The sequence below is a fragment of the Mesorhizobium sp. L103C105A0 genome (genome assembly GCF_000502215.1).
Taxonomy (GTDB): domain Bacteria; phylum Pseudomonadota; class Alphaproteobacteria; order Rhizobiales; family Rhizobiaceae; genus Mesorhizobium.
The window spans coordinates 171,717-283,496 of the sequence record NZ_AYXF01000005.1 but is presented as its reverse complement, the minus strand read 5'-3'; the positions used below and the strand labels follow the sequence as shown (position 1 = coordinate 283,496).

Genomic DNA, 111,780 nt, shown 5'->3' with positions numbered 1-111,780 from the left:
AACATCACGCCCGCCATGCAGCTGCTCGCGACCGCCGCGATCATCGTGCTGGCGGCAGTGCTTCAATCCCTCGTTCGCCGCCGCGAGGGGTTGGGTCGTTAGTGCATGTCGCGCAAAAGGTTTTGCGATGACGACATGCACCAACAAACAAGGAGGAGACGGCAACACGTGAACGTCAAACCAAGGTCTGGCCCCCCGGCCAGACGAGGAGGAGAGTGAGTTATGAAAACGACACTAAGAGGATCGACCCTCAAGGCCGTCCTGCTGGCAGGCGCTGGCCTGTGCATTGCAGGCTCCGCTTACGCCGCCGAGCCGCTGGTGAAAGCCTGCGCCAAGGACGGCCAGTTCGTCATCGGCTTTTCGCAGGCCAACAATGCCGAGCCCTACCGCCAGCACGTCAATGACGAGCTTGAGGCGGCGGCCAAGGAAGTGCCCGGCTTCACGCTGCAGATCGCCGACGGCGCCGGCAACGTCAACACGCAGACCTCGCAGGTCGACAATTTCATCACCCAGAAGGTCGATATCCTTTTGATCTCGCCCTTCGAGGCCGCACCGCTGACGCCGGCGGTGAAGCGCGCCATGGATGCCGGCATCCCGGTCATCGAGCTTGACCGCAAGACGGTCGGCGACCCCGGCAAGGACTACACCGCCTTCATCGGCGGCGACAATTTCAAGATCGCCGAGGAAGCCGGAAAGTACACCGCCAAGACGCTGCTGCCCGATGGCGGCGAGGCGGCGGTGCTGCAAGGCCTGCCGAGCTCGACGCCGGCGGTGGAGCGCCTCAACGGCTTCAAGGAAGGCGTGAAAGGCAACCCGAAGGTCCAGATCGTCGCCGAGCAGGCCGCCGACTGGGTGCCGGACAAGGCGCAAGTCGCCTTCGCCGCCATGCTGCAGGCGCACCCCGACATCAAGGTGCTCTACGCCTCCAACGACATGATGGCCGCCGGCGCGCTGCTCGCCGCCAAGGGGGCGGGCAAGGACGTCAAGATCATCGGCACAGACGGCCTGCCGGGCCCGGCTGGCGGCATCGAGGCGGTGGCCAAGGGCGACTGGGTCGCAACCTTCACCTACCCGACGGGCGCCAAGGAAGCGATCGAGATGTCGAAAAAGATCCTGCTCGATTGCGCGACCGAGGTGGACAAGACGGTGACGGTGGAGACCACCGCGATCACGGCCGAGAATGCCAAGCAGCTGATGGGGAAGTGAGGGGCGGGCAGAGCGCGTCTATTGAGGTGATGCGCAAGGCCCCGAGGGGCCTTGTTGCATTGCGGCAACGTATGGGAACGGCCGCTTCGCGCCTCATCTCGGTCATCGAAGTCATCCCGGCCGCCCGCCAAAAGCGGTCACAGTTGGTGTCAACGCCATGGGGAGTTTGCGCCGTGAGCATTTCTCTCCATAATGATCCCAGCATCGGCTTTTTCCTGCCCTCCCTACTGATCAAGTGTTTTGTGAACAGCATCGCACTTTGCTAATATTGCCGTCACTGTGCTCGGCGAGGAAATCCCAGCATGTCGGAGAAGAGTCCGGTCGCGTTGCCGGCGGCGTCGGTGGCAACAGGTTTTCTGGGCGGCAACGGTAACAATGCGTCGGAAGCCCGGCATGAGCGCCGGATCCTGACCGCGCTCTGCTACGACCTGGTCGGATCGACTGACCTTCTTGGCATCCTGGACATTGAAGAGTTCGAGGAACTGATATCAGCCTTCCAGCGGGCGGCGAGACAGGCGGTCGCGTCGTGCTCGGGTGCCGTAGAGGTCGAGGTCGGCGATGGCGGCGTTGCTTTGTTTCCTGCCGAAATAGACGCCAAGGATGCGGCATCGCTGGCGATCCGGGCCGGGCTCGAAATCATCGACGCCTGCAGGCGCGTCGGTTCGAACCAAGGCCGCGCCGATTTGCATGTCCGGGTCGGAATCGCGACATCGATGACCCTGATCCAGAAGGGTGACGCCGAGACGGGTCGTGACAATGTCACCGGCCCTGCCTTCGCGATGGCCACGCGGCTCCAGGCCATCGCGCAGCCGGATACGGTGTTAGTCTCGGAGGCGACACGCAACCTGGCGCGACGGTCGCATGTGTTCAGCTTTAGGGGCAGCCATACGATCAAGGGTTTTGCCGAGCCGGAGCTGGTCTGGCGCGCGCTGAGTCACAAGCGCGAGGTCGACCGCTTCTTCGCCTTCGGGCGGCTGAGCAGTCCGCTCGTCGATCGCGAGGCCGAACTTGCCACGATCGCCGAAGCATGGGACAGCGCCGTTGCAGGAAACGGCGGCGTGGTGGTGATCGAGGGCGAGGCCGGGATCGGCAAGTCGCGCATTCTTCACGAAGTGCGCCGGCGCACGCGTCACCAGCGCGCGAAACTGCTGCTCTTCCAGTGCACGCCCGGCGGCTTGCGCTCGGCGCTGCATCCGCTGCTACAGAACGTACGCGGCGATTTCGCCGGCAACGAAGGACAGCTGAGCGCTGCCGCTGTGGCAGAAGTATTCCGCGATCATGACGTCCGCGATCCTGAAATCATAGACGTCTTCTCGTTCCTGCTCGGCGCTGCGGGAGCCGATCCGATGCTTAAGGAAATCGACGCCGAGGCGATGCGCGCGAAAGCCAATTGGGCGGTTCGCCACTCGCTCGAAGCCCTGTGCGCCAGCGGACCGATCGTCCTGGTGGTCGAGGACATCCATTGGATCGACCTGACGTCTAGACAATTGTTGGCTGAGCTTGCACAGTCGGCCCGTCACTTCCGGGCGCTTGTCATCGTGACCACGCGCCCTGAATCCGGGAGCTGGCTGGCAGCATCGAATCCAAGGCATATCTCGCTAAAGCCGCTCAACCGCGAGCAAACGCGGCTGGCGATCGCGGCCATGTGGCCGCAAGGCAAGCCTTCAACTTCCCCGGAATTGCTCGACGTGGTGGAACGCGTGACCGGAGGCGTCCCGCTGTTCATCGAAGAAATCTGCCAGTGGATGGCCGAGAACGCGGCCTCGGCAACGGATCGGCTGGCGCAGACCGCGACGCGTAGTCATGCCTCGGTGTTTGAAAGCGTGATCGAGGCCAGGCTCGAAACGCTAGGGCCGGCACGCGAAGTCGCGCGCGCCGCGGCCGTCGCGGGCAATCGTTTCAATCAGGAATTGTTGCGCGCGTTGTTGCCGGAGCTCGACGACGAAATCATCGCAAACGCGCTGGATTCACTGAGCGAGGCCGGGTTCCTGATCCGCGTGCGGCCTTTTGGCGTTCCGGTCTATGGCGTGCGCCATGCGCTTATCCAGGAGACGATCTACAACGCAACGCTGCGCAAGAAACGGCAGGCCTTGCATCGCCACCTGTTTGCCGCGGTGAGCCGCAACCGAAACCTGGCCGGGTGGCTGAGCACCGCCGAGGTCGCCGAGCACGCCGAGCGCGCAGGCCTTATGGAGGACGCGATCGCTCAGTTCGTGATCGCAGGCACGGAAAGCTCGTCGCGCTCGGCAATGGCGGAAGCGAGGCAGATACTCGAGCATGCATTGGCGCTCTGCGAGCACGTTGCGGCAGCCGACAGGCGAGACGCGCTGCGGCTATCGGCTATGATCGTGCTCGGTCCCATCCTGACCGCTGTCGAAGGTCCGAACTCGGGGCCCGCCCGCAAATTGTACGAGGACGGCGTGGTGATAGCCCGGCGGCGGCCGGTGGCCGAGCGGGCCAAGTGGTTCCCGATCTACTGGGGCTGGTGGTTCACGGATACCGTCATGGACGGCGAGCGCGCGGAAGTGGTGCTCAGCGATCTCAGGGATGTCGAGGATGCCGAAGTGCAACTCCAGGCCAGGCATTGCGTGTGGGCAATCGACTTCAATCTTGGCCGCCACGACCGCTGCATCGCGGCAGTCGACGCAGGACTTTCGCTCTATGAGCACGGCCAGGGCAAAGCCAATGCTGCGTTGTTCGGCGGGCATGACGCGAGGGTCTGCGGGCTCGCCCACCGCGCCTTGTCGCTTTGGTTTGTCGGAAAGCCGGCAAGCGCGATCCATTCGATGTCGGAAGCTAGGAGCTGGGCGCAGCAAACCGGACATGCCGGCAGCATCGCACATGCCTATCTCAACGAGGCGATGCTGCATTGCTATCGCCGAGATTTTTCGAGGTTACGAAGCGTGATAGCGGATCTGCGCCACTTGACGGAGCGCCATTATATGCCCGCTCTCGCCGCCGCAGCGCAAATCTTCGAAGGCTGGTGCGACGGCAACGCCGGCCAGGTCGAGAGCGGCAGGGAGAAAATGCGGCAAGGCCTTGGCCTCCATGGCGAGTTCCAGACGCCTGAGGACGAACCGGTCTATTGCGGCATGCTGGCAGAGCTTTTGACACGAACTGCCGAGGTCGATGAGGCGCTCGCGTTGCTGGGCTCGGCTGTGGCGCAGGCCGAGGCCGGCGGCAGCCGCTTCTGGCTGGCAGAGCTCTACAGGCGAAGGGCGGAGCTACTTCTTCTCCAGGGCGATGCGGAGGCGGACGTAATCGCTGCCCTCGAAAAGAGCATCGCCATAGCCGCGGAGCAAAGTGCCGTGCCTTTCCTCGTCAGTACATACGAGACCCTTCAATCATCAGGCCTGTCGCCTGAACTGTCGTCGCGCTATCGCGATCGGGTCGAACGTGCGAAATCCGCTCTCGAGCCGGGCGCCGCGCTGATCGTCAATCCCGAATCGGCCGTTCGGCACTAGCGGGCCCTGCAAGAGCATCCGCGATGCTGGAGCGATATCAACGCCTTGGTCCGCCGCCCGACGAGGCGCTGGCGAGGCTGATGAAGATGCGCGAAGGCCTGGGCATCACGCGGATCGCCGACATCACCGGGCTCGACCAGCTTGGTATCCCGGTCGTGCAGGTGACAAGACCTTTCTCGCTCTCCAACGCGGTCGCGCAAGGCAAGGGCGCCACCCTGGTGCAAGCCGGGATATCGGCCATGCTGGAATCGGCCGAGAGCTTCTTTGCAGAGCAGGTGGCGAATTTCGAACCAGTCGTCGGCTGCGCCGATCAATTGGGCATCCCGCCAGATCGTTTCGAAAGGTATCTCCAAGGGGGCACCGCGCCGGGATGGCGCGGCAGGGAGACCGCGTGGGTAGCCGCAGACAATCTTCTTACCGGCAGCCGCGACCTGGTCCCGTTCGAGCTCGTGCACACCGCCTATGTGTTGCCGTCGCTGCCCCATGACGGCATTTTCGCGGCATCGACGAGCGGTTTGGCAGCAGGCTTCGCGGAGCCGGATGCCATCGTTCATGGCATGCTTGAATGCATCGAACGCGACGCGATCGCCACGGCATACCGGACCCACGGGTTTTTCCACCGTCAACGCATCGATCCCGAGACGATCGATGATCCGTCGCTCCGCGATCTCCTGGAAACTTTGGCGGCCAAGAACGTGCTGGTTGGCCTTTGGCAAGCTTTGTCGCCGTTGGGCATACCGGTGGTGTGGTGCCATCTGCTGGAAGACGAACCGACAGAAACGGTCCTTTTGGATCATCCGGCTGATGGCTCGGCTGCCGGTTTCACTCCCGCCGGCGCGGCGGTGCACGCCATCTACGAAGCGGCCCAGGCCCGTCTGGCGGCGATCTCGGGCGCGCGCGATGACCTGACGCGCGCGTCCTATCCGAAATACCCCGATCGGCAGGTGATTGCAGCGCATCGCCGGCTCCTCCGCGACGGCCCGCGCAGCGTGGATTTCGGCGCGTTCGCCGAGCAGAAGTTCAACACGGCGTCGGACGGGCTGTCGGTCCTCTTGGCAATTCTCGAAGAGAGAGGGTTCGATGCGGTTCACCTAATCCGGGTGGGAACGAAACCGTTCGACGCCCTGTCGGTTGTCAGGATTGTCATCCCTGCCTTGCAGCCGCTCTTGCAGGGGTAGGGATTATGCGCCCGAAACTCGTCTTCACTGGCCCTACCGTGTCCCATTCCGACGCGTTGAAGGTCGTCGATGCGGTATGCCTTCCCCCGGCCGTGCAAGGCTCGATCGTTTCGGCCGTGCAGCATTTCGACCCGAGTGCGATCCTTCTCATAGATGGCGGTTTTCAGACCGAGCCGGCGGTTCGGCACAAGGAAATCCTGTGGGCCCTCAGCCGCGGCATTCATGTCGTCGGCGCGGCCAGCATGGGTGCCCTTCGAGCAGCCGAGCTGTTCCCCCATATGCAAGGCGTCGGGCTTATCTACCGATGGTATCGCCGCTGCGCCTTTGCACCCGACGACGCAGTAGCGGTATTGCATGGACCGGCCGAGGTGAATTTCGCTCAATTGACGCATGCGCTGATTGACCTGCGCCGGACCCTTCGTGCTGCTTGCCGGCGCGGCGTGATTTCACCCGAACAGCAGGCGAGGCTCGAGGGTGCGGCACAGGCCGTCAATTTTCGCGATCGCACCCTGGCACGGATGGTCCGGGATGCGCACGACGGCAAGGACGACGTCGAGAAATTGTGCAGGGACCTCGGCGCCGCTTTCGTCCAGCAAAAAAAGCAAGATGCCCTGCGGGCACTCGAACTTTTGCGAGAGCAAGCATTTGAAAAAGCATACCCCGTGCCGGAATTACAGCTAACCACGGCCTTCTCCAAGGATATGGATGATGCGGGGCTGGCGCTATAGGCCCTGACCTCTTGGCGGCCGACGATTTACGTAACGTAAGCACCGTGATAGCGTGGCATCGTCAGAGGGGGCCAAGCAATTGGACGCGGTCGATCGTGCCGTTGCGCAAGGTGTGCTGGGTACGCGGTTCCTGGTCTACCCGCAGGTCCCTCACCTTTCGGGTTACGGAACACCCGAAACAGTATGGATTTCTACTCCACCCGATCTGATCCGCTCCGGCCCGGAAGATCACCGCATCTACGTTCGCGATCCGCTCCTCGACAAGGAGCCTTACGACTACCCTTATCTGCCACCGTTTGTCGGCGAAACCTTTCCACCTGCACAGGCTGGCTTTGACGGCCATTTCGATCAGCTTTCCTTGACCTCGCGGCAGTTCCTTTCTGCGCACGCTTTCGCCTCGGTCAGCCGCGTGCTGGACATCTGGGAAAGCTACCTCGGCAAACCGATTGTCTGGTATTTCGCCGAGACGTTCGAGCGGCTCGAAATCATCCCCTTCGTCGACTGGGAGAATGCGCAATCGGGCTATGGCTATCTGGAACTCGGCCGAGAGCGCGGCATCGACGGAGGCAACTATCCCTATGCGCTCAACTTCGATGTGATCGCACATGAGGTCGGCCACGCAATCTTGTTTTCGCTGTTCGGGACACCAACTGGCGGCCTGACTCAAGGCGATTTCGGACCGTTCCACGAAGCCAGCTCGGATCTGGTCTCGCTCTTGTCCTTCCTGAATTTCGACAGCGGCATGGACCGGCTGCTGCGGCACTGCAATGGCAACCTGCTTGTTCTCAATGAGTTGAACCGGATTGCCGAGCTGACTGGCGATCGGCAGATCCGCCTCGCCAGCAACGCACGCCGCATGTCGGAGGTGACGGCGGAAATCCATGACAGGTCACGGCCATTCACGGGGGCTGTGTTCGACACGATCGTCCACGTCTACCACGCGGCACTGGTGCACGAGGGGTTGGCCGACGAGCGGCTGCTGGGGATCGATATCAAGGATGTCGACCAATCCGACATGCAGCGCATTTCGGATTTCACGTCCCGCGCCTTCCGCGCTCGGCCCTTCATGTTCAAGAGCATGCTGATCAGAGCAAGGGACGAGGTGGCTCTCGCACTTGCTCAGGCATGGCCACGCCTCGATGCGGACGACCTGTCGTTCGAAAAGGCCGCGGCGTTGGTGGTGGACTCCAGCGATCGCGTCGCGCCGATGCTCGCGGAAAAATTCGATGAGAATTTCAGCTGGCGGGAGATCTTGTGAACTGAAGGATGCAGCAAAAAGGAGCGAGGAAAATGAGCGACGACTATCACCGACCGACACTAACCTTTCCGTCAGGCGCTTACAACGCAACACAGGTTAGGCTCTATGGCTTGGGGGCGGAAATTGGACTCAGCGTGCCCGGTGCGCCAGCACCCTTTGGTGACACCGGCATGTATGTCGAAACCGCGCCTGGGGAACCTATCACCGACGAGCAACATGTCAACGCACTTGAAGTATTGAAGAAGTATGACAGCAACAAAGGCCGCCAAGATATAATAAATGGAAATATCCCATTTCCAAAAATACCAATCAGAGTCTCCTACCATTTCAAGATCGACCTGAAGAATTTTGGCGCTGCGGTCCTTTCAACGGTAGGCAGTACCTTCATGCTCGGATCATCTCCAGAACAGAAAACATCGTGCGGGATAATTGTCGGTTATGCCTATGAGGGACATACCTACGATTTGCCAAAGCCCAAGATAATGATCATCCCGGCGTTTCCGGAACCCAAGATTCCGGCGGACGATTCGGAATTTGACGCCAAGGAACCTGAAGGCTACGCGGTTTGGCTCGTCGATAAGCTCAACGAATGCGTGGAGTTGGAGATGAACCAGGGCTTTGTCGAACAGATCGTCCTCGAGGCGAACCTTCCAGGCAAGCGTTCACCGACGATGTACGCATCCAAGATGACGATGGGACACCGTGGCGGAAAGCTGAACGACTAGTCTCTCATGTTCCCTGTCAAAGGTTGAAGGCAAGAAGGCTCGCCTGCTTGGCAGGTTTGCCATGCAGTCGGATCGGCTGAAGCTGCACAGGGCTGGGGGTGGAGCTCAGAGACGACGGTTGATCAGACTCTCATTCCGCGGGTTGGGTACGGCCTTCCGTGTCTTGGTCTCGGGGCTGTCCTCGGTCTAGAGGGCGGGCGTGGGGCGCATCGGCTCGGCGACATAACTGGCGACGGGAGTTCCGCACGATGGCCATGTTGTGCGCCCTGGTTGTCACCGCCGGCCGAGATCCATTGAATCCTGTCGACACGAACGCGAAAGGCTTCATCACATCGATATCCGAGAGGCCCTCGGCATCCTCGCCGTGTCCGGCAAACGGGATTTAGCTGTCGCGCCAGTCAACGAGTGTGTCCGCTTTCCGAATGCTACCACCCGAAACCGGACAGGCAGGAAGCGGCCCAAATGCGACATTCAATTTTCGTCGTGCCCCTGCCAGGGATTTGGCGTGCCCCAGCCGCTTACGTTGCGTCTAGTCCCGCCATGTAAGCCTTCGCGCCACGAGGGACCGCACGCCACTGACGGACAACTATGATGTGGACCACCAGTTTGGCGCACCCAATCGGCCACGCCAGCCCGCAGCCTCATTCACGGCGCAGCCGTAAACCCGCACTGCTTCTGTTCCATCTCGATCTGCTTCGTGATGCGGATGGCGTTCTGGGCGTAGGCTTGCGTTACCGAGCCGCTGTTGACGGTCTTGTCCTTCAGCGGGCTGACCGCTGCGCAGAGGTGGAAGACATGCTCGGTGTCGGACTTGGCGGCGCCGTTTTCCGGCGCGATCCAGTAGACGATATCCTGGCCATTGGGGTGCGCCGCGTCCTTCGTCGCCGCGGCCACCGTGGTGGAGTCGGTGGCGATCGCCTGCGCCTGGGCGGCGACTTCGGGCGAACAGGCCGTGGTCGGCTGCCCCGCCTTGATCTGTTCCGCGCAGGTGTTCATGTCCTGCGTGTACTGCTCGACCGATGGCGGCTGGTAGCTGACCCCGATCAGCGTCGCCAGCACGGCCAGCACGGCGCCGATGCCGCCGGCCACCTTCTTGCTCTTCGGGTCCATGTTCTTGTCGTTGAGGATCAAGATAACCAGCGGCAGGAAGGCAATCAGGGTGATGATCGCGCCGAGCTGGTTCTGGACGAAGAACCGGAACGTGTCGGATTCGCGGGCCGGGTCCTTCCGGTTGGCCGCCTTCCAGAGCAGGCTGCCGGCGATGGCGAAGATCGCGATGCCGACCAGGATGCCGATCAGCAGCGGCAGGTTGCCCTGGTCGAACTTGTGCTTGTAGAGCAAGACGATCCCGGCGATCTCGCCGCCAATGGCGATGACCCACGACAGCACGGCGAACAGGCGCAGCCGCGTGGCGCCGGACTTCTGGCCCTGCGTTGCCTGCCAGTCCTTGGTAACGTCTACGGTCGGCTTGTTTTCGGTCATGACCAGATCCCCCGGTATCGACACGTTTGCGGAGCGGCATCAAAGGCGCCCGGCGCAGCGTCATTGATCGAACGTCGCCTGCCCCGGCGCGAAAGCGCCACGGCAGACCCCATCCTTATTGCGCATGATGGGATTCGTCCATAGCCGAGCGGGCGGACGAGGATGCGGGCAATGGTGCGGAGGAGGGCAGGGCAATCGCATAAGGCGGCGCCAGCCCACTCCGTCCGCCGCGGCCACCTCCCCCATGTCCATGGGGAGAGGGAACCCAAGCCCATCAAGGCCGCGACCTCGGTGATTGGCATTTCCTCTCCCTCCGCGGAGCGAGGCAATCGCATATGACGGGTTTGCGCTCTGCGAACACCCCCACCCTTGGGGGAGGGAGACTTGGTAGGCGCTGATCGCCGCAAATCGCCTAGGTTCCACGCCAGAATGGGTGGCTTGCGGCAGCGTTCCCTCCCCCTTGTGGGGAGGGTTAGGGTGGGGGTCCTCTTCGTAAGAACTCATATGTGATCGCCTTGCGCCGACGAAGGGAAGGTGGGTCGCCGAATCCGAGGGAGCGCCATATGCGGTCGTCCTGCCAAAGGTCGGATCACGCCACCGCGGGAGCGCAACTAATTTGTATACAAATGTTTCTGGGCGGCATCGGTTTGTGAAGCGCTTCACCGTTGCCGCGCAATCGATCGGTTACAGAGGTGGCGCAAGAGCGGGCCTGAGGCAGCGCTCTGCTGCTGCATGGAGGTAACCGATGTTTGAAAGTCTCAGCAGAATTCGCGCTGCCCTGGCGCGCGCCAGCAAGCACAGGAAGACCGTGCGCGCACTGAATGCGCTGCCGACGGAGATCCAGAAGGACATTGGCTGGACGGAGTCGAGGTCGATCGATGAGATAAGGCTGCCGTTCTAGGGCCGCATCCAGCGTCGCTAATATATCGCTCGCCATCGATTGTTCGGAAGCGTACAGTATAGCATCGTCAGCCACATCAATGGGCGCTGACGCTTGGGAGCGACCATCGCACTCCTGCCCCGACAGGAGGCATTGGAGCCATGGCGGAGCAACCGAGACAGTCCGGTCTGAGCGCCGAGGCGCTCGCGGCTTTGGCGCGGGAAACCGGGGCCTCCGAGCAGCAGATACAAGAGATCGCATCGCTGATCGGCAACGATCGCTCGTCCATCGTGCGCGAAGCGCGCATGGTTGCGGCTGACCGCCCGAAGCGCTGATCCAGGAAAAGCTGCTGGATTGATTGATGGGGCGTCGCCCCTGATTTGTCGGTTTTGTACGAAGTACAATGGCTGAATCCGAGTCAGCTATCGTCCAATGACCGTTTGCATTTGGGCAGGGCGCCGACGGCTGGGAGATGACATGTGCTCTTGCCCTTGGGGAGAGAGCGATGGACCAGTCGGTCAGCAAGGAGAAAAGCGGCCTTTTGCGCCGCATGAACCCGGCCGACTTCGCACTGCTTGCGCCGCATTTGCACCATCGTGTGCTCGATCTCAAAGCCCCGCTCGAAATGGCGGGCGAGCCGGTCGCCTCGGTCTGCTTCCTGGAAAGCGGCCTGGCCTCGGTGGTGGCGAGGAACCGACCGGGGCTCGACACCGAGGTCGGCATCATCGGCCACGAAGGCATGTCGGGCTCCGCTTTGGTGATGGGCGCCGACTGGGCGCCCCATGACTGCTACATGCAGATGCCGGGCGAGGCGGTGTGCATCGATTCCGAGCCGTTCAAGGCAGCGCTGCAGAAAAGCCCGACGCTTCGCGCCTTCCTGCTGCGCTATGCCCATTATCTGCACGGCCAGACCAAATCCACGGCGCTGAGCAATGCCCGCGCCAAGCTCGAGGATCGGCTGGCCCGATGGCTCCTGATGTGTGACGACAGGGTGGTCGGCCATCAGATCCAGATCACGCATGAGTTCCTGTCCGTCATGCTCGGCGTCAGGCGTCCGGGCGTCACCATCGGCCTACAGATCCTGGAAGGGCGCGGCCTGATCCGGTCGCGGCGCGGCGAGATCGTCATTCGCGACCGGGATGGCCTGATCGCCGTCGCCGACGGTTTCTACGGCCAGGCCGAGGCCGAATACGAACGCCTGCTGGGCTGAGCCTGGCACGGGCTGGAAATGGCCGACGCGAATGCCGGTGAAAGCATGTTGCCAGAGCCGCGCCGGCCATTTGCGGCCGTCTGGGGAGAGGCCGCCCGGCAAATCTAGCATCGGCGCAAAAGCGGGCAACGAACCGCAATGGCTTGGTAAAAACCGTACAATCGAATTGTGTTGAACCTTGGTTCGGCAAGAGTATGAATCTGCTGTCGTCGACCATGTATATGGGGCGCTGGCGCCTGAGGCTTCGACAGGCTCGCGCGCCCGATGTGAACGGGGAAAACCGAAATGGCAGAACTGCTTTTCGATGTATCCGCCTTCGATTGCGCCATCCTGCGCGCCGCCTTCATCAAATCGGTGATGGAAGACAATGTCCCGGAAAAGCGCTGGCGCGCGCTCGCCGCCTCCCTGGTTCGCGACCTGACCGACCACGAAGATGTCGAGCCGGATCTCCTCGGCTGGATCACGCGCAAGTAGCGGTACCCTGACGGTCCGGCGGCTACCCCAGCCACCACCACAGCGCCGCGACCGCCGCAAGCACCGCCACCACCGACAGCCCCAGCATGATGTAGCTGCCCTTGATGATGTCGCGGATGATCTTCTTCACGCTTTCGCGGTCGTTGAGGTTGGGGAAAGGCTCGTTGGGCAGCGCCACGCCGAGGAAGCCGCAGAGCGGCGCCCAGCCATCGCTGACCTTGAACACCAGAAGCTTCTCCGGCGGCACGGCCGCTATCACCTCCTCGGTATAGGCGTTGTAGCGCGCCACCGCCTTGGCGCGGTCGTCCATCACGCCGGCAAGCGTGCGGCCCCAGATCAGCCTGTGCGACATGTCGCCGAATTTGCGGCCGAACGGCGTCAGCCATTCCAGCACCTTGAACTGCCACAATGTCTCGGTGAAGTGGATCGTGTCGATGGTGCTGTCGTACCAGGCCTCGGCGCCGCGCGGATGCAGGGTGAGCAGTACCTTGGCGTCGGGATAGGCGGCCATCAATTCGCGCCACACGCAGCATCCCGGATTGTCGACCGTCGCCTTGTAATTGGCAAAGACTCTGGTCCAGTCGTGCTGGCTGCCGGGCGGGCTGTTGGCCACCTTGCGCCAGAAGTCGAGATGGCCCTTGTTGGCCTTGTTGAGGATGACTTCCTGCATGTGATAGCTGGGAAGGCCCAGCCTGTTCAGCGCGGCAAAGGTCGACCATGTGCCGGTGCGGCCGAATCCGGCCCCGATGAGCTCAAGCGTCATTTTAACCCCCCTTGTTGAGACCGCTTTTCTTTTTATGCCGGTCCGCTCGGAATGAGGTTGCATCCGCGCCCCTCGGCGCGCAACAATTTTCCCTGTCCAGGGCAGAAATGTGTTTGCTTTTTCGTCTGGGCCACGCGGAATGAGGGTCTGGCTATTCCCGCGGGTGAGGGAGCCTGATAATAGGTCAGTCAGATTGACCTAAATCGCATGGGCCGGAACGGTCATGCTGGACCAGATGCCGTATCCCGGGAGGTGGGCTCGTGAGTTTGATGGACCTGTTGGCGTCGCGCGCCTCGCGCATGAAGGCGTCAGAAATCCGCGAGCTGCTCAAACTGCTCGACCAGCCCGACATCATCTCCTTTGCCGGCGGCATCCCCGATCCGGCCTGTTTCCGGCCCAGGCGATCGCCGATGCCTATGCCTCGGTGCTGGGCGGTGCGGAGGCGAGCGCAGCACTTCAGTATCAGGTCTCCGAAGGCTATCTGCCGCTCAGAAAATGGCTGGCCGGCCAGATGGGCAAGCTCGGCATTGCCTGCGACGAGCACAACATCTTCATCACCTCCGGCTCGCAGCAGGCGCTGGATTATCTGGGCAAGCTGTTCCTGTCGCCCGGCGACACAGCGCTCGTGACGTGGCCGACCTATCTCGGCGCGCTGCAGGCCTTCAACGCCTATGAGCCGCGCTACGACCGGCTGACGCCGGATGGCGGCAACATGACGCCGGCCGCCTACCAGGCGGCGGCTGCCGCTGCAGGCGGCAAGGTGAAATTCGCCTATCTCGTGCCCGATTTCGCCAACCCGACCGGCGAGACGCTGAATCGCCAGCAGCGCGAGGCGGTGCTTGACCTCGCCGGCGAGCTCGACATTGCCGTCATCGAGGACGCCGCCTATCGCGCGCTGCGCTATGACGGCGAGGGCCAGCCGCCGATGCTGGCGTTCGACTGCGAACGCTCAGGCGGCATCGAAAACGCCCGCACGCTCTATTGCGGCTCGTTCTCCAAAATCCTGTCGCCGGGCATGCGCGTCGGCTGGGTCTGCGCGCCGCGCCGTGTCGTCGAGCGGCTGGTGCTGATGAAGCAGGCGTCGGACCTGCACAGCCCGTCGATCAACCAGCTGGTCATGCACCGCGTCTCCGAGGCCGTGTATGACGGCCAGGTGGAAAAGCTGATCGGCGCCTATCGCCAGCGCCGCGACGGCTTGCTTGCAGCGCTTGAGGCGGAAATGCCGGATGGCGTCAGCTGGAGCCGACCGGAAGGCGGCATGTTCGTCTGGCTGACGTTGCCCGAAGGTGCGGACGCCACGGCACTGCTCGCCCGCTCGGTCAAGGAAGCCCGCGTGGCGTTCGTGCCGGGCAACGCATTCTACGCCGACGGTTCGGGCCGCAACACGATGCGGATGAGCTTTACGCTGGCTGATGAACGCGCGGTGGGTGAAGGCGTGCCGAGACTGGCGAAATTGATGAAGAGCTAGGCGCCCTACCTCCCCCTTGTGGGGAGGTCGACCGAAGGTCGGGTGGGGGTGCTTGGCGCCGACCCCCACCCCGATCCGCTTTGCGGATCGACCCTCCCCACAAGGGGGAGGGTAAAAAAGNGGGGGGGGGTGCTTGGCGCCGACCCCCACCCCGATCCGCTTTGCGGATCGACCCTCCCCACAAGGGGGAGGGTAAAAAAGTCACTCCGCCACAACCAATTTATCCTGCGTCTTCGTCTCGAAATCGCTGGCGTCGTGGCGCTCGTGCAGTTGCATGGCGGGGTCGCCGAAGGCGCGGTTGACCATGCGGCCGCGTTGCACGGTCGGGCGGGCGTCGATCGCCCTGGCCCAGCGTTGTACGTGCTCGTAGTCCTGCACCGACAGGAACTCGGCGGAATCATTGTACATGCGGCCGAGCGCAAGGCCGCCATACCAGGGCCATACCGCCATGTCGGCGATCGAATAGAAGGCGCCGCCGAGATATTCGGTCTCTGCCAGCCGCCGGTCGAGCACGTCGAGCTGGCGCTTGGTCTCCATGGCGAAGCGGTCGATGGCGTATTCGAACTTTTCCGGCGCATAGGCGTAGAAATGGCCGAAGCCGCCGCCGAGATAGGGCGCCGAACCCATCTGCCAGAACAGCCACGACAAGGTTTCCGCGCGCGCCGGCTGTTCGGTCGGCAGGAACTCGCCGAACTTTTCCGCGAGATAAAGCAGGATCGAACCGGACTCGAAGACGCGGACAGGCGTCTTGCCGCTGCGGTCGAGCAGCGCCGGGATCTTGGAGTTGGGGTTGACCTCGACAAACCCCGAGCCGAACTGGTCGCCATCGTTGATGCGGATCAGCCAGGCGTCGTATTCGGCGCCCTTGTGGCCGAGCGCCAGAAGCTCCTCCAGCATGACAGTCACTTTGACCCCATTCGGCGTCGCCAGCGAATAGAGCTGCAGCGGATGCTTGCCGACCGGCAGCACCTTGTCATGCGTCGGACCGGCAATAGGCCGGTTGATGCTGGCGAACGTGCCGCCATTGGCTTTCTTCCAGCTCCAGACTTTCGGCGGGGTGTATTCGGTCATGCGGGAAATTCCTTGGGTTTGGCGGGGCGAAGACGACTTGCGCGACGGCGCGAGACTGATGGCGGAAAAGTCGGCGGAACCTAGATACGGGAACACATAGGTGCAATTCAGAAAGGTTCAACTTGTGTTGAACTATTATCGATGTCGGCGCCGCCCCTCATCGCCCTGCCGGGCACTTCTCCCCGTATAGTGACGGGGAGAAGGACGCTGTCGCCTACTGATTTCCCCAATTGCCAGCGTTGCCAAGAGCGCCGATGTTGCGGCCATCTGTCCAGCCGATAGATGGGTAACACTTTGAACCGGATACATAGGTGACACTTCTCTCCCCCTATGCGTCCGCCGCAGCGCCAAGCGGATTGGTTGGCGCGGCGCTGCGGCGGACAAGCTTCATGTGCCGTGTGTCGATGATGCCGAGCGGGTGGGCATGGAATGAGAGTGTCCATTGTCCGTCTTCGGTCTCCAACGCAGCGACCGGTTCGCCCGCCAGCGCTTGCGAGACATATATGAAGCCGCCATTCCATCGGATCTCGCCATTGTGGCGCACGCGGCGGACCGAGGCCTCGGCCGGATAGACGGGCTCGGGTGGTGTCCTGGGCATGGCGCGCTGTGAGGACCGGTAGTGCTGGGCGGGCGTATCCATGCCCAGCGCCTCATGGGGACGTTCCTCATTGTAGCTGTGGCGGAAGGTCTCGAAGGCCTGGCCCTGTGCCGTTCGGTCGGCTTCCGGTGCCTCGGCCATCGGCAGCATGGTCAGGTGAAAGCGCTCGTGACGTCCGTTCTGCTGTGGCCTGCCGGGTGNGCCATCGGCAGCATGGTCAGGTGAAAGCGCTCGTGACGTCCGTTCTGCTGTGGCCTGCCGGGTGCGATCCGCTCCAGCGTGATGCCAAGCTTGATGAAGCGCACGACAAGCGGCGTCAGCCCGGTGACGCCGGCCGATGCGAAGGGCGGGCCATTGTCGCTNGCCGTTCGGTCGGCTTCCGGTGCCTCGGCCATCGGCAGCATGGTCAGGTGAAAGCGCTCGTGACGTCCGTTCTGCTGTGGCCTGCCGGGTGCGATCCGCTCCAAGGTGATGCCGAGCTTGATGAAGCGCACGACAAGCGGCGTCAGCCCGGTGACGCCGGCCGATGCGAAGGGCGGGCCATTGTCGCTTCTGAAGCGATCCGGCAGGCCATGCTCTTCAAACAGCCGTTCGAACACCGGCCAGGCTTCGCTATCGGCCGTCGACCCCGTCGCTTCGAGCGCCAGAAGATAGCGGCTCGACGCATCCATCACCGTCAAGGGTTCGCAACGCCAGCCGTCGCGGGTCCGGAACCAGCCCTTGTGATCGCCAGTCCACACCGCGTTCGGTTCTTGCGGCTGTGGCCAGGGTCCATTGCCGCAGGCCCGCAGGCGGGGTCGCTTGCGGGCGCGGACAAGCCCATGCCGCGCAAGGATCGCGCCGACCGTCGAGGCTGAAGGCCACATGAACTCGGGAGCCGTGCGCCTGAGCCGTGCCACGATCTTCTTTGGACCCCANAGCGGATGCAGCTCCTTGGCCGCCACAATCCGCTCAACCAGATCCTGAGCTGTCGCCCGGCCATGATTGAGCGGGGCTCGCGGCAGGTCGTGCAAACCCTCAGGCCCAAACGTCCGATAGCGTCCTAGCCATTTGTAGCCGTTCTTGCGTGAGATCCCGTAGGCCGCACAAAGCGCAACCATCGTCTCATCCCCAGAAAGACACTCCACAACAAACCGTAGCCGCTCGTCCATGATNCGGTCCTCCGGCGGACAAGAAAACTGTCACCCATGCTATCGGTCCATTCTGTTACCTATCTATCCGGTTCGGACATAACCCCCTTCTCCCCGTCACTATACGGGGAGAAGGTGCCGGCAGGCGGGGCGGCGCGACGCCAAGTGGCCCTCGCGCCTCGGCACATTCACGCCAACGGCCACTGTCGCCGCCGCCAAGTCTGGCCCAACGCAAGTGGATTGGTCTGACCGGGCAGCACCCTTATTGTGCGCTGCAATGAACGCCGCTCCATCACCCTTGCGCCAAGCTCTCGCTGGCATGATCGCCATGGCCGTTGCCATGGGCATTGGCCGTTTCGTCTACACGCCGATCCTGCCCGGAATGATGGAAGAACTGCATCTGTCGCCGGCCGATGCCGGCTGGATCGCGTCGGCCAATTATCTCGGCTACCTCGTCGGCGCGCTTGCGGCGGCAGGCGGCTGGGCGCATGGGCGCGAGCGCCTGCTGATGTTTGGCGGCCTTGCCGCCAGTGCTGCGCTCGCCGCCCTGATGGGGCTGAGCGAGACGATGACCGCCTTTGTCGTCCTCCGCTTCCTTGCCGGTCTCGCCAGCGCCTTCGTCATGGTGTTCATGGCCTCGATCGTCTTCGGTCACCTGGCAGCCGCCAACAGAAGCGACCTGCAGGCGCTGCATTTCGGCGGCGTCGGCCTCGGCATCGCGGCATCCTCAGCGCTGATGGCGGTTCTGGTCACCGAACATGCCGGCTGGGCTTCGGGCTGGCTGTGGTCGGCAGCGATTTCCGCCGGCGGCCTTGCGATGGTCGCCTTGCTCGCCGGCAGCACCGCACCTGGCCGCGGCGTGGCCGACCGCGAACCGGCACTGCCGAGGGACCGGTCGTTGGCAAAAGTCATCGTTGCCTACGGCCTGTTCGGCTTCGGCTATGTGGTGACGGCGACCTTCCTGGTCGCCATCGTGCGCCAGGGCGGCGGCGGCCGCGTCTTCGAGGCAAGCGTCTGGATGGTCACCGGCCTTGCCGGCTTTCCCTCGGTCTGGCTGTGGCAGAAGGTAGCGGCACGGATCGGGCTTTATACCGCCTATGCCGTGGGCTGCCTGGTCGAGGTGGTCGGCGTCACCGCCAGCGTCGCCATCGGCGGCACCGCCGGGCCGCTGCTGGCGGGCGTCCTGCTCGGCGGCACCTTCATCGCCATCACCGCGCTCGGCCTGCAGACGGCAAGGCAGCTCGTGCCGGAGGCGCCGCGCCGGATTTTTGCGCTGATGACCGCTTCCTTCGGCATCGGCCAGATCGTCGGCCCGATCGTCGCCGGACTGCTGGCGCAAGCCTCGGGCAACTTCTTCCTGGCCTCGATCGTCGCTGCTGGCGTATTGCTGGTATCTGCTGGGATCACCTGGTCGGCCGCGCCAAAATCGCCATGATTGTGGTCTTGCTCGATGCCGGGCATCGGGTACGGGCATTTGCTTTCCACCTAATGTGTGACTTTATGCCCGCTGAACCCCGCTGATTTGCGCACCGACCGAGGATTTCACCACAGTGTTCGTATCCTTCTTCCCGCAGCCGAAGCTGTTTTTCACCTCGGCCGCCGTCTGGAGCCTTTTGCTCATCATAATTTGGTTTTTCGGCGGCCAAGAGCTGGGTACCCTGATTGGGCTTGCTCCGGTGGCAGCCGACACGCCCGTTGGCGTTGAAGTCTTTTGGTCTGACCCGTTCGTCTGGTTCTACCTATACTACGGCACGGGCGTAGCGCTTTTCGCTGGCTTTTGGAGGTGGTATTCACCCCATCCTTGGCAGAACTGGTCGATCCTTGGGTCCGCGCTCATTCTCTTCGTGATCTATTTCCAGGTTCAAGTGGATGTAGCCTTTAACGCTTGGTACGGACCGTTCTACGATCTCATACAGCGGGCGCTCGGCAAGGCGTATTCGACAACGCCGTGGGATTTCTACAGCCAACTGCTGACCATCTCCTGGGTCGCTGGATTGGCCGTTGCCGTGGGTGTCCTTAACCTATTTTTTGTGAGCCATTGGATCTTCCGCTGGCGCACGGCGATGAATGAATACTACATGTTCTATTGGGACAGGCTTCGCACTATCGAAGGAGCGTCGCAGCGTGTCCAGGACGACACCATGCGCTTTTCCACGACGATGGAAGCACTCGGTGTGAATTTGGTCCGCTCGGTAATGACGCTGATCGCATTCTTGCCCGTTCTCCTCGTTCTGTCGAAAAATGTAACTGAATTGCCAATCGTCGGAGAGGTCCCTTACTCCCTAGTGGTGGTAGCGATTGTTTGGTCGATTTTTGGGACTACTTTCTTGGCGCTCGTCGGCATCAAGTTGCCAGGCCTCGAATTCCGTAACCAGCGCGTCGAGGCTGCCTATCGAAAAGAACTTGTTTATGGTGAAGATGATCCGAATCGTGCTCGGCCGCCCACTGTCGCCGAACTATTTAACAACGTGCGGCGAAATTACTTTAGGCTTTACTTCCACTACATGTATTTCAATGTGGCTCGCATATTCTATCTTCAGATAGATAATATATTCCCTTATATAGTATTGGTCCCAACGATGGTGGCCGCCAAAATCAGTTTGGGTCTATTGAACCGAATTCTCGATGCCTTCGGGCAAGTGCGCTCCTCGTTCCAATATCTCGTCAATGCGTGGACAACGATTGTCGAGCTTCTGTCCATTTACAAGCGCCTGCGTGCCTTCGAGGCAATTATCCACGGCGAGCCGCTTCCCGATATCGATCGTCGTTTCCTCGCGCGCCAGGCAAAGGAACCCGACCCGGCTTGATCCTATCTGCATAGACGGTTGGCGGCTCAGCCGCCCACCGCCGCCTGCCTCTCGCTACCACGTTGCCGCTGCACATAATCGCGAAAACTGATGCACTCGACATCTGATTTGACGCAGTTTTCGCCGGCAAAGCGCTCCAGCGCGTCCCAGTAGGCGCCGTTGTTCATCGGCGTGAAGTGGAAGCTGAGCACCAGCGGGATGCGCTTGCCCTGATATTGCCTGTCGAAGGCGGCGCGGAACGCCTGGTACGTCCGCTCGGTGAAGTCTGCCGCCTGGCTTGGCCGCTCGAAGCCGCCGGAATGCCTGACATAGAGATTGTAGTCCATGGCGATCACCAGCCTACCATCAGGGCCTTCCGGGATCTGCGGCAGCGAAAAGCGGGTCAAGCCGCCGCCGGTCGGCGGCTCGACCGGGCCTTTCGAAACGCCGCTGGCATCATAGTGGTAGCCGGCTTCAGGCAGGGCCTCATAGAGCCCTTTGCTGGTCGAGAGGTACGGCGCGCGAAAGCCGACAACGGCATGGGCAATATCGCGCCATCCCTTGGGCTCGGGTTCAATACCGTTGATCGCATAGGCGTTTTCCAGAATGCGCTCGAACGAGGCGAATTCCTTCAGCCAGTCGGCCTTGCTCCAGTCCTTGCCGTCGAAATGGCCGCAGCCATGGCTGGCGATGTCGTGGCCTTCCGAAGCGGCGAGCCCGATCTGATCGAGCCGATCGGCGACGTCCTGCTTCGAAGCGGCAAAGCCGATGTTGGATTTGCCCGCGGACTTGGCCGGAGCTGTGTAGTCGGCCCGCGTCTGCGGCGACAGCAGGAAGACGCAGGACAAAAAGTAGGTGAAATGCGCGCCGGTGCGCTTGGCCAGCGCCCGGCTGCGCTGCCATTGCGAGATCTCCCGGGCGCTATCGAACGAGATGATGACGATTTGCTTCGGCTTTGCCGGGGCAGGCGGCGCCGGCGGGTCGGCGAAAGCCGCACCAGCCATGGCAAGCACGGCTGAGGAAAACGCAACAACGCGGGACAAACGTGGCATCGGCAATCTGGGCTTGATCTGGAGGCAGTCCAAGCCGGCTATCGGCAAAATGTGGCGTGGGTGCGATCAACGTCGGCAGCTATGCGCCCGGCGATTAGCCGATTTTCCTGCCGAGCCCCTTCCATGCCCGCGAAATTTCGCTAAAACGCGGGCTCAAGAAGCGCCCCTGTTAGGGCAGCAATGGTTTTGATTGATGTCCGACGACAGTTTTATCCGCGAAGTCAACGACGAGATCCGTCGCGAGCAGGCGCAGGCGCTATGGGACCGCTTTGGTCCGGCGATCCTTGGCCTCGCCATCCTGGTGGTGCTTGGCACCGCCGCCTTCGTCGGCTACCGCTATTGGGACGAGACGCGCGCCAACCGCTCCGGCGATGCCTTCTCGCAGGCGCTGAAGCTTGCCAATGACGGCAAGAGCGACGAGGCGCTGACCGCCCTCGAACAGCTGGAAAAGGACGGCTACGGCGCCTATCCGCTGCTCGCCCGCATGCGCGCGGCGACCGTCAAGGCCGACAAGGGCGACTTTGCCGCCGCCGTCGCCGATTTCGATGGCGTCGCCGCCGACAACGCCATTCCCCAGGGCATTCGCGACATGGCGCGCCTGCGGGCCGCCCTGCTGCTCGTCGATCACGGCTCCTTCGCCGACGTCTCCAGCCGCGTCGAGGCGCTGACCGCCGACAACAACACGCTGCGCCACACAGCGCGCGAAGCGCTCGGCCTTGCCGCCTGGAAGGAAGGCAAGACCCAGGATGCGCTGAAACTGTTCGACCAGATCGCCGCCGATGACGGCGCCCCGCGCAACGCGCGCCAGCGGGCGACGCTGATGTCGGAATTGATCCGCGGCTCGGGCGCGTCATGATACGCATCGCCCAAAGCCTGCCCTCGGGCCTGACCCAAGGGCGCGCTGCGGTTTGGGCGATGATATGGATAGCCGGATGAGCTTCAAAGTCGCCATTATCGGCCGGCCCAATGTCGGCAAATCGACGCTTTTCAACCGATTGGTGGGACGGAAGCTGGCGCTTGTCGACGACACGCCGGGCGTCACCCGCGACCGTCGCGTCCACGCGGCCAAACTCTACGATCTGCATTTCGATGTCATCGACACCGCCGGTTTCGAAGACGCCGCCGCCTCGACGTTGCCCGGCCGCATGCGCGCGCAGACCGAGATCGCGATCCGCGAAGCCGACCTGATCTTCTTCACCATCGACGCCAAATCAGGCCTTTTGCCCGACGACCGCACCTTTGCCGAGATCGTGCGCAAATCCGGCAAGCCGGTCGTGCTGGTCGCCAACAAGGCCGAGGCCAAGGGCGCCCAGGGCGGCATGCTGGAGGCCTGGGAACTCGGCCTCGGCGAGCCGATCCCGGTCTCGGCCGAGCACGGCCAGGGCATGCCCGATCTGCGCGACGCGGTGATCGAGGCGCTGGGCAAAGACCGCGCCTTCGGCGAGGAAGAAGACGAGGCCGAGGACGTCGCCGCCAGCGAGGTGCTGATCGGCGAGGACATCACCGATCCCGACGCCGAACCTGCCTATGACGACACCAAGCCGATGCGCATCGCCGTCGTCGGCCGTCCCAATGCCGGCAAGTCGACGCTGATCAACGCGCTGATCGGCGAGGAGCGGCTTTTGACCGGCCCGGAAGCCGGCATCACCCGCGATTCCATCTCGGTCGACTGGGACTGGCATGGCCGTCGCCTAAAACTGTTCGACACTGCCGGCATGCGCCGCAAGGCCAGNATCTCGGTCGACTGGGACTGGCATGGCCGTCGCCTAAAACTGTTCGACACTGCCGGCATGCGCCGCAAGGCCAGGATCCACGAAAAGCTGGAAGTGATGTCGGTGCAGGACGGTCTGCGCGCCATCCGCTTTGCCGAGATCGTCATCATCGTGCTCGACGCCACCATCCCATTCGAGAAGCAGGACCTCCAGATCGCCGACCTGATCATCCGCGAGGGCAGGGCGCCGGTCATCGCCTTCAACAAATGGGACCTGATCGACAATCCGCAGGAACTGCTGGCCGAATTGCGCGAAAAGACCACACGGCTTTTGCCGCAAGTGCGCGGCATCCAGGCGGTGACGGTTTCGGCCGAGACCGGGCGCAGCCTCGACAAGCTGATGGATGCCGTCATCAAGACGCACAAGGTGTGGAACAGCCGCGTTTCCACCGGCAAGCTCAACCGCTGGCTGGAAAGCATTCTTGCGCATCATCCGCCGCCCGCCGTCGCCGGACGCCGGCTCAAGGTCAAATACGTCACCCAGGCCAAGACCCGGCCGCCGGGTTTCGTCGTCCAGTGCTCGCGGCCCGACGCGATGCCGCAATCCTATGTCCGCTACCTCTCCAACAGCCTGCGCGAAGCCTTCGACATGCCCGGCGTGCCGATCAGGATAGCGCTGCGGACTTCGGACAACCCGTTCGCGGGGAGAGCGAACAAGCGCAAGTGAGCGGTGACGGTTGCGAAATTCTCCGCAAGATTGGCGGGGCAGCACCCCCCTCTGCCCTGCCGGGCATCCCCCTCAAGGGGGGAGATCAGCAGCCGCTGCGGCCGTTCTCACCTTGCAAGATCAAAAATTGGCGAAAGCGTTGATGACAGCAATCTCCCCCCTTGAGGGCCCTTGAGGGGGAGATGTCCGGCAGGACAGAGGGGGGTGTGACGGAACGCGACACCGGGTGATCACCGCGTCTAAGCGACCTCTCTCAACCGCTCGTCCTGCGGCAGCGCCGCCACCGCCGCCTGCCACAAAATATCCGCCAGCCGCGTCGCCACCGGGTCCAGTTCGGCGTCTTTCTGGTGCATCACCAGCGCCATGGTTGGCAGCGCGGGTAAGCCCAACGTTTGCGGTGCCATCGTCCTGACATTGGCCGGCAGGCCGATATCCGTGCGGATCGTCAGGCCGAGGCCGGCGGCGACCGCCGCCCAGATGCCGCCAAGGCTGGGGCTGGAGAAGGCCATCCGCCATGGCAGGCCGGCGCGGTCGAGCGTTTCCGTCGTCACTGTGCGCAGCAGGCATGGCGCTTCCAGCGCCACCAGCGGCAGTGCCTCGCCCTCGCGTAGCCTGGTCTCGATCAGCTTTGCCGGCCCGATCCAGCGCAATTGCGCGTCGCCGACATGCCGGCTGTAAGGCAGCGCCTGGCCGCTGTCCCAGGCCAGCGCAATGTCGAGATTGCCTGATGTGATCCGCTCGGCGAGTTCATAGCTGCGCCCGATCCGCGCCTCGATCTTGACCTTGGGGTGCGCGCGGGCGAAGCGTCCGAGCACCTCCGGCAGCACCGCCTCGCCGAAATCCTCCTGCAAGCCGAGCCTGACCCAGCCTTCCAGTTCCACGTCGTGGATGGCCGAGGCCGCCTCGTCGTTCAACTCGAGCAGCCGCCTGGCATAGCCGAGCATGGTTTCGCCGGCTTCGGTCAACGCCAGTCCGCGGCCCGACTTGCGGAAGATCGGCGTCGCCGCCTGGTCCTCCAACTTCTTCAGTTGCGCGCTCACCGCCGAGGTCGAGCGGCCAAGCCGGTCGGCGGCCTTGGCGAAGCTGCCGAGTTCCATGCCGGTGACGAAGCTTCGGAGGACATCGAGGTCGAAGGTTACGCGGCGCATCACAACGATCCTGTTTTTCGGGAACAATTGTCAAAAACTTCCCGATATTCGGGATGAAGTTATGGCGGTAAAGACGAGGCGTCAAGGTCCCGAAAGGGCATCAACAGGAGTCCCGCCATGTCGATCGCCGACGCAAATTGTGAGCCAGGCCGGGTTGGCCGAGCCGCCGCCGTCACGTCGAAGGCTGAACGATTTCGCGCCAATCATCGCTGGAAGGTGCTTGGCATCGGCGTTGCCGCCAATGCCAGTTTCTCCGCCACCTTCGCCGGCATACCGGCGGCGGCGGTGTTTCTGCGGTCGGGCTATCACTTGAGCAATGGCAATCTCGGCCTGGTCCTCGGTCTTCTCGGACTGGGCGTTGCCTTGAGCGAACTGCCCTGGGGTCTGCTCACCGACCGCTGGGGCGATCGCGGCGTGCTATTGACCGGCCTTGGTGCGACCGCGGCGTGGCTCGCCCTGATGGCGTTGTTCATCGTGCCCTCAGTGACCTATGTGCCTGGCGTCGCAATGCTGGCCGCATGCCTTCTGGTCACCGGCCTGCTCGGCGGCAGCGTCAACGGTTCCAGCGGCCGCGCCATCATGGCCTGGTTCCACGAAGGCGAACGTGGCTTTGCCATGAGCATCAGGCAGACCGCGGTGCCGCTCGGCGGCGGGCTCGGCGCGCTGGTCCTGCCGTCGCTGGCATCGGTGCACGGTTTCGCGGCGGTCTTCGGGCTGCTGGCCGCCATGAACGCCGTCTCTGCGCTGTTTGCCTGGCGATGGCTGCACCAGCCGCCGGAACTGGACAATGCCGGCAGCATGGCCGTGGCAAAGTCGGGCGGTCCGGCGCCGCTGCGCAATGTCGAGGTCTGGCGCATCGCCACCGCCATCGGCCTGCTCTGCTTTCCGCAAGTGGCGGTGCTCACCTTCGCCTCCGTCTTCCTGCACGATTTCGCCGGCATGGCCACGCTCACGATCAGCGCCAGCCTTGCCGCGGTGCAGACCGGCGCGATGGTGATGCGCGTCTGGAGCGGCCGCTTCACCGACCGCCATGGCAACCGCCGCTGGTTCCTGCGCCTCTGCAGCATGACGAGCGCGCTTGGCTTCGCGGCCGTCGGCCTGCTGGTCCTGGCGGCAGGAGCCACGCCAGACGCCCATGCCGCGTTGATCCCGGCGATCGACGTGCTGCTGGTCGTTGCCGGCATTTCGGTCTCCGCCTGGCATGGCGTCGCCTACACCGAACTCGCCACGCTTGCCGGCGCCAGCCGCGCCGGAACCGCGCTCGGTCTTGCCAACAGCTTCGTCTTCATCGCCTTCTTCGTGGTGCCGACCGCCATTCCGGCTTTGCTGCTCATCTGGTCGTGGCCTGGCGTCTGGCTGGTGGGCGCGCTCTGCGCCATGATTGCATGGCCAATTTTCCTGCGGCCGAACTGACGGGTTGCCGGTCGGCAAACGGCGTCCCATTTCGGGCCGCTTCGGAAAAACACGATCAACCGCGTTAACCCCGCATCAAGGTTAATGCTTCACTTTGGCTCTCCAGTGGCTCAGTGGCGTTTCTGGAGAGTTCCCCGTGCATCGACGTGTCCTGAAGCGGCTGGCCGCCGCCGCCGGTGAGAAAAAACGTTCCTTCGTATCGCCATTGGTCATCGGGCTCGGCATCTGGATCGGCTTTCCAACTGTCGTCGCCTACCAGGACATGGGCAGCTTGATTTCCGGCCTCGAAGCTTCGGGCACCCGCTGGAACTCTTATGTCGAGCGCTCCGTCGCCGGCTCGGTTCATGCCGCCGAAATGCCTTTCATCGATTCCGTCACCACCGGTTCGCTCTCGGGCTCGGGCGTGCGCCTGCCCGGCGTCGGCAAGGTCTCGTTTCGCGGCAAGGGCAATGTCGCCGGCATCACGCCCGACGAGGACCGCATCATGCGCGCCGACAAGAAGGGCCGCATCATCCAGGTCTCGCCGGTGGCGCCGCCGAAGAACTTCAATGCCGGCTCAATCTTTCAGCGCACGTCCTCGCTGCTGCGGCCGAGCATGGACAGCGGCCTGAAGCTCGCCTTCGCCAAGCCCGGCATCAAGGGCAAGGAAATCCAGATCGCCCAGGCCTTCCATACCAATGTGGACAAGAAGCCCGATCCCGGCGTGCCGGCCATGCTTGCCGCGTTGGTCAACAATGACAGACCGGACGTGCTGGCCACCGCCTATGCCCAGGCCGAACCCGATTACGCCAAGGCCTCACCCTTCGAAGCGCTGCTGCAGGACGAGGAGCCGAGCAGCGGGCGCTTCATTCCGCCGATGGCCAAGGGTGACCACTCGTGGATCCAGAACCCGCTGCCGGCCAGCGTCTTCTCCACGAAGGAGCAGGCCTGCCTCGCCAACGGCATCTATTTCGAGGCGCGCGGCGAATCCGTGCGCGGCCAGGCCGCCGTCGCGCAGGTCATTCTCAACCGCGTCCGCAATCCGGCCTATCCGAACTCGATTTGCGGCGTCGTCTACCAGAACGACAACTGGCTGAACCGCTGCCAGTTCTCCTTCGCCTGCGACGGCCGCAAGAAGCGCATCGAGAGCCCCGCCCATTACAAGACCGCGCAGGACGTCGCGATGGCGGTCACCGCCGGCAAGATATTCATTCCCGAAGTCGGCTCATCGACCCACTACTACGCCAACTACGTCCATCCGGGCTGGGCGCGCACGATGCAGAAGATGACCAAGATCGGCCTGCATATCTTCTACCGCACCTATGGCGGCGGCTGGAGCTGAGCCCTTCGGCTTGCCTGTCGCAAACGAACCGCAAAGGCCCTGGAAGCCGAAATCGGACAACGGTCGCCGGACGGATTCGGGGCATGTGCCGACCCGATAGTGCCGGGCACGATGTCGCACCTCGCCAAGTGATTGATTCCAATAGAAAAAATACATGGCTTTGAAGTCCCGCCCGTGGCTTGACGGGCGCAAACCCTCTAACTATGTTGCCGGCGACTTTAGAAGCGGACGGACGGTGACGGTCTGACCGGGCAGGGGGGTTACGATGGCCGACAAGAACGGGCCAGACGGAACCGGAGAAACCGGCCGCGGCAGCAAGCACGAGGCCGACATCCGCGACGAAGATCTCGAACGCCGCCGGCGTGAGCTTGGAGCATCGCTTGCGACAAGACGGCCGGATCAGCTCGAGGGGAATGACGGCGCGAAGGCGACGGCCGGATATGGCCAGGCGCTCAAGCTGTCCAGCGAGTTCATCGCCGGGATAGTGGTGGGTGTGGGCCTTGGCTGGTTTCTGGATCGCGTGGCGGGAACCTCGCCATGGGGTCTGGTCGTCGGCTTGTTGCTGGGCTTTGGCGCCGGCGTGCTCAATGTCCTGCGTTCGTCAGGTGTTGTGGCGGAATTCGGAAAAAGCGAGAAGTCGCACGATCCGAAAGAATGAAATGGCGCGCCGCCAATGGCGCACAAGGACACTTAAGGCCGCTCGCGGTTTTGACGGGGATGTAAATGGCTGCTGACAAGGTCGATCCGATCCACCAGTTCCATATCGTCAAGCTGATTCCGATCAATATCGGCGGCTATGACCTGTCCTTCACCAATTCGGCTCTGTTCATGGTCGCGACCGTGCTCGTCGCATCGGCGTTTCTGTACCTCTCGACCTCCAGCCGCAGCCTTGTTCCCGGGCGCCTGCAGTCGGTTTCGGAAATGGGCTATGAGTTCGTCTCCAACATGCTGCGCGACGCCGCCGGAACGCAGGGCATGAAGTTCTTCCCCTTCGTGTTCTCGCTGTTCATGTTCGTGCTGGTCGCCAACCTGCTTGGCCTTTTCCCTTACTTCTTCACCGTCACCAGCCACATCATCGTCACCTTCGGCCTCGCAGCCCTGGTGATCGGAACCGTCGTTGTCTACGGCTTCACGAAGCACGGTCTGGGCTTCCTCAAGCTCTTCGTGCCGCACGGCGTTCCGGTGTTCCTGTTACCGCTGGTGGTGCTGATCGAGGTGATCTCCTTCGTGTCGCGCCCGGTCAGCCTCTCGGTTCGTCTGTTCGCCAACATGCTGGCCGGCCACATCACCCTGAAGGTGTTTTCGGGCTTCGTCGTCAGCCTGAGCGCGCTCGGCGCCGTCGGCGTTGCCGGTTCGGTGTTGCCGCTGGCCATGGCAGTCGCGCTGACCGCGCTGGAATTGCTGGTCGCTTTCCTGCAGGCCTACGTCTTTGCGGTGCTGACCTGCATGTATCTGAACGACGCCCTGCATCCCGGGCACTGACCTTAGAATTTCCGGCATCTTTCGCCGGATGGAATTGCAACGGAATTACAGATCCAAAGGAGTTCAAAATGGACGCAGAAGCAGCAAAGTACATCGGCGCCGGTATCGCTTGCCTGGGCATGGGCGGCGCGGGCATTGGCCTCGGCAACATCTTCGGCAGCTACCTGGCGGGCGCCCTGCGCAATCCGTCGGCCGCCGATGGCCAGTTCGGCCGCCTGATTTTCGGCTTCGCCGTGACCGAAGCTCTGGGCATTTTCTCGCTTCTCATCGCGCTTCTCGCCCTGTTCGGCTGAGCCCCTGTTCGGCCAATTATCGGTCGGACGAGCATTGGGAAGAATTGGCTGGCCGCATTCCTGCGGCCATGCCTGATATGAGGGGATAGTCCATGTTCGTGACATCTGCGTTTGCGCAAGAGTCCGCACCCGCCGCTGAAGGCGCCCACACCGGTACGGAAGGCGACACGCATTCCGGCACCGGCGTGCCTGCCGAGGCGCACGGCACGTTCCCGCCATTCGATCCGGCGACGTTTCCGTCCCAGCTTCTGTGGCTGGCGATCACGTTCGGGCTGTTCTATTTGTTCCTGAAGAAGGTGGTGATGCCGCGCCTTGGCGGCATCATCGACGTCCGCAGCGATCGCATCACGCAGGACCTCGACCAGGCCGCCAGGCTGAAGGGCGAGGCCGACGCCGCCGTTGCCGCTTACGAGCAGGAACTGGCGGAAGCCAAGGCCAAGGCCAACGCGATCGGCCAGCAGGCCAACGACGCTGCCAAGGCTGAAGCCGAGGCTGCCCGCAAGAAGGTCGAGGCCGCCCTCGACAAGAAGCTCGGCGAGGCCGAGGCCAGCATTGCTTCCATCAAGGCCAACGCCATGAAGGAAGTCGGCATGATTGCCGAGGACACCGCTTCAGCCATCGTCGATGCGCTTGTCGGCGGCAAGACGAGCAAGGCCGAGATCTCGGCTGCGGTCAAATCCGTGGCCCGGTGAGGAGCACATCATGGACGCCACATCTCTCGCAACGCTTTGGGCAACGGTTGCCCTCGTCATTTTCCTCGGCGTTGCCGTTTACATCAAGGTGCCAGGCCTGATCGCCAAGTCGCTCGACGCCCGTGCGACCAAGATCAGCGACGAGCTTGCGGAAGCCCGCCGGTTGCGCGAAGAGGCCCAGCAACTGCTCGGCCAATACCAGAAGAAGCGCAAGGAAGCCGAGCAGGAGGCCGCAGCCATCGTCGCTGCCGCCAAGCGCGAGGCCGACATGCTTGCCGCCGAGGCGCACAAGAAGACCGAAGACTATGTCACCCGTCGCACTGCGCTTGCCGAGCAGAAGATCGGCCAGGCCGAGCGCGAAGCCGTCGCCGAAGTGCGCGCCAGCGCCGTCGACATCGCCGTCGAGGCGGCCCGCACGCTGCTTGCCGGCAAGATCGACGCCAAGGCCGGCGCCGACCTGTTCAAGTCCGCGCTGCAGGACGTGAAGGCCAGGCTGAACTGAGCGGGGTTAACTCGCTGACATCAAGCCGCCCGGGCAACCTGGCGGCTTTTTTGTTGAGCGCGGACAATCTGCCCCCTTGAGGGGGAGATGTCGCCAAAAGCGACAGAGGGGTTCGGTGCGACCGGCCGCGACGCTCTTTCTGCGGCCAGTAAGGGCTAGCGCTTCACGCGCGGCGACCCCCTCTGGCCTGCCGGCCATCTCCCCCTCAAGGGGGGAGATTATCATTACTCCAACCCGGCGAAGCTCTCTTGCTCAACCACCTCAACTCCACCCAGCCTGAACGGCGCGAATGACGCCCGGTGCAGCCTTGCCACCGGACCATGCGCTTCGATCGCGGTGCGGTGCCGCACGGTGGCGTAGCCCATATGGACTTCGAACCCGTAGCGTTCGTGGTGGCTGCCGCAGCCGCACATCATGCGGTCGCGCATCACCTTGGCGACGATCGAGGCGGCGGCGATCGATTGCGAGCGCTGGTCGCCCTTGATCAGCGCGCGGCCTTCGCAGAGGAGGCCCGGCGGCACATCGCGGCCATCGGCCAGCGCCAGCTTCGCCTGGATCGGCAGGCCGGCAAGGGCGCGGCGCATGGCTTCCAGGCTGGCCTTGAGGATATTGCTGCCGTCAATGCCTTCGGCGCTGACCGAGGCCATCGACACGCCGAGCGCTGACCCCAGGATTTTCAGGAACAGCGCCTCGCGCTGCAAATGGTTGAGCCGTTTGGAATCGTCTAGCCCGTCGGGAATGTTGGCGGGATCGAGGATCACCGCCGCCGCCACCACCGGCCCGGCCAGCGGACCGCGGCCGGCCTCGTCCATGCCTGCCACCGGCCACAGGCCTTCAGCCATCGCCTTCGTCTCGAAGGAGAAGTCGGGCTTTTCGACGATTTCTAAAAGAAGCGGAGAATCGGAACGCGCGCGAGCCATGTTGCGGCGAGGTTCGCATCGGCTCCGATTCTCCGCAAGTCCCTCCAGGGTCGAGTGGGGCAAGACCGGGAGGGCACCGTCTGCAGGCCGGGGGACAGGCCGGACGGGATTCTTGGGTCGCCTGCCAACCACGAGGGCAGGGCAGGCGCTACTCTCAGAGCAGCATCAGCTGCTCGGTCGCCTTGGCGGCGGCGACAAACTGGTCGGTTCGGAGCGTGCGCCGCTCGGCGTTGAGGCCGAGCCGCTTGGCCGTGATCTCGAAGCGCCGGCCGATCTGCCAGGCATAGGGGCCGGCGCCTTTCATCCGCTTGCCCCATTCCGAATCATAGTCCTTGCCGTCGCGCATCGAACGGATCAGCGACATCACGTGCCGGTAGCGGTCGGGATAGTGGCGCAGCAGCCAGTCCTTGAAGATCGGCGCCACCTCGAGCGGCAGGCGCAGGATGACATAGCCGGCCTCGCGGGCGCCTGCGGCGCGTGCCGAATCGAGGATACGCTCCATCTCCTGGTCGGTCAGGCCGGGAATGATCGGCGCCACCATGACAGAGGCCGGGATGCCGGCATCGGAAAGCTGCCGGATTGCCTCAAGCCGCTTGGTCGGCGTCGACGCGCGTGGCTCCATGGTGCGCGCCAGCATGCGGTCCATCGTCGTCACCGACAGCGCCACCTTGGCCAAGCCCCGTTCGGCCATGCGCGACAAGATGTCGATGTCGCGCGTCACCAGATGGGATTTGGTGACGATGCCGACCGGATGGCCGCGCGCCTCCAGCACTTCGAGGATCTCGCGCATAATCCGGTATTGTTTCTCGATCTGCTGGTAGGGATCGGTGTTGGTGCCGATCGCGATGGTGCGCGGCTGATAGCCATCCTTCGACAGTTCCTTGTCGAGCAGCCGCGCCGCATCCGGCTTGGCAAACAGCTTCGCTTCGAAATCCAGCCCCGGCGACAGGCCCATGAAGGAATGCGTCGGCCGGGCGAAACAATAGACGCAGCCATGCTCGCAGCCGCGATAGGGGTTGATCGAGCGGTCGAAGGAAATGTCGGGCGATTCGTTGCGGGTGATGATGGTGCGCGGCTTCTCGACCTGCACTTCGGTCTTGAACGGCGGCAATTCCTCCAGCGAATTCCAGCCGTCGTCGAACACATGCCGGCTGACCGGCTCGAACCGGCCGGACGGGTTGATGCCCGCGGAACGGCCGCGGTTGCGATCCGGACGGACGCGCATGCCGCTCTGTTCGATCATCGCATTGGCCATCTCGGCTCGCCCTGCTCCGAAAGCAGCAATGTCCGCACGCACGATATGTTCCATTTTGGCCCTTTCCCAAGGACTGTCGGCTGGCTGTCGAATCGCTCTGTTCATGAAAATAATCCTATTTCGCTGATGAGAACAAAGCAAGAACTTTTTCGTTGGGCCATGCAAAACTGGCGCTGCGCCGGGCTTTCCGCTATTCGGCTAAAAATGCTCAGCGTTCTCATCGAAACCCGGGATGACGAAGAAGGCCTTGCCCGCACGCTCGCCTCGTTGATCGGCGGCGCGGTCGAGGGCGTGGTGCGCGATGTCATCGTCTGCGACACCGGCTCGACCGACCAGACGCATCGGGTTGCCGATCATGCCGGCTGCCACTTCGTGGCCGGCGGCATTGCCGCGGGAATCAGGCAGGCGAAGGGTGACTGGCTGCTGTTTCTGGAACCCGGCGCAAGGCTGGCGGAGGGCTGGATCGACGACGTTGTCGCTCACACGGCGCGGCAAACCATGCCGGCGCGCTTTTCCCGTGCGCGCGGCAGCCGCACGCCGTTCCTGTCACGGGTGTTTTCGGGCAACCGGGCGCTGGCCGAAGGGCTGGTCATCAGCAAGCGCCAGGCCGCTGCCCTGTCGAAGAACGCGCACAGCGCCGAAGCCCTTGCGCGCGGTCTCGCCACCAGGCGGCTCGACGCCGAAATCTGGCTGGCGCCGAAGAAGTGATCTTTCTCCCTTTTCCCGTTCCCAGGGAGAAGGGTGCCCGAAGGGCGGATGAGGGGCAGCGTCGGCGCCTCATCCGCATTGGCACGGTCGCAGCACCATCCCTCTTTTTCGCCGCAAAAAGCTATTGTGCATTGCACAAAAGCTGACGCGGGATTAGCATTCCGTTGATGCGGGATATCGGGGCTTGGGTAGTGCCGGAGCGGTAAGCAAGCGCCGCGTCGTCGTTGCTGCCGTTCATATCTGAGGACCCCGATGAACCTTTCGTCCCCTGACAAATCCGGCGCCCCCAGTCTGGAAGCCATTGCCCGCAACGGCAGCCAGCTCCGCCGCATTGCGGTGCGTATCCCGACCTATCTGTCCGACCTGCGCGAAAATCCCGCATGGCTGCCGATGTTCGTGCTTGCCCGCACCATGCCGGCGCGCAAACTGCACTGGCTTGGCGCCAAAGCCGCGCGCCCCGCGCAGAGTGCCGGAGCGACGATGTTCAGGGGCGTCGACCTCAAGTCGATCGTCGCGGCGCTGCGCGCCGATGGCCTGTTCTCCGGACTGGTCCTTCCGCAGGCAATCCACGAAGAGATCGCCAGCTTTGCTCAGAGCACGCCGTGCTTCGGCAATTTCGACCGCCGGCTCGAATTCATGCCCGGAGAACACGCAGAAGCCGAGAAGCGGTTCGGCCGCTCTTTGCTCAGCGGCCACTATTTCGAGCGCATCCTCAGCTGCAAGGCAGCACTCGCCATCCAAAACGATCCGCTGCTGCTCGACATCGCCCAGCACTATCTGGGCGGGCAGGCAAAGCTGATCACCACGCGTGTCTGGTGGAGCTTTCCGACCGGCGAGGCTTCCGACGCCGACAAGAACCTTGCCTCGCTCGGCAAATATCATTTCGATCTCGACGACTGGCGGATGCTGAAATTCTTCTTCTATCTCAAGCCCTGCGATGCCGGCACCGGCCCGCATGTCTATGTCAAAGGCAGCCACAACAGGCGCAGCCTCAAGCACCAGTTGACGCTGCTGGTCGGCCATCCGGCGCAAGACGTGCTCAAGGTCTATGGCGACGACAGCCCGGTCACGCTGACCGGCGAGGCCGGCCTCGGCTTCGTCGAGGACCCGTTCGGCTTCCACATGGGCACCGTGCCGTCCACCACGCCACGGCTGATGATGGAGGTCGGCTTCGGCGTCTCGCCGCCCTCGCGCCGCCGCTTCCACGGCGAACCGGTCATCCGCTGAGGCCGGAGCGGATCTCGACCGGCATCCAGCGCGCTTGCCGCCGGGCAATGCGACCCTCTTTGTTCTCGGCATCATAGTCCATTGGGACCGGCTCGCGGTTGAACCGCGGCCGGTCATCCAGCGCATTGACGATGACGATCGCTCTCGGTTCGCCGTCGGTGGTCACAGCAGCGACATAGACGCCGCAGTCCCGGCAGATGAGATAATCGGCGGTGCGCAATCCGAACCGGTATCGGTGCAGCCGGGCCTCGTCCTCGGCCGCGACGATCAATCGCCCCTGCGGATCGGCGGCGGCGCGTGAGCCATGCCGGACGCAGAAGGCGCATTGGCAGGCGCGGATCTCCATCTCGGACGGCTCAATTCCGGTTTCGAAGGTCAGGTGGATGTTGCCGCAATGGCAGCCGCCGCGGTGCGCGCTCATTGGATCTCTTCCGTCTTGACTTGGCGACAGACTATCCGCCCGACGACCCGGAGGAAATGACCTCTCGAAGGCGCAGCCGCCATTCTGCCTGACAAAGGCAGCACTTGGCCGGCACTTTGCCTTGGTTTACGAGGCGGCCTTGCCGCGCCGCAAATGCTCGTCCAGGCGCGGCATGATCTCGACGAAGTTGCAGGGCATGTGGCGGTAGTCGAGCTGCGGTTTCAGGATGCCGTCCCAGGCGTCCTTGCAGGCGCCGGGCGAGCCCGGCAGCACGAAGACGAAGGTGGCGTTGACGACGCCGCCCGTCGCTCGGCTCTGCACTGTCGAGGTGCCGATCTTGTCGTAGGAAATGCGGTGGAACACTTCGGAAAAGCCATCCATGCGCTTCTCGAAGATCGGCTCCAGCGCCTCCGGCGTCACGTCGCGGCCGGTAAAACCGGTGCCGCCGGTGGTGATGACGACATCGATGTCTTCGTCGCGCGACCAGCCCAGCACCTTGTCGCGGATTTTCTCCCGGTCGTCGGTGACGATGTCGCGCGCGGCCAGGACATGGCCGGCCTCGGCGATGCGATCAGCCAGCGTCTGGCCGGATTTGTCGTCGGCAAGGCTGCGCGTATCGGACACCGTCAGCACCGCGATGCGCACCGGGATGAACGGCCGGCTCTCGTCAATTTTGGCCATCGGCCCCCTCCGAAGCGATGCTTCGTGTCGCGGCGACAAACCACTCCGGTTCGCGACTGCGGATCTCGGCGGCGGCGCGCTTGGCGACATTGCCGGTCTCGAACAGCCCGAAGCATGTCGCGCCGGATCCCGACATGCGCGAGAATCCAGATCCGGCCCTGTTCAGCAGGGAAAGCGCTCTGCCGATGGGCGGCTGTATTGCTTGCGCCGGTTCCTCAAGATCGTTGCGGGTGATCTCCAGCCAATTGCGGACGCCGTGGAAATCGAAACCGCGCGGCAGCGGCGGCAATCCCTCATTGTCGCGTTTCTCAAGTGCGTTGAACACATCAGGCGTCGAGACGGCGACGCCGGGATTGACCAGCACCAAGGCCAGCGCAGGAAAATCCGCAATTGGCGACAGCTCATCGCCAACGCCACGCGCAACCAGCGGTTTTGCCGCAAGACACATCGGCACGTCGGCGCCGAGCGTGAGACCGATCCGGCTCAGTTCGGCCTCGCCGATGTCGAGCCCCCAGGTCCGGACAAGACCCTGCAATACCGCCGCCGCGTCGCTCGAGCCGCCGCCGACGCCGGATGCGATCGGCAGGTTCTTTTCCAGCCGGATGGCAACCGGCGGCGTGCTCTGCTGGCCGGCCTGCCTGCGCAGCGCCTCGCGCGCCTTCACCACCAGATTGCTGTCGTCGATCGGCACGGAAGTCGCGTAACGGCCCGATACGGAGAACCGGTCGGCGTCGGCAGGCTCGATCTCGACCCTGTCGCCGAAGCGGGTGAAAACGACCAGGCTCTCGAGCAGATGGTAGCCGTCGGCGCGCTTGCCGGTGACGTGCAGCGCCAGATTTATCTTGGCGGGCGCAAGCCACGTCCGGGCTGCGGCATCCAAACTGTCGGCTGCTGACGGGATGATGATCAGTCCTTGGCCAGGCGGTATTCGCCGGTCTTGGGATCCTGGACCAGCGTGCCGTTGGTGCCGTTGGCTGCCTGCTTTTCGGTGCGCCGCACCTTGGCGGTCACACGTTCGGCCTCGCGGACGAAGGTGCGGTAGCCGAAATAAGCGGCTGCGCCGACAACTGCGAAGAAAATGATCTGTGGCATTTCAAAGCTCCTCCCTCGCAAGGCGGCAAGGCAGACTGTCAAGCCCTCATGCTAGACGCTTTCCCTGCTTTTTCAAAGCCCGAAGCGCGCCCACAATGCGCGCTCTTCCGCCGCATCGATCACGCCGCTTGCGGCGGCGGCGGCAATATCGGGCGCCGAAACGTTCGAGCCGAACAGGCCGATGCGGCCAAACAGGCCACGCGGCGCGGTGACCAGCCTGAGCTGGGTTTTCGCGCCGAAGCGGGTTTTCAGTACCGTGCGCATGTCGCTCAACGCATCGACGAGGCCAAGCTCCAGCCCTTTCTTGCCGGTCCAGAACAGGCCGGTGAACAGGTCCGGATCGTCCTTCAGCTTGGTGCCACGGCGTTCCCTGACCAGGTCGATGAAGGTCTCGTGCACTTCCAGCTGCAGCGCCTTCAGGCGCTCGACGTCTTCCCTCTTCTCCGGCTTGAACGGGTCGAGCACCGCCTTGTTCTGGCCGGCGGTGTGGACACGGCGCTCGACACCGATCTTCTTCATCAGTTCGGGAAAGCCGAACGAGGCCGAGACGACACCAATCGAACCGACGATGGAGGACGGATCGGCAAAGATCTCGTCGCCGGCGACCGCGATCATGTAGCCGCCCGAGGCCGCCACATCCTCGACGAAGACCAGCACCTTCTTGTTCTTCTCGACCGCGAGGTCACGGATGCGCTTGAAGATCAGCCGCGACTGCACCGGCGAGCCGCCAGGCGAATTGATCGAAATGGCGACGGCGGGCGCATCGAACAGGAACGCCTTTTCGATGAGGGCGGCGGTGGACGCCAAGGACAGGCTCGGCCGGAACGGGCCGCCGCCGGCCATGATGGTGCCATGCAGCCTGATGACGGGAATGGTGACGACGCTGGATCGCCAGGATTTCGGCAGCAGGCGGTTGAAAAGGCGTTTCACGAGGTGGCTGTCTCCAAATGGCTTCAACGCATGTAGGGATTTGCGGGTCAACGGCAATGCTGCAATCCATCTCAGCCAACTGTGTGCCGGTTTTGCGGCAACGACACTGACGGGCCCAAAATCAATCGCCAAACAGCGACGCCAGTCCGTTGTTGATCATCTCGGTTCGTTCCGACGGGCCGTCGCCCGTTTGCCCATGCAGCATCAAAGGCGGGCGGATCGACAGCTTGCCGCGCGCGCCGAGCGCTGCCCTAACGACAATGCGGATTGCGGCTGCTTCCGGGCGCGGATGCACGGCCAGCATCTCGGCGTCGCCGAAGCGGCCCGACAGCGCATCGAGGAGGTCGCCAAGCTGTTCCGGCCGCGCAATGACGGCCAGGCCCCCGCGCGGCTTGGCGACGGCAGCCGCACTCCGGATCCAGCTTTCGAACAGCCCGTCGTCCATGACATGCGCCTGCCGCCGCAGCGGATCTGGCGTGGCGCGGTCTTGCGCCGCGTTGAAGGGCGGGTTCATGATGACGAAATCGAAGGAATTGTCGGCGAGGCCGGCTTGCGTCCGCGCCCGGCCTGACAGCGTGACGTCGGCGGTCAGCACCGAGGCGCGATTGCCGAGATGCGCATTGCCGGGATGGGCGAGCGTGGTTGTGGCGAAGCCTGCCATCTCGGCCGACCGTTCGACGAGCACGACCTGCGCCTCTGGGCAGCGCGACAGCACGGCGAGACCCGCCGCACCGGCGCCGGCGCCGAAATCGGCGAGGCGTCCAGAAAAACCGGATGAAACTGCTGCCGCCAGCATCATGGCATCCATCCCGGCGCGATGCCCTGTCCTGGGCTGGACCAGCCAGAAGCGGCCGCGATGGAAGGCATCGACCGTATGGGCCGGCGTATCGCTGGTAAGCGCGCTCGCTTCAGCCATTATGTCTGGCGGATTTCGTTCTCGATGCCGGCGTCTTTCAAGATGCGCCGCGCCTGATCGGCCTGGTCGGCATCGACCATCACGCGCTTCTGCAAAAGACCGATCGACCCTTCGAGAATGCTCATGTTCTGGTCGGCGACGAAGCAGGCGATCCCGGCATCGCGCATCAGCGATTCGACGAAGGAGATGATCACGGCATCGTTGGTGCGCACGAGTTCTATCATCGGACGAAGTTCGCAGGTTGCAGCGTTGATGTAAACGCCGGAGCATGGCGCCGAAAAGTGTGGAGCGGTTTCCGGGCAAGGGCATGCGGTCGCTAAGGTTGACACGCCGTCACCGCAGCCGCGCCAATTCGCCTCTTGCCGTGCCCGTATGTGCCGCCCTAGAGTCCCAGGCGGGACCAGGGTGCCGTCGCACGCGTGATCAAAGACGGGAGTGTTTGTTGGTGGGTGTCGTTCTCAACATCGAAAACGGGAAGCGGGAACCCGCCTCCATCAAGGATCTCATCGACCTGACAGCAGCCGATATGGGGCGCGTCAACAAACTGATCCTGTCCAAGGCCGGCTCCGACGTCGAGATGATCCCGGAGGTCGCCAATCATCTGATCTCGTCGGGCGGCAAAAGGCTGCGTCCCATGCTGACGCTCGCGGCGGCCCAGATGTTCGGCTATTCCGGCGAGGGCCACGTCAAGCTCGCCACCGCGGTCGAGTTCATGCACACCGCCACGCTGCTCCACGACGACGTCGTCGACGAGAGCGGCATGCGGCGCGGCAAAAAGACTGCCCGCATGATCTGGGGCAACCAGGCGAGCGTGCTGGTCGGCGATTTCCTGCTCGGCCAGGCTTTTCGCATGATGGTCGATGTCGGTTCGCTGGAAGCGCTCGATATCCTGTCCAGTGCCGCCTCGATTATTGCCGAGGGCGAGGTGATGCAGCTGGCCGCCGCCAAGAACCTGGATACCACCGAGGACGAGCATTTCGCCGTCATCAAGGCCAAGACTGCGGCGCTGTTCTCGGCTGCCGCCGAGGTCGGTCCGGTCATCGCATCGGCGACGCGCAACGATCGCGCCGCATTGCGCTCCTACGGCATGAATCTCGGCCTTGCCTTCCAGCTCATCGACGATGCGCTGGATTATGGCGGCTCCAGCCAGGAGCTGGGCAAGAATGTCGGCGACGATTTCCGCGAAGGCAAGGTTACGCTGCCGGTCATCCTCGCCTACCGGCGCGGCACCAAGGCCGAGCGCACCTTCTGGAAGCGCGCCATCGAGGACAATGTCACCGACGATGCCGGACTGGAAAAGGCGATCGGCCTGATGACCCGCCATGGCGCCATTGCCGACACCATCGGCCGCGCCCGCCATTTCGGCGAGATCGCCCGCGATGCGCTGGCACCGCTGGAGGCGACGCCGCAGAAATCGGCGCTCATCGACGTCATCGACTTCTGCATCAGCCGGGTGAACTGACCCGCGCCTGGCGCCAAAGCAAGTTTGCACGCAAAATCGGGCAATCACCGCTCGACAATCGGCAGCAGTGCAAATTATCTATAAAACATGGCAAAGACCGCAGACGACACCATCGCCGTGCGCATCAGCAAGGTGCTGGCGGATCGCATCATATCGGGCGCGATCGAACCCGGCGCCCGGCTGCGGCAGGATCACATCGCCGAGGAATTCCAGACCAGCCATGTCCCGGTGCGCGAAGCCTTCCGGCGCCTGGAGGCGCAAGGGCTGGCGGTCAGTGAGCCCAGGCGGGGCGTGCGCGTCGCCGCTTTCGATCTCGGCGAGGTAAGGGAAGTCGCCGAAATGCGGGCAGCCCTCGAAGTGCTGGCGCTGCGCCATGCCGCGCCGCATCTGACGGCTTCCATTCTCAACCTTGCCGAAGAAGCCACAAAGGCCGGCGACAAATCCCGCGATGTCCGCTCTTGGGAGGAGGCCAACCGCACCTTCCACCGGCTGATCCTGGCGCCCTGCGGCATGCCGCGGCTCATCGCCACCATCGACGATTTGCACGCCGCAAGCGCCCGCTTCCTGTTCGCCGCCTGGCGCTCGGAATGGGAAATCCGCACCGACCAGGATCATCGCGCGATCCTGAGCGCGCTGCGGCAAGGCAACACCGAATCGGCCGCCGCCACGCTTGGCCGGCACGTTCAGTGGATCGGCCAGNCTGAGCGCGCTGCGGCAAGGCAACACCGAATCGGCCGCCGCCACGCTTGGCCGGCACGTTCAGTGGATCGGCCAGAAACCGGTCAAGACCGCGTCGGGCAAGATGCGCGAAGCGTTTGCCATCGTCGGGTAGGGACGAAGGGACAAGTCGTCGGATTCCGCGCGTAGCGATCCTTCACACCCCCCTCTGTCCTGCCGGACATCTCCCCCGCAAGGGGGGAGATCAACAGCTTTGCCGTTGCGTTAGTCCTGCAACGTCGGCCATTGGCGAAAGCAAAGGCGACATCCGATCTCCCCACTTGCGGGGGAGATGGCCGGCAGGCCAGAGGGGGGTGCTGTCCCGCCAGCCTTTCCAAATGTCCTTTATTCGACACGCAAGCCCAAGCCTTTTTAGGGGTGAGGGTTGCCATTCCCGCGCAAATATGGATTCGATAATAGATCGAACAACAAAATTATCTATAATTTCAAACCAGCTAGGAAGCACCATGACCTACATCGCCTTTTCGCCGTCCAAGCCGTCCTTCAGCCCGTTGCGCCTGCAAACCCGCTCGCATAGCTGGCAGGCCGCGGCCGTCGCCCTCGGTACGCTGTTTCTGGCGCTGTTGTCCCAGATCGAGGTGCCGATGGTGCCGGTGCCGGTCACCATGCAGACCTTCGCCGTGACGCTGGTCGGCGCACTTTATGGCTGGCGGCTTGGCGCCATGACCATCATCGCCTGGCTCGCCGAGGGCGCCGTGGGCTTTCCTGTCCTGTCCGGAGGGGCAGCGGGCGCGTCGTATTTCGTCGGGGCAACGGGCGGTTATCTCTTCGCCTTCCCGGTCGTCGGCGCGCTGGTCGGCTGGCTGGCCGAACGCGGCTGGAACGGCAACCGCGTGCTGCTCGCCTTCGCCGGCATGGTCCTCGGCAACCTCGCCTGCCTGGTTCTCGGCACGGCCTGGCTCGCCGTCATGATCGGCCTCGAACAGGCCATCACCTTCGGCTTCTTGCCCTTCCTCGTCGGCGGCCTGCTGAAATCGGCGCTCGGCGCCGCGACGCTCAAGCTGTTTTCCGGTAAGGCGGACCCGGCAGGAGCATGATCCCGAAAAGTGGAGTCCGGCTTTCGGAAGAGATCATGCTCAAACAAAAAGATGGAGCCCCATCCCGATATCTTCGGGATGGAACAGGCTCCGCAACCGCGTCCTAAGACCGATGACCGTCAGGCTGCGCTCCCACCATCTGCTTTGCCTGCTGACCTATGTCGGCAAGGGCTACAGCGCAGCCTTCGTCGCCAACTATGACGTGATCGCGAAACGTCTGGGCCGGGGCGAGGATATTCTGATCGTCTCCGGCCCCGACGACATCTGTCGGCCGCTGCTCGGCGAGGCCGAGCCCCACTGCTTGCGCGAAAGCGCCGCAGGCCGGGACGAGCTGGCAGCACGCGATGTCGGCAAGCTGCTGGCCCGGCCCATCGAGGCGGGCGTCCGTCTCAGCCTCGACGCGGCAACGCTTGCCGCCTTGCGCGCGGCCTTTTCAGCCGGCGTGACGCGTGAGGCCTGCCAGGGTTGCGAGTGGGCCGGCCTGTGCAGCACGATAGCGGCACGCGGATATCGCGATGTCAGGCTGTAGCTCCCAACCCCGATCTGCTATTGTCGGAACCGACAGTGTCTGCGTCGCCATGGTTTGTTAATCGGGTGACCCGATTGTGAATTCGGCCCGGATTGAAGCCTGACCCCAAAAAGGCCATGCTTTGTCAGGAAACATCGAGTCTATGGCTTCTCCGCGCCGACGCGGGATGGCGCTTGGCTGAAAGGGATACGATGCGGCAAGGACGTGCGCGCTGGCTCGCGGGGCTGGCAATTGTGGCAGGAATGGCGATTTCTCCGCTGCCTGCCTACGCCAAGGAATCGACCGGCCCGGTCAAGATCACCTCCTTCTCGGGCGCCTATCTCGCCGCCCGCATCGCCGAAGGCGACAACGACCTCGACAATGCCATCGCTTATTACAAGCAGGCGCTCGCCTTCAATCCCGGCGACACCTCGCTGCAGCAAAGCTTGATGCTGTCGCTGATCGCGCAAGGCCGCTTCGAGGAATCGCTGGTCTATGCCGACAAGCTCAAGGCAGTTCCCGACGTCGAGCGCTTCTCGCGTCTGGCTCTGGCGGTCGATTCCTTCCACAAGAAGGATTTCACCAAGGCGCAGTACTGGCTCAAGCTGTCGCTCGAATCCGATCTCGACCGGCTGATTTCCGGCGTCATGTCCGGCTGGGCACAAGAGGGCGCCGGCGACCCCACCGGGGCGATGGCCTCGATCGACAAACTGCAGGGGCCTGACTGGTTCGGCCTGTTCAAGTCCTTCCACCGCGCGCTGATCGCCGATGCCGCAGGCCTGTCGGACAAGGCCGACGCGCTTTATGACGCGACCCTGACCGACGTCACGGCCGGCGGTGCCGCGCCCGAGACATGGATGCGCAACGCCCAGGCCTACGCGTCTTTCCTGGCGCGCAAGGGAAACAAGAACAAGGCGCTCTACGTGCTCGACAAGGCCGAGGCGTTCGCGCCCGGCAAGCTCGACATCCAGGCGCTTCGCGACAGGATCAGCAAGGGCGACAAGATCGAGCCCTTCGTCGCCAGTCCCTCCGAAGGCGCCGCTGAAATCCTGCTCGACCTCGCCATCGCGCTCAATCGCGGCGGCGGCGAGCCGTTCGTGCGCCTCTATCTGCAATATGCGCTCGCGCTCAAGCCCGACAGCGACGCCGCTTTGGTGCAGCTTGCCGCCGTTGCGGAGCAGCTGAAGGACGGCGAAGGCGCCATTGCGCTCTATAGCCGCATTCCAGCCTCCTCGCCGCTGAAGGAGCTTTCCGACCTGCAGCTCGGCCTCAACCTTGCCGATCTCAACCGTCACGACGAGGCTATCGCCCACCTCAAAGCATTCGTCGAAGCTCACCCCGATGACATGCGCGCCTATCTGGCGCTGGGCGGGGTCTATGCCTCGAAGGAGGATTTCCGCTCCGCCGCCACTCTCTACGACAAGGCGGTCGCGGTGCTGAAGACGCCGACCAATGCCAACTGGAACATCTACTATCAGCGCGGCATCGCCTATGAGCGGCTGAAGGAATGGCCCAAGGCCGAACCGAACTTCCTCAAGGCGCTGGAACTGTTCCCCGACCAGCCGCAGGTGCTGAACTATCTCGGCTATTCCTGGGTCGACATGAACATGAACCTCAAGGAAGGCCTGGCGATGATCCAGAAGGCCGTCGACCTCAGGCCGAGCGACGGCTACATCGTCGATTCGCTGGGCTGGGCCTATTTCCGCATGGGCCGGTTCGACGACGCCGTGCGCGAAATGGAGCGCGCCGTGTCGCTCAAGCCGGAAGATCCGGTGCTCAACGACCATCTCGGCGATGCCTATTGGCGCGTCGGCCGCAAGCTCGAAGCCACTTTCCAGTGGAACCAGGCGCGCGACCTGAAGCCGGATCCCGATGTGCTTGCCATTTTGCAGCAGAAGCTGATGAAGGGCCTGCCGCCGATCGAATCCAACACGGCGCAGGAAACCCCGAAAGTCAAGCCGGCCACCCCGCCAGCGCCGAAAGGGTGATCGGGCCATACTTCTGATGAAACGGGGCTCGCTGAGCCCCGTTTTTGTTTCGGCTTGGCGTCTTAGAGCAATTCCAGGAAAAGTGTGCGCGGTTTTCCGTTCGGAATTGCGACAGAACAAAGAGATAGAGACGCCCTATCGCGATCGTCATTCTATGGCGGAGCAAGGAGCGAAGCGACGCGGCGCAGACCCAGCGTTGGCGCTCATTCTAGAACAGCTTTCGGTAGACGACGAAGCCCGAGAGATCGCCGATCTTGTCGTAGAGCTTCATCGCCGTGTGGTTGGTTTCGTGTGTCAGCCAGTAGACGCGGCTGGAGCCTGCGGTTTGCGCCCTGGTATAGACGTCTTCGATCAGTGCCCGGCCGACGCCCTTGCCGCGCGACGCCTCATTGGTGAAGAGGTCCTGCAGATAGCAGTTCGGCGAAATCGCCGTCGTGGTGCGGTGATAGAGATAGTGGACAAGACCGAGAAGCTTGCCTTCGCTCTCCGCGACCAGCGCATGCATAGGCTCATAGGCATCGAAGAAGCGCGACCATGTCATTGCAGTGATGTCACCGGGCAGGGCGGTCTCCCCCGAGCGGCCGTAAAACGCATTGTAGCCGTCCCACAGCGGCAGCCATTGCTCGTAATCCTCTCGGGTGACGGGGCGTACGGTGAGCTGGCCTTGCATGGCTGAACCTCTGTCGTTGAAGCTGGGCGAGCAAACGGCCACCGGCACCGTCCGGCAATGGGCCAGTCCGAAGCAAAGCGTTCAACCTCTCATCAAGGCGGCGATAGGCGCTGCCTTGACGCTAGCCGGCCCGGCAACTAGGGAATGGCATCATTTCAGCGCTTTCCGAGGCCGCCGTGACGTCAGACAGTCCAGCCCATATACATCCCAGCCGCTCGTTCCAGGGGCTGATCCTGACCCTGCACAATTACTGGGCCGCCTATGGCTGCGTCATCCTGCAGCCTTACGACATGGAAGTCGGCGCCGGCACCTTCCATCCGGCCACCACGCTGCGCGCGCTCGGGCCCAAGGGCTGGAACGCCGCCTATGTCCAGCCCTCGCGCCGGCCCAAGGACGGCCGCTACGGCGAAAACCCCAACCGGCTGCAGCATTATTACCAGTACCAGGTGATCCTGAAGCCCAACCCGCCGAACCTGCAGGAGCTCTATCTCGGCTCGCTCAAGGCGATCGGCGTCGATCCGTTGCTGCACGACATTCGCTTCGTCGAGGACGACTGGGCAAGCCCGACGCTTGGCGCCTGGGGGCTCGGCTGGGAGTGCTGGTGCGACGGCATGGAAGTGTCGCAGTTCACCTATTTCCAGCAGGTCTGCGGCATCGAATGCGCGCCGGTGGCGGGAGAACTGACCTACGGCCTGGAGCGGCTGGCCATGTATGTGCAGGGCGTCGACAATGTCTACGACCTCAACTTCAATGGCCGAGAAGGCGCCGAAAAAGTCACCTATGGCGATGTCTTCCTGCAGGCCGAGCAGGAATATTCCAGGCACAATTTCGAATATGCCAACACCGCCATGCTGCTCAGGCATTTCGAGGACGCCGAAGCCGAATGCAAGGCGCTGCTCGCGGCCGGCGCCCCGGCTTCGAACGACAATCTGCCGATGCACCGCATGGTCTTCCCGGCCTATGACCAGTGCATCAAGGCCAGCCACGTCTTCAACCTGCTCGACGCGCGCGGCGTGATTTCGGTGACCGAGCGGCAGAGCTACATCCTGCGGGTGCGCAATCTGGCGAAAGCCTGCGGCGAGGCATTTTTGCAGACCCAGGCCGGCGGGCTCGCCGCCTGAGGCTCACTTCATCATTTCGAGGGAAATGTTGATTGGGGCCAACATCGGGCCAGTCGACCCCGCCATGGTCCGCATAGCCTGCCGTACGCCCGGCATCGAGAAGGCGCCATGCACCTGCGCGGCGAAACAGGCGCTGAGCGCGATGATCTGGAGAAGTCTCGATGCCGTTTTCATGGTCGTTCAGCCAATAGGTCCCTGCCTGAGCGTTGGTCGCTTCAGCGCTGCGTTTGGTTCATGGAAATCTTTGATCAAAGGACGGGCGGGCTGGTTGCGGCCCGACAGGGGGGGTCAAAATTCCTGGAAACAGCGGTCAGCCGAGTTGCCATGCCCTCTTACCTCCCCCTAGATGGGGGAGGTCGCCGCGAAGCGGCGGGGGGGGGGGACAGCGCGACGTTCCATGCCAAAACTCGATCGATTCAAGCTGCAGTCTGCGCAAAGGCTTCGCGCGGCGATGACCGACGAGGAACGCATCCTGTGGCGGCATCTGTGGCGCATTCCAGTAGAAGGCACTCATTTTCGCAGGCAGGCGTCGGTAGGCGTTTACTTCCCTGATTTCATCTCCCACCGGCTGAAGCTGATCATTGAGGTGGACGGTGCCCATCACAGCTTCGATGACCAGCTGCGCCATGACGAGCGTCGAACGAAATGGTTCGAGAGCCAAGGCTACCGCGTCATTCGCTTCTGGAACCATGAAATCAAAAACGAACTGGATTCCGTGCTCGATACGATCTATGCGGCGGTGGAAGAACGAAAATCACACCTGCGTTTGCGCGATGGTGCCGAAGGTATCGGCGGCTGAGAGGTCGCCACCCCACCCCGGCGCTACGCGCCGACCCTCCCCATCAAGGGGAGAGTGGGAGCTTAACCATGCCAGACCTGCTCTTAGAACTTCGCTCCGAGGAAATCCCCGCCCAGCCGCGCGTCCGCAGCGCCGGAGGCGCGAGGACGCGCAATCAGGAAGAAGGCATGCGGGTGGAGAAACTCTGATGCCTGATCTTTTGCTAGAACTTCGCTCCGAGGAAATCCCCGCCCGGCCGCGCAACCGCAGCGCCGGAGGCGCGAGGACGCGCAATCAGGGAGAAGGCATGCGGGTGGAGAAACTCTGATGCCNGCCCGGCCGCGCAACCGCAGCGCCGGAGGCGCGAGGACGCGCAATCAGGGAGAAGGCATGCGGGTGGAGAAACTCTGATGCCGGATTTGTTGCTGGAACTTCGCTCCGAGGAAATCCCCGCCCGTATGCAGCGCAAGGCGGCGGGCGATCTCAGGAAGATGCTGACCGACGGTCTGGTCGAGGCGGGTCTGACCTATGACGCCGCGCGCGAATACTGGACGCCGCGGCGCCTGGCGCTCGATGTCAGGGGCCTGACCGCGCGCTCGAAGGATATCCGCGAGGAGATCAAGGGGCCGTCGACGACGGCGCCGGAACAGGCGGTGCAGGGCTTTCTGCGCAAGGCAGGTCTTGCCTCGGCTGCCGAGGCGCATGTCCATTCCGATCCGAAGAAGGGCGACTTCTACGTCGCCCATATTTCGAAGCCGGGCAGGGCGGCGGAAGAAATCATCGCCGAACTGGTGCCGGCCATCATTCGCGGCTTCCCCTGGCCGACATCGATGCGATGGGGGCCGGCTTCGGCGAAGCCCGGTTCGCTGCGCTGGGTGCGGCCGCTGCAGACGATTCTGTGCACCTTCGGGCCGGAGACCGAGGAGCCGGTGGTGGTCGATTTCGAGATCGATGGCATCCGCTCGGGCAATATCACCTACGGCCATCGTTTCATGGCGCCGGGTGAAATCACCGTGCGTCGCTTCGACGATTACGTGACCAAGCTGGAAGCAGCCAAGGTCGTGCTCGACGGCGACCGGCGCAAGGAGATCATCCTTGCCGACGCCCGCAACCTCGCCTTCGCCAACGGGCTCGATCTGGTCGAGGACGAAGGGCTGCTGGAGGAAGTGTCGGGCCTGGTCGAATGGCCGGTGGTGCTGATGGGCGAATTCGAGCAGGCCTTTCTTGCCATTCCGCCCGAGGTGGTGCGGCTGACCATTCGCGCCAATCAGAAATGCTTTGTCACCCGTCCGCAAGGCGACGGCGAAAACCTTTCCAACCGCTTCATCCTCACTGCCAACATCGAGGCGAAGGATGGCGGCAAGGAGATCGCGCACGGCAACGGCAAGGTGGTGCGCGCGCGCCTGTCGGATGCGCTGTACTTCTGGCGGACCGACCAGGGCGATCTGCCCGATCTGGGAGAGCTCGAGGCATCGGCAAAAAAGTTCGGGCTCGATCTGAAAAAGCCGCTCGACCAACGCATGGCCCGCCTCGACCATCTCGGGGTGACTTTCCACGCCAAGCTCGGCACGCAAGGCGAGCGGGTGGAGCGGATCAAGCGGCTGGCGGAAGAGCTGGCGCCAACAGTGGCGCAGTCGATCTCCCCCCTTGAGGGGGAGATCGCCGGCAGGCCAGAGGGGGTCGCTTCGGCTGCCGCGACGCCGTCCGGTCTCTCGAAGAAAGAGGGAGTTGGCGCTCCACGCGAGACGACCCCCTCTGTCGCCTTCGGCGACATCTCCCCCTCAAGGGGGGAGATTACCGCGCTCGCGGCCCGCGCCGCGGTGCTGGCCAAGGCCGATCTTACGACCGAAGCAGTGGGCGAGTTTCCGGAACTGCAAGGCGCCATGGGGCGCAAATACGCGCTGCTGCAGGGCGAGCATCCGTCCGTGGCTGCGGCGATCGAGGAGCACTACAAACCGCAAGGTCCGTCGGATAGCGTGCCGACCAATCCGGTGTCGATTGCCGTCGCGCTGGCCGACAAAATCGATACGCTGGTCGGCTTCTGGGCCATTGATGAAAAGCCGACGGGCTCGAAGGATCCTTACGCGCTGAGAAGGGCAGCACTGGGTGTGGTGAGGATCCTGATCGAGAATGGGATCTCACTGCCGCTGACATCGCTCTTCGATAGTGCCTATCAAACGGCGAGTTATCTCGCGTCTAAGGCTGGACGGGCCTTTGGCTCCGACCTCCTCGCCTTCTTCCACGACCGCCTGAAAGTCTATCTCCGCGACCAGGGCGCTCGGCATGATCTCATTGACGCCGTGCTGGCAGGTGGTGGAAGCGCGCCAATCTCCCCCATTGTGGGGGCGGCGAAGCCGACAAAGGGGGGCGCTGTCCCGCCGACCTCTCATTCTGGCGCGCCCCCCTCTGCCCTGCCGGGCATCTCCCTCACAAGGGGGGAGATCGGCCAATCGCACTCGGATGACCTCCTGCAGATCGTGCGCCGCGTCGAGGCGCTAGGGTCCTTCCTCGACACCGAGGACGGCAAGAACCTGCTCGCCGGCGCCAAGCGCGCGGCCAACATTCTGGCTGCCGAGGAGAAGAAGAAAACGCGCGTCGCCGCGACTGTTGAGCCGGCGCTGTTTCGCGAGGAGGCCGAGAAATCGCTGTTTGCGGCGGTGAATCAGGCGGAGAGAGAAGCCGGCGAAGCGATTCAAAACGAAGACTTTTCCGCCGCCATGCTGGCGCTTAGCGTGTTGCGTGAACCGGTTGATTCATTCTTTGAACGCGTTCTCGTGAATGATGAGGACCAGGCCGTGCGCGCCAACCGCCTGGCGCTGCTGGCTCGCATCCGCACGGCCACCGATCAGGTCGCGGATTTTTCCAGAATAGCTGGCTAAGGGACGGACAAGCCCGAACACGGGCGGCGTTCACACGCCGCCCGTTTTGTTTTCAGTCCTCCCGAGGCTGACTCCGTCAGTCCTCCAAAATGCTGACATGCACGCTGTCTGAATAGACGTCGACCTGGATCAGCGGCTCGCCATTGACGATGGCGTTCCGTGTCGAGGAGCTCATCGCGCCACCGCGCTTCAGCATGCGTTCCAGATACGCGCGATCATCGTTGCTGCGGAACCAGTCATCGCCCTGGTCGTCGGCATCGCGCCGGTGGAACTTGTGCCAGTTGGCACGGTCCTGCCGCACCATCTGTGCTGCGCTGCTCAGCTCATAGCCGTCGCTGGCATGGTGGTCGCGATCGGAAATGCGCGCGACGTAGGACCCTAGCTCGTCACCGGCCTGCGCGCCGCCGACACCTATAGGTGACGCCAGCAACAGGCCGGCAATAGTCAAAGATTTCGTCATGTTCATGATAACCCCTCGCTCTCCTAGAACCCGGCGCGCTCATGCCAAACCCGATTGGCGAAATTGGGGCCGCCGCCGCCAAGCCGATCCTGCGCCGGGGCGTCGATCGGCGTCAAGCGGCATGGATCGGCCGACTGTCTTGGCCGACTGTTTTGGCTGAATGGCCTACTCGGCTTTGCCGACGCCCTCGATCGGCTGCTGCGGTGTTGCTGCCGGCTGCGGCGCTGCCGGTTGCGACTCGGGCTTGCCGTTCGATGCCGTTGCAGTTCCGGCTGGTGCGGTCTCTGCCGTCGGCTCAGTCGCCGGCGCCGCGGCGCTCGCCCTGGCCGGAGCCGGCGCGGCGAAGGCGCCGCCGACGATGCCGCCGCGAATGATCATCGGGTCCTGGCCGTGCCTAGGCTTTTCGGGGATCGCCGCGACCTTTTCATAAGTCACATCGGGCTGGGCATCGCCGAGTGCGACGATCGATGGCGACGAGGCGATCCTGACCGGTTCGGATCCGCCAACCTTGATGACCGATGGCGTCGAGGTCGAGACGCCGAGAGAGACGATCGACGAGGCGTGCGCCCCACCGGTCATCGCCGCCAGGGTGAAACCAAGCGCTCCAAGCACACGCATCGACATCGAAACCGTCCCCTTGCCCGACAAGCCGCCAGCCCTAACCGCAAATAGCCTTAACCCCAGTGGATTGATGCCGGCTTGCAGGGAAACGTAGCATTTTAGGCATTGATAATTCGCCAACGCCGGCTTGCCCGAAAACCACTGCCGTATTAGAGCAATTCCAGGAAAAGTGAGTAGCGGTTTTCCGTCCGGAATTGCGCAAAAACAAATACTTAGAGCGTTTCAGCGAACCGCTGAACCGCTCTAATGCATGTCGCTCAAAAGTGGCCCCGGTTTTGAGAGAACGACATGCATCAAAACAAAGACCTAAAGCGCGTCGCATGAATCCGGTTCAGCGCGACGCGCTTTAGGTCCGGTGCCTGTGAGGTGAAGCGAGTGGCTGAGATACTATCCGTCGGCGAAGCGATGGAGCAGGCGTTGGCGCTGCTTGAGGGCGGCGACGTCGTCGCCATCCCGACGGAGACCGTCTATGGACTGGCCAGCGACGCGACCAATGGCGTCGGCGTCGCCCGCATTTTCGAAGCCAAGGGCCGGCCGCGCTTCAACCCGCTGATTGCCCATGTCGCCGATCTGGCGATGGCCGAGCGCATTGCGGCCTTCGATCCGCTGTCGAAACGGCTGGCCGAGGCGTTCTGGCCGGGGCCGCTGACGCTGGTGCTGCCGCTCCAACCCGGCAACGGCATCCATCCGCTGGTCACCGCCGGGCTGGACACGATCGCGCTGCGCATGCCCAGGGGGTTCGGCGGCGAGCTGATCGCCAGACTCGGCCGGCCGTTGGCCGCGCCCAGCGCGAACTCTTCGGGCAAGATCAGCGCCACGACGGCGCAAGCCGTCGCGGCCGATCTCGGCGCCAAAATCCAGCTGGTGGTCGATGGCGGCGCCACCCCGGTCGGGCTGGAATCGACCATCGTCAAGGTCGAAGGCAACAGCGTGCGGCTGCTGAGGCCAGGCGGCATCGCTGCCGCCGATATCGAGGCCGTCACCGGCATTAAGCTGCAGCGCGGCGCGACAGCCGGCATCGAGGCGCCCGGCATGCTGGCGTCGCATTATGCGCCGCGCGCATCGGTGCGGCTCGATGCACAGAGTGTGGCTGAAGGCGAGGCCTTGCTGGCCTTTGGTGGCGACCGCGCCGAAGGCTGGCAAGCGGCGGCCGCCTTGCGCAACCTGTCCGCGTCAGGCGATTTGCGCGAAGCCGCAAGCAATCTGTTCGCATATTTGCAGGAACTCGACCGCAGCGGTGCGGCGACGATCACCGTCGAGCCGATCCCGTTCGATGGGCTCGGCGAGGCGATCAACGATCGGCTGTTTCGTGCCGCTGCCCCCCGTGACAAGCTCGATTGAGCGCCATAGTTTGCGCCCATGAACGACGCACCCTTCGACCTCGATCCCGCTCTCATCGCCCGCTTCGCGGCAATCGTCGGCGACAAATATGCGCTGCGCGACCAGGCCGATATTGCGCCGTATCTGACCGAGCGGCGCGGCCTATGGCACGGCAGGACCGCCTTGGTGCTGCGTCCCGGCAGCGTCGACGAGATCAGCCGGATCATGCGCCTGGCGAGCGAGACGGGAACGCCGGTCGTGCCGCAAAGCGGCAACACCGGGCTGGTCGGCGCCCAGGTGCCGGATGCCTCCGGCCGCGAGATCGTGCTTTCTTTGTCGCGGCTGAACCGCATTCGCGAGATCGACGTCTTCTCGAACACGGTGACCGTCGAAGCCGGCGTCATCCTGCAGACGCTGCAGGAAGCCGCCGACGCCGCCGACCGGCTGTTTCCGCTGTCGCTTGCCGCGCAGGGCTCCTGCCAGATCGGCGGCAACCTCTCGTCCAATGCCGGCGGCACCGGCGTGCTCGCCTATGGCAATGCGCGCGAACTCTGCCTCGGCGTCGAAGTGGTGCTGCCGACCGGCGAAATCTTCGACGATCTGCGCAAACTGAAGAAGGACAACACCGGTTACGATCTGAAGAACCTGTTCGTCGGCGCCGAAGGCACGCTCGGCATCATCACCGCGGCGGTGCTGAAACTGTTTCCCAAGCCCAAGGGGCGCGAAGTGGCCTTTGCCGGCCTGTCGTCGCCGGAAGCAGCGCTTTCGCTGTTCAGCCTGGCGATGGACCGGGCAGGGGCGGCACTCACCGCCTTCGAGCTGATCGGCCAGCGTCCTTATGATTTCACGCTGCGCCATGCGCAGGGCGTCACGCGGCCGCTGGCGCAGGATTGGCCATGGTATGTGTTGATGCAGGTGTCGTCGGGCCGTTCGGCCGAGGACGCCAGGGGGCTGATCGAAGAAGTGCTGTCGGCAGGCCTCCAGCAAGGCATCGTCGGCGACGCGGTGATCGCGGCCAGCCTGGCGCAGGGCGACGCGTTCTGGAACTTCCGCGAGGTGCTGCCGGATTCGCAAAAGCCCGAAGGCGCTTCGATCAAGCATGATATTTCGGTACCGGTGGCATCCATCCCGGCGTTTATCGAAAAGGCGGCCGGTGCAGTGGCTTCGGTCAGTCCGCAGGCGCGCGTGGTCTGCTTCGGCCATATGGGCGACGGCAATCTCCACTACAACATCTCCCGGCCGGAGGGCGGTGACGACGAAGCGTTTCTCGGCCTCTACCACGCCATGAACCATGCCGTGCACGATGTCGTGCGCTCCTTCCACGGCTCGATCTCGGCCGAGCACGGCATCGGCCAGTTGAAGCGCGACGAGCTGATCGCCACCGCGCCGCCAATGGCGATCGAGCTGATGCGCCGGGTGAAGGCCGTCTTCGATCCGGCCGGCATCATGAATCCCGGTAAGGTTATCTGATCCTTTCAACATTTTGTGGCTGGTCTCATTCCGATAACCATTGCCTGAGATCAGCAAAATTTAACTGACTTTCTTAAGCCGGGCGGCAGAAGCTCGCGCTAATGTTTCACACAACGAGGCCGGGAAAACCGGCCCGGAGAGACCCGCAAAACGGCTCTCAGGAGAAACACAGGAAGGCAGCAGATGAACAGTGTATTGAAGCCCGTCTGGGCCGGGCGCAACATGCGCCTCGACCCATTCCGCCTGCCGCAAGTGGTGAGCTATGCCACGCGCGACGACTATGGCGACGTTACCTTCACCATCGACCAGCGCGGCGCCGTCATCCGCCGCACGCTCGAGATGAGCGGCGTGCCGGCGATCATCGCGCTGCCCGCCAACGCGTTTCGCGGCGTCGCCGCCCGCGCGATGGAGGATGCGCAAGGCAATGTCACGGTAACCCTCGAACTCCTGCACAACGACCCGATGCTGTCGGTGCCGCTGCTGGTGGCCGACGATCTCGACGACGTCGCCGCCGACTGGCGCGCCTGGGCCGATGCTTACCGGCTGCAGATGCTGCTGATCGAATCCGACGGCATTGCCCGCACGCTTGAGGAATCGCTCGGCGCCGCCATCAAGGCGCTGCCGGCCAAGGATCGCCGCAAGGGCCGGGTCTCGACCACGCGCCGCCCGCGCTTCCTCGCCCGCCGCAGGGCCGGCAATCTCGGGCTGAGACTGGTGATCGACGGCCAGGAGATTATTTCGCGGGAGTAGCTTGACCGGCGATTGGCGAAACCGCCGACGACAGCCTTCTTCTCCCCGTCACTATACGGGGGTTGAGGAGCGGTCCGCGTAGCGGACGAAAAGCCAATTGCTTGGCTTTTCGAGTGACCAACGCCCTGCAGGGCGATGAGGGGCGGCGCTGACCGAGGCATTTCTCGCAATATCGCCGCTGTGCATCTCACCTCAACTGCAAAGATTGGCGCTGCCCCTCATCCGGCTGCCGCCACCTTCTCCCCGTGTAGTGACGGGGAGAAGGAGATTAAACCAGCGGCTTTAGCGCCACCCACAGCGCACCGCCGATCAGGCCGATGAAGATCAACCAGCCGACCTGGTTGTTGGATTTGAACAGCCGCAGGCATTGATCGGGATCGTCGATATCCAGAACCGCTATCTGCCGCGCCATATGGGCGCCGGCGGCGATCAGCCCGGCCAGCGCCACCACCGGCACCTGCGCCGAGGCGAACGCGATGGCGAAGCAGACCAGCGTGCCGCCATAAAGCCCGACCAGCCAGGTCTTGGTGTTGTCGCCGAACAGCCGCGCCGTCGAGCGCACGCCGACGATTGCGTCGTCTTCCTTGTCCTGATGTGCATAGATGGTGTCGTAGCCGATCACCCACAGGATCGAGCCGATATAGAGCATGATGGCCGGGCCATCGAGATCGCCGAACTCGACCGCCCAGCCCATCAGCGCACCCCAGGAGAAGGCGAGCCCGAGCACCAATTGCGGCCAGTTGGTGAAGCGCTTCATGAAGGGATAGACGGCAACGATGACCAGCGAGACGATGCCGAGCGGAATGGCGAAGTCGTTGAACTGCAGCAGCACGACGAGGCCCAGCAAGGCCTGGATGACCAGGAACGCCCAGGCTTGGCGGCGCGTCACCTTGCCGGCCGGCAATGGCCGCGAGCGCGTGCGCTCGACCTTGTTGTCGATGTCCTGGTCGACAATGTCGTTATAGGTGCAGCCGGCGCCACGCATGGCGACGGCGCCGACAAAGAACAGGAACAGGAACCACGGCGACGGCAGCAATGTGAGCAACGGGTCTGCCGGGCGGGGATAGGCGCTGGCCGCAAGCGCTGCCGACCACCAGCAGGGCCACAGCAGCAATTGCCAGCCGATCGGCCGGTCCCAGCGGGCAAGCTGCGCATAGGGCCACAGCCAGCGCGGCAGTATCTTGTAGACCCAATGGCCGCTCGGCGCGTCGGCGACGCGGCCCTGAGCGGCTTTCGACTGGATGGTTTCCATGGTGCTGGAGTGGCAGCCGCGGCGAGCGCCGTCAAGCGGCCGCATTGTCGCTCACGCGGTGAAAACATCGTGGCTGGCAAACCATTCCTTCGCCACCTCGATGAAGGCCAGCGCCGCCTTCGACAGCCTTTGCCTTGTGTCATGGGTGAGGATGATGCGCTGCATCGGCAGCGGATCGGACAGCGGCTTGCAAACCAGCGGCAGGCCGTCATAGCTCCTGTCGCCATGCGGTCTTGTGTAACTCACCGCGACGCCGAAACCGTTGGCGACCATGCTGCGTTGCAATTCGAACGAACTCGTCGTCGATTGCGAGACCGGCGACAGGCCGCGGCTGAGGAACAGGTCCAGCATATGCTGCCAGCTGTCCGGCTGGTCGGTGGTGACAAGCGGATGGGCCGCCAACTCCGCCAGGCTGACGCTGGCCTGGCTGGCCAGCGCGTGGCCTTGCGGCAGAAGCGCGTGCGGCCGCAGCTCATGCAGCAGGATGCGGGCGAAGTGTGAGGGCAGGCCGAGATCGTAGGTCAGGCCGAGATCGATGGCGGAATCGCCGAGCCGCCGGCCCAGCGTCTCGAAGGTCTCGTCGCGCACGACAACAGTGACCGCCGGGCAGCGTTGCGAAAAAGCGCGGATCAGTGCCGGCGCGAAATAAGGCGCCAGATCCTCGAAGCAGCCGAGCACCAGCTCGCCGCCGACATCGGCGTCGCGCGTCCCGAGCCCGACCAGTTCGTCCGCCTCGGCCAGCACCTGCTTTGCCTTCGCCACCGCGCCGCGGCCGAACGAGGTCAGCGCGATGCCGCTGCCGCGCTGGCGCACGAACAGTTTCTGGCCGAGCGTCGCCTCGACATTGTCGATCGCCACTGAAATCGACGGCTGTGAGACGTTCAGCATCCGGGCGGCCGCCGTCACGCTGCCTTGGCGGGCGACAGCAACGAGATAGCGCAGCTGGGTGAGGGTCAGGTTCATAGGCCAAAACTATAAGAGAGATGAGAAGTTATTATTTTACGCGATGTGCGGCGGCTGCGATAGTCGGTCATCGAACAGGGGAGACACGAGATGGCCGCCAGACATATCGACGCCGCGGCGATTGCCGACTACCAGCGCGACGGCGCCGTCTGCATACGCGGCGCTTTCAAGGACTGGGTCGGCACCATCGCCGCCGGCATCGAGCGCAACATGCAAAATCGCAGCGCCACGGCATCGGATATCGCCAATGGCAAGGGCAGCTTCTTCGACGATTACTGCAACTGGGAGCGCATCCCCGAATTCGTCGATGTGGTGCGCAATTCCCCGGCCGCCGAACTGGCGGCGGCGGCGATGCAGTCGCGCAGCGCGCAGTTCTTCCACGACCACGTGCTGGTCAAGGAACCCGGCACGCAAAAGCCGACGCCCTGGCACCAGGACATCCCCTACTACTTCGTCGACGGCCGCCAGACCGTCAGCTTCTGGATCCCGATCGACCCGGTCAAGGAAGCGACGCTGCGGCTGATCGCCGGCTCGCACAAATGGGACAAGATGATCCTGCCGGTGCGCTGGCTCGACGACAGCAATTTCTACGCCGGCGAGGGTGATTATCTGCCGGTGCCCAACCCCGACAACGACCCGTCGCTGAAGGTGCTCGAATGGGAGATGGAGCCGGGCGACGCCATATTGTTCGATTTCCGCACCGCGCATGGTGCACGCGGCAATCCGACCGCGGCGCGACGTCGGGCGCTGTCGCTGCGCTGGGTCGGCGACGATGCGCGTTACATCGAACGCCCCGGCCGCACCTCGCCGCCCTATCCCGGCCATGACATGAAGCCCGGCCAGAAACTGCGCGAGGACTGGTTTCCGGTTGTCTTCAAGAGCTGAGCGGCTCACTTCGGCTTGCCGTTGCGCGCGACGTTCCCGTGCGCAACCGGCAACGGGTCTACCAAAAGTCTTGACCCGCGCCGCCCGGCGCAATAGCGCAATCCCTGTCGTCAAATGACAAGGGACATCGGCATGCGCGTTTTGTTGATCGGCTCCGGCGGCCGCGAACATGCCCTGGCCTGGAAGATCGCGGCCTCGCCGCTGCTGACCAAGCTCTATGCCGCGCCCGGCAATCCAGGCATTGCTGGCGAGGCCGAACTGGTCAAGCTCGACATTGGCGACCATGCCGCTGTTACTGCTTTCTGCAAGGACAATGCGATCGACCTCGTCGTCGTCGGCCCGGAAGGGCCGCTGGTGGCCGGCATTGCCGATGATCTGCGCGATCAGGGCATCCGCGTCTTCGGCCCGTCGAAGCGAGCGGCAAGGCTCGAAGGCTCGAAAGGTTTCACCAAGGACCTCTGCGCGAAATACGATATCCCGACCGCTGCCTATGGGCGCTTCACCGATCTGACTGCGGCAAAGGCCTATGTCGAAAAAGTCGGTGCGCCGATCGTCATCAAGGCCGATGGGCTGGCCGCCGGCAAGGGCGTCACCATCGCCATGACGCTGGATGAGGCGCGAGCCGCGCTCGATGCCTGCTTCGACGGCGCCTTCGGCGAGGCCGGCGCCGAAGTGGTGGTTGAGGAATTCATGACCGGCGAGGAGGCGAGTTTCTTCTGCCTGTGCGACGGCACGACCGCGCTGCCCTTCGGCACCGCGCAGGACCACAAGCGCGTCGGCGACGGCGACATCGGCCCCAACACCGGCGGGATGGGCGCCTATTCGCCGGCGCCGGTGATGACGCCCGAGATGGTCGAGCGCACCATGCGCGAAATCATCGAGCCGACCATGCGTGGCATGGCCGAGCTTGGCGCGCCGTTCGCCGGCATTCTGTTTGCCGGGCTGATGATCACCGACAAAGGGCCGAAGCTGATCGAATACAACACCCGCTTCGGCGATCCCGAATGCCAGGTGCTGATGATGCGGCTGAAGGACGATCTGCTGGTGCTGCTCAACGCCGCCGTCGACGGCCAGCTGGCGCACAGTTCGGTGCGCTGGCGCGACGAGGCGGCGCTCACCGTGGTGATGGCGGCGCGGGGTTATCCCGGCACGCCGGAAAAAGGCTCGGTCATTCGTGGCCTCGACGAAGCCGCTGGCGACGGCGTTGAGATTTTCCACGCCGGCACCGCCATCAATGGCGGCGCGCTGGTCGCCAATGGTGGCCGCGTGCTCAACGTCACCGCGTCGGGCAAGACGGTGGGCGAAGCGCAGAGCCGCGCCTACGCCGCGCTCGACCGCATCGACTGGCCGCAAGGCTTTTGCCGCCGCGACATAGGCTGGCAGGCGGTGGCGCGGGAAAAAGCCGACGCGGCCGGGTAATATCGGCAGGCTTCAGCGCTCGCGAACGAGTTCGGTCGAAGCGGTGCTGACCGGATCGGCGGCCTGGGAGAAGGCGGCCTCGAGCAGAGCCTCCGAGCGATATGCGGTCCGCTTCCACGCGACATAGTCGGCAATGCCGAAGCGCGCGCGGCGCGGCACCGTCTTGACCACCGGCATGCGGAAAGCGGCGCGAAATGTCTGCCAGCGCGCGCCGAGCACCGCTACCATCTCCTCGACTGTCGGTGGCGTCGCCACATCGGCATAGGTGATGGTGACTTTGCCGGCGAGCCCGGCTGCGCGCGAAACCGGCACCGGGATCGAGGCGAGGTAATCGGGCGGCACGTCGATCAGGCCGCCGAACGGCCATTGCTGGCGCAGCGTGGCTGCATCCATCGGCGCGACGTTGACATCGATGTCGTTGGGCGTGCCGGCGACCCGGTACGGGCAGCGCAGGCGCCCGCAATTGGCCTGCGCCGAAAACTGCCACAGCGCATAGCCCTGCCAGTTGCCCATCGGAAAATGCACGTCGATGTCGGGCTTGTAGCGCGCATACCAGAGCGGCAGCCGCGACAGCAGCCGGTATTGATAGCGGTTGTCGGCGATGTACTGCGCGGTCTTGCCGTTGGTGTAGAGTATCGGGAACCGGCCGAGCCGCCGGTGCACCTGGCGCACGAACTCCTCGGCATCCTCCAGCGACATCCATTTCGAGGGGTCATTGCCTTCGAGGTCGAGGGCCAGCAGATCATCCGGCGCCGGTTCGGCGAAATCGATGAAATTGTTCGCCTGCTCGACCGGATTGCCGGGCCGGGCAAGATGATAGGCGCCCCATTTCAGGCCGAGCGCCTTGGCCACCACCTTGCGCGTCTGGAACAGCTCGCGCGTCACCGCATAGCGTTTCCACAGCGTCTTGCAGAGTTTGACTGCAATCTCGTCGCCGAAGCAGAGATAGGGCGGCGGCAGGCCGTCGGAGGCCTTGTTGATGAAGCCGACGATGCGCTTGTCGGTGGCAAGCTGCGCCCAGTCGATGGAATTGTATTCATAGGCGTCGACGACAAGCGCGCGATCGCCGTCCCGCCACGGCTCGGAGAAGTCCGAAGCTTTAGCCGCCGAAATCAGCGCCATCATCGCCGCGAGAGCGATCGCTGAGCGGCGAAGAAGATGCGCCGGCGTTTTCAAACAGGGAACCCCCGCTGACCAAACACCGATGGTGAACTGCTATGGTTAAGGAAGTGCTTTCGGGGAGGCACTGGCGAAAGCCCGCGTGACATCCGATCTCCCCCCTCGTGGGGGAGATGTCCGGCAGGACAGAGGGGGGCGCTGTCCCTCTGCCCTCTCAATCGATCGCAATTGCGACCAGAGGCTTGTCCCCGATTGTTTGGAAAATGAATAAGGTTGGCGTTCCTTCACGCCCCCCTCTGCCCTGCCGGGCATCTCCCCCACGAGGGGGGAGATTGCCAGTTCCGCCGCTCACCGCCGCGTAACCGTCNTTCGCGCCCCCCTCTGCCCTGCCGGGCATCTCCCCCACGAGGGGGGAGATTGCCAGTTCCGCCGCTCACCGCCGCGTAACCGTCCGCACCTCAAGCGGATCAGGCGCCGGTTCTTGCGGCAGCGTGCCTTCGGCGGCGCGCTTGCGGTGATGGGCGAGCGAGCATTGCGGCGAGCACAATATGCCGCGATCGGTCCAGTAGGCGGGGCCTCTTTGGAGATCGCCATGATAATACCAGAAGCCGCTTGCCCGATATGGCAGGCCGCATTCGATGCAACGGTATGTCTCAGGTCTGGCAAGCATGTTGCCCGGTCCAATCTGTCGATGGCCTGTCTTTCCGAGAGATCATAACAGCAGGATGTCATTCCTTGCCGCAGAAATTTTGATGCGCAATACCGGCCTCGAAAATTGACCAAGGCCCTCGCGATTTCGTCATTCTGTGGCGAAGCAAGGAGCGAAGCGACGCGGCGCAGACCATAGAATCCATGCCGCGACTTCAAGGCGTTGCCACGGTCCAGAATTCTGCGCCGTTGCAGCCTACACGCAAGGTGCGGCATGGATCCTCGGGTCTGCGCGTCCGCTTCGCTTCCGCTCCGCCCGTGGATGACGAAGTTCACTGCAAAATCCGCGTGACAAAGTTTGACGTTTACGTAAAAAGAAGATTGGAGGTCGCCCAAAGGCGGATGGTTTTGCATCGGCCCGGGTCCTAGGATCGATCGGCTGGAGCAGCGGAGGAGAAAGCGGCATGTACAAGGCGCCGGTCGAGGACATTTTGTTTACGCTCAAGCATGTCGCCGGCCTCAAGCCGGCGCTCGATAGCGGCGCGTTCGGCGATCTCGGCGAAGACCTTGTCGATGCCATCCTGGCCGAGGCCGGCCGCTTCGCCAGCGAGGAAGTGGCGCCGCTCTACAAGATCGGCGACGAGCATGGCGCGGTGCTGAGGGACACGGCCGTCACCACGCCGCCCGGCTGGAAGGCGCTTTACCGCAGCTGGATCGACGGTGGCTGGAACGCGCTGTCGGGACCGGAAGAATTCGGCGGCCAGGGCCTGCCCACCATGCTCGGCGTCGCTGCGCTCGAAATGTGGAACTCCGCCGCCATGGCCTTCGGCATCGGCCCGACGCTGACCATGGGCGCGGTCGAGGCGCTGGACAAGCACGCCTCCGAAGCGCTCAAGGCCAAATATCTGGCAAAGCTCGTTTCCGGCGAATGGATGGGGACGATGAACCTCACCGAGCCACAGGCCGGTTCCGATCTCGCCGCACTGCGAACCCGCGCCGAGCCTGCCGGCGACGGCACCTATCGCATCTTCGGCCAGAAAATTTTCATCACCTATGGCGAGCACGATTTCACCGACAACATCATCCATCTGGTGCTGGCGCGGCTGCCCGACGCCCCGGCCGGCACGCGCGGCATTTCGCTGTTCCTGGTGCCGAAAGTCCTGGTCGACGATGACGGGTCGCTCGGCGCCCGCAACGACGTCTTCTGTTCCGGCCTAGAGCACAAGCTCGGCATCCATNAGACGGCATACGAGATGTAGCCGTGACTGGAGTTCAGACGTGTGCTCTTCCGATCTCAACGCCCGGCTTTGCGTCGGCATGCAGGGTGTGGCGGTGGCTGAAGCCGCGACGCAGAAGGCGGTCGCCTATGCCAATGAGCGCCGCCAGGGCAAGGCATCGGACTATGCCGGCGCCGGCATGGCGCCGATCGTCCATCACCCCGACGTACAGCGCAATCTCTTGACCATGAAGGCGCTGACCCAGATCGCGCGCGCCATCTCCTATTCCTGCGCCCACGCCATCGACCTGGCGCGGGTCTCGGCGGGCGATGAGGCCGCGCATTGGCGCGACCGCGCCAATCTTCTGACGCCGCTGGCCAAGGCCTTCTCCACCGATGTCGGCGTCGACGTCGCCTCGCTGGGTGTCCAGGTGCACGGCGGCATGGGCTTCATCGAGGAGGCCGGCGCGGCAGCGCTCTATCGCGATGCCCGCATCGCGCCGATCTACGAGGGCACCAACGGCATCCAGGCCATCGACCTGGTGGTGCGCAAACTGCCGCTCGGCGGTGGCGAGCATGTGCATGGCTACATCGCCGAACTCAAGGCGGTCGCCGATGAGGTGCGGACCTCCAACCTGCAAGGCTTCGGCCGCACCGCTGAAACGCTCGACCGGGCGCTCGACGATCTGAGCGAGGCGACGCGTTTCCTGCAGAAACTGCTGGCCGATGGCCGCTTCGACGAAGCACAGGCGGGTGCCACGCCCTATCTCAGACTGATCTCGCTTGCCGCCGGCGGCGCCTATCTGGCGCGTGGCGGGCTTGCCGAGCAGAACCGCATCGCCCTTTGCCGCTTCTTCGCCGAAAACCTGCTTGGCGAAGTCAGCGCCTTGAAGGAACGCGTCATCGATGGCGCCGAAAGCCTTGCCGCCGCCGGCAAGGCGCTGATTTCAGCCTGATTTCTCAACCTGGCGTTCACAAGGAAAAGACCGTGACAGACCATATCCTCGTCGAGCGCCAGGGCGCCATTCAGATCATCCGCATGAACCGTCCGGACAAGAAGAACGCGCTGACGCGCGCCATGTACGCAACAATGTCCAGGGCGCTGGCCGAAGGCGACGCCGATCCGGCGGTCCGCGTCCATGTCTTCCTCGGCGTGCCTGGCGCCTTCTCGGCCGGCAACGATCTCGCCGACTTCCTAGTCATCGCCACCGGCGGCGAGGGCGGCAACGAAGTCTGGGACTTCCTGATAGCGCTGGCCAAAACCGAAAAGCCGATTGTGTCAGGCGTCGACGGCATTGCGGTTGGCATCGGCACCACGCTCAACCTGCATTGCGACCTGACCTTTGCCACGCCACGCACCGTGTTCCGCACGCCCTTTGTCGATCTCGGTTTGGTGCCGGAGGCGGGCTCCAGCCTGCTGGCGCCGCTCATCCTCGGTAGGCAGGGCGCCTTTGCCCTGCTTGGCCTCGGCGAAGGATTTTCCGCCGAGCGCGCCAAGGCCGCCGGCCTGATCTACGAGGTGGTCGAGGAAGGTGCACTCGAAGCTGCCGTACTGGCTGCCGCCGGCGCAATCGCCGCCAAGCCGCCGCAGGCGCTGAAGATCGCCCGTGATCTGATGCGCGGCTCGCGTGAGGATCTGGTCGCCCGCATCGGCGAGGAAAGCGCGCATTTCCGTGACCGGCTGAAATCCGACGAAGCGCGCGCCGCGCTGACCGCTTTCATGACCAGGAAAAAGTCCTGAGTATCGGTCAGGGATAGAGCCGCGTCTTGTCCCAGCCGCCTTCGGCGTTGCGCGAAAAGACCAGCCGATCGTGCAGCCGGAATGGCCGGTCGTGCCAGAACTCGATCGCCTGCGGCACGATGCGGAAGCCCGACCAGTGCTTTGGCCGCGGGATTTCGCCGATAGGGTAGCGCGCCGTGTATTCGGCCACCGCCTTCTCCAGGGCAAAGCGGCTTTCCAGCGGCCGCGACTGTTTCGAAGCCCATGCGCCGATCCGGCTGCCGCGCGGCCGCGTCGCGTAATAGGCGTCGGCTTCAGCGTCGCTGACGATCTCCACCGGACCGCGTATGCGCACCTGGCGGCGCAGCGATTTCCAGTGGAAGCACATCGCCGCCTTCATGCTGCCAAGAATCTCGCGGCCCTTGGCGCTCTCGAAATTCGTGTAGAAGACAAAGCCGCTTTCATCGAAACCCTTGAGCAGCACCATCCGCACATCCGGCATGCCGTCGGCATCGACGGTTGCAAGTGCTACGCCGTTGGCGTCGTTGATTTCGCTTTTCTTGGCGTCCTCCAGCCACTCGGCAAAGAGCCGGAACGGCTCGGCGGCTTCGGTAAAGTCACTACTTGTTAACTCAGTGTCACTCATAGTTTTTCTCAAATTGTATCGAGCTTCAGGAGGTTGCCGATTGTCGCGTATCGCGCAAGCTTATGACAGCGGGCAATGGAGCGTTATCGCTTCGGCCAGTTCGAAAGCCGTGATCGTGATTATCGCACTGCCGCTTGCCGCCTGCGGCGCCGGCGGCTTCAGCCTGGAAAAGGCCGAGGTCGATCGTTCCATCGTCACCTCAAGCGCGCCGGCCAGGGTGACATCGACGGACGCCGACAGCGCTTCCGACCAGACCACGATCGGCAATGCGGTGTCTTCGGCCGACATCGAGGAGCTTCGCGGCCAGGCCGTGCCGTGGGCGAATGCCGACACCGGCTCGCGCGGCTCCATCACCGAACTCGCCGAAGTGCAGGACAACGGCCAAGACTGCCGCAGCTTTACCGCCTCGCGCGAAAGCTTCGACGGCGTCGCTTTGTTCAAGGGGCAATTGTGCATCGCCGCGGCCGGCGGCTGGCACATGCAGGACTTCAAACCGCTCTGATTTTCGAGGTTTGCGGGCATCGCAATTTCAACGCTCGATAAGCCTGCGCGCCACTGGAATTTCTTCCTATGGGAGCGCATATAAGGGCCAACGTGGATTTAACTCATTTTCCAGGGCAGGACGCATGCGCGACCCCTATGAGGTGCTGGGCGTTGCCAAGAACGCATCGGCCAAGGACATAAAATCGGCTTACCGCAAGCTCGCCAAGAAGTATCATCCGGACCAGAATCCGAATGATCCCAAGGCCAAGGACCGTTTTGCCGCCGCCAATCAGGCCTATGAGGTCGTCGGCGACGAGAAGAACCGTGCGGCCTTCGACCGCGGCGAGATCGACGCCGACGGCAAGCCGAAATTCCAGGGCTTCGAGGGTGCAGCCGGCGGCGGCGATCCGTTCGGTGGCTTCCGCCGCCAGCAGGGCGCCGGCGGCTCGCGCTTCGAATTCCGATCGGGGCGTCCGGGCGGCGATCCGTTCGACGGCAACAGCGACATTTTCAGCCAGATCTTCGGCGACGCCTTTTCCGGCGCGCGTGGCGCCGGAACAGGCGACCGCCGCCAGCAGGCGACCGCCGCCGATCTCAACGTGACGCTCGACGTCACCATCGAGGAGATAGCGACCGCCGAAAAGGTGACGGCGATGTTCCCCGACGGCCGCAAGATTGCGGTCAAGCTGCCGGTCTATGTCGAGGACGGACAGACCATCCGGCTGAAGGGCCAGGGCGAGCAGGGGCCGGGACAGCCGGGCGATGCGCTGGTCAAGATCCGTATCCGCAGGCACCCGCGCTACCGCATCGAGGGCCGTGACCTGCATGCCGATCTGGAGGTAGCGCTTGCCGATGCGGTGCTGGGCGCCAAGGTGCCGGTCGACACGCCGACCGGCAGGCTGGCGGTCAACATTCCGGCCTGGTCGAGCTCCGATAAGGTGCTGCGCCTGAAGGGCAGGGGCTTGCCGGAAAAGGCGGGTGGCCATGGCGATCTCTACGCCCATGTCCGCATCATGCTGCCGGAAGGCGGCGACAGCGAACTCGAAGCGCTGATGCGCAGCCGCAAAGGCTGACGCGGCTGGACTTGTCTGGCTAGCTGCCGGGCGCTGCTTCCTCCATCCGCCGGATGGTTTCGCCGAAGCGGCGCAACGCCTGCCGCACCGGGACATGCGGGCTCTCGATCTCAAGCAGGATCATCGTCTCGCTGCCGAGGAATGCGGCGCTGACCAGGCTGGTTACTTCGGCGGCGGAGAATGGCCCGAGGCCGCCGAACCGCCGCTCCGCCTCTTGCGCCAGTCCGTCCAGCAGTTCGAACCAGCCGCGCAGGTCGCGGCGCACCGCCTTGGCGATCTCGGGGCTCGACAGGCTTGCCGCGATCATCTCGTGCAGGATCCGGACATAGCCGGACGCCAGATCATCGTCGAGGAAATCGCAAGCGCGCTCCCAGCGTTGCCACAGCGGCATAGGTGCCGCAAAAGTCTCCGCCTGGCGCTTCAGCAGGCCCTCGTTCAGATGGTCGAGCAGGGCCAGGAACAGCCGTTCCTTGGAGCCGAAATGGTAATGGATCTGGCTGAGCGGAACGCCGGCGATCTCGGCAACGCGGCGCGTCGACAGATCGGCATAACCGCCTCGATGGAGGCATAACTCGGCGGCCGAAATCAGTTCGGCGCGCGTGTCGCGCTTTTGCTTGTTCTGCGGCGGGGTAACGGCTTCGGCAGCGTCCGTCATGCGGCGTGGCTGCCGCTGTTAGCGGTGCAATCTGGGCGGATCATAGCTTCTCCTGTCCGGGGCTGGACGTCCCTCCACTCTATCTCGGTCGAGCGACCGATCAAGTTGACTCGTCAGAGAATTTATGGTTTTTGACACTGAATTCGGTCGACCGACCGAATCCTGATGCTTGCATGGAGGGGCAGTCATGGCGGGCGTAATCACCCTTATCTACGGCGTTGCCGCATACCTGATTTTTCTCGGTTCGTTTCTCTATGCGGTCGGTTTCGTCGGCAACATGGTCGTGCCGAAATCCATCGATTCCGGAGTCGCTGGAAGTCCGGTCGAAGCCGTCATCGTCAATGCGCTGCTGCTCGGCCTTTTCGCCGCCCAGCACAGCATCATGGCGCGGCCGGTTTTCAAGCGCTGGTGGACACGGATTGTCCCGCACGCGGCCGAACGCAGCACCTATGTGCTTTTGGCCAGCCTCATCCTGCTGCTGCTCTACTGGCAATGGCGGCCGATCCCCGGTCTCGTCTGGACGGTCGAGAACCCGGTCTGGGTCGCCGTCATCCATGGCGTGTTCTGGCTCGGCTGGGCGGTATTGTTGACCAGCACCTTTCTGATCAACCATTTCGAACTGTTCGGCTTGCGCCAGGTTCTCGCCGCTTTGCGCAAGAGCGAACCGGCGCCGCCCGTGTTCAGGACGCCGCTGTTCTACAAATGGGTCCGGCACCCGCTCTATGTCGGCTTTCTCCTGGCCTTCTGGGCGACGCCGTCGATGACATGGGGCCATCTTCTGTTCGCGGCGGGCAGCACCGGCTACATCCTGCTCGGCATCTTCCTCGAGGAACGCGATCTCGTCGCGATGTTTGGCGATCAGTACCGCCTCTACCGCAAGCAGGTGGGAATGCTCATTCCCTGGCGCAAAATGGCTGGATAGGGCCGATGCGGTGCCGGCCAGCCGATTCGGCTGCCCGGCCTGGGCCGTCAAGGCGCGCTGGCCGCAGTGAGGCGTTCGAATCTCACAACAACCTTATTATCCCCCATTCGTTGTCACGCCGAGTGTCTGAATTGAACGCGCGCCCCGTCTGTGCTTGATGCGCCTTTCTGCGTGTGCGATAGGCACTCCAAAGCAGAAAACCTTTCGGAGAGCGCTGACATGGCGGGTGGACAGGGCCTAATGGCCGGCAAGCGCGGGCTTATACTGGGCGTCGCCAACAACAGATCGATTGCCTACGGCATCGCCAAGGCCTGCGTCGACCATGGCGCCGAGATCGCGCTGACCTATCAGGGCGAGGCGTTCAAGAAGCGCGTCGAGCCGCTGGCTGCGGAATTGGGCGCCTTTGTCGCCGGTCATTGCGATGTCACTGATCCGGCGAGCCTCGACGAGGTGTTTGCCAATGTCGCCAGGCATTGGGGCGGCAAGCTCGATTTCCTCGTCCATGCCATCGCTTTTTCCGACAAGGACGAGCTGACCGGACGCTATGTCGAGACGACGCGCGACAATTTCCTGCGCACCATGGACATTTCGGTCTATTCCTTCACCACCATCGCCAAGCGCGCCGAAGCGTTGATGACCGATGGCGGCTCGCTGCTGACGCTGACCTATTACGGCGCCGAAAAGGTCATGCCGCATTACAACGTCATGGGTGTCGCCAAGGCCGCGCTCGAAGCCAGCGTGCGCTATCTCGCCGTCGACCTCGGCGGCAAGAAGATCCGCGTCAACGCCATCTCGGCCGGGCCGATCAAGACCTTGGCTGCTTCGGGCATCGGCGACTTCCGCTACATCCTCAAGTGGAACGAATACAATTCGCCGCTGAAGCAGACCGTCACCCAGGAAGAAGTCGGCGATTCCGCCGTGTATTTCCTGTCGGACCTGTCGCGTGGCGTCACCGGCGAGGTGCACCATGTCGATTCCGGCTATCACGTCGTCGGCATGAAGGCGGTCGACGCGCCGGATATTTCGACCGTCAAGGAATAGTTCTGCCGCGGTTTCCGCCTGCCTGTCCTGATTTCCGGAAGACCCGATGGTTCCGCTCGTCTACATCGTGCGCCATGGCCAGACGCAGTGGAATGCCGAGTCGCGGCTGCAGGGCCAGGCCGACACCGATCTCAACGCGCTCGGCCGCGAGCAGGCGACCCGCAATGGACGGCGGCTGGCCGAACTGATCCAGAACCCTGAGGATTTCGACTTTGTCGCCAGCCCGATGAAGCGGACGCGCGAGACGATGCAGCGGCTACGCTTGGCGATGCAACTCGATCCCGATGCCTACCGCACCGACCCGCGTCTGGTCGAGGTGCACTTTGGCGACTGGCAGGGCTTTACCTATGCCGAACTCGATGCGCGAATGCCGGGCTCGGCGAAGGCGCGACGACGCAACAAATGGAATTTCCAGCCGCCGGGCGAGGGCGCCGAAAGCTACCAGATGCTGCTCGAACGGGTGAAGCCGTGGTTCGAGGCGCTCGACCGCCAGACGGTCTGCGTCACGCATGGTGGCGTCGTGCGGACTCTGTTTCGGATGGTCGAAGGTGTTTCCGAACATGAAGCGGCAAACCTGGAAGTGCGGCAGGACCGGGTGCTCAGGCTGCAGGACGGGCGTCTGGATTGGCTTTAGGTTCGAGCAGATAAAAACAGGACGACCGTCCTGTTTATCCGGGCAGGGCTCCGCCGAGCGGCAAGACCCTGTTCGGCGTCGGTGTTACTCGGTGTCGGGCAGTTCCATGTCGGTGACGACGTTCTCGCCATTCGTCACGTCATAGGCAATGACGATATCCATGCCCGGCTTCAGCGAATCGAGATCGGTCTCGGCGTTGAGCTTGAAGGACTTGCCGTCCTCCAGCGTCAGCGTCAGCGCGTCCTTGTCGACCTTCTTGATCAGGCCTTCGGTCTGGCCGGCATAGGCGGCGGTGGAAATCAGCAACATGGCGGCAGCAGCGCCAATCAGGGTACGCATCGTCGTCCTCTTTGTCATTGCGCCTGCACGGATGGCGGCGAGCTTTCAACGGGCGGATGGAAGAGAGCAGAAACCAACCGAATGTGTCAAAACTAAAACCGCCGGATCACAGTTTGACCGCTGTGGAAAACGCCAATAGAACGCACCTTTGATCCGGTCCGCTGCCGGGCAGGGCTAAAATTCATGTCTCACAACACGTTCGGCCATCTGTTCCGCGTCACCACCTGGGGCGAAAGCCATGGCCCGTCGCTCGGCTGTGTCGTCGACGGCTGCCCGCCCGGGATCCGCTTCACACGGGCCGAAATCCAGGCCGAACTCGACAAGCGCCGTCCCGGCCAGTCACGTTTTGTGACCCAGCGCCGCGAGCCGGACGAGGTGAAGGTGCTGTCCGGCTTCATCCTCGACGAGGACGGCGAGACGATGATCACCACCGGCACGCCGGTCTCGATGCTGATCGAGAATGTCGACCAGCGCTCCAAGGACTATGGCGAGATTGCCCGCCAGTACCGTCCCGGCCACGCCGACTACACCTATGAAGTCAAATACGGCCTGCGCGACCATCGCGGCGGCGGTCGTTCCTCGGCGCGCGAGACGGCCGCGCGTGTGGCCGCCGGCGCGCTCGCCCGTAAGGTGGTGCCCGGAATGGTGGTGCGCGGCGCGCTGGTCTCGATGGGCGAAAAATCGATCGACCGCGCCAACTGGAACTGGAATTTCATCGGTGACGTCGAAAACCCGTTCTTCACCCCCGATCCGGCCTCCGTTCCGGTCTTCACCAGCTATCTCGACGGCATCCGCAAGTCCGGCTCCTCGGTCGGCGCGGTGATCGAGATCGTCGCTGACGGCGTGCCCGCCGGCCTTGGCGCGCCGATCTACGCCAAGCTCGACCAGGACATCGCGTCCGGCCTGATGTCGATCAACGCCGTCAAGGGCGTCGAGATCGGTAACGGTTTTGAAGCCGCCCGCATTACCGGCGAACAGAATGCCGACGAGATGCGCATCGGCAATGACGGCAAGCCGGTCTTCCTGTCCAACAATGCCGGCGGCATTCTGGGCGGCATCTCGACCGGCCAGGCGATCGTCGCCCGCTTCGCCGTCAAGCCGACCTCGTCGATCCTGACGCCGCGCAAATCCATCGACAAGGACGGCAACGACGTCGACGTCATGACCAAGGGCCGCCACGATCCCTGCGTCGGCATCCGTGCCGTGCCGATCGGCGAAGCCATGGTTGCCTGTGCCGTCGCCGACCATTATCTCCGGCACCGGGGACAGACAGGCCAGGGATTAGGCAGTAGGGATTAGGCAATAGGCCAGCCCATCCTTCCTTCCCTAACTCCTACTGCCCAACCCCTATTCCCTGCGAGCGAAGCGAGCCAATGCCATACGATCAGAAGAAAATCGTCGAAGCCATCCGCGCCTTCGAGCGCGGCGAGATCGTCGTCGTCATGGACGATGACGGGCGTGAGAACGAGGGCGACCTGATCGTTGCCGCCGTGCATTGCAGCCCGGAGAAAATGGCCTTCATCATCCGTCACACCTCCGGCATCGTCTGCACGCCGATGCCGCGCGAGGAGGCCAAGCGGCTCAATCTGCAGCCGATGGTCGCCGACAATGATTCCGCCCACACCACGGCCTTTACCGTCAGCGTCGATTTCAAGCATGGCACCACCACCGGCATTTCGGCCGAGGACCGCACGCTGACCGTGCGCAACCTGGCCAACGGCAATGTCGGCGGTTCGGATTTCGTGCGGCCCGGCCACATTTTTCCACTGATCGCGAGGGAAGGCGGCGTGCTGATGCGTTCGGGCCATACCGAAGCCGCCGTCGACCTGTGCAGACTTGCCGGCCTGCCGCCGGTTGGCGTGATCTCGGAGCTGGTCAATGACGACGGCACCGTCAAGCGCGGCCCGCAGGTTGCGAGCTTTGCCGAGGAACACGGCCTCAAGCAGGTCTCGGTCGCCGACCTCATCGCCTACCGGCAGCGCAAGGAAACGCTGGTCGAACGCGTCGCCTGCTCCGAAATCGACACACTCGGCGGCAAGGCACAGGTCTTTACCTACACGCTGCCCTGGGATTCCATGCACCATGTCGCGGTCGTTTTCGGCGACATCCGTGACGGCGAGGACGTGCCGGTGCGGCTGCATTCGGAGGATGTGGTGACCGACGTGTTCGGCACCAGCCACCGGCTCGACGCCATTATGAAGGCGATGGGCGAACGCAAGCGCGGCGTCATCGTTTACCTCCGAGAGGGTTCGGTCGGCGTCGCCCATCAGGAGCGCAACCGGCCGATGAGTGCCGACCGTGAGGACCACGAAGAGGCCCGCCGCCGTGAGAACGAGTGGCGAGAAATCGGCCTCGGCGCGCAGATTCTCAAGGATCTCGGCATCTCCTCGATCAATTTGATCGCCTCGCGCGAACGCCACTATGTCGGGCTTGAGGGCTTTGGCATTCATATCGCCAAGACCGAGATTTTCTAGGGGACAGGGGGCGGTCGGATGAGCTTCGAGGCCTATCTCAATTGCTTTGAAGATGGCGAAGAGAGCTACTTCCCCACATCGATCGTCGAGGATGCCTTCGCGCCGTTCGTCACCAGGCGTGAACCTGAATTCACCTGCTGGGTCGTCGCCTATGACGATGCGTCGTCGGCCGACCTCTATCTCAATTTCGACCCCGGCGATGCCTCGCGATGTTCAGGCTTCACCGTCGCGCGGCCGCCCGACGATCCGCGCCTCTACGAAGCGCTGTGGAAAATCCTGCGTGTCACCAGCTCGGTCGTGTATTGCGCCGGAGAATGTCCGCCGATGGTCGGGCGCGCTGAAACCATACCCCATCTGAACCCGGATATGGTTGAGACACTGGGAAGTCCTGTTGTCGTTCTCGATGGAAACGAGATCCGCAAGAGGCTTGAACAGTCGTAGGGAGCCGCGCTCCTTTGGAGAAGCTGCGTCCGATCCGCGTTCCCGACCGGACGCTTGTGCGTTTATTCCGCGGGAACGGCGGCTGCACCGCAGCCGTCCAGCTCGCAGGCGCGGGTGGCCAGGCTGCGCTGGCCCACCAACACCGTGACCAGTGCGATAGTGCCTGAAACCACCGAGACCCAGAACCCGTTCCTGGCGCCGAACTCATCCACCACCGCGCCGGCGGCAAACGAACCCAGCGCCATGCCGATGCCGATGCCGGTCATCACCCAGGTGATGCCTTCGGTCAGCATCGCTTCCGGCACGTGGCGTTCGATCAGGCCGAAGGCGGTGATGAAGGTTGGCGAGATCGCCACGCCGCTGATGAAAACGGTCAGCGCCAGCAGCGGCACCGTGTCGGCGGTGAGCGGCAGCAATGTGCCGAGCGCAACGAGGGCGACCGCGAGGGCCAACTGGCGCTGCAGCGGCGCTTTCAGGTTGAGCGCACCGACGACGAGGCCGAGCACGAACGATCCCAGCGCATAGACGCCGATGACGAGGCTGGCGGCGCCCGGCTGGCCGAGTTCCTTGGTGATCGCCACCGTGCTCACTTCCGTCGTCGCGAAGGTGGCGCCGACGAAGATCAGGGCGAAGGTGATGATCTGCACCGGCCTGAGCCGGATTGCCGAGCCGCTCGAGACATGATTCACCGGCCGCACTTGTGGTTCGGTCGAACGCTGCAGGATGAAGGCTGCCGAGCCAAGGGCGAGGAATAGCGTGCTGACCAGGACACCGGCTTCCGGGAACAGAGCGGCACTCAAGCCCACCGACAGCGATGCGCCTGCAATGTAGACGAGTTCGTCCGCCGCCGATTCGAAGGCGAATGCGGTGTTCATCTGCGGCCGGCCGCGAAAAATCTCGGTCCAGCGCGCGCGCACCATCGCCGGCATGCTGGGCATGGCGGCGGCCGCCAGTGCCGACACAAACAGCGTCCACACCGGCCAGTCCTGATTGGCTGCGGCAATCAGCACCGCGAAGGCGAGCACGGTGAGGATGGTGGTCGGAACCACGATCCGCGTCTGGCCGAGGCGATCGACCAGCCGTGATATCTGCGGCGCCACGAAAGCGTTGCTCAGCGCGAACGTCGCCGAGACAGCTCCCGCCAGCCAGTATTCGCCACGTGTCTGCGACAGCATGGCCACGATGCCGATCGGCGCCATGGCGATCGGCAGCCGCGCGAGGAAGCCCGCGGCGGCAAACCCCTTGGCTCCAGGGGCACGAAAGATTTCCGAGTATGGGTTTTGCATGGCTGGTTCCTCGACAAAGGCCAATTCGACAATTACATACGGTGCGTATGAATATAGGTAGTCGATACGCCGCGTATGTCAATTGGCATACGAAGCGTATGTGAATAAGGCCAGAACCATGCACAGACCCCGCAAGGAGATGATTGCCGAAACGCGCGCCAAGCTGATCACGGCGGCCCGCCACGCTTTCGGCACGATCGGCTATGCCGACGCGTCGATGGACGACTTCACCGCCTCGGCCGGGCTGACGCGCGGTGCGCTCTATCATCATTTCGGCGACAAGAAGGGCCTGCTGCAGGCCGTCATCGCCGAAATCGATGGCGAGATGGCCGTCCGCATCCATGAGATTGCGTCGCGGGCGCCAAGCCGCTGGCAGCGTTTCGTCGACGAATGCACGACCTATATCGAGATGGCGCTGGAGCCGGAAATCCAGCGCATCATGTTTCGCGACGGTCCGGCTGTGCTCGGCGATCCGGCGCAATGGCCGAACGCCAATGCCTGCGTCGGCTCGATGACCGATCATCTGACGGCTCTGCAGCAGGAGGGGGTGGTCGTCCCCGGCGTCGACCCCGAAACCGCCGCCCGGCTGATCAACGGCGCCAGCAGCCAGGCGGCGCAGCGCATCGCCAATTCGAACGACCCCGAAGCGACGTCGAAGACCGTGGTGGCAGCCTTCCAGCAACTGCTTGAAGGGCTTCTCAAAAAACAGGGTTCGCAGCCGGCCTGAAATCTGGTCGGCCCAGACCCGGCATTTGCCGAGATTGACAATTCCCGGCCCGGGTTCATCCTCGCCGTCCATCTCTGAGGGGAGATTCGGGCGCATGTGGGATTTCGAAATCGGCAGGTCGGTGTCCATCATGATCAGGACATGGCCATTCATCGTCTTTCGCATGATCGTCTATTTCGGCATTACGCTCGCCTATATCGTGGCGACCGGCAGCGGCGCCTCCGTCGGCTATGGCGTCGGCCATATCTCCACCGATCCCGACGGGCCGCTTTCCTTTGCACTGTGGGGCGGCATCGTCGGCATCGGCATCGTTTCGATCGCGCTCTACTGGATCCGCGAATACATCCTCTACGTCGTCAAGGCCGGCCATATCGCCGTCATGGTCCATTTGATCGATGGCCGGGACGTTCCCAATGGGCAGGACCAGATCGCCTACGCCAAGGACGTGGTGAAGGAGCGTTTCGCCGAGGCCAACATCCTTTTCGTGGTCGACCAGCTGGTCAAGGGCGCCATCCGCGCCATCACCGGCCTGATCGGCGGCATCGCCGCCTTCCTGCCCATTCCGGGTCTCGGCGGCCTGATCGCTTTCATCAATACGGTCATCCGCCTGTCGCTGACCTATGTCGACGAGATCATCCTCGGCTACAACATCCGCATCAATTCATCATCGCCCTTCGAGACAGCCCGGCAAGGCGTCGTGCTCTACGCCCAGAACGGCAAGACCATGGTCAAGAACGCCATCTGGCTGGCGGTCATCATGTGGGGTGTGTCCTTCGTCATCTTCCTTTTGATGCTGGCGCCGGCCGCCGCCATCATGTGGTTCATTCCGGGGCAGCTCGGCGGCTGGGCCTTCGTGCTCGCCATCCTCCTTGCCTGGGCCTTCAAGGCGGCCTTCATCGAACCCTTCGCCATAGCCTGCCTGATGCAGGTCTATTTCAAGACCATCGAAGGCCAGGTGCCGAACGCCGAATGGGACCAGCGGCTGGCCGAGGGGTCGTCCAAGTTCAGGGAACTCAGGGATAAGGCGCTGGCCTCCTTCGGCGGCTCGCGCTGGACGCAGCCGGCGCCCGGGGTGTAATCCCTGTTGAACGTCGGGGCGGTGCGGCGTCAAACCATGGTCAAAGCGGCCGGGCGCGCCTATATCGGGTCATGGTCACCAGGCTCTACACCCATCCGATCTTCCTCGAACATCTGACGCCCCCCGGTCATCCGGAGCGGCCGGACCGCTTGCGCGCTATCGAGCGCGTGCTCGACGACGAGGCCTTCACCGCACTCGATCGGGTAACGGCGCCGCAAGGCGACGAGGCCACAATCCTCTACGCCCACCCCGAGGATTTCGTCGCCCGCGTCCGCGCCGCGATCCCTGAAAGCGGCATTGCCTCGATCGACGCCGACACGAGCGCCAGCCCGAAAAGCTGGCAGGCGGTGGTCACTGCCATCGGTGCGGCCAACGCTGCCGTCGACGATGTTTTCGAGGGCAGCGTTGCCAATGCCTTCGTCGCCGCGCGTCCGCCCGGCCATCATGCCGAAAAGACCACGGCCATGGGCTTTTGCCTGTTCAACACCGCGGCGATCGCGGCCCGCTACGCGCAGAAGAAACACGGCGCCGAGCGTGTCGCCATCGTCGACTGGGACGTGCATCACGGCAATGGCACGCAGGACATTTTCTGGGAGGATCCCTCGGTGCTCTATTGTTCGACGCACCAGATGCCGCTCTATCCCGGCACCGGGGCTAAAAACGAAACCGGCGCCGGCAACATCGTCAACGCGCCGCTGGCGCCGCAGACCGGCTCGGACATGTTTCGCGATGCCTTGCTGTCGCGCGTCCTTCCGGCACTCGACAATTTCGCGCCCGATCTGATCATCATTTCCGCAGGCTTCGACGCTCACCATCGCGACCCGCTGGCCGAGATCAACCTCAGCGAGGACGATTTCGACTGGGCGACAGGCCAGTTGCTGGAACGCGCCGGGCGCCACAGCGGCAACCGGCTCGTCAGCCTGCTTGAGGGCGGCTACGATCTGCAGGGACTGGCATTTTCGGTCGCCGCCCATGTCGGGCGGCTGATGAAGGGGTAAAGTATGGCTGGCGAAGCAAATGAAGACGTGAAGGCGATGAGCTTCGAGCAGGCACTCGACGCGCTGGAAAAGATCGTCGATGATCTGGAACGCGGCGACGTGCCGCTCGACCAATCGATCAAGATCTATGAGCGCGGCGAGGCGCTGAAGGCCCATTGCGACCGGCTGCTGAAGGCGGCCGAAGACAAGGTCGAGAAGATCAGGCTGTCGCGTGATGGCAAACCGGTGGGAACGGAGCCGCTCGACGCGGAGTAGTGGAATGGGGCGGGCATAAAGCAGATAGGAGTTCAAGCATGTGCAGAAACATCAAGACCCTGTTCAATTTCGAGCCGCCGGCGACCCATGACGAGATCCGCGACGCCGCCCTTCAATTCGTGCGCAAACTGAGCGGAACGACGCGCCCCTCGCAGCGCAACCAGGCAGCCTTCGACCGTGCCGTCGAGGCGATCGCCGAATCGGCGCATGAATTGCTGCATTCGCTGGAAACCACGCATCATCCGCGCAATCGTGAAGAGGTGGCGGCCAAGGCAAAAGCCAAATCGGCGCTCCGCTTCGCCTGAGGACATCCAGATGAGTTTCTTCCCCGGCAAGGACCCTGAGCCTGGCGATGCCTTCGCCAGCGACCAGATCGAGCTCATGGTCATTCCAAACGCCAAGGACATTGGCGGCTTCCAGGTTCGTCGCGCTCTGCCGACGGCAAAGCGGCGGCTGGTCGGTCCCTTCATCTTCTTCGACCGCATGGGGCCGGCGATCTTGCGCGCCGGCCAGGCGATGGATGTGCGCCCGCACCCGCATATCGGGCTTTCCACCGTCACCTATCTGTTCGACGGCAATATCAGGCACCGCGATTCGCTCGGCACCGAGATGGTCATCCAGCCCGGCGACGTGAATTTGATGACCGCCGGCCGCGGCATTGTCCATTCCGAGCGCACGCCCGAAGAACTGCGCGGCGCGCCGATGTCGGTCTCCGGCCTGCAGACATGGCTGGCTTTGCCCGACGGCAAGGAGGAAGTGGCGCCGGTGTTCGAGAACACGGCCGCGCTCCTTCTGCCCGAGATCGACGCCGAAGGTGTTTCCGGCCGCGTGGTGATCGGCGATTTCCAGGGACTGCGCTCGCCGGTAAGAGCCGACACCGAGACGCTCTACGCCGATCTGAGGCTGGCGCCCGGCGCCAGCGTCAAAATTCCCGCCGACGCCGAGGAACGCGCCATCTACACGCTGGACGGCGATGTCTCGGTTTCGGGCGACCGTTTTCCGGCCGAACGGCTGCTGGTGTTCCGGCCTGGTGACGAGATCGTCGTGTCGTCCGAGCGCGGCGCCCATTTCATGCTCTTCGGGGGCGCTTCGCTCGGCTCTCCGCGCCACATCTGGTGGAACTTCGTCTCGTCGTCGAAGGAACGCATCGAACAGGCCAAGCAGGAATGGAAGACGGGCCGCTTCGATATCGTTCCTGGAGATGAGGAAGAGTTCATTCCGTTACCGGACAATTAACGTCAGCATCACCCGCGTCACTGACACGCATTTACATTCCGGCGACGCAGGCATATTTCGCCATGATCGACGCGCATTATAGCTGAGCAGGCCCTTTAACAGTGAACGCAACGCTGCATACGCCGCTTCTCGACAAGGTCCGCATTCCAGCCGACCTGAAGAAGCTTGACGAAAGCGAGCTGCCGCAGCTGGCCTCGGAGCTGCGCGCCGAGCTGATCGATGCCGTCTCGCATACGGGCGGGCATCTCGGCGCCGGCCTCGGTGTCGTCGAACTGACGGTGGCGCTGCACTATGTCTTCAACACGCCGGAAGACCGCGTGATCTGGGATGTCGGCCACCAGGCCTATCCACACAAGATCCTGACCGGCCGCCGCGACCGCATCCGAACGCTCAGGCAAGAAGGCGGCCTGTCCGGCTTCACCCGTCGCGCCGAGAGCGAATACGACCCGTTCGGCGCCGCGCACTCTTCGACCTCCATTTCCGCCGGCCTCGGCATGGCCATGGCGCGCGACCTCTCGGGCGGCCACAACAATGTCATTGCCGTCATCGGCGACGGCGCCATGTCCGCCGGCATGGCCTATGAAGCCATGAACAATGCCGGCGCGCTTGATGCCCGGCTGATCGTCATCCTCAACGACAACGACATGTCTATCGCGCCGCCGACCGGCGCCATGAGCGCCTATCTGGCGCGGCTCGCGTCGGGCAAGACCTATCTTGGCCTGCGCGATTTCGGCAAGAAGCTGACCTCCTATCTCGGCAAGCGCGCCGACCGCGCCATCAAGCGGGCGGTCGAGCATGCGCGCGGCTACGTCACCGGCGGCACGCTGTTCGAGGAGCTTGGCTTCTACCATATCGGCCCGATCGACGGCCACAATCTCGAGCATCTGATCCCGGTGCTGAAGAACGTCCGCGACCATGCCGACGGCCCGGTGCTGATCCATGTCGTGACCCAGAAGGGCAAGGGCTACGCGCCGGCCGAGGCCGCGGCCGACAAATATCACGGCGTCAACAAGTTCGACGTCATCACCGGCGCGCAGACCAAGGCCCCGGCCAATGCGCCGGCCTACACCAAGGTGTTCGCCGAGAGCCTGGTCCAGGAGGCCCGCCTGGACGACCGCATCGTCGCCGTCACCGCCGCCATGCCGAACGGCACCGGCCTCGATTTGTTCGGCGAAGCGTTTCCGACCCGGACCTTCGATGTCGGCATTGCCGAGCAACATGCCGTGACCTTCGCCGCCGGCCTCGCCAGCGAGGGCTACAAGCCCTTCGCCGCCATCTATTCGACCTTCCTGCAGCGCGCCTACGATCAGGTCGTCCACGACGTGGCGATCCAGAAACTGCCCGTGCGTTTCCCGATCGACCGCGCCGGTTTCGTCGGCGCTGACGGCGCCACCCATTGCGGCGCCTTCGACACCACTTTCCTGGCGACGCTGCCGGGCTTCGTGGTGATGGCGGCTGCCGACGAGGCGGAGCTTCGCCACATGGTGCGCACCGCCGCCTATTATGACGAAGGCCCGATCGCCTTCCGCTATCCGCGCGGCAACGGCGTAGGCGTCGATATGCCGGAGCGCGGCTCGGTGCTCGAAATCGGCAAGGGCCGCATCGTCAGGGAAGGCACCAAGGTGGCGCTTCTGTCCTTCGGCACAAGACTGCAGGACTGTCTGCTGGCGGCCGAGGAACTCGGCGCGGCCGGACTGTCAACGACGGTTGCGGACGCCCGTTTCGCCAAGCCGCTAGACGAGGATTTGATCCGCCGTCTCGCCCGCTCGCACGAAGTGCTGGTGACGGTGGAAGAGGGCGCTGTCGGCGGTTTCGCCAGCCACGTGCTGCAGTTCCTCGCCCATGAAGGCTTGCTGGAAAGCGGTCTGAAAGTTCGGCCGCTGGTGCTGCCGGACGAGTTCACCGACCACGCCAAGCCGGAAAAAATGTATGCCGATGCCGGGCTCGACGCGGCCGGCATCGTGCGCACCGTGTTCGTCGCGCTCGGCCATTCCGCGCGCGCGCAGCGCGCCTGAATCAAACCTCACGCAGCTGAAGCAGTTGCCTGTGCAAGCTTAACACTTTGTTAACGCTTCTCTTTGGCGTTTCGCTTACCGTCTCTTTTGGCCGTTTTTCAACGCCGCCCTGCTAGAACTGCCTCCAGGCAGGGAGTTAAAAACAATGCGAACGCTTCTGTGCGGCGCGGCCCTTTTGGCCGTCATCGCCGCGCCGGCCATGGCCGAGACGCGCTATGACCGCAAGCTCGAACAGGCGGTGGCAGGCATCGTCGCCCGCAAGATGGGCGATATCAGGGGCGCTTTTTCCTACAAGCAGGTGCCGCAGCTTGTCGTCGTGCCGGACGCACCAGTCGTTGCTGTCGAGCGCCCGCGCAAGCAGGCTTCAGATGACGGAAGCGACGGCCTGATGCCGGCCGTTGAACGGCAGGTCTCACGGACGATCTTCTAAAACCACATATCGCGCACGCAGCGCCCATCGCGCGGCAGGTCGTCATAAGTGTCCAGCCCGTCGAAATGGTCGATCGGCAGGTCGGCGACCGCCTCAGGCGGTGCCAGCCTGACATTGACGGCGATACGCGTGCGGCCGCTGTCGCTGCGGCGCAAACCGCGCCAGGCAAGCACACAGGCACATGTCGGGCAAAACAGGATTTCCAGCGACGGCGTCTCCTTGCCGGCGCGGGTGTAGGACTGCACAGGCCCCGCAAGCCGGATACGCTCGTCGACAAAGTCATAGGCCCAGAGCGTGCCATAGCGGCGGCAAAGCGTGCAATTGCAGGCCGTGATCGGGCCGGGATCGCCTTCCAGCGTCCAGTGGGCGGCGCCGCAATGGCAGGTTCCCGTCAGCATTCGTCTTCCTCCGCATTGCCTGAGCCTCTACATCTTGCCGGACTGGCTGCGCTATTCAACCGGGCGGACTGGCTTGCGGCCCGGGTCTCGACGTCCTCCCATGCCAATGTCCTTGCCTTCGCGGCCGGCTTTCGCCATGAAGGCCGATGAACTCCCCTCTGCCAGCCAGCACACGCCAGCGGCTCGACGAATTGCTCGTCCAGCGCGGCCTGTTTGCGAGCCGCTCGCGCGCCCGCGACGCGGTCGAGCGCGGCACCGTGATGGTCGACGGCGTGGTCGCCCGCAAGCCCGGCCAGACGGTTCTGCCGCACTGTCTCATCGTCATCGACGACCCGGCGCAGGGTTATGTCTCACGCGCGGCGCTGAAGCTGATCGCCGGGCTCGACCATTTCAGTCTCGATCCCGCGGGCAGTGAAGCTCTCGATATCGGCGCCTCGACAGGCGGCTTCACCCAGGTGCTGCTCGAACGCGGCGCGGCCCATGTCACGGCCATCGATGTCGGCCACGGCCAGATGCATCCCGACATTGCGGGCGACCCGCGCGTGACGGTTATCGAGGGCCTCAACGCTCGCGAGCTCGCGGCTGCCGATCTCGGCGGCCGCATCCCGGATTTCATCGTCTCCGACGTCAGCTTCATCTCGTTGAAACTGGCGTCGCCACCGGCGTTGGCATTGGCACGGGACGGCGCTCGTGCGGTGTTTCTGGTCAAGCCGCAATTCGAGGCCGGCCGCGAGGCAATCGGCAAGGGCGGTCTGTTGAAAGACCCTTATGACGCCGCCCGTGTGGCCGGCTTGCTGCAGGAATGGCTCGAAGGCGTCCCTGGCTGGCGTACATTGGGTCTGCACATGTCGCCGATCGAAGGCGGCGACGGCAACCGCGAATTCCTGCTTGCCGGGATCAAGGATGCCGGGATCAAGGATGCCGGGATCAAGGACCGATGAGCACGGGCTTCACCATCAAGAGACTGGGTTCGCAGGGCGACGGCGTCGCCGAGACGGAAACCGGCGAGCTGTTCATTCCCTTCACCCTGCCCGGCGAGACCGTCACCGCCGCGCGCGAGAGGGATCGCGCCATGCTGATGGCGGTATTGGAGACGTCGCCGCTGCGTATCGATCCGGCCTGCCGGCATTTCACCGAATGTGGCGGCTGCGCCGTCCAGCATCTGCAAGCCGACGCTTACCAGCAATGGAAACGCGACAAGGTCGTGCACGCCTTGAAAGGCATTGCCGGCGACATCGGCGCCCTGGTGCCGTGTGCGCCACACACACGCCGCCGCGTCGTGCTTGCCGCCAGGCGCGCCGACACAGGCATGCTGCTTGGCTTCCATCGCCATCTGTCGCCGGAAATCATCCCCATCGAGGAATGTCCGATCTCGCTGCCCGAGATCGTTGCCGCGCTCGATCGCTTGAGGTCGGTCGCCGACCTGGTTTGCGCCACCACCAAATCGTTCCGGATGGCGGTCACTGTGACGGGCTCGGGGCTTGACGTCGCTGTCTATGAGTCGGGCAAGCTGGGCGAGAACCAGCGCCGGGTCGCCTCCAACTTCATCATGGCCAATGGCTTTGCCCGGCTTTCGATCGACGACGAGATTGTCATCGAGCCGAAAAAGCCGGTGGTCATGTTCGGCACCGTCGCTGTCGCCATACCGCCTGGCGCCTTCCTGCAGGCAACGCAAGCCGCCGAACAGGCGATGGCCGATCTCATTGGCGGACATCTGAAGCGGGCCAGGAAAGTCGCGGATCTTTTCGCCGGCTGCGGCAGCTTTGCGCTTCGGCTGGCGGCCAAATCCGAAGTCCACGCGGTCGAAGGCGACGCGGCAGCTCTTTCGGCGCTCGACCGCGGATCGCGCTTCGCCACCGGCCTGAAGCGGGTAACCGGCGAACGCCGCGACCTGTTCCGGCGGCCGCTGACGTTCAAGGAGCTGAATGCTTTCGATGGCGTCGTCTTCGACCCGCCGCGCGCCGGCGCCGAGGACCAGTCGAAGCAGATCGCCCGCTCGGATGTGCCGTTCGTCGCAGCCGTCTCCTGCAATCCGGTGACGCTGGCACGCGACCTGCGCATCCTGATCGACGGCGGCTACATCTTGAAGAGCGTCACGCCCATCGACCAGTTCCTGTGGTCGCCGCATGTCGAGGCCGTGGCGCTGCTGGAGAAGCCGAAACGGCGACGTTAATCCGCCGATTTTCACAAGGCCGTGCTTGAGTTTGCCGCCCCCCGCAAGACGTAGCCGGCTGGCAAACTAGCCTTCGCGAACGCTTTCGTACCCGGCCGCTTGTGCGGCCTTGATGAACTTACGGTCGAAGGACACAAATGCTGAGCATTGCGAGGACTTGCCCAGATGGAGCGCATCGGCGAAATCCATTCCCGTCTCGGCTAGATCGACCGCGGAAGAGACGATCGCAGCATCCTCTATCTCGACAGTGGGAAGCCCGCCGAACACCCGCAGTGCATTGACGATCGAGGCCTGATCATAACCATAGCCGCTGCGCAGCACCCACTCAGCCTCCAGGATCACCGTGACGGCGACGAAAACGGGCTGACCGTCGATCAGCCGCCGGGCTCGCGGGGACTGCTCGGGATCGTCGTTCGTCAGATACCTGACGACAACGTTGGTATCAATCGCGAGCATGGCGCCGCCGTGCTTCAGCAAGGACGGCCGCGTCCATCTCCTCCAAGGTCTTCGGTCTGCCACTGTGCGGCAGGACACCAAAGACATCTTCTGGTCGTGTCGGGGCAAAGGCAGGCGCCGGTCTCAAAAGTACACCGTCTGGTGTGTCTTCGACCTGCAGGCGCGTGCCCGCGCCCCAGTCCCTCCGTTTGCGGATCGCGCTGGGCAGGATTACCTGTCCCTTGGTAGAGACGGTCGTTATAAGCTTTTCTATTGCACCCATTGCGGTATTACCCTTGTGTAAGACAAAGGTAAGATATCCCTGTGAGGGGAACTATTCAAGCCCATTGGCGTCTCCTCGCTCAAACCCTGGTGCCGCCGACGGTCATCTGGTTCATCCTGAGATGCGGCTGGCCGACGCCGACCGGCACGCCTTGTCCGGCCTTGCCGCACATGCCGATGCCGGTGTCGAGTTTCATGTCGTTGCCGATCATCGACACACGGTGCATGGCGTCCGGTCCGTTGCCGATCAGCATGGCGCCCTTGATCGGCTGCGTCACCTTGCCGTTTTCGATCATGTAGGCCTCGGTGCAGCCGAACACGAACTTGCCTGAGGTGATGTCGACCTGGCCGCCGCCGAAGGATACGGCATAGATGCCGTTCTTGACCGAGGCGATGATCTCGTCCGGCTCCATGTCGCCCGCCGTCATATAGGTGTTGGTCATGCGCGGCATCGGCTGGTGCGCATAGCCTTCGCGCCGGCCGTTTCCCGTGGCTTTCATGCCCATCAGCCGGGCGTTCTGGCGGTCCTGCATGTAGCCGACAAGCTTGCCGTCGTCGATCAGCACATTGCGGGCCGAAGGCGTGCCTTCATCGTCGACGGTCAGCGAACCCCGCCGCTCCGGCATGGTGCCGTCATCGACCACGGTAACGCCCTTGGCGGCGACCTGCTGGCCGAGCAGGCCGGCAAAGGCGGAGGTCTTCTTGCGGTTGAAGTCGCCCTCCAGCCCGTGGCCGACGGCTTCGTGCAGCATCACGCCCGGCCAGCCGCTGGACAAAACGATGTCGAACGTTCCGGCCGGCGCGGGAATGGCTTCGAGATTGACCAGCGCCTGCCTGAGGGCCTCCCTGGCAGCATGCTTCCAGGCGTCCTCGACCAGGAACTCGCCGAACGCCTTGCGCCCGCCCATGCCATAGGAGCCGCTTTCCTGGCGGTCGCCGTCGCCGACGACGACGGAAACGTTGATGCGGACCAGCGGGCGGATGTCGCGCACGATCTGGCCGTCGGCGCGCACGATCTCGACATGCTGCCAGGACGCCGCGAGCGAGGCCGTCACCTGGCGCACGCGCGGGTCCTCGGCACGCAGCCATGCGTCGATCTCCTGCAACAGCTTGGCCTTGACCTCGAAGGAAGGCGAGGGGATCGGGTTCTCCTCGCCATAGAGATGGCGGTTGGTGCGCGCGGGTGCCGCGGCAAGCGTGCCGGAATAGCCGCCCTTGACGGTCGAGACCGCGTCGGCGGCGCGCAGCAGCGACGCCTCCGAAAGATCGCTGGAATGGGCGTAGCCGCTGGCCTCGCCGGCCACGGCGCGCAGGCCAAAACCCTGGTCGGTGTTGAAATTGGCGGTCTTCAGCCTGCCATTGTCGAACATCAGCGCTTCGCTCTCGCTGTATTCGAGGAACAGTTCGCCATCATCGGCGCCGTTCAGTGTGTCGGCGACGATCCGCTTGATGCGATCGTCTGAAATGTCGAATTGGCCGGTCAGGCTGTTCATGGCAGGTCCGCTCACAAGAGGAATGGTGTTGCCACGATGTAGGCGCGAAGACGCGCCTGCACAATCCGCAATGACGATCCGCAGCAGGTAGGAGCGGGTAACCCCGCCCCTGAACATGACATCCATCTTGAAGCTCGACCCGTCACCCGAAAAGGCCTTCACCCAGCGATATTTCTTGTTCCATTCATTGGCCTGGTCGGCCGTGAAGGGGTCGGTATAGCCCGAGGAGAACTGGATCGACTTGCACTTCTCATGGTTTTCGCAGCCATAGAAGTAGATGACATATTTCATGCCCTGAAGCCGGCCCGAGACCATCGGATCGCCCCGTCGTCCTTGTCCATCTTGGCCGAGCCATAGCCTTTCGCAAGCTCGAAAATGACGGCCGGATCGGGCGCCGTGATGATTTCGGAATCCTCGGCAAAGGCGACGGAAACGGCGCCGGTCAGGATCAGACCGGTCGACAAAAGCAAAGAACAAGCACGCATGATGACCCCCACAGCCAAAGATCAAACCCGTGGGAATTGTGAGGAAAGACGGTTTCGCAAGCATCAAGCTCAGGGCAGGGCGGCAAAACCGTCGGCGAAGCCCTTGAGGTCGACGGGGATGCCGATGCCTTCTTCCGGCGTCTGGAAGACGATGAAGGTGGCCGACGTCCCGGTCTTCAGCGTATCGAGCAGCGGCTTTTCGAGAATGACCTCGGCATAGCAGCCGTCCTGGAAGCAGCGCACGAAATAGGCGCGGCCAATATCCTTGCCGTCGACATTGAGGCCCAGGCCATTGGGCAGCAGAACGCCGAGCGGGGCCAGCACGCGCAGGATCTCGGCCTTGTTGTCGGCGGTGCGCAGGACGACGACGGACAGTCCCATTTCCGGGCGATCCTCGGCAACGACGTTCTGCATCATCACGCATTGTTCCGAGGTGGCGCCGGCCGGCGTGTCGCAGATGATCGACCACGCGCCATGCGTTGACTTGACCGTGCCGCTGGGCTGCGCTGCATTGGCGACGCCGGTTGCGGACGAGCCGATACCGATCAGGGCGGCGAGAAAAACGACCTTCGCCCCGCTTCTCGAAAGCCAAGCGCTTTTCGAATGCCAGGCGCTCTTCGAATGCCAGGCGTTTCTCGAAAGCCAAGAGGTCATGACGGCTCCATTGCGAATCACGGCACTTTAAGCCGCGCCAAGGCCAAGTAAAGGATAGGGCGACCGCCGGTCAGCCCCGGCAGGCGCAATAATGCGCTTTTCCCTAGCAAATTCGCCCGAATTGCGACCGTCGGGCGCATTCCGGACACAAGCCCGCATAGCCTGTCTGTCGACGACCCGCGCGGGCCACGAGGCCGTCGAAACAGCGCGGCAGCACTTGCGCGCAAAAATGCCGCACGGTTTCGCCCGCTCCTTTCTTGCGGAGGGAAATAGAGTATGGTTTGAACCACCCTTGGGACTGTCCGGGATTCCCATCCCGGCATTGTTCGATATTCTTGCGTCGCGATCGCGAGGAACCGGGAGATGAAGAGGGCGATGAGAAAATTCCCAGCAAGCGCCAAATTGATGGCAACGGCAGGCGCCGCCGCCGCATTTTTCGCCGGTGCCTCCGCCCATGCGGCCCAGCCGCAGCCGTGGGAGATGACTTTTCAGCCGCCGGCGACAGACATGATGCGGCAGATCGAGTGGTTCGGGAATTACACGATGTGGTTCGTCGTCCCGATCACTGCTTTGGTTCTGGCGCTTCTCGCCTGGTGCATCTTCAGGTTCCGCGCCAGCAAAAACCCGGTTCCGTCCAAGACCAGCCACAACACGCTGATCGAGATCATCTGGACAGTCGGGCCGGTCGTCGTCCTGCTGTTCATCGCCATTCCCTCGTTCCAGTTGCTGACGGCGCAGTACACGCCGCCGGAAGAGGCCAAGCTGACCGTCAAGGTAACGGGCAATCAGTGGAACTGGGACTATGAGTACCAGACCGAGAACACGCTCTCCTTCAACTCGGCCATCCTGCAGGACGCCGACCGCGCCGCGATCGGCAAGGAAGATCGCAAGGTCTATCCGCGCCTGCTGGCGGTCGACAACGAGCTGGTCGTGCCGGTCAACACCATGACGCGCGTCCTGGTTACCGCAGCCGACGTGATCCATTCCTTTGCCGTTCCGGCCTTCGGCATCAAGATGGACGCGGTTCCCGGCCGCACCAACGAGACGTGGTTCAAGGCGGAAAAGGAAGGCATCTATTACGGCCAGTGCTCGCAGCTCTGCGGCAAGGACCATGCCTTCATGCCGATCGCCGTCCGCGTCGTATCCGATGCGCAGTACAAGACCTGGCTGGCAGCAGCCAAGACCGACCTCCCCGGCGCCAACAAGGCGCTGATGGCCGAGGTCGACGGTACCAACAAGGTAGCGGCCGCCGGCAATTGATGCCGCGGGTTAGCAAGAATTAGGGAACGGAGCCGACCATGGCAGAAGCTGCAGCTCACGACGACCACGACCACAAGCCCTATCATGGCTGGGTCCGGTGGGTGTACTCCACCAACCACAAGGACATCGGCACGCTCTACCTGATCTTCGCGATCTTCGCGGGCATCGTCGGCGGCGCGCTTTCGGTCGTCATCCGCATGGAGCTGCAGGAGCCGGGCATCCAGATCTTCACCGGTCTGGCGCAGATGGTCTATGGCATGAACGGCGATGCCGCCATCGACGGCGGCAAGAGCATGTACAACGCCTTCGGCACCGCGCACGCGCTGATCATGATCTTCTTCATGGTCATGCCGGCGCTGATCGGCGGCTTCGCCAACTGGATGGTGCCGATCATGATCGGCGCGCCTGACATGGCCTTCCCGCGCATGAACAACATCTCGTTCTGGCTGCTGCCGCCGGCCTTCCTGCTGCTCATCGCTTCGGCTTTCATGCCGAGCGCGCCCGGCGCCTATGGCGTTGGCGGCGGCTGGACGCTCTATCCGCCGCTGTCGACCTCCGGCCAGCCCGGGCCGGCCATGGATCTGGCGATCCTGTCGATCCACATTGCCGGCGCGTCCTCGATCCTCGGCGCCATCAACTTCATCACCACCATTTTCAACATGCGCGCGCCGGGCATGACGCTGCACAAGATGCCGCTGTTTGCCTGGTCGGTTCTGATCACCGCCTTCCTGCTGCTCTTGTCGCTTCCGGTTCTGGCCGGTGGCATCACCATGCTGCTTACCGACCGCAATTTCGGCACCACCTTCTTCGCCCCGGATGGCGGCGGCGATCCGATCCTGTTCCAGCATCTGTTCTGGTTCTTCGGTCACCCCGAAGTGTACATCCTGATCCTGCCGGGCTTCGGCATCATCAGCCACATCGTCTCGACCTTCTCGAAGAAGCCGGTGTTCGGCTATCTCGGCATGGCCTACGCCATGGTCGCGATCGGCGCCGTCGGCTTCATCGTCTGGGCGCACCACATGTACACGACCGGCCTGTCGCTCGACACGCAGCGCTACTTCGTCTTCGCCACCATGGTCATCGCCGTGCCGACAGGCGTGAAGATCTTCTCCTGGATCGCGACGATGTGGGGCGGCTCGATCTCGTTCAAGACGCCGATGCTGTGGGCGCTGGGCTTCATCTTCCTGTTCACGGTCGGCGGCGTCACCGGCGTCCAGCTCGCCAATGCCGGCCTCGACCGCTCGCTGCATGACACCTATTTCGTCATTGCCCACTTCCACTATGTGCTGTCGCTGGGTGCGGTCTTCGCCATCTTCGCCGGCTGGTACTACTGGTTCCCCAAGATGACCGGCTACATGTACTCGCCGGTGATCGCCAACACCCACTTCTGGGTCACCTTCGTCGGCGTCAATTTGATCTTCTTCCCGCAGCATTTTCTCGGCCTCGCCGGCATGCCGCGCCGCACCATCGATTATCCCGACGCGTTCGCCGGCTGGAACATGGTGTCGTCCTACGGCTCCTATATATCCGCCGTCGGCGTGGTGATCTTCCTCTATGGCGTGTTCGAGGCCTTCCAGAAGAAGCGCGTCGCCGGCGCCAATCCGTGGGGCGAGGGTGCAACGACGCTCGAATGGCAGCTGCCTTCGCCGCCGCCCTTCCACCAGTGGGAACAGCTGCCGAAGATCAAGTAAGGCAGCCCGAATACGAAACCGCCGGCCCGCCGGCGGTTTCGGCCAACGGAATGATTGGACTTATGTACGCATGGCCCTTGTCGACGACCCAATGATTGACGAAGCGGGCTTTCGCATGTCGGAAGCCACGTCGGGCGATTTCTTCGCCCTGCTGAAGCCGCGCGTCATGTCGCTGGTGGTGTTCACGGCCTTTGTCGGCATGGTCGCTGCGCCCGTGACCATCAACCCGCTGCTGGCGGTGATCGCCATCCTGGCCATTGCTATCGGCGCCGGCGCCTCGGGTGCGCTCAACATGTGGTACGACGCCGACATCGATGCGGTGATGAGCCGGACCGCCGGCCGCCCGGTACCGTCCGGCCGCATCCTGCCCGGCGAAGCCCTGAGCTTCGGCCTTGTGCTTTCGGTGCTGTCGGTGATGACGCTGGGCGTGCTGGTCAACTGGCTGTCGGCGGCGCTGCTTGCCTTCACCATCTTCTTCTACGCCGTCGTCTACACGATGTGGCTGAAGCGCTCGACGCCGCAGAACATCGTCATCGGCGGCGCCGCCGGCGCCATCCCGCCGGTCATCGGCTGGGCCGCGGTGACCGGAACGGTGAGCCTGGAAAGCCTCGTCCTGTTCCTGATCATCTTCCTGTGGACGCCGCCGCACTTCTGGGCGCTGGCGCTGTTCAAGTCCGACGACTACGCCAAGGCCGGCATCCCGATGATGCCGAACGTTGCCGGCCAGGCCTCGACCCGCCGCCAGATCTTTGCCTACGCCCTGATCCTGGCGCCGATCGGCGTGCTGCCCTGGGTGCTCGGTTTCACTACCGCCTTCTATGGCGTCGCATCAGTGGCTCTCGGCGCCGGCTTCGTCTGGTATGCCTGGAAAGTGCTGTGCATGACCGATAGCGACCGCGTCATGAAGCCGGCCAAGGCTCTGTTCGCCTATTCGCTGCTCTACCTCTTCGCCATCTTCGCCATCTATCTTGCCGACTGTGTCGTCGGTCGCGCTTTGGCCATCGGTGGAGCATGACTATGATCGACAAGAAGCTTGAACTGGTCACGCTGACCGAAAGCCAGAAGAAGGCGCGGCGCAACCGTTCGGCGGCGATCGGCGTCGCGCTGGCGATTCTGGTCGTCATCTTCTACGTCGCGACCATCGTGAAATTCGGCCATACCGGATGAGGCCGATGATGACCCGCCAGACCGTGACCGATCCCAGGAAGAAGAACACCAACCGCGTCGTCGCCGCCGTCTGCGTCGCCTTCTTCGGCGGCATGATCGGCATGGCCTACGCCGCGGTGCCGCTCTACAAGATGTTCTGCCAGGCCACCGGCTATGGCGGCACCACGCAGCGCGCCGAAAAGCAATATGCCGGCCGCATCCTCGACCGTGACATCACCGTGCGCTTCGACGCCAACACCAACGGCATTCCGTGGCAGTTCCAGCCGGTCGCCCGTTCGGTCACCATCAAGATCGGCGAGACCACGCAGGCGCATTACAGCGCCACCAACAAGCTCGACCGCGCCGTTACCGGCCGCGCCACCTTCAACGTGCAGCCGGAACTGGCGGGCCCCTACTTCAACAAGGTCGAGTGTTTCTGCTTCACCGACACGACGCTGAAGCCCGGCGAGACGCTGGACATGCCAGTCGTGTTCTATGTGGATCCCGATATCGTCAACGTGCCGGAACTGAAGGACTTGAAGACGATCACCCTGTCCTACACGATGTTCCCGGTCCAAAAGAACAAGCCGGTGGCGTCATCGACGCCGAACAGCAGCAGCAAAGTTTCAGATACCGAAGCAAATCTCGGGGGTTGATATGGCAGACGCGCACGCAAAACCACAACACGACTACCATCTCGTCAACCCGAGCCCGTGGCCCTTCCTGGGGTCGATCGGCGCACTGGTGACTGCAGTCGGCGGCGTCGCCCTGATGCAGTATCTCAAGAACGGCGATTTTCCAATTTTCGGCCACAACATCGCCAATCCATGGCTGTTCTTCATCGGCCTGGTCATCGTCCTCTACACGATGTTTGCCTGGTGGTCGGACACCATCAAGGAAGCGCATGAGGGCCACCACACGCGCGTCGTGTCGCTGCATCTGCGCTACGGCATGATCATGTTCATCGCTTCGGAAGTGATGTTCTTCGTTGCCTGGTTCTGGGCCTATTTCGATGCCAGCCTGTTTCCGAGCGAAGTGCAGAATTACGCCCGCACCGCTTTCACTGGTGGCGTCTGGCCGCCGAAGGGTCTCGAAGTCCTCGATCCCTTCCATCTGCCGCTCTACAACACCATCATCCTGCTTCTGTCGGGCACCACGGTGACATGGGCGCACCATTCGCTCATCCATGGCGACCGCAAGGGCCTGATCAACGGCCTGGTGCTGACCGTCGGCCTCGGCATGCTGTTCACCATGGTGCAGGCCTACGAGTACATGCACGCTCCGTTCGGCTTCAAGGATTCCATCTACGGCGCGACCTTCTTCATGGCGACCGGCTTCCATGGCTTCCACGTCATCATCGGCACCATCTTCCTGCTGGTCTGCCTGATCCGCGCCTGGAAAGGCGACTTCACGCCCAAGCAGCATTTCGGCTTCGAGGCGGCTGCCTGGTACTGGCACTTCGTCGACGTGGTCTGGCTGTTCCTGTTCGCATCGATCTACGTCTGGGGATCGGTCGGCGCGGTGATCGAAGGCCACTGACGGCTTTCACCGAACCGACAAATCAGAAGGGCGGTCGCGGCAACGCGGTCGCCTTTCGTCTTTTCGGCGCCCATCAATGGCCAACGGATTCGGCTGGTCGGGCTGGCTGCTTCAATTGGTCGACTGGACCGATGGCTGCATTGGGGTTACCGACTGCGACATGGACCAAATCTGGACTATGGTGCCGGATGGAACGCTGATCGAAATCGAGCCGTAAAGCATGACTATCCATGAGTGAAGATAGGGCGATCTGGCCACCCATCGAGCCGATCTCGGCCGGCCTGCACGGACGCTGCCCGCGCTGCGGCGAAGGACGGCTGTTTTCCGGCTTCCTCACCGTCGGCAAGCGCTGCAACAATTGCGGCCTCGACTATTCCTACGCCGATGCCGGCGACGGCCCGGCGGTGTTCGTCATCCTGATCATCGGCTTCATCGTCGTGGGGCTGGCGCTGTGGGTGGAGGTCACGCTGAGCCCGCCGCTCTGGCTGCATTTCATCATCTGGATACCGCTGGCCGTGGGACTGTGCCTGACGGCGCTGAGGTTGATCAAGGGGGTGCTGCTGACGCTTCAATACGCCAACAAGGCGGCCGAAGGCCGCCTGGACCAGGGGCAATGAGCGAGGCGCTGACCAAGCCCGCCGGCCGCTCGCGGCCGAAGACGGCATTGCTGCTCGGCCTCGGCCTGGTGGTGTTCGTCATCCTGCTCGGGCTTGGCACATGGCAGGTGCAGCGCCTGTACTGGAAGGAAGCCCTTCTGCAGACCATCGACCAGCGCACCCATTCAGCGCCGCAGCCGCTGGCGGACGTCGAGAAGGAATTCGCCGCCACCGGTGATGTCGACTACACGCCGGTCACCGTCAGCGGGACGTTCCTGCACTCCTGCGAGCGGCATTTCTACGCCACATGGGACGGCGACGCCGGCTTCAACGTCTATACCCCGCTGGCCCTCGACGATGGCCGCTATGTCCTGATCAACCGCGGCTTCGTTCCCTATGATGTCAAGGATGCCGCCAAGCGCCCGCAAGGGCAGGTGACCGGCAAGGTCACGGTCACCGGCCTGGCGCGCAACCCGCTGCCGGCCAAGCCGTCGATGATGCTGCCCGACAATGACGTGGCCAAGAACATCTTCTATTGGAAGGATCGTGACGTCATGGCGGCGAGTGCCGGCCTGCCGGCCGGTGCCGTGCTGGTGCCGATCTTCATCGACGCCGACAAGACGCCGAACCCGGGCGGGCTGCCGGTCGGCGGCGTCACCATCATCGACCTGCCGAATTCTCATCTGCAATATGCCTTCACCTGGTATGGCCTGGCGGCGGCTCTTGCCGCGGTTCTGATCATCAGGCTGCGCCGTCCGGCAAAGACTGAATGATCCAGAGCATGATCCCGAAAAGTGGGAACCGGTTTCGGACAAGATCATGCTCCAACAAAGAGTTAGATCAGGTTGACCATTCAACCTGATCCAACTGCCCTTGACAGGGCAGGGGTGCACACCTCATTTCGCCAAACGATACGATCAACCGATCTGGAATCATGCTGCAGACCGCCACAAAACCACCGCTGACGATCCGGCTCTGCCAGCCGCGCGGCTTTTGCGCCGGTGTCGACCGCGCCATCCAGATCGTCGTGCTGGCGTTGAAGAAATACGGCGCGCCGGTCTATGTCCGCCACGAGATCGTGCACAACCGCTATGTCGTCGAGGGCCTGCAAAGCCTTGGCGCGGTTTTCATCGAGGAACTCTCGGAAATCCCGGCCGAGCACCGCAAGTCGCCGGTTGTCTTCTCGGCCCACGGCGTGCCGAAATCGGTGCCGGCCGACGCCAAGGCACGCGAGCTCTTCTATCTCGACGCCACCTGCCCGCTGGTGTCCAAGGTGCACAAGCAGGCGATGCGCCATCAGCGGCTCGGCCGCCATGTGCTTCTGATCGGCCATGCCGGCCATCCCGAAGTGATCGGCACCATGGGCCAACTGGCTGAAGGCGCCGTCACGCTGATCGAGACCGAAGCCGACGCTGGGACCTTTGCCCCCGCCGACCCGGAAGCGCTCGGCTTCGTAAGCCAGACAACGTTGTCGGTCGAAGACACTGCCAGCATATTGCGGGTGCTGCAGGAGCGCTTCCCGCAACTGCATGCACCGGCCGCCGAATCGATCTGCTACGCCACCACCAACCGCCAGGAAGCGGTCAAGGAAACCGCCGCCGGCGCCGATCTCTATCTGATCGTCGGTGCGCCCAATTCCTCCAATTCGCGCCGTCTTGTCGAAGTGGCGGAGCGCGCCGGCGCCACCATGTCGCTTCTCGTACAGCGCGCCGCCGAAATTCCGTGGAATGACATCACAAATATCTCGACGCTCGGCCTGTCTGCCGGCGCGTCGGCGCCGGAGATCATCGTCGACGAGATCATCGACGCCTTCCGCCAGCGCTTCGAGGTGACCATCGACCTGGCGATCACGGCCACCGAAACGGAGGATTTTCCAGTCATGCGGGTTCTGCGCGATGTCGAACTGACACGGGCCGACATGGCCTTCGTCAACGGAGCCGCGTGAACAGCCCATGGCGGTCTACACCGACGTCAATGAAGGCGAACTCGGCGCGTTCCTGAGGGCATATCCGGTCGGCGAACTCTTGTCCTACAAGGGTATCGCCGAAGGCACGGAGAATTCGAATTTCCTGCTGCACACCTCAAGCGGCTCTTACATACTGACGCTCTACGAGAAGCGCGTCGACAAGGCCGACCTGCCGTTCTTCCTCGGCCTGATGGGCCATCTCGCCCGCAAAGGCATTTCCTGTCCGCTGCCGGTGACCGCGCATGACGGCACCGTCATCGGCACGCTGGCCGGCCGTCCCGCGGTCATCATCACCTTCCTCGAAGGCCTGTCGCTGCGGCGGCCGACAGCGGCGCATTGCGCGGAGGTCGGCAAGTCCCTCGCCGCACTGCATTTGGCCGGGCAGGATTTTGCGATGACGCGTAACAACGCACTGGCCATCGAGGGCTGGCGCAAACTCTGGAATGCCTCGCGCGACCGAGCCGACGAGGTCGAGCCGGGACTGGCGGCCGAGGTCGACGCGGATTTCGCGGATTTCGAACGCCATTGGCCGCAGGGCCTGCCGGCAGGCATCATCCATGCCGATCTGTTTCCCGACAATGTCTTCTTCCTCGGCGAGAAACTGTCCGGCCTCATCGACTTCTATTTCGCCTGCCACGACCTCTACGCCTATGACGTCGCCACCTGTCTCAACGCCTGGTGTTTCGAGAAGGATTTCTCCTTCAACCTGACCAAAGGCACGGCGCTGCTGGCCGGCTATCAGAGCGTGCGGCCTTTGAGCGAGGGCGAGAAAGCAGCGCTGCCGATGCTTTCGCGTGGCTCGGCGCTGCGCTTTATGCTGACCCGGCTCTATGACTGGCTGACCGTTCCCGACGGCGGGCTGGTCATGAAGCGCGATCCGACCGAATATATCCGCCGCATGCGCTTCCACCGCGCGATCAAGTCGCCTTCGGAATACGGACTGACATGACCAAGCAGGTCGAAATCTTCACCGACGGTGCCTGCTCGGGCAATCCCGGTCCCGGCGGCTGGGGCGCCATCCTGCGCTTCAACGGCAAGACCAAGGAATTGTCGGGCGGCGAGGCCGAGACGACCAATAACCGTATGGAACTGCTGGCCGCCATCTCGGCGCTGAATGCGCTGAAGGAGCCGTGCGCCGTCGAGCTTCACACCGACAGCAAATATGTCATGGACGGTATCTCCAAATGGATCCACGGCTGGAAGAAAAACGGCTGGAAGACCGCCGACAAGAAGCCGGTCAAGAACGGTGAACTGTGGCAGGCGCTGGATGAGGCCAATCGGCGCCACAACGTGACCTGGAACTGGGTCAAGGGCCATGCCGGCCACACCGAGAACGAACGCGCCGACGAACTCGCAAGGGAAGGCATGGCGCCGTTCAAGAGGGGCTCAGCCAAACCTGCGGCGCCGAAAGTGGCGCTGAAGCCGGCGGCATCCGAGAAGCAGCCGGCGCCGCGGGCACGGCGCTCGACCCAGAGCTATTGAGCTCAAGCTATCGGCAGGAGACCTCACTCATGCCGATCGTATACTACATCACCCATCCCCAGGTTCAGATCGATGCCAACGTTCCCGTGCCGCACTGGGGGCTGTCCGAGATCGGACGAGCGACAGCATCAGCCATGCTCGATCAGCCATGGGTCGGGTCGATTCGCCGTGTCGTCTCGTCGGCCGAGCGCAAGGCGATCGAAACCGCCGAGATCCTTGGCAAACACCTCGGCCTCGCGGTCGAGGTGAGGGAGCGCATGCATGAGAACGATCGGTCGGCAACCGGCTTCCTGCCGCCGCCGGAGTTCGAGGTGGTCGCCGACCAGTTCTTCGCCGACCCGCACAAAAGCATCCGCGGCTGGGAACGGGCCATCGACGCCCAGCAACGCATTGTCAGCGAGGTCGAAACGGTGCTGGGTGCTGCCGACGGCGGCGACATTGCCTTCGTCGGCCATGGCGGCGTCGGAACGCTCTTGCTGCTCTCGCTCAGCGGCCGCGCAATCAGCCGCGCGGCGGATCAGCCGGCCGGCGGCGGCAATTACTTCGCCTATGATGTCGGCACGCGCCGCGTCGTCCACGGATGGCGGCCGATAGACAGTCTGGCGCCGCGCTAAAGCGGATGTCAGGAGATCATCGATACCGTAGCCGCGATGAAGCCGCTGGCGACCAGCGGATAGAACCTGTCCTCAGCGGATCAGCAGGGCCGTGCCGTAGAGGCCGAGCGCGAACACCGTGTGCGAGATCACGTTGAAGGCGCGGATCTGCATCGCGTTGGGGCGCTTTGACGCAGCCCAGCCGGCGCCCATGCCGGGCGCCAGCAGGAACCAGCCGGCGCCGATGGTGACCATGCCGAGGATGAAGGCCGGCAGGAAGGTCGGCGCGTCCAGCCATGCCGTGCCCGCCAGCGCCACCAGGATGAAGCCGTAGACGATGCCGGTGACATAATGGAAGGCCCAGCCCAGCGCCTGCTCATGCGCATAGGGTGCGGCATGGGCGATATCGTCGTGGAAAACCTTGCCTTCCCTAAGGTGCCAGACCCAGCGGCCGGGCGGCCCCCAGTTCGGCCGCGGCTGGCTGAGCGCCAGATGCAGGAACAGCGCCCAAAGATCCATCAGCACCGTGGCGCCGATGCCGATCGCAACGCTGCGCCAGATGATGTCAAACATCGTCGATNCATCGTCGATGTCCCCCAAAGCAGGCAATCCGGCTGGAAGCGCGTCGTCGTCAGGCCATGGCGCTCATGAGCCGACGCGGCCGCCGCGGTTTAGAGCTGGCTCAGAATGTGAGCGGCACCCGATGTGTCGACTCCTGGCTTGGTCTCGACATTGAGCGCCGTGACCTTGCCGTTGTCGACGATCATCGAGAAGCGCTTCGAGCGCAATCCCATGCCGCCGCTGGAATAGTCGGAGTCGAGGCCGATCGACCTGGCGAAGTCGCCATTGCCGTCGGCGAGATAGAGGATCTTGCCTTGACCGCCGGTGAAATTGGCCCAGGCGCCCATGACATGGACATCGTTGACGGAGACGACGGCGATGGTGTCGACGCCGCGGGCCAGGATGGCATCGTGGTTCTCGAGATAGCCCGGCAGATGATTGTTGCTGCAGGTCGGCGTGAAGGCGCCTGGAACGCCGAACAGCACGACCTTCTTGCCCGCGAAAATCTCGGCCGAGGTGATCACCTTGGCGCCGTCGGCGGTCATTTCCTTGAAGGTCGCATCGGGCAGTTTGTCGCCAACGGCAATCGTCATGATGGTCCTCGTGTGAAAAGCAGGGAAGGTTTCTTGCGATAGCGAAATCGGGCATCTCCCGCAACCGCCGACAAGGCCTGGATCAAGGGAAAGCCCTGATCGGGTTCGGTATCAGGGGAACGGCAGAACGCCCTCGACCGCGCCTTCGGCACTTGTCAGGGTGTAATACAACCCGCCATCGGTCGGTGTCGTCGACGGCCGGTCGAGGATCGGAATGGTAAATACCAGCCGGCCGTCCTTTTCGCTGCGTGCAGGCGCCCCGAACATATAATCGCGTCCCCCGGCGACGAATAAATCCGCCGCCTCCGGATCTCCGGGAAAAGTCGCCTCGACCATCAGCGTCTCATGGTCGCCCGGCAGCACCTTGATCCCGAAATCGGGCTTGGCAGGCGCGGGCAAGGTGGCGAGTGCAGCCTTCACCAGCGCCGCATCCTCGGCATTGTCGGGATCGGCGGCGGGATCGACGCTCAGCCGCGTCTGCACCGGAATACAGATCGTCTCGCAGATGCCGAGAAAGATGTCGGCATCGATGACGGCCGCATCCCCAGGCGACGACAAAGTGAATGTCACCGGCAGCGAGACCGGATGGTTGTAGCCGGCCCATTTGCCGTAGCCGTCGTCATGGCGCTGCGGCGGCGGGAAGGAAAACGCCGCATCGGTGATGTTGGTGCTGGCCGAAACGTCGATCTGCGGCGGCACGCCGGCGTCGCCCGGATCGCGCCAATAAGTTTTCCAGCCGGGCTTGAGCGCGATGTCGAGCACGCCCTGTATGCGACCGGCCTCGTCGGCCTTGCCTGTTGTCACCAGCCGCACCTTGCCGCCTTCGCTGTTGTACCATTCCGACGAGGAGGCGGCGGCGGGCAGGACTGCTCCGCATCCGATAGCAATACCGAGCAGCAGGATTTTCAAGCTTTGCATGGCGTTGATTTGATCGTCAGTTCATGGCCGCGCAATGTTTTCATGGCGCTCTGCGTATCATATTTGCGTGACCTTCGGGCAAGGAACAGTTGGCTTCAAGCAATCGGCCGAGTGAAGTTCGCAGTCAAGATTCCGTTGTTCCAACCGTTGGGCTTTGGCCGAATCGCACGCGGCGCATCTTTTCGGCGTCCCGGAAACGCGTTACGCTCCAGTCCATGGACTTGTTGCGCCACAAAAAGACAGCCGGTGGACGCGGCTTTCTTGACGACCAGTTTCTGATTGCCATGCCCGGCATGAAGGACGATCGCTTCACGCGCTCGGTCATCTACATCTGTGCGCACAGCGATGAAGGCGCCATGGGCCTGATCATCAACCAGACGCAACAGATGCTGTTTCCCGATCTTCTGGTGCAGCTCGGCATCATGAACGAACAGGAGGCGATCAGGCTGCCTGCGCAGGCCCGCGACTTCGTGGTGCGCAATGGCGGCCCGGTGGACCGCAGCCGCGGCTTCGTCCTTCACTCGGGCGACTACCGGGTGGAATCCTCGCTCACCGTCTCCGACGATATCTGCCTGACCGCGACGGTCGACATATTGCGCGCCATCTCGTCCGGCCGCGGCCCGCGGCGCGCTTTGATGGCGCTCGGCTATTCCGGCTGGGGCGCCGGCCAGCTGGAAACCGAGATCGCCGAGAATGGCTGGCTGACCTGTCCGGCCACGCCGGAGCTGCTGTTCGAAGCCGACATCGAGCGGAAGTACGACCGCATCCTGGCATCGATCGGGATTGATCTGGCGCATTTGAGCCTGGCCGCGGGGCACGCCTGAAGCCTCGCCTTCGCCGACGTTCCGCCGAACCTTCGCGACTAGCCGAAGCCGCCCGCCACTTTCGTCATCCTAGGGTCTGCGCCGCGTCGCTGCGCTCCTTGCTTCGCCCTAGGATGACGAAGGCGCGGTCGCTTCAGCTAATTTTCGGGGTTCATTCCAATGTAACCACGCGCCTGCACGACGCATGCCTCACCCATCACGCCTGCGTCATCGGGTACTGTTCTTTCAACGCCTTCAGCACCTGGTCGCCTGGCATCGGCGCGCCGAACATGAAGCTTTGCACATATTCGCAGCCCATCTGGCGCAATTCCAGCGCATCGCTTTCGTCGGAAATGCCCTCGGCCACCACCGACAGGCCGAGTTCATGCGCCATGTTGACCATGGATTTGAGCAGCACCGCCCGCTTCGGCGTCGCGTCGTCGACGAAGCTCTTGTCGATCTTGATGGTGTCGAAGGGGAAGCGGGTCAGATAGGCGAGCGAGGAATAGCCGGTGCCGAAATCGTCCAGCGACAGGCCGATGCCGAGCTGCTTGAGTTTGGTCAGCACATGCGAGGTCTGCTCTGGATTGTCCATGACCAGCGATTCGGTAAGTTCGAGCCGGAAGCAGCGCGGCTTCAGATTGGCGCGGGCGATGACCGAGCGGACATCGCTGACCAGGTCGCGGCGGATCAGCTGGCGGCTGGACAGATTGACCGACACCGACAGCGGGGTGTCGCCGATCTGCTTTTGCCAGCCGGCGAGGTCTTCGGCCGCCTGCTGCATGGCAAACAGCCCAAGCTGCACGATCAGGCCACAGCTTTCGGCGACCGGGATGAAATCGCCCGGCGGGATCATGCCGCGGCGCGGATGGTCCCAACGCAGCAGCGCTTCGAAGCCGGCAATGCTGCCGTCCTCCAGCCGCACGATCGGCTGGTAGGCAAGGGTGAATTCGCGCCGCTCGATGGCGCGGCGCAGATCGGATTCGAATTGCAGCCGGTCGGTGCCGACGGTGCGGAAGGCCGGCCGGAACGGCTCGATCCTGTCGCCGCCGAAGCGCTTGGCCTGGTGCATGGCAAGCTCGGCGTCCTTGACCATGTCTTCTGCCGAAGTCTGCGCCGAGGTCCAGGTGATCAGGCCGATCGAGGCAGTCAGCACGATCTCGCGCTTGGCGAAGGTGATCGGGTTGTTGATGGCGTGCTTGATGGCGTCTGCCACCGCCGCGATGCGGGAGGGTTCCTGTTCGGAGAGCAGCATCAGGGCGAACTGGTCACCGGCAAAGCGCGACAGCGAATCCTTAGGTTTCAACAGCCGGTGCAAGCGGCGCGCAATGGTGAGCAGGATGGTGTCGCCGGCCGAGATGCCAAGCCCGTCATTGACCTGCTTGAAACGGTCGATGTCGATGACGAAGACGGTGGGGCGCACCTTCTCTTCGGTGCGCGCGATCGAGATGATGGCTTCCAGCCGGTTCATCAGAAGTTCGCGGTTGGGCAGGCCGGTCAGATTGTCGTGAACGGCATCGTGCAGCAGCCTTTCCTCGGACTTTTTCTGCTCGGTAACGTCGACCATGGTGCCGACGCAGCGAATCACTTCGCCATCCGAGCCGATCACCGGCCGCGCCCGAAGCAAGAACCAGTGGTAGTGCCCGTCGGCGCCGCGCAGGCGGAAATTCTGCGAGACCCGGCCGCGCCGATGTTCGAGCACCACGTCGAGGGTGGTGCGGAACGTGTCGCGGTCGTCGGCATGCAGCACCGGCAGCCAGTTGCGGGCCGCACCCCCCAGGCTGTTGGGCGCCAGGCCAAGCTGGATGCTGACGTCGGGCTTGGTGACGACGCGGTCGCGCAGCACGTCCCAGTCCCACACCGTGTCGCCGGAGCCGGCGACGGCCAGCGCCTGGCGCTCAAGATCGGAGAACAGGCCCTGATGCAGCGCGCCGCCGGCAAAGGCATGCTGCATGACGGTGAAGCCGATCAAAAGGATGATCAGGATCAGCCCGCCGCCCAATGCCGGCTGGGCGATGTCGTTGTCGAGCATGCCGGTGATCGCCATCCACGACCCGCACAGCCATAGCAGCACCATCACCCAACTGGGCACCAGCATGATCGCACGGTCGTAACCACGAAGACCGAGCAGGATGATGAGGCCGAGCCCGGTCAGCGCGGTGGCGGCAAAGGACAGCCGGGCAATACCGGCGGCGACGGCCGGATCGATGATGGCCACACCCGCAATCAGCACCAGACCGAGGATCCAGACCAGCGCGCCATAGCTGAAATGGCCGTGCCACCGGTTGAGGTTGAGATAGGCGAACAGGAACACCACGAAGGTCGCCGCAAGCGCCACCTCCGTTCCCGCCCGCCACATCTGCTCGTTCCCGGGCGATATCTCTATGATCTTGTTTAGAAAGCCGAAATCGACGCAGATATAGGCAAGTACCGCCCACGCAAGTGCGGCTGTCGCCGGAAACATCGAGGTTCCCTTGACGACGAAAAGGATGGTCAGGAAGAGCGCCAGCAGCCCGGCGATGCCGATGACGATGCCGCGGAACAGCGTATAGGAATTGACCGAGTCCTTGTAGGCTTCCGGCTCCCATAGATAGACCTGCGGCAGCTTCGGCGAGGCGAGTTCGGCGATGAAGGTGATCACCGTTCCCGGGTTCAGCGTCACCCGGAACACGTCGGCGTCGGAGCTTGACTGGCGGTCGAGCGCGAAGCCCTCGCTGGGGGTGATCGCGGCGATGCGGGTGGCGCCGAGATCGGGCCAGAAGATGCCGGAATTCACCAGCCGGAAATGCGGCGCCACGATCAGCCGGTCGAGCTGCTGGTCGGTGGTGTTGGCGAGCGCGAACACCGCCCAGTCGCCGCTCGAGCGCGCGTCATTGGCCTCGACCTCGATGCGCCGGACGATGCCGTCGGGACCGGGCGCGGTCGACACCTGGAAGTTTTCGCCCTGATTGACGTAGATCTGGACGGCGCGCGACAGGTCGAGCGCGACATCGTCGCGGGCAATCTTGATCGGTTCGACGGCGAAGGCCGGGAGCGCCGCGCAAAGCGTGACGACAACCGCCAGAACAAAGGCCAACAGCGACCCGTTTCGCAGGAAATTCGTCAAAAATCAGTCCTTCGTTCCAGCGCCCGGCGGATCGTCCGCGATCCGGGCGTAGAGGTAGTGGTCCTGCCAGATGCCGTTGATCCTGAGGTAGGATCGCAGAAGTCCTTCGCGCCGGAATCCGGCTTTTTCAAGCACGCGGATCGACCGGACATTGTCGGGAATACAGGCAGCTTCGATCCGGTGCAACCTCAGCGTATCGAAGGCGAAGCGGCAGACCACCTTGACCGCGTCGGTCATCAGGCCGCGGCCGCCAAACCGCTCCCCGATCCAGTACCCGACATGGCCGCTTTGCGAGACGCCGTGGCGGATATTGCCGAGCGTAATGCCGCCGGCAAGCTTGCCGCTCGCCTTCTCGAAGATGAAGAAGGCGATGGCTGTCCCCTGCGCATAGTCTTCGCGGTAGCGGCCGATGCGCAGCCGCCAGGCGGTGCGGTCGAGTTCATCGGGCGTCCAGCGCGGCTCCCACGGTTCGAGGAAGGCACGGCTTTCGCCGCGCACCGCTGACCATTCGCGATAGTCGTTGGTGTAGGGCACGCGCAGCATGACCCGGTCGCCTTTCAGTGCCGGCAGGTCACGGCGAAAGAAAGGGAGCGCGAACACCGGCGCTTGAAGGCTTAGACGGCGAGCTTGCGGGCCGTGGTGTGCGTGCCCGCAAGCGAATCGAGAATCGCCTCATAGGGCGCGAGCGTACCCACCGGTCCAACCGCGGTCAGCGTCGGCTTGGTCGAAAACAGCCGGGACGAAAGGTCGGTCAGCCGCTCGACGGTCAGCGCCGACAGCCGTTCCATCAATTCCTCCTTGGCGATCGGCCGACCGAACAGAAGCAGCTGCCTGGCGATCTGCGAGGCGCGGCTGGCCGGGCTTTCAGCCGACATGATCAGGCCGGCGCGATATTGCGCGCGGGCGCGGTCGAGCTCTTCCTGAAGGATATTCTCGCCGGCCTTCTGCAGCTCGTCGATAATGACCGGCACCAGTTCGGCAATGTCGCTCTGCCCGGTCGCGGCATGAACGCCGAAGATGCCGGTATCGGAAAAACCCCAGTGGAAGGCATAGACCGAATAGCACAGGCCACGCTTTTCGCGGACCTCCTGGAACAGCCGGGACGACATGCCGCCGCCGAGGATCATCGACAGCACCTGCGAAGCGTAGAAATCGCGCACATGATAGGCTCGGCCTTCGAAGCCGAGCACGATCTGCGCGTCCATCAGGTCGCGATCCTCGCGGAAATCGCCGCCGACATACTGCGCATATTGCGGCATCGTGCTGTCGGACTTGCTGCGGAAACCGCCGAGCTGCTTTTCGACCTCGCGCACGAAATTGTCGTGCTTAATGTCGCCTGCCGCCACGATCACCATCTTCTCGGCGCCATATTGGCGCTCGATGAAATCATGCAGCTGTTTGGAGGTGAAGGATTTGACGGTTTCCGGCGTGCCGAGGATCGAGCGGCCGATCGTCTGGTGGCGGAAGGCGGTCTCGGTGAAACGGTCGAAGACGATGTCGTCGGGCGTGTCGTGCGCGGCGCCGATCTCCTGCAGGATCACATGCTGCTCGCGCTCCAGTTCCTCTGGGTCGAATTCGGACTCCTGCAGGATATCGGCAAGGATATCCACCGCCAGCGGCACATCGTCGGACAGCACCCTGGCGTAATAGGACGTCGTCTCGACTGATGTGGCGGCATTGATCTCGCCGCCGACATCCTCGATTTCCGAGGCGATCTCGAAGGCCGTCCGCCTTTTCGTACCCTTGAAGGCCATATGCTCGAGCAGATGGGCCATTCCGTGCTCGTCGTCACGCTCATTGCGGGCGCCGGACTTGACCCAGGCGCCAAGGGCAACGGATTCGAGGCTTGGAAGGGTTTCGGTGGCGACTGTCAGGCCGTTCGACAGACGGCTTACCTCAACACCCATATGGCAAGTACTCCCTAACGCGCTGCCCTTGAGTGGCGGCTCACGTAATCTTCCACCATTTTCAGGTCGGATGGAAGTACCGTGTACTTTTCGTCGGCTGACATCAAGGACCCCAGGCATGCGGGCAGGGCCGGCGACACGCCGCAGGCGGCTTCGACCGCGGCCGGGAACTTGGCCGGGTGCGCCGTGCCCAGCACCACCATCGGCACTGCACCGTCAGCCTTGCCGGCGGCGACATGCACGGCCGCGGCCGTGTGCGGATCGAGCAGATAATTGCTGGATTCGAGCGTTGAACGGATGGTGGCGGCAACCTCGTCCATATCAGCGCGTCCGGCGTCGAATTCGGACCGCACCCGGTCGATTTCTGCGGTTTCGATGGTGAAGGCGCCGGATTGCTTGAGGCCGGCCATGTAACGCCGCACCGTCTCTGCGTTACGGTCGCAGGCCTCGAACAGCAGTCGCTCGAAGTTCGACGATACCTGGATGTCCATCGATGGCGACGTCGTCGCAAACACACCCTTGGTGCGGTATTCACCGGTCGCGAAAGTGCGCGCCAATATGTCGTTGTCGTTGGTGGCGACGATCAGCCGCTCGATCGGCAGGCCCATCTTCTTGGCGGCGTAACCGGCGAAAATATCGCCGAAATTGCCGGTCGGCACGGTAAAGGAGACCGGCCTGTCCGGCGCGCCGAGCGAAAGCGCCGAGGAAAAATAATAGACGATCTGGGCCATGATGCGGGCCCAGTTGATCGAATTGACGCCCGATAGCGACACGCGATCACGAAAACGATGATCGTTGAACATATCCTTCAGCAGGCCCTGGCAATCGTCGAAATTGCCTTCGATGGCCAGCGCCTGGACGTTGGTGGCCGTCGATGTCGTCATCTGCCGCTGCTGCACCGGCGAGACGCGGCCATGCGGAAACATCACGAAAATGTCAGTTCGGTCGCGGCCGGCGAAGGCATCGATGGCGGCGCCGCCGGTGTCACCCGAGGTCGCGCCGACGATGGTTGCGCGCTGGCCGCGCTCAGTCAGTACATGGTCCATCAGCCGGGCAAGCAGCTGCATGGCAACGTCTTTGAAGGCCAGCGTCGGACCGTGGAAGAGTTCAAGGATGAACGTGTTGGCGCCGGTCTGCACCAGCGGGCAGACGGCCTGGTGGCGGAAGGTGGCATAGGCTTCTCGCACCAGGCGCTCGAAGACGGGTGCGGCGATCTCGCCGCCGAGGAACGGCGTCAGCACGCGGATGGCGAGGTCCGCATAGGGCAGGCCGCGCATGGCGCGGATCTCGGCTGCCGAAAACTGCGGCCATGTCTGCGGCACATAAAGCCCGCCGTCGCGGGCCAGCCCCGCCAGCACCGCGTCGGCAAATCCAAGCACGGGTGCATCCCCGCGGGTACTCACATAGCGCATCGTCAAGGTCCATTGCTGCCGCCGGTTCATCCACGGCAATTGGTTAATTTTCCGAGCCGGCTCAGTCGCATTTTTGCCGTGGCGTTGCTATACGTCACCAACTTTGCGAGAGGGAAGTGCAGTTTCATGGCGTTTCACAAGTTCAACCGTCGCTTTGTCGCGGGTCTGGCGCTCACCGGCTTTATGCTTGCCGCCGCCGGTTGCCAATCGAGCGACAATGGCATCCTCAATCTCGGTTTCGGCAAGAAGACCGACCCGAATGCGCCAATACCGCCGCAGGATCCCAAGGTTCTCGCCAGCCAGTTGCAGGCCTACTGCCCGAAAGTGACGGTGCGCGATGGCACCGCCTACTTCAATACCTACGCCAAGGGCGCGCCGCAGCCGAGAAAGAAAAAGGCTGATGCGGCACAGGATGCCGAGGCCGCTGCCGCCGCGCAGACGGCGCCTGACGGCTCCATCGTCGATCCGAACAAGGATCCGGCCAAGATCATCTACCAGGCCTCGATCAGCGATGTGAGCCGCGATTGCAGCCGTGCCAACGGCCAGTTGACGATGAAGGTTGGGGTTGCCGGCAAGATCGTGCCGGGACCGCTGTTCGCCCCCGGCACCATCACCATGCCGATCCGCATTGCCGTCATGCACGGCCCCGACGTACTTTATTCGCAGATCCACCCCTATCAGATCCAGGTCAGCGATCCCTCGACCGCCACCCAGTTCGTGTTCACCGATCCCAACGTCGTCGTGCCCGAACCCTCCGCCCGGGATTACACTGTCTATGCCGGCTATGACGACACCGCGCCGGCGGCGGCGGACAAGAAGTCCGGCAAGAAAAAGAAGCGCGCTCCGGCGACGAACTAAGCGCCTGGGCGCCGTCGCTGCTGCGACGGTGCCGGTCAACTCTTTGAAAGATCCAAACGATCCGATCGTAATCCTGCAGGCGTGCGCCTGCGGCAGGTCGCGTCTGCGCTTTAATCTCGATCCATTCCGCCAGCGCACTTGACTCATCCATATCCCGGCGGTTATACGTCAATCAATAGCTCGCAGGTTATTGATCCCGATGCCGGACGCCCACGATACTTTGTTCAGAACGCTTGCCGACCCGACCCGGCGGGCCATCTTCGAGCGCTTGTGCCGCCAAGGTGAGCAGACCGTGGGGGCGCTGACGGCGCAGTCCGGGGTCTCGCAACCGGCGGTGTCGAAGCATCTCGGCGTCCTGAAGCTGGCCGGCCTGGTGCGTGACCGCCACGCCGGACGCCAGACCCACTACAGCGCGCAGCCCGAGGCACTTGGTCCGCTGACCAACTGGACAGTTCAAATGACAGGATTCTGGGAGAGCCGCTTCGATGATCTCGAGAACCTGCTGAAAAGGATGGACCAGTGAGCAATCCCGAGCTGCGCACCGTCGTCGTCGAACGTGAAATATCCTGGCCGGCGGAGAAGATCTGGCGCGCGTTGACGCAGCCGCATCTGATGGAGGAATGGCTCATGAAGAACGATTTCAAGCCTGTCGTCGGCCACAGCTTCAATCTTCGCGGCGACTGGGGCGGCGTGCTCGATTGCGAGGTGCTGGCCATCGAGCAAGGCAGGACGCTGTCCTACAGCTGGGATTTTTCGCATGAGGATGCCGCCTACAATCTGAAGAGCGTGGTGACGTTCACGCTCACGCCCACCAGCACGGGGACCCATCTGCGCGTCGAGCAGTCGGGTTTCCATCCGAGCCAGAAGCAGGCCTATGGCGGCGCCAGGGCCGGGTGGCAGCAATTCCTCACCAAGCTGGAGCAGGTCCTGGCGAAGCCGGATTGAAGCCTGCCGGTACCATGCCCTGATCGCGGGGCACCGAATGCAAAAAGGAGGAAATCGATGAAGATCAAGCTGACCAGCGTCTATGTGGACAACCAGGACAACGCACTGCGCTTCTACACCGACGTGCTGGGCTTTGCTGTGAAGGCCGACTTCAGCAATGGGCCTTTTCGTTGGCTGACCGTCATCTCACCCGATGAGCCCGAGGGAGCCGAGCTACAGCTGGCGCTCAACGACAACCCGGCCGCCAAGGCCTACCAGCAGGCCATCTTCAAGCAGGGGCAGCCCGCGCTCATGCTGTTCACCGACGACGTCAAGGGTGATTACGAGCGCATCAAGGGACGCGGCGGTGCGTTCGCCATGGCGCCGACAGAAGTGACCGGCTCGACCATCGCCCAGCTCAACGACAGCTGCGGCAATCTCATCCAGATCACCCAACTGGCGCGTTGGTAGGCGCTGGTTTCAAGAGGAAGTTGCAATGAACTTGAGCAAATGGATACGTCAAACCCATCGTTGGCTGTCGATCATCTTCACGCTGACCGTGGCAGCCAATTTCATCACCATGGCGTTCGGGCAACCTCCGGCCTGGGTGGTCTATTCGCCGCTGCTGCCGCTATTCCTGCTGCTGTTCAGCGGCCTCTACATGTTCGTGCTGCCTTACGTCGCGAGATCGCGTGGCGAGCAGGGCGCGCAAGGGTAGGACATGGCCAAGGCGCCGGGAAAATCGAAGGTCGCAAAACCGGCCCCAGACAAGCCGGAAAAGCCGGTCCTGCTTTCGGGCGGCAACCCGCAGATCCCGAAGGCCTATGGGGACGCTCCGGTGCAGGCGTATATTGCTGCCATGCCGGGCTGGAAAAGCGATGTCGGGCGCCGGATCGACGCACTTATCGTCAGCGCCGTCCCCGGCGTCTACAAGGCGGTGAAGTGGAACTCACCGTTCTATGGCATCGAGGGCGACGGTTGGTTCCTCAGCCTGCATTGCTTCACCAGATACGTCAAAGTCGCCTTCTTTCGCGGCACGTCGCTCGATCCTGTGCCTCCCGGCCGTTCCAGGCAAAAGGAAGTGCGGTATCTCGACATCCATGAAGGCGAAGAGATCGACGAAGCCCGCTTCGCCTCCTGGGTGAAGCAGGCCAGCCGATTGCCCGGCGAGAAGATGTGAACGGAGGCAGACCATGAAGATCAGCATGTCGAGCAAGGACGAGGGAGGCGCCTCTGCCTCCGAGCGGATAGATGCCCGAATCCGGGAGCTGGACGATTGGCGGGGCAAGACGTTGGCCAGCCTGCGCAAGACCATCCTCGACGCCGACCCGGAAATCATCGAGGAGTGGAAGTGGATGGGCAGCCCGGTATGGTCACGCGACGGCATGATCGCCGTCGGCAACGCTCACAAGGACAAGGTGAAGCTGACCTTTTCTCACGGTGCCAGCCTGCCGGATCCCGACAGGCTGTTCAACAACGGGCTCAACGGCAAGGTGTGGCGCGCCATCGATGTGTCGGAGGGCGACGAGATCGATGCGGATGCGCTGAAAGCGCTCGTCCGCGCCGCGATTGCCTACAACATGGCTAAGAAGAAACCGGCTAAGTCGGCCAAAGCTAAGGACTGATCGGTTCAGGCGTCCGACCACTCCGACAGAGCGGCAATCACACTTTTCAGTTCGGCCCATCGGCGGATGACGGTTTCGGCGCCGGCTTCGGTCAGCACATCGGCATGGCCGGGATAGCTGTGCGCGGCGCCGGTGAAGCCGATCACGCGCATGCCGGCGGCCCTGGCGCCGGTGACGCCGTGCACCGAATCCTCGATGACGAAGGTGTTTGCCGGATTGGCGTTGAGTTGCTGCGCCGCGATCAGGAACACATCCGGCGCGGGCTTGGTTTTCTTGCTTGGTATTTCCAGCGCTGAAAAAATCCGGCCGGCGAAGAACGGCAGCAGGCCCACTTTCTCGAGCATGAACTCGATCCGCTCCAAGCGTGAGTTCGAGCAGACGCAGCGCGGCGCGGTGACCGCGGCGACCGCCTCGCGCACGCCGTCGATGGCGCGCACGTCGCTGCGCAGTTTGCGGTCGACCAGCTCTTCGGCCCGGTCGATCATCGAGGCCTGGAACGGGATGGCGGATTTTTGCTCGACCCGCATCATGATGTCCTTGAAGGTCAGTCCGGCATAGGTTTCGGCGTATTCCTCAGCCGAGATTTCATATCCGGCCAAGGTCAGCAATTCGGCCTCGACGCGGGCTGCGATGATTTCGGAATCGACGAGCACGCCGTCGCAATCGAAGATGACAAGATCTGGCTGGGGCATGGCAATCCGAACGAGGGAGGGTGATGGAGGCCCGGCAAGGCTCAAGCGGCGCGACATACACCAACGGGCCGGGCTGCGCAAATTGACGACGTCAGGGCTGCCTGGACCGTTGCGTCCTTCACCGAATATTTACGCTGATCGGTAACCATAACGGGGAGTAAACAGTAACGCGTGCCTTGGGTGTAAAAATGTCTGCCGTGCGTCTTGTCGCCGACCTCTCCCACGCCCCCCAGCAATCCGAGTGGCTGGACACGATCCTCAAGGGCGATTGTGTCGCCGCGCTCGACCGGCTGCCGGAAAAATCCATCGACGTCATCTTCGCCGATCCGCCTTACAATCTGCAGCTCGACGGCGATTTGCACCGGCCCGACCAGTCCAAGGTCGACGCCGTCGACGATGACTGGGACCAGTTCGAGAGTTTCGAGGCCTATGACGCCTTCACCCGCGCCTGGCTCCTGGCGGCACGCCGCGTGCTGAAGCCGAATGGCACCATCTGGGTCATCGGCTCCTACCACAACATCTTCCGCGTCGGCGCCAAGATGCAGGATCTCGGCTTCTGGATCCTCAACGATGTCGTCTGGCGCAAGACCAACCCTATGCCGAATTTCCGCGGTCGCCGCTTCCAGAACGCGCATGAGACCATGATCTGGGCTTCGCGCGACCAGAAGGGCAAGGGCTATACCTTCAATTACGAAGCCATGAAGGCATCGAACGACGACATCCAGATGCGCTCCGACTGGCTGTTCCCGATCTGCACTGGCGGCGAGCGGCTGAAGAACGACAATGGCGACAAGCTGCATCCGACGCAGAAGCCGGAAGCGCTGCTCGCCCGCATCATGATGGCCTCGACCAAGCCGGGCGACATCGTGCTCGACCCGTTCTTCGGATCCGGCACAACCGGCGCCGTGGCCAAGCGGCTTGGCCGCCATTTCGTCGGCATCGAGCGCGAGCAGGCCTATATCGACGCCGCCAATGAGCGCATCGATGCCGTGCGGCCGCTGGAAACCGCCGATCTCACCGTGCTCACCGGCAAGCGCGCCCAGCCGCGCGTCGCCTTTGTCAGCCTCATCGATACCGGGCTTATGCAGCCCGGCGCCACGCTTTACGATGCCAAGAAGCGCTGGTCGGCCAAGGTACGCGCCGACGGCACGGTGGCGATCGGCGACAGCGCCGGCTCGATCCACAAGATCGGCGCCGAAGTGCAGGGCCTGGACGCCTGCAATGGCTGGACCTTCTGGCACTATGAGCGCTCGGGCGGCCTGACCCCGATCGACGAACTGCGCCGCATCGCCAGGCTCGGCATGGAACGGGCAGGGGCCTGACGCTACCACATAAAGGTCGGCGCCCTACGGCGCCCCCCTCTGGCCTGCCGGCCATCTCCCCCCACGAGGGGGGAGATCGCGCGCTTCATTGTTTTCGCCAACCTTCAACGTTGTAAGAAAGAGCCGTCGGCGAGGCTGCCAATCTCCCCCCTCGTGGGGGAGATGCCCGGCAGGGCAGAGGGGGGCGCCATAAAGCG

The 111,780-nt window shown here is 63.4% G+C and carries 117 protein-coding genes and 3 pseudogenes (1 of these 120 cut by a window edge); 79 read left to right on the top strand and 41 right to left on the bottom strand.

The genetic code is table 11. The features are described from left to right. The 7 genes from X727_RS147765 to X727_RS1000000167985 all read left to right on the top strand — a co-directional run. On the top strand, nt 1–102 hold the final stretch of the coding sequence (locus X727_RS147765) for an ABC transporter permease (RefSeq protein WP_023671400.1). 951 nt of this gene lie to the left of the window's left edge; 102 of the gene's 1,053 nt are visible here — the last part of the coding sequence; its start codon lies beyond the left edge, outside the window; it ends in the stop codon at nt 100–102. Nucleotides 103–222: 120 nt separating this feature from the next. Continuing rightward, complete coding sequence (locus X727_RS147770; protein WP_023689831.1) at nt 223–1,206, top strand: substrate-binding domain-containing protein; 984 nt, start codon at nt 223–225, stop codon at nt 1,204–1,206. A gap of 302 nt (nt 1,207–1,508) precedes the next feature. Then, complete coding sequence (locus tag X727_RS147780) at nt 1,509–4,670, top strand: AAA family ATPase (protein ID WP_023834495.1); 3,162 nt, start codon at nt 1,509–1,511, stop codon at nt 4,668–4,670. 23 nt (nt 4,671–4,693) lie between these two features. Then, entirely contained in the window at nt 4,694–5,848 is a 1,155-nt protein-coding gene (locus X727_RS147785) for a YcaO-like family protein (RefSeq protein ID WP_050591298.1), read from the top strand. 5 nt (nt 5,849–5,853) lie between these two features. Then, nucleotides 5,854–6,576, top strand: a complete 723-nt coding sequence (locus tag X727_RS0134125; protein WP_023689835.1) for a TfuA-like protein — start codon at nt 5,854–5,856, stop codon at nt 6,574–6,576. Between the two features lie 79 nt (nt 6,577–6,655). After that, nucleotides 6,656–7,834, top strand: a complete 1,179-nt coding sequence (locus tag X727_RS147790) for a hypothetical protein (protein ID WP_023689836.1) — start codon at nt 6,656–6,658, stop codon at nt 7,832–7,834. 32 nt (nt 7,835–7,866) lie between these two features. Beyond that, nucleotides 7,867–8,559, top strand: coding sequence for a hypothetical protein (locus tag X727_RS1000000167985; protein WP_155923581.1), 693 nt, complete (start codon nt 7,867–7,869; stop codon nt 8,557–8,559). Between the two features lie 645 nt (nt 8,560–9,204). Here the strand turns inward: X727_RS1000000167985 and X727_RS147795 are convergent. Further along, nucleotides 9,205–10,041 (bottom strand): hypothetical protein, encoded by an 837-nt coding sequence (locus X727_RS147795; RefSeq protein WP_023689839.1) that lies wholly within the window; start codon nt 10,039–10,041, stop codon nt 9,205–9,207. A 745-nt stretch (nt 10,042–10,786) separates the two neighbouring features. On the opposite strand from X727_RS147795, the gene X727_RS1000000168565 reads away from it, so the two are divergent. From X727_RS1000000168565 to X727_RS12690, 4 genes are all read left to right on the top strand, one after another. Further along, entirely contained in the window at nt 10,787–10,942 is a 156-nt protein-coding gene (locus tag X727_RS1000000168565) for a hypothetical protein (protein WP_023671409.1), read from the top strand. Nucleotides 10,943–11,082: 140 nt separating this feature from the next. After that, nucleotides 11,083–11,256: a hypothetical protein gene (locus X727_RS1000000168560; protein ID WP_023689840.1), complete on the top strand. Its 174-nt coding sequence runs from the start codon at nt 11,083–11,085 to the stop codon at nt 11,254–11,256. Between the two features lie 170 nt (nt 11,257–11,426). Continuing rightward, nucleotides 11,427–12,131, top strand: a complete 705-nt coding sequence (locus X727_RS147800) for a Crp/Fnr family transcriptional regulator (protein WP_023685922.1) — start codon at nt 11,427–11,429, stop codon at nt 12,129–12,131. 285 nt (nt 12,132–12,416) lie between these two features. Further along, complete coding sequence (locus tag X727_RS12690) at nt 12,417–12,605, top strand: hypothetical protein (RefSeq protein WP_023671412.1); 189 nt, start codon at nt 12,417–12,419, stop codon at nt 12,603–12,605. A 22-nt stretch (nt 12,606–12,627) separates the two neighbouring features. Here the strand turns inward: X727_RS12690 and X727_RS147805 are convergent, their stop codons facing one another. Beyond that, nucleotides 12,628–13,368 (bottom strand): sulfotransferase family protein, encoded by a 741-nt coding sequence (locus X727_RS147805; RefSeq protein WP_023834493.1) that lies wholly within the window; start codon nt 13,366–13,368, stop codon nt 12,628–12,630. A gap of 269 nt (nt 13,369–13,637) precedes the next feature. Between X727_RS147805 and X727_RS01000000164785 the strand changes: the two are divergent. After that, nucleotides 13,638–14,836, top strand: a pseudogene (locus X727_RS01000000164785) (PLP-dependent aminotransferase family protein). A gap of 201 nt (nt 14,837–15,037) precedes the next feature. On the opposite strand, the gene yghU reads toward X727_RS01000000164785, so the two are convergent. The 3 genes from yghU to X727_RS0134105 all read right to left on the bottom strand — a co-directional run bounded on the left by yghU (nt 15,038) and on the right by X727_RS0134105 (nt 17,656). Continuing rightward, nucleotides 15,038–15,907: a glutathione-dependent disulfide-bond oxidoreductase gene (yghU, locus tag X727_RS147810; protein WP_023671415.1), complete on the bottom strand. Its 870-nt coding sequence runs from the start codon at nt 15,905–15,907 to the stop codon at nt 15,038–15,040. Between the two features lie 328 nt (nt 15,908–16,235). Beyond that, on the bottom strand, nt 16,236–16,655 hold the full coding sequence (locus X727_RS01000000164780; RefSeq protein ID WP_023735139.1) for an integrase core domain-containing protein: 420 nt from the start codon (nt 16,653–16,655) through the stop codon (nt 16,236–16,238). A 2-nt stretch (nt 16,656–16,657) separates the two neighbouring features. Beyond that, nucleotides 16,658–17,656: a helix-turn-helix domain-containing protein gene (locus X727_RS0134105; protein WP_245274177.1), complete on the bottom strand. Its 999-nt coding sequence runs from the start codon at nt 17,654–17,656 to the stop codon at nt 16,658–16,660. 256 nt (nt 17,657–17,912) lie between these two features. Here X727_RS0134105 and X727_RS147815 point away from each other — a divergent pair, with 256 nt between their 5' ends. After that, the gene (locus X727_RS147815) at nt 17,913–19,070 is read left to right on the top strand and encodes a YbfB/YjiJ family MFS transporter (protein WP_023738455.1); all 1,158 of its coding nucleotides are present in this window, start codon (nt 17,913–17,915) and stop codon (nt 19,068–19,070) included. 115 nt (nt 19,071–19,185) lie between these two features. Further along, nucleotides 19,186–20,442 (top strand): peptide antibiotic transporter SbmA, encoded by a 1,257-nt coding sequence (gene sbmA, locus X727_RS147820; protein WP_023668493.1) that lies wholly within the window; start codon nt 19,186–19,188, stop codon nt 20,440–20,442. A 26-nt stretch (nt 20,443–20,468) separates the two neighbouring features. Here the strand turns inward: sbmA and X727_RS147825 are convergent, their stop codons facing one another. Then, nucleotides 20,469–21,473, bottom strand: a complete 1,005-nt coding sequence (locus X727_RS147825) for a polysaccharide deacetylase family protein (protein WP_023834492.1) — start codon at nt 21,471–21,473, stop codon at nt 20,469–20,471. A 193-nt stretch (nt 21,474–21,666) separates the two neighbouring features. Between X727_RS147825 and X727_RS147830 the strand changes: the two genes are divergently transcribed. Together X727_RS147830 and der are read left to right on the top strand one after the other, a co-directional pair. Further along, entirely contained in the window at nt 21,667–22,329 is a 663-nt protein-coding gene (locus X727_RS147830) for a tetratricopeptide repeat protein (protein WP_023729304.1), read from the top strand. Between the two features lie 76 nt (nt 22,330–22,405). Then, nucleotides 22,406–23,911: a ribosome biogenesis GTPase Der gene (gene der, locus X727_RS147835; protein ID WP_023834491.1), complete on the top strand. Its 1,506-nt coding sequence runs from the start codon at nt 22,406–22,408 to the stop codon at nt 23,909–23,911. Between the two features lie 239 nt (nt 23,912–24,150). Here the strand turns inward: der and X727_RS147840 are convergent, their stop codons facing one another. Then, nucleotides 24,151–25,059, bottom strand: coding sequence for a LysR substrate-binding domain-containing protein (locus X727_RS147840; protein WP_023738457.1), 909 nt, complete (start codon nt 25,057–25,059; stop codon nt 24,151–24,153). Nucleotides 25,060–25,176: 117 nt separating this feature from the next. Here X727_RS147840 and X727_RS147845 point away from each other — a divergent pair, with 117 nt between their 5' ends. The 7 genes from X727_RS147845 (at nt 25,177) to X727_RS147875 (ending at nt 30,762) form a co-directional block, all read left to right on the top strand. Then, nucleotides 25,177–26,472 (top strand): MFS transporter, encoded by a 1,296-nt coding sequence (locus tag X727_RS147845; RefSeq protein WP_023745507.1) that lies wholly within the window; start codon nt 25,177–25,179, stop codon nt 26,470–26,472. A 136-nt stretch (nt 26,473–26,608) separates the two neighbouring features. Further along, nucleotides 26,609–27,793: a cell wall hydrolase gene (locus tag X727_RS147850; protein ID WP_023668487.1), complete on the top strand. Its 1,185-nt coding sequence runs from the start codon at nt 26,609–26,611 to the stop codon at nt 27,791–27,793. Nucleotides 27,794–28,058: 265 nt separating this feature from the next. Further along, nucleotides 28,059–28,451 (top strand): AtpZ/AtpI family protein, encoded by a 393-nt coding sequence (locus X727_RS147855; RefSeq protein WP_023668486.1) that lies wholly within the window; start codon nt 28,059–28,061, stop codon nt 28,449–28,451. A 65-nt stretch (nt 28,452–28,516) separates the two neighbouring features. Next, the gene (locus tag X727_RS147860) at nt 28,517–29,275 is read left to right on the top strand and encodes a F0F1 ATP synthase subunit A (RefSeq protein ID WP_023745505.1); all 759 of its coding nucleotides are present in this window, start codon (nt 28,517–28,519) and stop codon (nt 29,273–29,275) included. 68 nt (nt 29,276–29,343) lie between these two features. Next, complete coding sequence (locus X727_RS147865; protein ID WP_006206606.1) at nt 29,344–29,568, top strand: F0F1 ATP synthase subunit C; 225 nt, start codon at nt 29,344–29,346, stop codon at nt 29,566–29,568. 92 nt (nt 29,569–29,660) lie between these two features. After that, entirely contained in the window at nt 29,661–30,260 is a 600-nt protein-coding gene (locus X727_RS147870) for a F0F1 ATP synthase subunit B (protein WP_023745504.1), read from the top strand. 10 nt (nt 30,261–30,270) lie between these two features. Next, entirely contained in the window at nt 30,271–30,762 is a 492-nt protein-coding gene (locus X727_RS147875) for a F0F1 ATP synthase subunit B (protein ID WP_023668483.1), read from the top strand. A 224-nt stretch (nt 30,763–30,986) separates the two neighbouring features. Here the strand turns inward: X727_RS147875 and X727_RS147880 are convergent, their stop codons facing one another. Next, the gene (locus X727_RS147880; protein WP_023745503.1) at nt 30,987–31,682 is read right to left on the bottom strand and encodes a ribonuclease HII; all 696 of its coding nucleotides are present in this window, start codon (nt 31,680–31,682) and stop codon (nt 30,987–30,989) included. Nucleotides 31,683–31,836: 154 nt separating this feature from the next. Beyond that, nucleotides 31,837–32,991 (bottom strand): PA0069 family radical SAM protein, encoded by a 1,155-nt coding sequence (locus X727_RS147885; RefSeq protein WP_023834490.1) that lies wholly within the window; start codon nt 32,989–32,991, stop codon nt 31,837–31,839. A 150-nt stretch (nt 32,992–33,141) separates the two neighbouring features. Between X727_RS147885 and X727_RS147890 the strand changes: the two genes are divergently transcribed. Together X727_RS147890 and X727_RS147895 are read left to right on the top strand one after the other, a co-directional pair. Further along, the gene (locus tag X727_RS147890; RefSeq protein ID WP_023684377.1) at nt 33,142–33,645 is read left to right on the top strand and encodes a glycosyltransferase; all 504 of its coding nucleotides are present in this window, start codon (nt 33,142–33,144) and stop codon (nt 33,643–33,645) included. A 252-nt stretch (nt 33,646–33,897) separates the two neighbouring features. After that, nucleotides 33,898–34,872, top strand: coding sequence for a hypothetical protein (locus X727_RS147895; protein WP_023745502.1), 975 nt, complete (start codon nt 33,898–33,900; stop codon nt 34,870–34,872). On the opposite strand, the gene X727_RS147900 is transcribed toward X727_RS147895, so the two are convergent. The 7 genes from X727_RS147900 to X727_RS147930 form a co-directional block, all read right to left on the bottom strand. Continuing rightward, complete coding sequence (locus X727_RS147900; RefSeq protein WP_023834489.1) at nt 34,862–35,293, bottom strand: aldehyde-activating protein; 432 nt, start codon at nt 35,291–35,293, stop codon at nt 34,862–34,864. The genes X727_RS147895 and X727_RS147900 overlap by 11 nt on opposite strands. Before the next feature lie 126 nt (nt 35,294–35,419). After that, complete coding sequence (gene moaB, locus X727_RS147905) at nt 35,420–35,974, bottom strand: molybdenum cofactor biosynthesis protein B (RefSeq protein WP_023729313.1); 555 nt, start codon at nt 35,972–35,974, stop codon at nt 35,420–35,422. Next, complete coding sequence (locus X727_RS147910; RefSeq protein WP_023834488.1) at nt 35,961–36,854, bottom strand: 4-(cytidine 5'-diphospho)-2-C-methyl-D-erythritol kinase; 894 nt, start codon at nt 36,852–36,854, stop codon at nt 35,961–35,963. Before X727_RS147910 ends, moaB begins: the two co-directional genes overlap by 14 nt. Before the next feature lie 26 nt (nt 36,855–36,880). After that, nucleotides 36,881–37,066 carry a membrane protein gene (locus X727_RS147915; RefSeq protein WP_023668475.1) on the bottom strand — a complete coding sequence of 62 codons (186 nt, stop codon included), beginning with the start codon at nt 37,064–37,066 and terminating at the stop codon, nt 36,881–36,883. Nucleotides 37,067–37,138: 72 nt separating this feature from the next. Beyond that, nucleotides 37,139–37,996, bottom strand: coding sequence for a S49 family peptidase (locus tag X727_RS147920; RefSeq protein ID WP_023834487.1), 858 nt, complete (start codon nt 37,994–37,996; stop codon nt 37,139–37,141). Nucleotides 37,997–38,117: 121 nt separating this feature from the next. Beyond that, nucleotides 38,118–38,912, bottom strand: coding sequence for a tRNA1(Val) (adenine(37)-N6)-methyltransferase (locus tag X727_RS147925; RefSeq protein ID WP_023696580.1), 795 nt, complete (start codon nt 38,910–38,912; stop codon nt 38,118–38,120). Then, nucleotides 38,912–39,136, bottom strand: coding sequence for a DUF2007 domain-containing protein (locus X727_RS147930; RefSeq protein WP_023692106.1), 225 nt, complete (start codon nt 39,134–39,136; stop codon nt 38,912–38,914). Before X727_RS147930 ends, X727_RS147925 begins: the two co-directional genes overlap by 1 nt. A gap of 221 nt (nt 39,137–39,357) precedes the next feature. Between X727_RS147930 and X727_RS147935 the strand changes: the two genes are divergently transcribed. From X727_RS147935 to X727_RS147955, 5 genes and pseudogenes are all read left to right on the top strand, one after another. Further along, nucleotides 39,358–40,374: a polyprenyl synthetase family protein gene (locus X727_RS147935; RefSeq protein WP_023668471.1), complete on the top strand. Its 1,017-nt coding sequence runs from the start codon at nt 39,358–39,360 to the stop codon at nt 40,372–40,374. A gap of 87 nt (nt 40,375–40,461) precedes the next feature. Beyond that, nucleotides 40,462–41,206, top strand: a pseudogene (locus tag X727_RS147940) (GntR family transcriptional regulator). 352 nt (nt 41,207–41,558) lie between these two features. Beyond that, complete coding sequence (locus X727_RS147945; protein ID WP_023668469.1) at nt 41,559–42,149, top strand: biotin transporter BioY; 591 nt, start codon at nt 41,559–41,561, stop codon at nt 42,147–42,149. A 112-nt stretch (nt 42,150–42,261) separates the two neighbouring features. Beyond that, on the top strand, nt 42,262–42,678 hold the full coding sequence (locus X727_RS147950; RefSeq protein WP_023815234.1) for a DUF1284 domain-containing protein: 417 nt from the start codon (nt 42,262–42,264) through the stop codon (nt 42,676–42,678). A 191-nt stretch (nt 42,679–42,869) separates the two neighbouring features. Continuing rightward, entirely contained in the window at nt 42,870–44,645 is a 1,776-nt protein-coding gene (locus X727_RS147955) for a tetratricopeptide repeat protein (protein ID WP_023709893.1), read from the top strand. A gap of 208 nt (nt 44,646–44,853) precedes the next feature. Here the strand turns inward: X727_RS147955 and X727_RS147960 are convergent, their stop codons facing one another. Next, complete coding sequence (locus tag X727_RS147960) at nt 44,854–45,315, bottom strand: GNAT family N-acetyltransferase (protein WP_023684366.1); 462 nt, start codon at nt 45,313–45,315, stop codon at nt 44,854–44,856. Nucleotides 45,316–45,491: 176 nt separating this feature from the next. Here X727_RS147960 and X727_RS147965 point away from each other — a divergent pair, with 176 nt between their 5' ends. The 3 genes from X727_RS147965 (at nt 45,492) to glyS (ending at nt 50,093) form a co-directional block, all read left to right on the top strand. After that, nucleotides 45,492–46,436, top strand: a complete 945-nt coding sequence (locus X727_RS147965) for a glycine--tRNA ligase subunit alpha (RefSeq protein WP_023684365.1) — start codon at nt 45,492–45,494, stop codon at nt 46,434–46,436. A gap of 397 nt (nt 46,437–46,833) precedes the next feature. Further along, complete coding sequence (locus X727_RS147970) at nt 46,834–47,235, top strand: DUF559 domain-containing protein (protein ID WP_023692101.1); 402 nt, start codon at nt 46,834–46,836, stop codon at nt 47,233–47,235. Nucleotides 47,236–47,624: 389 nt separating this feature from the next. Continuing rightward, nucleotides 47,625–50,093, top strand: coding sequence for a glycine--tRNA ligase subunit beta (gene glyS, locus X727_RS1000000165635; RefSeq protein WP_023834485.1), 2,469 nt, complete (start codon nt 47,625–47,627; stop codon nt 50,091–50,093). A 76-nt stretch (nt 50,094–50,169) separates the two neighbouring features. Here glyS and X727_RS147975 read toward each other — a convergent pair whose 3' ends face one another. Continuing rightward, nucleotides 50,170–50,553, bottom strand: a complete 384-nt coding sequence (locus X727_RS147975; protein WP_081732299.1) for a hypothetical protein — start codon at nt 50,551–50,553, stop codon at nt 50,170–50,172. A gap of 165 nt (nt 50,554–50,718) precedes the next feature. Then, nucleotides 50,719–51,177 (bottom strand): hypothetical protein, encoded by a 459-nt coding sequence (locus X727_RS147980; protein WP_023834484.1) that lies wholly within the window; start codon nt 51,175–51,177, stop codon nt 50,719–50,721. 372 nt (nt 51,178–51,549) lie between these two features. Between X727_RS147980 and X727_RS147985 the strand changes: the two genes are divergently transcribed. The 3 genes from X727_RS147985 to X727_RS147995 all read left to right on the top strand — a co-directional run bounded on the left by X727_RS147985 (nt 51,550) and on the right by X727_RS147995 (nt 54,714). Continuing rightward, entirely contained in the window at nt 51,550–52,515 is a 966-nt protein-coding gene (locus X727_RS147985; RefSeq protein WP_023834483.1) for an L-threonylcarbamoyladenylate synthase, read from the top strand. 18 nt (nt 52,516–52,533) lie between these two features. Continuing rightward, the gene (locus X727_RS147990) at nt 52,534–53,964 is read left to right on the top strand and encodes an FAD-binding oxidoreductase (RefSeq protein WP_023834482.1); all 1,431 of its coding nucleotides are present in this window, start codon (nt 52,534–52,536) and stop codon (nt 53,962–53,964) included. A gap of 183 nt (nt 53,965–54,147) precedes the next feature. After that, nucleotides 54,148–54,714: a DUF6101 family protein gene (locus X727_RS147995; RefSeq protein ID WP_023668457.1), complete on the top strand. Its 567-nt coding sequence runs from the start codon at nt 54,148–54,150 to the stop codon at nt 54,712–54,714. 268 nt (nt 54,715–54,982) lie between these two features. Here the strand turns inward: X727_RS147995 and ubiA are convergent, their stop codons facing one another. Further along, the gene (gene ubiA, locus X727_RS148000) at nt 54,983–55,966 is read right to left on the bottom strand and encodes a 4-hydroxybenzoate octaprenyltransferase (protein ID WP_023706640.1); all 984 of its coding nucleotides are present in this window, start codon (nt 55,964–55,966) and stop codon (nt 54,983–54,985) included. A 51-nt stretch (nt 55,967–56,017) separates the two neighbouring features. Then, on the bottom strand, nt 56,018–56,929 hold the full coding sequence (locus X727_RS148005) for a LysR family transcriptional regulator (protein WP_023834481.1): 912 nt from the start codon (nt 56,927–56,929) through the stop codon (nt 56,018–56,020). 90 nt (nt 56,930–57,019) lie between these two features. Between X727_RS148005 and X727_RS148010 the strand changes: the two genes are divergently transcribed. After that, the gene (locus X727_RS148010) at nt 57,020–57,814 is read left to right on the top strand and encodes a phytanoyl-CoA dioxygenase family protein (RefSeq protein WP_023834480.1); all 795 of its coding nucleotides are present in this window, start codon (nt 57,020–57,022) and stop codon (nt 57,812–57,814) included. 132 nt (nt 57,815–57,946) lie between these two features. Next, nucleotides 57,947–59,233, top strand: a complete 1,287-nt coding sequence (gene purD / locus X727_RS148015) for a phosphoribosylamine--glycine ligase (protein WP_023834479.1) — start codon at nt 57,947–57,949, stop codon at nt 59,231–59,233. A 12-nt stretch (nt 59,234–59,245) separates the two neighbouring features. Here purD and X727_RS148020 read toward each other — a convergent pair whose 3' ends face one another. Both X727_RS148020 and X727_RS148025 read right to left on the bottom strand, forming a co-directional pair. After that, nucleotides 59,246–60,358 carry a glycoside hydrolase family 25 protein gene (locus tag X727_RS148020; protein WP_032889295.1) on the bottom strand — a complete coding sequence of 371 codons (1,113 nt, stop codon included), beginning with the start codon at nt 60,356–60,358 and terminating at the stop codon, nt 59,246–59,248. Nucleotides 60,359–60,785: 427 nt separating this feature from the next. Beyond that, a complete protein-coding gene (locus tag X727_RS148025; RefSeq protein ID WP_023834477.1) occupies nt 60,786–61,022 on the bottom strand; it encodes a hypothetical protein in 237 nt (78 codons plus the stop codon). 2,182 nt (nt 61,023–63,204) lie between these two features. Here X727_RS148025 and X727_RS148030 point away from each other — a divergent pair. Next, nucleotides 63,205–63,957 carry a crotonase/enoyl-CoA hydratase family protein gene (locus X727_RS148030; protein WP_023834476.1) on the top strand — a complete coding sequence of 251 codons (753 nt, stop codon included), beginning with the start codon at nt 63,205–63,207 and terminating at the stop codon, nt 63,955–63,957. 7 nt (nt 63,958–63,964) lie between these two features. On the opposite strand, the gene pdxH is transcribed toward X727_RS148030, so the two are convergent. Continuing rightward, nucleotides 63,965–64,582, bottom strand: coding sequence for a pyridoxamine 5'-phosphate oxidase (pdxH, locus tag X727_RS148035; RefSeq protein ID WP_023668448.1), 618 nt, complete (start codon nt 64,580–64,582; stop codon nt 63,965–63,967). 40 nt (nt 64,583–64,622) lie between these two features. On the opposite strand from pdxH, the gene X727_RS148040 reads away from it, so the two are divergent. Together X727_RS148040 and X727_RS148045 are read left to right on the top strand one after the other, a co-directional pair. Further along, complete coding sequence (locus tag X727_RS148040; RefSeq protein ID WP_023834475.1) at nt 64,623–65,084, top strand: RT0821/Lpp0805 family surface protein; 462 nt, start codon at nt 64,623–64,625, stop codon at nt 65,082–65,084. A gap of 124 nt (nt 65,085–65,208) precedes the next feature. After that, nucleotides 65,209–66,138 carry a J domain-containing protein gene (locus X727_RS148045; protein ID WP_023692090.1) on the top strand — a complete coding sequence of 310 codons (930 nt, stop codon included), beginning with the start codon at nt 65,209–65,211 and terminating at the stop codon, nt 66,136–66,138. 19 nt (nt 66,139–66,157) lie between these two features. On the opposite strand, the gene X727_RS148050 is transcribed toward X727_RS148045, so the two are convergent. Then, a complete protein-coding gene (locus tag X727_RS148050) occupies nt 66,158–66,793 on the bottom strand; it encodes a TetR/AcrR family transcriptional regulator (RefSeq protein WP_023692089.1) in 636 nt (211 codons plus the stop codon). A 187-nt stretch (nt 66,794–66,980) separates the two neighbouring features. Here X727_RS148050 and mddA point away from each other — a divergent pair, with 187 nt between their 5' ends. The 3 genes from mddA (at nt 66,981) to X727_RS148065 (ending at nt 69,390) form a co-directional block, all read left to right on the top strand. Further along, the gene (mddA, locus tag X727_RS148055; protein WP_023834474.1) at nt 66,981–67,715 is read left to right on the top strand and encodes a methanethiol S-methyltransferase; all 735 of its coding nucleotides are present in this window, start codon (nt 66,981–66,983) and stop codon (nt 67,713–67,715) included. 219 nt (nt 67,716–67,934) lie between these two features. After that, a complete protein-coding gene (gene fabI / locus X727_RS148060; protein ID WP_023692087.1) occupies nt 67,935–68,756 on the top strand; it encodes an enoyl-ACP reductase FabI in 822 nt (273 codons plus the stop codon). Between the two features lie 46 nt (nt 68,757–68,802). After that, nucleotides 68,803–69,390, top strand: coding sequence for a histidine phosphatase family protein (locus X727_RS148065; protein ID WP_023685404.1), 588 nt, complete (start codon nt 68,803–68,805; stop codon nt 69,388–69,390). Nucleotides 69,391–69,474: 84 nt separating this feature from the next. Here the strand turns inward: X727_RS148065 and X727_RS148070 are convergent, their stop codons facing one another. Further along, nucleotides 69,475–69,729: a DUF1344 domain-containing protein gene (locus X727_RS148070; RefSeq protein WP_023685405.1), complete on the bottom strand. Its 255-nt coding sequence runs from the start codon at nt 69,727–69,729 to the stop codon at nt 69,475–69,477. Between the two features lie 183 nt (nt 69,730–69,912). On the opposite strand from X727_RS148070, the gene aroC reads away from it, so the two are divergent. From aroC to X727_RS148085, 3 genes are all read left to right on the top strand, one after another. Further along, the gene (gene aroC, locus X727_RS148075; RefSeq protein WP_023706652.1) at nt 69,913–71,028 is read left to right on the top strand and encodes a chorismate synthase; all 1,116 of its coding nucleotides are present in this window, start codon (nt 69,913–69,915) and stop codon (nt 71,026–71,028) included. 74 nt (nt 71,029–71,102) lie between these two features. Next, nucleotides 71,103–72,203, top strand: a complete 1,101-nt coding sequence (gene ribB / locus X727_RS148080; protein ID WP_023709368.1) for a 3,4-dihydroxy-2-butanone-4-phosphate synthase — start codon at nt 71,103–71,105, stop codon at nt 72,201–72,203. Between the two features lie 18 nt (nt 72,204–72,221). After that, on the top strand, nt 72,222–72,644 hold the full coding sequence (locus tag X727_RS148085; RefSeq protein WP_023685408.1) for a hypothetical protein: 423 nt from the start codon (nt 72,222–72,224) through the stop codon (nt 72,642–72,644). Between the two features lie 62 nt (nt 72,645–72,706). On the opposite strand, the gene X727_RS148090 is transcribed toward X727_RS148085, so the two are convergent. Next, nucleotides 72,707–73,930, bottom strand: coding sequence for an MFS transporter (locus X727_RS148090; protein ID WP_023709369.1), 1,224 nt, complete (start codon nt 73,928–73,930; stop codon nt 72,707–72,709). A gap of 118 nt (nt 73,931–74,048) precedes the next feature. On the opposite strand from X727_RS148090, the gene X727_RS148095 reads away from it, so the two are divergent. The 8 genes from X727_RS148095 (at nt 74,049) to X727_RS148130 (ending at nt 80,669) form a co-directional block, all read left to right on the top strand. Further along, complete coding sequence (locus tag X727_RS148095) at nt 74,049–74,657, top strand: TetR/AcrR family transcriptional regulator (protein WP_023708733.1); 609 nt, start codon at nt 74,049–74,051, stop codon at nt 74,655–74,657. A gap of 94 nt (nt 74,658–74,751) precedes the next feature. Next, nucleotides 74,752–75,735 carry a hypothetical protein gene (locus X727_RS148100; RefSeq protein ID WP_023708732.1) on the top strand — a complete coding sequence of 328 codons (984 nt, stop codon included), beginning with the start codon at nt 74,752–74,754 and terminating at the stop codon, nt 75,733–75,735. Nucleotides 75,736–75,806: 71 nt separating this feature from the next. Further along, a complete protein-coding gene (locus X727_RS148105; protein WP_023834473.1) occupies nt 75,807–76,733 on the top strand; it encodes a histone deacetylase family protein in 927 nt (308 codons plus the stop codon). 3 nt (nt 76,734–76,736) lie between these two features. Further along, nucleotides 76,737–76,988 carry an exodeoxyribonuclease VII small subunit gene (locus tag X727_RS148110; protein ID WP_023668433.1) on the top strand — a complete coding sequence of 84 codons (252 nt, stop codon included), beginning with the start codon at nt 76,737–76,739 and terminating at the stop codon, nt 76,986–76,988. A gap of 38 nt (nt 76,989–77,026) precedes the next feature. Continuing rightward, nucleotides 77,027–77,293, top strand: a complete 267-nt coding sequence (locus X727_RS148115) for a DUF2277 domain-containing protein (RefSeq protein ID WP_023668432.1) — start codon at nt 77,027–77,029, stop codon at nt 77,291–77,293. Between the two features lie 10 nt (nt 77,294–77,303). Further along, nucleotides 77,304–78,224 (top strand): pirin family protein, encoded by a 921-nt coding sequence (locus X727_RS148120; protein WP_023687141.1) that lies wholly within the window; start codon nt 77,304–77,306, stop codon nt 78,222–78,224. Between the two features lie 101 nt (nt 78,225–78,325). Further along, a complete protein-coding gene (gene dxs, locus X727_RS148125) occupies nt 78,326–80,239 on the top strand; it encodes a 1-deoxy-D-xylulose-5-phosphate synthase (RefSeq protein ID WP_023732098.1) in 1,914 nt (637 codons plus the stop codon). 145 nt (nt 80,240–80,384) lie between these two features. Continuing rightward, nucleotides 80,385–80,669: a hypothetical protein gene (locus X727_RS148130; protein ID WP_023668429.1), complete on the top strand. Its 285-nt coding sequence runs from the start codon at nt 80,385–80,387 to the stop codon at nt 80,667–80,669. Here X727_RS148130 and X727_RS148135 read toward each other — a convergent pair. Further along, nucleotides 80,666–81,067, bottom strand: a complete 402-nt coding sequence (locus tag X727_RS148135) for a GFA family protein (protein ID WP_023687142.1) — start codon at nt 81,065–81,067, stop codon at nt 80,666–80,668. The two genes, X727_RS148130 and X727_RS148135, sit on opposite strands and share 4 nt — an antisense overlap. Nucleotides 81,068–81,213: 146 nt before the next feature. Here X727_RS148135 and X727_RS148140 point away from each other — a divergent pair, with 146 nt between their 5' ends. Both X727_RS148140 and X727_RS148145 read left to right on the top strand, forming a co-directional pair. Continuing rightward, nucleotides 81,214–82,008, top strand: a complete 795-nt coding sequence (locus X727_RS148140; RefSeq protein WP_023834472.1) for a TlyA family RNA methyltransferase — start codon at nt 81,214–81,216, stop codon at nt 82,006–82,008. After that, nucleotides 82,005–83,240, top strand: coding sequence for a class I SAM-dependent RNA methyltransferase (locus X727_RS148145; protein WP_023834471.1), 1,236 nt, complete (start codon nt 82,005–82,007; stop codon nt 83,238–83,240). Before X727_RS148140 ends, X727_RS148145 begins: the two co-directional genes overlap by 4 nt. Nucleotides 83,241–83,306: 66 nt before the next feature. Here the strand turns inward: X727_RS148145 and X727_RS148150 are convergent, their stop codons facing one another. The 5 genes from X727_RS148150 to X727_RS148165 all read right to left on the bottom strand — a co-directional run bounded on the left by X727_RS148150 (nt 83,307) and on the right by X727_RS148165 (nt 86,589). Beyond that, on the bottom strand, nt 83,307–83,696 hold the full coding sequence (locus X727_RS148150) for a type II toxin-antitoxin system VapC family toxin (RefSeq protein WP_023834470.1): 390 nt from the start codon (nt 83,694–83,696) through the stop codon (nt 83,307–83,309). Continuing rightward, a complete protein-coding gene (locus tag X727_RS1000000166595) occupies nt 83,683–83,958 on the bottom strand; it encodes an AbrB/MazE/SpoVT family DNA-binding domain-containing protein (RefSeq protein ID WP_081725433.1) in 276 nt (91 codons plus the stop codon). Before X727_RS1000000166595 ends, X727_RS148150 begins: the two co-directional genes overlap by 14 nt. A 79-nt stretch (nt 83,959–84,037) precedes the next feature. Continuing rightward, nucleotides 84,038–85,741 (bottom strand): metalloprotease TldD, encoded by a 1,704-nt coding sequence (gene tldD, locus X727_RS148155; protein WP_245263883.1) that lies wholly within the window; start codon nt 85,739–85,741, stop codon nt 84,038–84,040. Beyond that, nucleotides 85,738–85,935, bottom strand: a complete 198-nt coding sequence (locus X727_RS1000000168555; protein WP_155923284.1) for a hypothetical protein — start codon at nt 85,933–85,935, stop codon at nt 85,738–85,740. Before X727_RS1000000168555 ends, tldD begins: the two co-directional genes overlap by 4 nt. 69 nt (nt 85,936–86,004) lie before the next feature. Continuing rightward, nucleotides 86,005–86,589: an invasion associated locus B family protein gene (locus X727_RS148165; RefSeq protein ID WP_023668422.1), complete on the bottom strand. Its 585-nt coding sequence runs from the start codon at nt 86,587–86,589 to the stop codon at nt 86,005–86,007. A gap of 375 nt (nt 86,590–86,964) precedes the next feature. Between X727_RS148165 and coxB the strand changes: the two genes are divergently transcribed. The 13 genes and pseudogenes from coxB (at nt 86,965) to X727_RS148225 (ending at nt 96,883) form a co-directional block, all read left to right on the top strand. Then, entirely contained in the window at nt 86,965–87,849 is an 885-nt protein-coding gene (coxB, locus tag X727_RS148170) for a cytochrome c oxidase subunit II (protein ID WP_023687148.1), read from the top strand. A gap of 38 nt (nt 87,850–87,887) precedes the next feature. Continuing rightward, nucleotides 87,888–89,540: a cytochrome c oxidase subunit I gene (gene ctaD, locus X727_RS148175; RefSeq protein ID WP_023668420.1), complete on the top strand. Its 1,653-nt coding sequence runs from the start codon at nt 87,888–87,890 to the stop codon at nt 89,538–89,540. 70 nt (nt 89,541–89,610) lie between these two features. Continuing rightward, nucleotides 89,611–90,555 carry a heme o synthase gene (locus tag X727_RS148180; protein WP_023668419.1) on the top strand — a complete coding sequence of 315 codons (945 nt, stop codon included), beginning with the start codon at nt 89,611–89,613 and terminating at the stop codon, nt 90,553–90,555. Between the two features lie 2 nt (nt 90,556–90,557). Further along, the gene (locus tag X727_RS148185; RefSeq protein ID WP_023698516.1) at nt 90,558–90,707 is read left to right on the top strand and encodes a hypothetical protein; all 150 of its coding nucleotides are present in this window, start codon (nt 90,558–90,560) and stop codon (nt 90,705–90,707) included. A gap of 8 nt (nt 90,708–90,715) precedes the next feature. Then, nucleotides 90,716–91,342 carry a cytochrome c oxidase assembly protein gene (locus X727_RS148190; protein ID WP_023687150.1) on the top strand — a complete coding sequence of 209 codons (627 nt, stop codon included), beginning with the start codon at nt 90,716–90,718 and terminating at the stop codon, nt 91,340–91,342. Nucleotide 91,343: 1 nt separating this feature from the next. Then, nucleotides 91,344–92,225, top strand: coding sequence for a cytochrome c oxidase subunit 3 (locus tag X727_RS148195; protein ID WP_023668416.1), 882 nt, complete (start codon nt 91,344–91,346; stop codon nt 92,223–92,225). An 82-nt stretch (nt 92,226–92,307) separates the two neighbouring features. Beyond that, a pseudogene (locus X727_RS1000000166590) lies at nt 92,308–92,442 on the top strand (L,D-transpeptidase family protein); the annotation flags it as partial. Nucleotides 92,443–92,455: 13 nt separating this feature from the next. Further along, nucleotides 92,456–92,842, top strand: a complete 387-nt coding sequence (locus tag X727_RS148200; protein ID WP_023685423.1) for a DUF983 domain-containing protein — start codon at nt 92,456–92,458, stop codon at nt 92,840–92,842. Further along, nucleotides 92,839–93,594, top strand: a complete 756-nt coding sequence (locus X727_RS148205) for an SURF1 family protein (protein WP_023834468.1) — start codon at nt 92,839–92,841, stop codon at nt 93,592–93,594. The genes X727_RS148200 and X727_RS148205 overlap by 4 nt, the downstream gene beginning before the upstream one ends. Before the next feature lie 161 nt (nt 93,595–93,755). Further along, nucleotides 93,756–94,766 (top strand): 4-hydroxy-3-methylbut-2-enyl diphosphate reductase, encoded by a 1,011-nt coding sequence (ispH, locus tag X727_RS148210; protein ID WP_023834467.1) that lies wholly within the window; start codon nt 93,756–93,758, stop codon nt 94,764–94,766. A gap of 7 nt (nt 94,767–94,773) precedes the next feature. Continuing rightward, nucleotides 94,774–95,736 (top strand): homoserine kinase, encoded by a 963-nt coding sequence (locus X727_RS148215; RefSeq protein ID WP_023827465.1) that lies wholly within the window; start codon nt 94,774–94,776, stop codon nt 95,734–95,736. After that, complete coding sequence (gene rnhA, locus X727_RS148220; RefSeq protein ID WP_023830284.1) at nt 95,733–96,269, top strand: ribonuclease HI; 537 nt, start codon at nt 95,733–95,735, stop codon at nt 96,267–96,269. Before X727_RS148215 ends, rnhA begins: the two co-directional genes overlap by 4 nt. A 29-nt stretch (nt 96,270–96,298) precedes the next feature. Next, complete coding sequence (locus X727_RS148225) at nt 96,299–96,883, top strand: histidine phosphatase family protein (RefSeq protein WP_023827463.1); 585 nt, start codon at nt 96,299–96,301, stop codon at nt 96,881–96,883. 72 nt (nt 96,884–96,955) lie between these two features. Here X727_RS148225 and X727_RS148230 read toward each other — a convergent pair whose 3' ends face one another. The 3 genes from X727_RS148230 to X727_RS148240 all read right to left on the bottom strand — a co-directional run bounded on the left by X727_RS148230 (nt 96,956) and on the right by X727_RS148240 (nt 98,934). Continuing rightward, nucleotides 96,956–97,435, bottom strand: a complete 480-nt coding sequence (locus X727_RS148230; protein WP_023732091.1) for a DUF2938 domain-containing protein — start codon at nt 97,433–97,435, stop codon at nt 96,956–96,958. 98 nt (nt 97,436–97,533) lie between these two features. Beyond that, nucleotides 97,534–98,016 (bottom strand): peroxiredoxin, encoded by a 483-nt coding sequence (locus X727_RS148235; protein WP_023698522.1) that lies wholly within the window; start codon nt 98,014–98,016, stop codon nt 97,534–97,536. A 111-nt stretch (nt 98,017–98,127) separates the two neighbouring features. Beyond that, nucleotides 98,128–98,934 carry a protein-disulfide reductase DsbD domain-containing protein gene (locus tag X727_RS148240; protein WP_023706670.1) on the bottom strand — a complete coding sequence of 269 codons (807 nt, stop codon included), beginning with the start codon at nt 98,932–98,934 and terminating at the stop codon, nt 98,128–98,130. Between the two features lie 215 nt (nt 98,935–99,149). Here X727_RS148240 and X727_RS148245 point away from each other — a divergent pair, with 215 nt between their 5' ends. Next, nucleotides 99,150–99,758 carry a YqgE/AlgH family protein gene (locus tag X727_RS148245; RefSeq protein WP_023834466.1) on the top strand — a complete coding sequence of 203 codons (609 nt, stop codon included), beginning with the start codon at nt 99,150–99,152 and terminating at the stop codon, nt 99,756–99,758. 196 nt (nt 99,759–99,954) lie between these two features. Here X727_RS148245 and X727_RS148250 read toward each other — a convergent pair whose 3' ends face one another. Genes X727_RS148250 through thrC form a run of 4 tightly spaced genes read right to left on the bottom strand, consistent with a single transcriptional unit; the run spans nt 99,955 to nt 106,162 of the window. Then, nucleotides 99,955–102,843, bottom strand: coding sequence for an EAL domain-containing protein (locus X727_RS148250; protein ID WP_023706671.1), 2,889 nt, complete (start codon nt 102,841–102,843; stop codon nt 99,955–99,957). A gap of 3 nt (nt 102,844–102,846) precedes the next feature. Beyond that, a complete protein-coding gene (locus tag X727_RS148255; RefSeq protein WP_023668403.1) occupies nt 102,847–103,443 on the bottom strand; it encodes a GNAT family protein in 597 nt (198 codons plus the stop codon). Nucleotides 103,444–103,457: 14 nt separating this feature from the next. Further along, complete coding sequence (locus X727_RS148260; RefSeq protein WP_023668402.1) at nt 103,458–104,750, bottom strand: pitrilysin family protein; 1,293 nt, start codon at nt 104,748–104,750, stop codon at nt 103,458–103,460. Nucleotides 104,751–104,764: 14 nt separating this feature from the next. Further along, nucleotides 104,765–106,162, bottom strand: coding sequence for a threonine synthase (gene thrC, locus X727_RS148265; RefSeq protein WP_023834465.1), 1,398 nt, complete (start codon nt 106,160–106,162; stop codon nt 104,765–104,767). A gap of 126 nt (nt 106,163–106,288) precedes the next feature. On the opposite strand from thrC, the gene X727_RS148270 reads away from it, so the two are divergent. From X727_RS148270 to X727_RS0134075, 7 genes are all read left to right on the top strand, one after another. Next, entirely contained in the window at nt 106,289–107,020 is a 732-nt protein-coding gene (locus tag X727_RS148270; protein ID WP_023668400.1) for a hypothetical protein, read from the top strand. Between the two features lie 199 nt (nt 107,021–107,219). Beyond that, complete coding sequence (locus tag X727_RS148275) at nt 107,220–107,543, top strand: metalloregulator ArsR/SmtB family transcription factor (RefSeq protein ID WP_023698528.1); 324 nt, start codon at nt 107,220–107,222, stop codon at nt 107,541–107,543. Beyond that, nucleotides 107,540–107,965: an SRPBCC domain-containing protein gene (locus X727_RS148280; RefSeq protein WP_023816778.1), complete on the top strand. Its 426-nt coding sequence runs from the start codon at nt 107,540–107,542 to the stop codon at nt 107,963–107,965. The genes X727_RS148275 and X727_RS148280 overlap by 4 nt, the downstream gene beginning before the upstream one ends. A 57-nt stretch (nt 107,966–108,022) precedes the next feature. After that, the gene (locus tag X727_RS148285; protein ID WP_023668397.1) at nt 108,023–108,415 is read left to right on the top strand and encodes a VOC family protein; all 393 of its coding nucleotides are present in this window, start codon (nt 108,023–108,025) and stop codon (nt 108,413–108,415) included. A gap of 25 nt (nt 108,416–108,440) precedes the next feature. Continuing rightward, on the top strand, nt 108,441–108,662 hold the full coding sequence (locus X727_RS148290) for a hypothetical protein (RefSeq protein ID WP_023668396.1): 222 nt from the start codon (nt 108,441–108,443) through the stop codon (nt 108,660–108,662). A gap of 3 nt (nt 108,663–108,665) precedes the next feature. Beyond that, nucleotides 108,666–109,124 (top strand): DUF1801 domain-containing protein, encoded by a 459-nt coding sequence (locus tag X727_RS148295; RefSeq protein WP_023732088.1) that lies wholly within the window; start codon nt 108,666–108,668, stop codon nt 109,122–109,124. A 13-nt stretch (nt 109,125–109,137) separates the two neighbouring features. Next, nucleotides 109,138–109,569, top strand: coding sequence for a DUF1801 domain-containing protein (locus tag X727_RS0134075; RefSeq protein WP_245274176.1), 432 nt, complete (start codon nt 109,138–109,140; stop codon nt 109,567–109,569). Nucleotides 109,570–109,574: 5 nt separating this feature from the next. On the opposite strand, the gene X727_RS148300 is transcribed toward X727_RS0134075, so the two are convergent. Next, nucleotides 109,575–110,261 carry an HAD family hydrolase gene (locus X727_RS148300; RefSeq protein ID WP_023698533.1) on the bottom strand — a complete coding sequence of 229 codons (687 nt, stop codon included), beginning with the start codon at nt 110,259–110,261 and terminating at the stop codon, nt 109,575–109,577. Nucleotides 110,262–110,449: 188 nt separating this feature from the next. Here X727_RS148300 and X727_RS148305 point away from each other — a divergent pair, with 188 nt between their 5' ends. Further along, the gene (locus X727_RS148305; protein WP_023834464.1) at nt 110,450–111,583 is read left to right on the top strand and encodes a site-specific DNA-methyltransferase; all 1,134 of its coding nucleotides are present in this window, start codon (nt 110,450–110,452) and stop codon (nt 111,581–111,583) included. The last annotated feature ends 197 nt before the right edge of the window (nt 111,584–111,780 follow it).

Coding starts and splice junctions, on each gene's coding strand:
- X727_RS147855 (WP_023668486.1), top strand. CDS start 28,059: ATGGCCGACAAGAACGGGCCAGACGGAACCGGAGAAACCGGCCGCGGC.
- X727_RS147875 (WP_023668483.1), top strand. CDS start 30,271: ATGGACGCCACATCTCTCGCAACGCTTTGGGCAACGGTTGCCCTCGTC.
- X727_RS1000000167985 (WP_155923581.1), top strand. CDS start 7,867: ATGAGCGACGACTATCACCGACCGACACTAACCTTTCCGTCAGGCGCT.
- X727_RS148120 (WP_023687141.1), top strand. CDS start 77,304: ATGAGTTTCTTCCCCGGCAAGGACCCTGAGCCTGGCGATGCCTTCGCC.
- X727_RS147930 (WP_023692106.1), bottom strand. CDS start 39,136: ATGATAGAACTCGTGCGCACCAACGATGCCGTGATCATCTCCTTCGTC.
- X727_RS1000000168565 (WP_023671409.1), top strand. CDS start 10,787: ATGTTTGAAAGTCTCAGCAGAATTCGCGCTGCCCTGGCGCGCGCCAGC.
- X727_RS1000000166595 (WP_081725433.1), bottom strand. CDS start 83,958: ATGGGTGCAATAGAAAAGCTTATAACGACCGTCTCTACCAAGGGACAG.
- X727_RS0134125 (WP_023689835.1), top strand. CDS start 5,854: ATGCGCCCGAAACTCGTCTTCACTGGCCCTACCGTGTCCCATTCCGAC.
- X727_RS147960 (WP_023684366.1), bottom strand. CDS start 45,315: ATGCAAGGCCAGCTCACCGTACGCCCCGTCACCCGAGAGGATTACGAG.
- X727_RS147840 (WP_023738457.1), bottom strand. CDS start 25,059: ATGCGCCGCGTAACCTTCGACCTCGATGTCCTCCGAAGCTTCGTCACC.
- X727_RS148290 (WP_023668396.1), top strand. CDS start 108,441: ATGAACTTGAGCAAATGGATACGTCAAACCCATCGTTGGCTGTCGATC.
- ispH (WP_023834467.1), top strand. CDS start 93,756: ATGCTGCAGACCGCCACAAAACCACCGCTGACGATCCGGCTCTGCCAG.
- X727_RS148185 (WP_023698516.1), top strand. CDS start 90,558: ATGATCGACAAGAAGCTTGAACTGGTCACGCTGACCGAAAGCCAGAAG.
- X727_RS148205 (WP_023834468.1), top strand. CDS start 92,839: ATGAGCGAGGCGCTGACCAAGCCCGCCGGCCGCTCGCGGCCGAAGACG.
- X727_RS148180 (WP_023668419.1), top strand. CDS start 89,611: ATGGCCCTTGTCGACGACCCAATGATTGACGAAGCGGGCTTTCGCATG.
- ribB (WP_023709368.1), top strand. CDS start 71,103: ATGCCATACGATCAGAAGAAAATCGTCGAAGCCATCCGCGCCTTCGAG.
- X727_RS148085 (WP_023685408.1), top strand. CDS start 72,222: ATGAGCTTCGAGGCCTATCTCAATTGCTTTGAAGATGGCGAAGAGAGC.
- X727_RS148130 (WP_023668429.1), top strand. CDS start 80,385: ATGCGAACGCTTCTGTGCGGCGCGGCCCTTTTGGCCGTCATCGCCGCG.
- ubiA (WP_023706640.1), bottom strand. CDS start 55,966: ATGGAAACCATCCAGTCGAAAGCCGCTCAGGGCCGCGTCGCCGACGCG.
- X727_RS148070 (WP_023685405.1), bottom strand. CDS start 69,729: ATGCGTACCCTGATTGGCGCTGCTGCCGCCATGTTGCTGATTTCCACC.
- X727_RS147970 (WP_023692101.1), top strand. CDS start 46,834: ATGCCAAAACTCGATCGATTCAAGCTGCAGTCTGCGCAAAGGCTTCGC.
- X727_RS148150 (WP_023834470.1), bottom strand. CDS start 83,696: ATGCTCGCGATTGATACCAACGTTGTCGTCAGGTATCTGACGAACGAC.
- X727_RS148090 (WP_023709369.1), bottom strand. CDS start 73,930: ATGCAAAACCCATACTCGGAAATCTTTCGTGCCCCTGGAGCCAAGGGG.
- X727_RS148260 (WP_023668402.1), bottom strand. CDS start 104,750: ATGGGTGTTGAGGTAAGCCGTCTGTCGAACGGCCTGACAGTCGCCACC.
- X727_RS147895 (WP_023745502.1), top strand. CDS start 33,898: ATGAACCTTTCGTCCCCTGACAAATCCGGCGCCCCCAGTCTGGAAGCC.
- X727_RS147805 (WP_023834493.1), bottom strand. CDS start 13,368: ATGACGCTTGAGCTCATCGGGGCCGGATTCGGCCGCACCGGCACATGG.
- X727_RS147980 (WP_023834484.1), bottom strand. CDS start 51,177: ATGTCGATGCGTGTGCTTGGAGCGCTTGGTTTCACCCTGGCGGCGATG.
- X727_RS148005 (WP_023834481.1), bottom strand. CDS start 56,929: ATGAACCTGACCCTCACCCAGCTGCGCTATCTCGTTGCTGTCGCCCGC.
- X727_RS147955 (WP_023709893.1), top strand. CDS start 42,870: ATGCGGCAAGGACGTGCGCGCTGGCTCGCGGGGCTGGCAATTGTGGCA.
- X727_RS148240 (WP_023706670.1), bottom strand. CDS start 98,934: ATGCAAAGCTTGAAAATCCTGCTGCTCGGTATTGCTATCGGATGCGGA.
- coxB (WP_023687148.1), top strand. CDS start 86,965: ATGAGAAAATTCCCAGCAAGCGCCAAATTGATGGCAACGGCAGGCGCC.
- tldD (WP_245263883.1), bottom strand. CDS start 85,741: ATGAAATATGTCATCTACTTCTATGGCTGCGAAAACCATGAGAAGTGC.
- X727_RS148295 (WP_023732088.1), top strand. CDS start 108,666: ATGGCCAAGGCGCCGGGAAAATCGAAGGTCGCAAAACCGGCCCCAGAC.
- X727_RS147815 (WP_023738455.1), top strand. CDS start 17,913: ATGAACGCCGCTCCATCACCCTTGCGCCAAGCTCTCGCTGGCATGATC.
- X727_RS148230 (WP_023732091.1), bottom strand. CDS start 97,435: ATGTTTGACATCATCTGGCGCAGCGTTGCGATCGGCATCGGCGCCACG.
- X727_RS148195 (WP_023668416.1), top strand. CDS start 91,344: ATGGCAGACGCGCACGCAAAACCACAACACGACTACCATCTCGTCAAC.
- X727_RS147900 (WP_023834489.1), bottom strand. CDS start 35,293: ATGAGCGCGCACCGCGGCGGCTGCCATTGCGGCAACATCCACCTGACC.
- X727_RS148135 (WP_023687142.1), bottom strand. CDS start 81,067: ATGCTGACGGGAACCTGCCATTGCGGCGCCGCCCACTGGACGCTGGAA.
- mddA (WP_023834474.1), top strand. CDS start 66,981: ATGGCGGGCGTAATCACCCTTATCTACGGCGTTGCCGCATACCTGATT.
- yghU (WP_023671415.1), bottom strand. CDS start 15,907: ATGACCGAATACACCCCGCCGAAAGTCTGGAGCTGGAAGAAAGCCAAT.
- X727_RS147865 (WP_006206606.1), top strand. CDS start 29,344: ATGGACGCAGAAGCAGCAAAGTACATCGGCGCCGGTATCGCTTGCCTG.
- X727_RS148045 (WP_023692090.1), top strand. CDS start 65,209: ATGCGCGACCCCTATGAGGTGCTGGGCGTTGCCAAGAACGCATCGGCC.
- X727_RS148235 (WP_023698522.1), bottom strand. CDS start 98,016: ATGACGATTGCCGTTGGCGACAAACTGCCCGATGCGACCTTCAAGGAA.
- X727_RS148065 (WP_023685404.1), top strand. CDS start 68,803: ATGGTTCCGCTCGTCTACATCGTGCGCCATGGCCAGACGCAGTGGAAT.
- pdxH (WP_023668448.1), bottom strand. CDS start 64,582: ATGAGTGACACTGAGTTAACAAGTAGTGACTTTACCGAAGCCGCCGAG.
- X727_RS147890 (WP_023684377.1), top strand. CDS start 33,142: ATGCTCAGCGTTCTCATCGAAACCCGGGATGACGAAGAAGGCCTTGCC.
- X727_RS148305 (WP_023834464.1), top strand. CDS start 110,450: ATGTCTGCCGTGCGTCTTGTCGCCGACCTCTCCCACGCCCCCCAGCAA.
- X727_RS147845 (WP_023745507.1), top strand. CDS start 25,177: ATGTCGATCGCCGACGCAAATTGTGAGCCAGGCCGGGTTGGCCGAGCC.
- purD (WP_023834479.1), top strand. CDS start 57,947: ATGCGCGTTTTGTTGATCGGCTCCGGCGGCCGCGAACATGCCCTGGCC.
- X727_RS147945 (WP_023668469.1), top strand. CDS start 41,559: ATGACCTACATCGCCTTTTCGCCGTCCAAGCCGTCCTTCAGCCCGTTG.
- X727_RS148200 (WP_023685423.1), top strand. CDS start 92,456: ATGAGTGAAGATAGGGCGATCTGGCCACCCATCGAGCCGATCTCGGCC.
- X727_RS147785 (WP_050591298.1), top strand. CDS start 4,694: ATGCTGGAGCGATATCAACGCCTTGGTCCGCCGCCCGACGAGGCGCTG.
- X727_RS148270 (WP_023668400.1), top strand. CDS start 106,289: ATGGCGTTTCACAAGTTCAACCGTCGCTTTGTCGCGGGTCTGGCGCTC.
- X727_RS148010 (WP_023834480.1), top strand. CDS start 57,020: ATGGCCGCCAGACATATCGACGCCGCGGCGATTGCCGACTACCAGCGC.
- X727_RS147860 (WP_023745505.1), top strand. CDS start 28,517: ATGGCTGCTGACAAGGTCGATCCGATCCACCAGTTCCATATCGTCAAG.
- X727_RS1000000168560 (WP_023689840.1), top strand. CDS start 11,083: ATGGCGGAGCAACCGAGACAGTCCGGTCTGAGCGCCGAGGCGCTCGCG.
- X727_RS147925 (WP_023696580.1), bottom strand. CDS start 38,912: ATGGCTGAAGCGAGCGCGCTTACCAGCGATACGCCGGCCCATACGGTC.
- X727_RS147995 (WP_023668457.1), top strand. CDS start 54,148: ATGAACAGTGTATTGAAGCCCGTCTGGGCCGGGCGCAACATGCGCCTC.
- X727_RS147870 (WP_023745504.1), top strand. CDS start 29,661: ATGTTCGTGACATCTGCGTTTGCGCAAGAGTCCGCACCCGCCGCTGAA.
- glyS (WP_023834485.1), top strand. CDS start 47,625: ATGCCGGATTTGTTGCTGGAACTTCGCTCCGAGGAAATCCCCGCCCGT.
- X727_RS147770 (WP_023689831.1), top strand. CDS start 223: ATGAAAACGACACTAAGAGGATCGACCCTCAAGGCCGTCCTGCTGGCA.
- X727_RS0134075 (WP_245274176.1), top strand. CDS start 109,138: ATGAAGATCAGCATGTCGAGCAAGGACGAGGGAGGCGCCTCTGCCTCC.
- X727_RS147975 (WP_081732299.1), bottom strand. CDS start 50,553: ATGACGAAATCTTTGACTATTGCCGGCCTGTTGCTGGCGTCACCTATA.
- fabI (WP_023692087.1), top strand. CDS start 67,935: ATGGCGGGTGGACAGGGCCTAATGGCCGGCAAGCGCGGGCTTATACTG.
- X727_RS147885 (WP_023834490.1), bottom strand. CDS start 32,991: ATGGAACATATCGTGCGTGCGGACATTGCTGCTTTCGGAGCAGGGCGA.
- X727_RS148110 (WP_023668433.1), top strand. CDS start 76,737: ATGGCTGGCGAAGCAAATGAAGACGTGAAGGCGATGAGCTTCGAGCAG.
- X727_RS01000000164780 (WP_023735139.1), bottom strand. CDS start 16,655: ATGCTGCCGATGGCCGAGGCACCGGAAGCCGACCGAACGGCACAGGGC.
- aroC (WP_023706652.1), top strand. CDS start 69,913: ATGTCTCACAACACGTTCGGCCATCTGTTCCGCGTCACCACCTGGGGC.
- X727_RS1000000168555 (WP_155923284.1), bottom strand. CDS start 85,935: ATGCGTGCTTGTTCTTTGCTTTTGTCGACCGGTCTGATCCTGACCGGC.
- X727_RS147780 (WP_023834495.1), top strand. CDS start 1,509: ATGTCGGAGAAGAGTCCGGTCGCGTTGCCGGCGGCGTCGGTGGCAACA.
- X727_RS147830 (WP_023729304.1), top strand. CDS start 21,667: ATGTCCGACGACAGTTTTATCCGCGAAGTCAACGACGAGATCCGTCGC.
- X727_RS148050 (WP_023692089.1), bottom strand. CDS start 66,793: ATGACGGACGCTGCCGAAGCCGTTACCCCGCCGCAGAACAAGCAAAAG.
- X727_RS147950 (WP_023815234.1), top strand. CDS start 42,262: ATGACCGTCAGGCTGCGCTCCCACCATCTGCTTTGCCTGCTGACCTAT.
- X727_RS148285 (WP_023668397.1), top strand. CDS start 108,023: ATGAAGATCAAGCTGACCAGCGTCTATGTGGACAACCAGGACAACGCA.
- X727_RS147795 (WP_023689839.1), bottom strand. CDS start 10,041: ATGACCGAAAACAAGCCGACCGTAGACGTTACCAAGGACTGGCAGGCA.
- X727_RS148245 (WP_023834466.1), top strand. CDS start 99,150: ATGGACTTGTTGCGCCACAAAAAGACAGCCGGTGGACGCGGCTTTCTT.
- X727_RS148225 (WP_023827463.1), top strand. CDS start 96,299: ATGCCGATCGTATACTACATCACCCATCCCCAGGTTCAGATCGATGCC.
- X727_RS148190 (WP_023687150.1), top strand. CDS start 90,716: ATGACCCGCCAGACCGTGACCGATCCCAGGAAGAAGAACACCAACCGC.
- moaB (WP_023729313.1), bottom strand. CDS start 35,974: ATGGCCAAAATTGACGAGAGCCGGCCGTTCATCCCGGTGCGCATCGCG.
- X727_RS147880 (WP_023745503.1), bottom strand. CDS start 31,682: ATGGCTCGCGCGCGTTCCGATTCTCCGCTTCTTTTAGAAATCGTCGAA.
- X727_RS147825 (WP_023834492.1), bottom strand. CDS start 21,473: ATGCCACGTTTGTCCCGCGTTGTTGCGTTTTCCTCAGCCGTGCTTGCC.
- X727_RS148165 (WP_023668422.1), bottom strand. CDS start 86,589: ATGACCTCTTGGCTTTCGAGAAACGCCTGGCATTCGAAGAGCGCCTGG.
- X727_RS148275 (WP_023698528.1), top strand. CDS start 107,220: ATGCCGGACGCCCACGATACTTTGTTCAGAACGCTTGCCGACCCGACC.
- X727_RS148140 (WP_023834472.1), top strand. CDS start 81,214: ATGAACTCCCCTCTGCCAGCCAGCACACGCCAGCGGCTCGACGAATTG.
- X727_RS148105 (WP_023834473.1), top strand. CDS start 75,807: ATGGTCACCAGGCTCTACACCCATCCGATCTTCCTCGAACATCTGACG.
- X727_RS148145 (WP_023834471.1), top strand. CDS start 82,005: ATGAGCACGGGCTTCACCATCAAGAGACTGGGTTCGCAGGGCGACGGC.
- X727_RS147915 (WP_023668475.1), bottom strand. CDS start 37,066: ATGCCACAGATCATTTTCTTCGCAGTTGTCGGCGCAGCCGCTTATTTC.
- X727_RS148215 (WP_023827465.1), top strand. CDS start 94,774: ATGGCGGTCTACACCGACGTCAATGAAGGCGAACTCGGCGCGTTCCTG.
- X727_RS12690 (WP_023671412.1), top strand. CDS start 12,417: ATGGCAGAACTGCTTTTCGATGTATCCGCCTTCGATTGCGCCATCCTG.
- X727_RS148020 (WP_032889295.1), bottom strand. CDS start 60,358: ATGATGGCGCTGATTTCGGCGGCTAAAGCTTCGGACTTCTCCGAGCCG.
- X727_RS148100 (WP_023708732.1), top strand. CDS start 74,752: ATGTGGGATTTCGAAATCGGCAGGTCGGTGTCCATCATGATCAGGACA.
- X727_RS147990 (WP_023834482.1), top strand. CDS start 52,534: ATGAACGACGCACCCTTCGACCTCGATCCCGCTCTCATCGCCCGCTTC.
- ctaD (WP_023668420.1), top strand. CDS start 87,888: ATGGCAGAAGCTGCAGCTCACGACGACCACGACCACAAGCCCTATCAT.
- X727_RS148095 (WP_023708733.1), top strand. CDS start 74,049: ATGCACAGACCCCGCAAGGAGATGATTGCCGAAACGCGCGCCAAGCTG.
- thrC (WP_023834465.1), bottom strand. CDS start 106,162: ATGCGCTATGTGAGTACCCGCGGGGATGCACCCGTGCTTGGATTTGCC.
- X727_RS147800 (WP_023685922.1), top strand. CDS start 11,427: ATGGACCAGTCGGTCAGCAAGGAGAAAAGCGGCCTTTTGCGCCGCATG.
- X727_RS148025 (WP_023834477.1), bottom strand. CDS start 61,022: ATGCTTGCCAGACCTGAGACATACCGTTGCATCGAATGCGGCCTGCCA.
- X727_RS148115 (WP_023668432.1), top strand. CDS start 77,027: ATGTGCAGAAACATCAAGACCCTGTTCAATTTCGAGCCGCCGGCGACC.
- rnhA (WP_023830284.1), top strand. CDS start 95,733: ATGACCAAGCAGGTCGAAATCTTCACCGACGGTGCCTGCTCGGGCAAT.
- X727_RS148300 (WP_023698533.1), bottom strand. CDS start 110,261: ATGCCCCAGCCAGATCTTGTCATCTTCGATTGCGACGGCGTGCTCGTC.